101 protein-coding genes (1 of these 101 running past the window's edge) are annotated in these 114,351 nt (G+C 61.6%); 67 read left to right on the forward strand and 34 right to left on the reverse strand.

The window, feature by feature from the left end:
- Window positions 1–126: 126 nt before the first annotated feature.
- Window positions 127–1,620: a CoA-acylating methylmalonate-semialdehyde dehydrogenase gene (locus JH25_RS16030; protein WP_032878059.1), complete on the reverse strand. Its 1,494-nt coding sequence runs from the start codon at window positions 1,618–1,620 to the stop codon at window positions 127–129.
- Window positions 1,621–1,659: 39 nt separating this feature from the next.
- On the reverse strand, window positions 1,660–3,009 hold the full coding sequence (locus JH25_RS16025; RefSeq protein WP_032878060.1) for an aspartate aminotransferase family protein: 1,350 nt from the start codon (window positions 3,007–3,009) through the stop codon (window positions 1,660–1,662).
- Window positions 3,010–3,135: 126 nt separating this feature from the next.
- Here JH25_RS16025 and JH25_RS16020 point away from each other — a divergent pair, with 126 nt between their 5' ends.
- From JH25_RS16020 to JH25_RS15995, 6 genes are all read left to right on the forward strand, one after another.
- Window positions 3,136–4,056, forward strand: coding sequence for a LysR family transcriptional regulator (locus JH25_RS16020; RefSeq protein ID WP_003188270.1), 921 nt, complete (start codon window positions 3,136–3,138; stop codon window positions 4,054–4,056).
- Window positions 4,057–4,143: 87 nt separating this feature from the next.
- Entirely contained in the window at window positions 4,144–5,538 is a 1,395-nt protein-coding gene (locus tag JH25_RS16015) for a uracil-xanthine permease family protein (protein WP_032878062.1), read from the forward strand.
- Window positions 5,539–5,625: 87 nt separating this feature from the next.
- Window positions 5,626–6,285, forward strand: coding sequence for a TetR/AcrR family transcriptional regulator (locus tag JH25_RS16010; protein WP_005784489.1), 660 nt, complete (start codon window positions 5,626–5,628; stop codon window positions 6,283–6,285).
- Between the two features lie 14 nt (window positions 6,286–6,299).
- Window positions 6,300–6,881 (forward strand): IMPACT family protein, encoded by a 582-nt coding sequence (locus JH25_RS16005; RefSeq protein ID WP_032878063.1) that lies wholly within the window; start codon window positions 6,300–6,302, stop codon window positions 6,879–6,881.
- A gap of 55 nt (window positions 6,882–6,936) precedes the next feature.
- Window positions 6,937–7,623 (forward strand): SDR family oxidoreductase, encoded by a 687-nt coding sequence (locus JH25_RS16000; protein WP_032878064.1) that lies wholly within the window; start codon window positions 6,937–6,939, stop codon window positions 7,621–7,623.
- A 244-nt stretch (window positions 7,624–7,867) separates the two neighbouring features.
- Window positions 7,868–9,226 carry an 8-oxoguanine deaminase gene (locus JH25_RS15995; RefSeq protein ID WP_032878065.1) on the forward strand — a complete coding sequence of 453 codons (1,359 nt, stop codon included), beginning with the start codon at window positions 7,868–7,870 and terminating at the stop codon, window positions 9,224–9,226.
- A gap of 74 nt (window positions 9,227–9,300) precedes the next feature.
- Here JH25_RS15995 and JH25_RS15990 read toward each other — a convergent pair whose 3' ends face one another.
- Window positions 9,301–10,392 (reverse strand): calcium:proton antiporter, encoded by a 1,092-nt coding sequence (locus tag JH25_RS15990; RefSeq protein WP_005784481.1) that lies wholly within the window; start codon window positions 10,390–10,392, stop codon window positions 9,301–9,303.
- Between the two features lie 193 nt (window positions 10,393–10,585).
- On the opposite strand from JH25_RS15990, the gene JH25_RS15985 reads away from it, so the two are divergent.
- Window positions 10,586–11,539: an adenosine deaminase gene (locus JH25_RS15985; protein ID WP_005784479.1), complete on the forward strand. Its 954-nt coding sequence runs from the start codon at window positions 10,586–10,588 to the stop codon at window positions 11,537–11,539.
- A gap of 76 nt (window positions 11,540–11,615) precedes the next feature.
- Here the strand turns inward: JH25_RS15985 and JH25_RS15980 are convergent, their stop codons facing one another.
- The 3 genes from JH25_RS15980 to JH25_RS15970 form a co-directional block, all read right to left on the reverse strand.
- Window positions 11,616–12,986 carry an MFS transporter gene (locus JH25_RS15980; RefSeq protein WP_032878067.1) on the reverse strand — a complete coding sequence of 457 codons (1,371 nt, stop codon included), beginning with the start codon at window positions 12,984–12,986 and terminating at the stop codon, window positions 11,616–11,618.
- Window positions 12,987–13,086: 100 nt separating this feature from the next.
- Window positions 13,087–13,773: an ArsR/SmtB family transcription factor gene (locus tag JH25_RS15975; RefSeq protein ID WP_032878068.1), complete on the reverse strand. Its 687-nt coding sequence runs from the start codon at window positions 13,771–13,773 to the stop codon at window positions 13,087–13,089.
- 134 nt (window positions 13,774–13,907) lie between these two features.
- A complete protein-coding gene (locus JH25_RS15970) occupies window positions 13,908–14,837 on the reverse strand; it encodes a LysR family transcriptional regulator (protein ID WP_032878069.1) in 930 nt (309 codons plus the stop codon).
- A gap of 133 nt (window positions 14,838–14,970) precedes the next feature.
- On the opposite strand from JH25_RS15970, the gene JH25_RS15965 reads away from it, so the two are divergent.
- Window positions 14,971–15,984, forward strand: coding sequence for a zinc-binding alcohol dehydrogenase family protein (locus JH25_RS15965; RefSeq protein ID WP_005784471.1), 1,014 nt, complete (start codon window positions 14,971–14,973; stop codon window positions 15,982–15,984).
- 146 nt (window positions 15,985–16,130) lie between these two features.
- Window positions 16,131–16,313: a hypothetical protein gene (locus tag JH25_RS15960; RefSeq protein WP_032878071.1), complete on the forward strand. Its 183-nt coding sequence runs from the start codon at window positions 16,131–16,133 to the stop codon at window positions 16,311–16,313.
- A gap of 8 nt (window positions 16,314–16,321) precedes the next feature.
- Here the strand turns inward: JH25_RS15960 and JH25_RS15955 are convergent, their stop codons facing one another.
- Both JH25_RS15955 and JH25_RS15950 read right to left on the reverse strand, forming a co-directional pair.
- Window positions 16,322–17,515 carry a multidrug effflux MFS transporter gene (locus tag JH25_RS15955; protein WP_032878072.1) on the reverse strand — a complete coding sequence of 398 codons (1,194 nt, stop codon included), beginning with the start codon at window positions 17,513–17,515 and terminating at the stop codon, window positions 16,322–16,324.
- A gap of 88 nt (window positions 17,516–17,603) precedes the next feature.
- Window positions 17,604–17,801, reverse strand: a complete 198-nt coding sequence (locus JH25_RS15950; protein ID WP_032878073.1) for a heavy-metal-associated domain-containing protein — start codon at window positions 17,799–17,801, stop codon at window positions 17,604–17,606.
- 147 nt (window positions 17,802–17,948) lie between these two features.
- Between JH25_RS15950 and JH25_RS15945 the strand changes: the two genes are divergently transcribed.
- The 3 genes from JH25_RS15945 (at window position 17,949) to cueR (ending at window position 20,995) form a co-directional block, all read left to right on the forward strand.
- Entirely contained in the window at window positions 17,949–18,329 is a 381-nt protein-coding gene (locus JH25_RS15945) for a hypothetical protein (protein ID WP_032878074.1), read from the forward strand.
- A 66-nt stretch (window positions 18,330–18,395) separates the two neighbouring features.
- Entirely contained in the window at window positions 18,396–20,597 is a 2,202-nt protein-coding gene (locus tag JH25_RS15940) for a heavy metal translocating P-type ATPase (RefSeq protein ID WP_032878076.1), read from the forward strand.
- Window positions 20,594–20,995 (forward strand): Cu(I)-responsive transcriptional regulator, encoded by a 402-nt coding sequence (gene cueR / locus JH25_RS15935; protein ID WP_003188242.1) that lies wholly within the window; start codon window positions 20,594–20,596, stop codon window positions 20,993–20,995. Before JH25_RS15940 ends, cueR begins: the two co-directional genes overlap by 4 nt.
- A 128-nt stretch (window positions 20,996–21,123) precedes the next feature.
- On the opposite strand, the gene JH25_RS15930 is transcribed toward cueR, so the two are convergent.
- Window positions 21,124–22,023 carry a PA4780 family RIO1-like protein kinase gene (locus JH25_RS15930; RefSeq protein WP_005784460.1) on the reverse strand — a complete coding sequence of 300 codons (900 nt, stop codon included), beginning with the start codon at window positions 22,021–22,023 and terminating at the stop codon, window positions 21,124–21,126.
- 134 nt (window positions 22,024–22,157) lie between these two features.
- Window positions 22,158–23,435, reverse strand: coding sequence for an acetyl-CoA C-acetyltransferase (locus JH25_RS15925; RefSeq protein ID WP_032878077.1), 1,278 nt, complete (start codon window positions 23,433–23,435; stop codon window positions 22,158–22,160).
- Between the two features lie 105 nt (window positions 23,436–23,540).
- Between JH25_RS15925 and JH25_RS15920 the strand changes: the two genes are divergently transcribed.
- The 4 genes from JH25_RS15920 to JH25_RS15910 all read left to right on the forward strand — a co-directional run bounded on the left by JH25_RS15920 (window position 23,541) and on the right by JH25_RS15910 (window position 29,737).
- Window positions 23,541–24,893 carry a 3-oxoacyl-ACP reductase gene (locus JH25_RS15920; protein ID WP_032878079.1) on the forward strand — a complete coding sequence of 451 codons (1,353 nt, stop codon included), beginning with the start codon at window positions 23,541–23,543 and terminating at the stop codon, window positions 24,891–24,893.
- 2 nt (window positions 24,894–24,895) lie between these two features.
- Window positions 24,896–25,744, forward strand: coding sequence for a MaoC family dehydratase (locus JH25_RS15915; RefSeq protein WP_032878080.1), 849 nt, complete (start codon window positions 24,896–24,898; stop codon window positions 25,742–25,744).
- Between the two features lie 300 nt (window positions 25,745–26,044).
- Complete coding sequence (locus JH25_RS0127120) at window positions 26,045–27,868, forward strand: collagen-like triple helix repeat-containing protein (protein WP_081883308.1); 1,824 nt, start codon at window positions 26,045–26,047, stop codon at window positions 27,866–27,868.
- 186 nt (window positions 27,869–28,054) lie between these two features.
- On the forward strand, window positions 28,055–29,737 hold the full coding sequence (locus tag JH25_RS15910; RefSeq protein ID WP_032878081.1) for a ShlB/FhaC/HecB family hemolysin secretion/activation protein: 1,683 nt from the start codon (window positions 28,055–28,057) through the stop codon (window positions 29,735–29,737).
- Between the two features lie 576 nt (window positions 29,738–30,313).
- On the opposite strand, the gene JH25_RS15905 is transcribed toward JH25_RS15910, so the two are convergent.
- The gene (locus JH25_RS15905) at window positions 30,314–30,715 is read right to left on the reverse strand and encodes a response regulator (RefSeq protein WP_032878083.1); all 402 of its coding nucleotides are present in this window, start codon (window positions 30,713–30,715) and stop codon (window positions 30,314–30,316) included.
- 53 nt (window positions 30,716–30,768) lie between these two features.
- A complete protein-coding gene (locus JH25_RS15900; RefSeq protein WP_032878084.1) occupies window positions 30,769–30,966 on the reverse strand; it encodes a Flp family type IVb pilin in 198 nt (65 codons plus the stop codon).
- 335 nt (window positions 30,967–31,301) lie between these two features.
- Here JH25_RS15900 and cpaB point away from each other — a divergent pair, with 335 nt between their 5' ends.
- Genes cpaB through JH25_RS15860 form a run of 8 tightly spaced genes read left to right on the forward strand, consistent with a single transcriptional unit; the run spans window position 31,302 to window position 38,727 of the window.
- Window positions 31,302–32,246, forward strand: coding sequence for a Flp pilus assembly protein CpaB (gene cpaB, locus JH25_RS15895; protein ID WP_032878085.1), 945 nt, complete (start codon window positions 31,302–31,304; stop codon window positions 32,244–32,246).
- A 19-nt stretch (window positions 32,247–32,265) separates the two neighbouring features.
- Window positions 32,266–33,471, forward strand: a complete 1,206-nt coding sequence (locus JH25_RS15890; RefSeq protein WP_032878086.1) for a type II and III secretion system protein family protein — start codon at window positions 32,266–32,268, stop codon at window positions 33,469–33,471.
- Window positions 33,468–34,661 (forward strand): AAA family ATPase, encoded by a 1,194-nt coding sequence (locus tag JH25_RS15885; protein WP_032878087.1) that lies wholly within the window; start codon window positions 33,468–33,470, stop codon window positions 34,659–34,661. The genes JH25_RS15890 and JH25_RS15885 overlap by 4 nt, the downstream gene beginning before the upstream one ends.
- Window positions 34,658–35,929 (forward strand): CpaF family protein, encoded by a 1,272-nt coding sequence (locus tag JH25_RS15880; protein ID WP_032878088.1) that lies wholly within the window; start codon window positions 34,658–34,660, stop codon window positions 35,927–35,929. The genes JH25_RS15885 and JH25_RS15880 overlap by 4 nt, the downstream gene beginning before the upstream one ends.
- 8 nt (window positions 35,930–35,937) lie before the next feature.
- Window positions 35,938–36,819, forward strand: coding sequence for a type II secretion system F family protein (locus JH25_RS15875; RefSeq protein ID WP_032878090.1), 882 nt, complete (start codon window positions 35,938–35,940; stop codon window positions 36,817–36,819).
- 1 nt (window position 36,820) lies between these two features.
- Entirely contained in the window at window positions 36,821–37,708 is an 888-nt protein-coding gene (locus JH25_RS15870) for a type II secretion system F family protein (protein ID WP_005784440.1), read from the forward strand.
- 10 nt (window positions 37,709–37,718) lie between these two features.
- Entirely contained in the window at window positions 37,719–38,444 is a 726-nt protein-coding gene (locus JH25_RS15865; protein ID WP_032878091.1) for a tetratricopeptide repeat protein, read from the forward strand.
- A 10-nt stretch (window positions 38,445–38,454) separates the two neighbouring features.
- On the forward strand, window positions 38,455–38,727 hold the full coding sequence (locus tag JH25_RS15860) for a DUF3613 domain-containing protein (RefSeq protein ID WP_032878092.1): 273 nt from the start codon (window positions 38,455–38,457) through the stop codon (window positions 38,725–38,727).
- Between the two features lie 75 nt (window positions 38,728–38,802).
- Here JH25_RS15860 and JH25_RS15855 read toward each other — a convergent pair whose 3' ends face one another.
- Both JH25_RS15855 and JH25_RS15850 read right to left on the reverse strand, forming a co-directional pair.
- Window positions 38,803–39,588 carry a response regulator transcription factor gene (locus JH25_RS15855; RefSeq protein ID WP_032878093.1) on the reverse strand — a complete coding sequence of 262 codons (786 nt, stop codon included), beginning with the start codon at window positions 39,586–39,588 and terminating at the stop codon, window positions 38,803–38,805.
- A gap of 123 nt (window positions 39,589–39,711) precedes the next feature.
- Window positions 39,712–40,161: a prepilin peptidase gene (locus JH25_RS15850; protein ID WP_032878094.1), complete on the reverse strand. Its 450-nt coding sequence runs from the start codon at window positions 40,159–40,161 to the stop codon at window positions 39,712–39,714.
- Between the two features lie 71 nt (window positions 40,162–40,232).
- Between JH25_RS15850 and JH25_RS15845 the strand changes: the two genes are divergently transcribed.
- Both JH25_RS15845 and JH25_RS15840 read left to right on the forward strand, forming a co-directional pair.
- On the forward strand, window positions 40,233–40,670 hold the full coding sequence (locus JH25_RS15845) for a TadE/TadG family type IV pilus assembly protein (protein WP_032878095.1): 438 nt from the start codon (window positions 40,233–40,235) through the stop codon (window positions 40,668–40,670).
- The gene (locus JH25_RS15840) at window positions 40,667–43,420 is read left to right on the forward strand and encodes a PAS domain-containing sensor histidine kinase (protein WP_032878097.1); all 2,754 of its coding nucleotides are present in this window, start codon (window positions 40,667–40,669) and stop codon (window positions 43,418–43,420) included. Before JH25_RS15845 ends, JH25_RS15840 begins: the two co-directional genes overlap by 4 nt.
- Here JH25_RS15840 and JH25_RS15835 read toward each other — a convergent pair.
- The 6 genes from JH25_RS15835 to pbpC all read right to left on the reverse strand — a co-directional run bounded on the left by JH25_RS15835 (window position 43,405) and on the right by pbpC (window position 50,248).
- The gene (locus tag JH25_RS15835; protein ID WP_032878098.1) at window positions 43,405–45,348 is read right to left on the reverse strand and encodes a pilus assembly protein TadG-related protein; all 1,944 of its coding nucleotides are present in this window, start codon (window positions 45,346–45,348) and stop codon (window positions 43,405–43,407) included. The genes JH25_RS15840 and JH25_RS15835 overlap by 16 nt on opposite strands.
- Window positions 45,349–45,476: 128 nt before the next feature.
- Window positions 45,477–46,034 (reverse strand): DUF4136 domain-containing protein, encoded by a 558-nt coding sequence (locus JH25_RS15830; protein WP_032878099.1) that lies wholly within the window; start codon window positions 46,032–46,034, stop codon window positions 45,477–45,479.
- Window positions 46,035–46,078: 44 nt separating this feature from the next.
- On the reverse strand, window positions 46,079–46,681 hold the full coding sequence (locus tag JH25_RS15825) for a DUF4136 domain-containing protein (RefSeq protein ID WP_032878100.1): 603 nt from the start codon (window positions 46,679–46,681) through the stop codon (window positions 46,079–46,081).
- 24 nt (window positions 46,682–46,705) lie between these two features.
- On the reverse strand, window positions 46,706–47,455 hold the full coding sequence (locus JH25_RS15820) for a methyltransferase (RefSeq protein ID WP_032878102.1): 750 nt from the start codon (window positions 47,453–47,455) through the stop codon (window positions 46,706–46,708).
- Window positions 47,448–47,756: a MazG-like family protein gene (locus tag JH25_RS15815; protein ID WP_003188211.1), complete on the reverse strand. Its 309-nt coding sequence runs from the start codon at window positions 47,754–47,756 to the stop codon at window positions 47,448–47,450. The genes JH25_RS15820 and JH25_RS15815 overlap by 8 nt, the downstream gene beginning before the upstream one ends.
- Window positions 47,757–47,917: 161 nt before the next feature.
- Window positions 47,918–50,248: a peptidoglycan glycosyltransferase PbpC gene (gene pbpC, locus JH25_RS15810; RefSeq protein WP_050549357.1), complete on the reverse strand. Its 2,331-nt coding sequence runs from the start codon at window positions 50,246–50,248 to the stop codon at window positions 47,918–47,920.
- Window positions 50,249–50,347: 99 nt separating this feature from the next.
- Between pbpC and JH25_RS15805 the strand changes: the two genes are divergently transcribed.
- Window positions 50,348–50,638, forward strand: a complete 291-nt coding sequence (locus tag JH25_RS15805; RefSeq protein WP_032878103.1) for a hypothetical protein — start codon at window positions 50,348–50,350, stop codon at window positions 50,636–50,638.
- Window positions 50,639–50,776: 138 nt separating this feature from the next.
- Here JH25_RS15805 and JH25_RS15800 read toward each other — a convergent pair whose 3' ends face one another.
- A complete protein-coding gene (locus JH25_RS15800; protein WP_032878104.1) occupies window positions 50,777–55,675 on the reverse strand; it encodes an alpha-2-macroglobulin family protein in 4,899 nt (1,632 codons plus the stop codon).
- A gap of 298 nt (window positions 55,676–55,973) precedes the next feature.
- Here JH25_RS15800 and JH25_RS15795 point away from each other — a divergent pair, with 298 nt between their 5' ends.
- Entirely contained in the window at window positions 55,974–57,317 is a 1,344-nt protein-coding gene (locus tag JH25_RS15795; protein WP_032878105.1) for an MATE family efflux transporter, read from the forward strand.
- A 111-nt stretch (window positions 57,318–57,428) separates the two neighbouring features.
- Here JH25_RS15795 and speA read toward each other — a convergent pair whose 3' ends face one another.
- The 4 genes from speA to JH25_RS15775 form a co-directional block, all read right to left on the reverse strand.
- Window positions 57,429–59,342 (reverse strand): arginine decarboxylase, encoded by a 1,914-nt coding sequence (gene speA, locus JH25_RS15790; RefSeq protein WP_005784410.1) that lies wholly within the window; start codon window positions 59,340–59,342, stop codon window positions 57,429–57,431.
- A 142-nt stretch (window positions 59,343–59,484) separates the two neighbouring features.
- Entirely contained in the window at window positions 59,485–59,856 is a 372-nt protein-coding gene (locus JH25_RS15785; protein WP_005784408.1) for a translation initiation factor Sui1, read from the reverse strand.
- Window positions 59,857–60,038: 182 nt separating this feature from the next.
- Complete coding sequence (locus tag JH25_RS15780; protein WP_032878106.1) at window positions 60,039–60,575, reverse strand: NUDIX hydrolase; 537 nt, start codon at window positions 60,573–60,575, stop codon at window positions 60,039–60,041.
- Window positions 60,576–60,577: 2 nt separating this feature from the next.
- On the reverse strand, window positions 60,578–61,645 hold the full coding sequence (locus JH25_RS15775) for a DUF2333 family protein (protein ID WP_003188197.1): 1,068 nt from the start codon (window positions 61,643–61,645) through the stop codon (window positions 60,578–60,580).
- Window positions 61,646–61,943: 298 nt separating this feature from the next.
- Here JH25_RS15775 and JH25_RS15770 point away from each other — a divergent pair, with 298 nt between their 5' ends.
- The 13 genes from JH25_RS15770 to JH25_RS15710 all read left to right on the forward strand — a co-directional run bounded on the left by JH25_RS15770 (window position 61,944) and on the right by JH25_RS15710 (window position 79,241).
- The gene (locus JH25_RS15770; RefSeq protein ID WP_005784403.1) at window positions 61,944–63,614 is read left to right on the forward strand and encodes a response regulator; all 1,671 of its coding nucleotides are present in this window, start codon (window positions 61,944–61,946) and stop codon (window positions 63,612–63,614) included.
- A gap of 53 nt (window positions 63,615–63,667) precedes the next feature.
- Window positions 63,668–65,629: a methyl-accepting chemotaxis protein gene (locus JH25_RS15765; protein WP_032878107.1), complete on the forward strand. Its 1,962-nt coding sequence runs from the start codon at window positions 63,668–63,670 to the stop codon at window positions 65,627–65,629.
- A gap of 296 nt (window positions 65,630–65,925) precedes the next feature.
- Entirely contained in the window at window positions 65,926–66,381 is a 456-nt protein-coding gene (gene aroQ, locus JH25_RS15760) for a type II 3-dehydroquinate dehydratase (RefSeq protein ID WP_032878109.1), read from the forward strand.
- Between the two features lie 24 nt (window positions 66,382–66,405).
- Window positions 66,406–66,870, forward strand: a complete 465-nt coding sequence (gene accB / locus JH25_RS15755; protein ID WP_003188191.1) for an acetyl-CoA carboxylase biotin carboxyl carrier protein — start codon at window positions 66,406–66,408, stop codon at window positions 66,868–66,870.
- A gap of 17 nt (window positions 66,871–66,887) precedes the next feature.
- Complete coding sequence (gene accC / locus JH25_RS15750; protein ID WP_003188188.1) at window positions 66,888–68,249, forward strand: acetyl-CoA carboxylase biotin carboxylase subunit; 1,362 nt, start codon at window positions 66,888–66,890, stop codon at window positions 68,247–68,249.
- A gap of 275 nt (window positions 68,250–68,524) precedes the next feature.
- A complete protein-coding gene (gene prmA, locus JH25_RS15745; RefSeq protein ID WP_032878110.1) occupies window positions 68,525–69,403 on the forward strand; it encodes a 50S ribosomal protein L11 methyltransferase in 879 nt (292 codons plus the stop codon).
- Between the two features lie 30 nt (window positions 69,404–69,433).
- Window positions 69,434–70,660, forward strand: coding sequence for a DUF3426 domain-containing protein (locus tag JH25_RS15740; RefSeq protein WP_032878111.1), 1,227 nt, complete (start codon window positions 69,434–69,436; stop codon window positions 70,658–70,660).
- A 185-nt stretch (window positions 70,661–70,845) separates the two neighbouring features.
- Complete coding sequence (gene dusB, locus JH25_RS15735; RefSeq protein WP_032878112.1) at window positions 70,846–71,859, forward strand: tRNA dihydrouridine synthase DusB; 1,014 nt, start codon at window positions 70,846–70,848, stop codon at window positions 71,857–71,859.
- Window positions 71,856–72,176, forward strand: coding sequence for a DNA-binding transcriptional regulator Fis (fis, locus tag JH25_RS15730; protein WP_002555375.1), 321 nt, complete (start codon window positions 71,856–71,858; stop codon window positions 72,174–72,176). Before dusB ends, fis begins: the two co-directional genes overlap by 4 nt.
- A gap of 81 nt (window positions 72,177–72,257) precedes the next feature.
- Window positions 72,258–73,865, forward strand: a complete 1,608-nt coding sequence (gene purH / locus JH25_RS15725; protein WP_032878113.1) for a bifunctional phosphoribosylaminoimidazolecarboxamide formyltransferase/IMP cyclohydrolase — start codon at window positions 72,258–72,260, stop codon at window positions 73,863–73,865.
- Between the two features lie 158 nt (window positions 73,866–74,023).
- Window positions 74,024–75,316 carry a phosphoribosylamine--glycine ligase gene (gene purD / locus JH25_RS15720; RefSeq protein ID WP_032878115.1) on the forward strand — a complete coding sequence of 431 codons (1,293 nt, stop codon included), beginning with the start codon at window positions 74,024–74,026 and terminating at the stop codon, window positions 75,314–75,316.
- A gap of 115 nt (window positions 75,317–75,431) precedes the next feature.
- Window positions 75,432–78,206 (forward strand): hybrid sensor histidine kinase/response regulator, encoded by a 2,775-nt coding sequence (locus tag JH25_RS15715; protein ID WP_032878117.1) that lies wholly within the window; start codon window positions 75,432–75,434, stop codon window positions 78,204–78,206.
- A gap of 438 nt (window positions 78,207–78,644) precedes the next feature.
- The gene (locus JH25_RS15710; RefSeq protein ID WP_003171467.1) at window positions 78,645–79,241 is read left to right on the forward strand and encodes a MarC family protein; all 597 of its coding nucleotides are present in this window, start codon (window positions 78,645–78,647) and stop codon (window positions 79,239–79,241) included.
- On the opposite strand, the gene JH25_RS15705 is transcribed toward JH25_RS15710, so the two are convergent.
- From JH25_RS15705 to cobG, 5 genes are all read right to left on the reverse strand, one after another.
- The gene (locus JH25_RS15705) at window positions 79,238–80,017 is read right to left on the reverse strand and encodes a hypothetical protein (RefSeq protein ID WP_032878118.1); all 780 of its coding nucleotides are present in this window, start codon (window positions 80,015–80,017) and stop codon (window positions 79,238–79,240) included. The two genes, JH25_RS15710 and JH25_RS15705, sit on opposite strands and share 4 nt — an antisense overlap.
- A 236-nt stretch (window positions 80,018–80,253) precedes the next feature.
- Window positions 80,254–81,891, reverse strand: a complete 1,638-nt coding sequence (gene cobJ / locus JH25_RS15700; protein WP_032878119.1) for a precorrin-3B C(17)-methyltransferase — start codon at window positions 81,889–81,891, stop codon at window positions 80,254–80,256.
- Window positions 81,891–82,622: a precorrin-2 C(20)-methyltransferase gene (locus tag JH25_RS15695; RefSeq protein WP_032878120.1), complete on the reverse strand. Its 732-nt coding sequence runs from the start codon at window positions 82,620–82,622 to the stop codon at window positions 81,891–81,893. Before JH25_RS15695 ends, cobJ begins: the two co-directional genes overlap by 1 nt.
- Entirely contained in the window at window positions 82,622–83,248 is a 627-nt protein-coding gene (locus tag JH25_RS15690) for a precorrin-8X methylmutase (protein ID WP_032878122.1), read from the reverse strand. Before JH25_RS15690 ends, JH25_RS15695 begins: the two co-directional genes overlap by 1 nt.
- The gene (gene cobG / locus JH25_RS15685; protein ID WP_032878123.1) at window positions 83,241–84,587 is read right to left on the reverse strand and encodes a precorrin-3B synthase; all 1,347 of its coding nucleotides are present in this window, start codon (window positions 84,585–84,587) and stop codon (window positions 83,241–83,243) included. The genes JH25_RS15690 and cobG overlap by 8 nt, the downstream gene beginning before the upstream one ends.
- A gap of 38 nt (window positions 84,588–84,625) precedes the next feature.
- On the opposite strand from cobG, the gene JH25_RS15680 reads away from it, so the two are divergent.
- The 22 genes from JH25_RS15680 (at window position 84,626) to ureC (ending at window position 107,155) form a co-directional block, all read left to right on the forward strand.
- Complete coding sequence (locus JH25_RS15680) at window positions 84,626–85,831, forward strand: bifunctional cobalt-precorrin-7 (C(5))-methyltransferase/cobalt-precorrin-6B (C(15))-methyltransferase (RefSeq protein WP_032878124.1); 1,206 nt, start codon at window positions 84,626–84,628, stop codon at window positions 85,829–85,831.
- Window positions 85,828–86,547: a cobalt-precorrin-6A reductase gene (locus JH25_RS15675; RefSeq protein WP_032878126.1), complete on the forward strand. Its 720-nt coding sequence runs from the start codon at window positions 85,828–85,830 to the stop codon at window positions 86,545–86,547. Before JH25_RS15680 ends, JH25_RS15675 begins: the two co-directional genes overlap by 4 nt.
- A gap of 257 nt (window positions 86,548–86,804) precedes the next feature.
- Entirely contained in the window at window positions 86,805–87,197 is a 393-nt protein-coding gene (locus JH25_RS15670) for a DUF2946 domain-containing protein (protein ID WP_005784364.1), read from the forward strand.
- 47 nt (window positions 87,198–87,244) lie between these two features.
- On the forward strand, window positions 87,245–87,727 hold the full coding sequence (locus JH25_RS15665) for a copper chaperone PCu(A)C (RefSeq protein WP_032878127.1): 483 nt from the start codon (window positions 87,245–87,247) through the stop codon (window positions 87,725–87,727).
- A gap of 9 nt (window positions 87,728–87,736) precedes the next feature.
- Window positions 87,737–88,126 (forward strand): DUF2946 domain-containing protein, encoded by a 390-nt coding sequence (locus JH25_RS15660; RefSeq protein ID WP_032878129.1) that lies wholly within the window; start codon window positions 87,737–87,739, stop codon window positions 88,124–88,126.
- Between the two features lie 93 nt (window positions 88,127–88,219).
- A complete protein-coding gene (locus JH25_RS15655; protein WP_032878130.1) occupies window positions 88,220–90,280 on the forward strand; it encodes a TonB-dependent copper receptor in 2,061 nt (686 codons plus the stop codon).
- Window positions 90,281–90,397: 117 nt separating this feature from the next.
- Window positions 90,398–91,780 carry a PepSY-associated TM helix domain-containing protein gene (locus JH25_RS15650; protein WP_032878132.1) on the forward strand — a complete coding sequence of 461 codons (1,383 nt, stop codon included), beginning with the start codon at window positions 90,398–90,400 and terminating at the stop codon, window positions 91,778–91,780.
- A gap of 151 nt (window positions 91,781–91,931) precedes the next feature.
- Window positions 91,932–94,040 carry a TonB-dependent receptor gene (locus JH25_RS15645; protein WP_032878133.1) on the forward strand — a complete coding sequence of 703 codons (2,109 nt, stop codon included), beginning with the start codon at window positions 91,932–91,934 and terminating at the stop codon, window positions 94,038–94,040.
- Window positions 94,040–94,828, forward strand: coding sequence for an ABC transporter ATP-binding protein (locus JH25_RS15640; RefSeq protein WP_032878134.1), 789 nt, complete (start codon window positions 94,040–94,042; stop codon window positions 94,826–94,828). The genes JH25_RS15645 and JH25_RS15640 overlap by 1 nt, the downstream gene beginning before the upstream one ends.
- A complete protein-coding gene (locus tag JH25_RS15635; protein WP_032878135.1) occupies window positions 94,825–95,772 on the forward strand; it encodes an ABC transporter substrate-binding protein in 948 nt (315 codons plus the stop codon). Before JH25_RS15640 ends, JH25_RS15635 begins: the two co-directional genes overlap by 4 nt.
- A complete protein-coding gene (locus JH25_RS15630; protein ID WP_032878137.1) occupies window positions 95,769–96,779 on the forward strand; it encodes a FecCD family ABC transporter permease in 1,011 nt (336 codons plus the stop codon). The genes JH25_RS15635 and JH25_RS15630 overlap by 4 nt, the downstream gene beginning before the upstream one ends.
- A gap of 183 nt (window positions 96,780–96,962) precedes the next feature.
- Window positions 96,963–98,228: an urea ABC transporter substrate-binding protein gene (gene urtA / locus JH25_RS15625; protein WP_032878139.1), complete on the forward strand. Its 1,266-nt coding sequence runs from the start codon at window positions 96,963–96,965 to the stop codon at window positions 98,226–98,228.
- A gap of 165 nt (window positions 98,229–98,393) precedes the next feature.
- Window positions 98,394–99,896: an urea ABC transporter permease subunit UrtB gene (gene urtB, locus JH25_RS15620; protein ID WP_032878141.1), complete on the forward strand. Its 1,503-nt coding sequence runs from the start codon at window positions 98,394–98,396 to the stop codon at window positions 99,894–99,896.
- On the forward strand, window positions 99,896–100,963 hold the full coding sequence (gene urtC / locus JH25_RS15615) for an urea ABC transporter permease subunit UrtC (RefSeq protein WP_032878142.1): 1,068 nt from the start codon (window positions 99,896–99,898) through the stop codon (window positions 100,961–100,963). Before urtB ends, urtC begins: the two co-directional genes overlap by 1 nt.
- Complete coding sequence (urtD, locus tag JH25_RS15610; protein WP_164699519.1) at window positions 100,960–101,793, forward strand: urea ABC transporter ATP-binding protein UrtD; 834 nt, start codon at window positions 100,960–100,962, stop codon at window positions 101,791–101,793. Before urtC ends, urtD begins: the two co-directional genes overlap by 4 nt.
- A gap of 148 nt (window positions 101,794–101,941) precedes the next feature.
- Window positions 101,942–102,640, forward strand: coding sequence for an urea ABC transporter ATP-binding subunit UrtE (urtE, locus tag JH25_RS15605; protein ID WP_032878146.1), 699 nt, complete (start codon window positions 101,942–101,944; stop codon window positions 102,638–102,640).
- 31 nt (window positions 102,641–102,671) lie between these two features.
- Window positions 102,672–103,511, forward strand: a complete 840-nt coding sequence (locus JH25_RS15600) for an urease accessory protein UreD (protein ID WP_032878148.1) — start codon at window positions 102,672–102,674, stop codon at window positions 103,509–103,511.
- Window positions 103,512–103,670: 159 nt separating this feature from the next.
- The gene (gene ureA / locus JH25_RS15595) at window positions 103,671–103,973 is read left to right on the forward strand and encodes an urease subunit gamma (RefSeq protein WP_032878149.1); all 303 of its coding nucleotides are present in this window, start codon (window positions 103,671–103,673) and stop codon (window positions 103,971–103,973) included.
- 9 nt (window positions 103,974–103,982) lie between these two features.
- Window positions 103,983–104,495 (forward strand): GNAT family N-acetyltransferase, encoded by a 513-nt coding sequence (locus JH25_RS15590; RefSeq protein ID WP_032878150.1) that lies wholly within the window; start codon window positions 103,983–103,985, stop codon window positions 104,493–104,495.
- Between the two features lie 5 nt (window positions 104,496–104,500).
- The gene (locus tag JH25_RS15585) at window positions 104,501–105,034 is read left to right on the forward strand and encodes a GNAT family N-acetyltransferase (protein ID WP_032878151.1); all 534 of its coding nucleotides are present in this window, start codon (window positions 104,501–104,503) and stop codon (window positions 105,032–105,034) included.
- Entirely contained in the window at window positions 105,031–105,336 is a 306-nt protein-coding gene (locus tag JH25_RS15580; RefSeq protein ID WP_032878152.1) for an urease subunit beta, read from the forward strand. Before JH25_RS15585 ends, JH25_RS15580 begins: the two co-directional genes overlap by 4 nt.
- Window positions 105,337–105,454: 118 nt before the next feature.
- A complete protein-coding gene (gene ureC / locus JH25_RS15575; RefSeq protein WP_032878154.1) occupies window positions 105,455–107,155 on the forward strand; it encodes an urease subunit alpha in 1,701 nt (566 codons plus the stop codon).
- Between the two features lie 45 nt (window positions 107,156–107,200).
- Here the strand turns inward: ureC and JH25_RS15570 are convergent, their stop codons facing one another.
- A complete protein-coding gene (locus JH25_RS15570) occupies window positions 107,201–108,139 on the reverse strand; it encodes a DnaJ C-terminal domain-containing protein (RefSeq protein WP_032878155.1) in 939 nt (312 codons plus the stop codon).
- A gap of 238 nt (window positions 108,140–108,377) precedes the next feature.
- Here JH25_RS15570 and JH25_RS15565 point away from each other — a divergent pair, with 238 nt between their 5' ends.
- The gene (locus JH25_RS15565) at window positions 108,378–109,646 is read left to right on the forward strand and encodes an Hsp70 family protein (protein ID WP_032878156.1); all 1,269 of its coding nucleotides are present in this window, start codon (window positions 108,378–108,380) and stop codon (window positions 109,644–109,646) included.
- An 83-nt stretch (window positions 109,647–109,729) separates the two neighbouring features.
- Here the strand turns inward: JH25_RS15565 and JH25_RS15560 are convergent, their stop codons facing one another.
- From JH25_RS15560 to JH25_RS15550, 3 genes are all read right to left on the reverse strand, one after another.
- Entirely contained in the window at window positions 109,730–110,743 is a 1,014-nt protein-coding gene (locus JH25_RS15560) for an AI-2E family transporter (protein WP_032878157.1), read from the reverse strand.
- Window positions 110,744–110,952: 209 nt separating this feature from the next.
- A complete protein-coding gene (locus JH25_RS15555) occupies window positions 110,953–111,252 on the reverse strand; it encodes a PsiF family protein (RefSeq protein ID WP_005784310.1) in 300 nt (99 codons plus the stop codon).
- Window positions 111,253–111,323: 71 nt separating this feature from the next.
- Window positions 111,324–112,112, reverse strand: a complete 789-nt coding sequence (locus JH25_RS15550) for an AraC family transcriptional regulator (protein WP_005784308.1) — start codon at window positions 112,110–112,112, stop codon at window positions 111,324–111,326.
- Between the two features lie 97 nt (window positions 112,113–112,209).
- On the opposite strand from JH25_RS15550, the gene JH25_RS15545 reads away from it, so the two are divergent.
- From JH25_RS15545 to JH25_RS0127125, 3 genes are all read left to right on the forward strand, one after another.
- Window positions 112,210–113,100, forward strand: a complete 891-nt coding sequence (locus tag JH25_RS15545; RefSeq protein ID WP_032878158.1) for a DMT family transporter — start codon at window positions 112,210–112,212, stop codon at window positions 113,098–113,100.
- 97 nt (window positions 113,101–113,197) lie between these two features.
- Window positions 113,198–113,728 (forward strand): ferritin-like domain-containing protein, encoded by a 531-nt coding sequence (locus JH25_RS15540; RefSeq protein ID WP_005784304.1) that lies wholly within the window; start codon window positions 113,198–113,200, stop codon window positions 113,726–113,728.
- 181 nt (window positions 113,729–113,909) lie between these two features.
- Window positions 113,910–114,351: the 5' portion of a ribonuclease T2 family protein gene (locus JH25_RS0127125; protein ID WP_050549358.1), read on the forward strand. It continues 269 nt past the right edge of the window; only the first 442 of its 711 coding nucleotides appear in the window; the start codon lies at window positions 113,910–113,912; the stop codon falls past the right edge of the window.

Consider the following 114,351-nt stretch of genomic DNA (forward strand, 5'->3'; position numbering starts at 1 on the left):
GGGGCGAATTATAGGCTTCCAGAATCTGCCGTCAACCTTCTTTTTCACATTTCTGTCATATCGGTCGAAAATGCCTTAGAAACGCGAAAGCCGGCCCCAAGGGGGCCGGCTTTCGCTTATCGAGTCTTACAGACTAGGGAAGGCGAACTGCGACGCTTCATGACTGGCCCGTTGCGGCCAACGCTGAGTGATCGCCTTGCGACGGGTATAGAAACGCACCCCGTCCGGCCCATAGGCGTGCAAGTCGCCAAACAGAGAGCGCTTCCAGCCACCGAAGCTGTGATATGCAACCGGCACCGGCAACGGTACGTTAACCCCTACCATGCCGACCTCAATCTCATCACAGAACAGCCGCGCTGCTTCACCGTCACGCGTGAAGATGCAGGTACCGTTGCCGTATTCATGATCGTTGATCAGTTGCATCGCCGCTTCCAGGCTATCCACCCGGACCACGCACAACACTGGCCCAAAGATCTCTTCTTTATAGATCCGCATCTCGGGGGTAACGCGGTCGAACAGACTGCCGCCAAGGAAAAATCCTTGTTCATGCCCGGCAATGCTCAAGCCGCGACCATCAACGACCAGCTCTGCACCCGCCGAAACACCCTCTTCTATATAGCCACTGACCTTATCTCGTGCCTGCCCCGTCACCAACGGGCCCATATCCAGGCCACAGGAGGTGCCCGCGCCGATCTTCAACGCCTTGACCTGCGGCACCAGCTTAGCGATCAACGCGTCCGCCACCTGGTCGCCCACGCACACCGCCACCGAAATCGCCATGCAACGCTCGCCGCAAGAACCATAAGCCGCGCCCATCAAGGCACTCACGGCGTTGTCCAGGTCTGCATCCGGCATCAGCACCGCATGGTTCTTCGCCCCGCCCAACGCTTGCACACGCTTGCCGCGCTTGGTCGCTTCGCTATAGATGTACTCGGCAATCGGCGTCGAGCCTACAAAGCTCAAGGCTTTAACTTCCGGCGCTTGAATCAATGCGTCCACCGCGCCTTTGTCGCCGTGCACCACACTCAGTACGCCTTTAGGCAGCCCAGCCTCCTGCAACAGTTGCGCGATCAACAACGTAGAACTCGGATCACGCTCCGAAGGTTTGAGGATGAAACAGTTACCGCACACAATCGCCAGCGGGTACATCCACAACGGCACCATCGCCGGGAAGTTGAACGGGGTGATACCCGCCACCACGCCTAGCGGCTGGAAGTCCGACCAGGCATCAATGTTCGGCCCCACGTTGCGGCTGTATTCGCCCTTGAGAATCTCCGGTGCCGAGCACGCGTACTCCACGTTCTCGATCCCACGCTTGAGTTCACCCGCCGCGTCTTCCAGGGTCTTGCCATGCTCCTCACTGATCAACTGCGAGATACGTGCTTCGTTTTGCTCCAGCAACTGCTTGAAACGGAACATCACCTGGGCACGCTTGGCCGGAGGCGTATTGCGCCAGGCCGGAAACGCCGCCTTGGCTGAGTCAATCGCCTGTTGAATGGTTTCACGGCTGGCCAACGGCACCTGGTGAATCACCTGGCCGGTAGACGGGTTATAGACGTCGGCACTACGACCGCTGTCGTTGACCAGCTCACCGTTGATCAAATGCTGGATAAGGCTCATGCAGGGCTCCTGAAAAATTGTTCTATATAGAAGGAGAAATCAGTCGATCTTGTTCAGCACTTCGCCGACCGCGTCAAACAGACGGTCCAGGTCCTGCGGCTTGCTGTTGAAGGTTGGCCCGAACTGCAGGGTGTCGCCGCCAAAACGCACATAGAAACCGGCCTTCCACAATGCCATGCCGGCCTCGAATGGACGCACGATGGCATCCCCATCACGCGGGGCAATCTGGATAGCACCGGCCAGGCCGTAGTTGCGAATGTCGATCACATTCTTGCTGCCCTTCAAACCGTGCAGCGCATTCTCAAAGTGCGGTGCGACTTCGGCTACGCTCTGCACCAGGTTTTCTTTCTGCAACAGGTCCAATGCCGCCAAGCCCGCCGCGCAAGCCACCGGGTGCGCCGAGTAGGTGTAGCCGTGGGGGAATTCCACGGCGTATTCCGGCGTCGCCTGGTTCATGAAGGTCTGGTAGATCTCGCTGCTGGCAATCACCGCGCCCATCGGAATAGCGCCATTGGTGACCTGCTTGGCGATACACATCAGGTCCGGGGTCACGCCAAAACTGTCGGCACCGAACATTGAGCCGGTACGGCCGAAGCCTGTGATCACTTCGTCGAACACCAAAAGGATATTGTGCTGGTCGCAAATTTCGCGCAGGCGCTTGAGATAACCCTGCGGTGGCACCAATACGCCAGCGGAACCGGCCATCGGCTCGACAAACACGGCTGCGATGTTCGACGCGTCATGCAGTTCGATCAGTTTGAGCAACTCATCGGCCAAGGCAATACCGCCCTGCTCCGGCATGCCCCGGGAGAAGGCGTTGCTGGTCAGCAAGGTGTGAGGCAGGTGGTCGACATCCATCATCGCCTGGCCAAACAGCTTACGGTTACCGTTCACACCGCCCAGGCTGGTACCAGCGATGTTCACACCGTGGTAACCACGGGCGCGACCAATCATCTTGGTCTTGGTGGCCTGACCTTTGAGGCGCCAGTAGGCCCGCACCATCTTCACCGCCGTATCGGCACATTCAGAGCCCGAATCGGTGAAGAACACATGATTCAGGTTGCCTGGGGTCAGGTCGGTGATCTTTTCCGCCAACTGAAAGGACAACGGATGACCGTATTGGAAGCCTGGGGAGTAGTCCAAGGTGCCCAATTGCTTGGCGACCGCCTCCTGGATTTCCTTGCGCGTATGCCCGGCGCCACAGGTCCACAGGCCCGACAACGAATCATAAACCTTGCGCCCCTTGTCATCGGTCAACCAACTGCCTTCAGCGGCCACGATCAGGCGCGGGTCGCGCTGGAAGTTGCGGTTGGCGGTGTAGGGCATCCAGTGCGCATCCAGCTTGAGTTGGCTGGCCAGGGGCGATGGGGCGTTTTCGGGCATGTTCATCAGCAAAACCTCGCAAGGCAAAAGGCAGCGTCGGGATTGAAAAAGCGTTGTTGCAGCTAAATTGCCACGGGGATAAAGTCGGTGAAATCCAACTCTTCTAACCTTCAGTCAGGACTTCACTAAACTATGAGCAGCCGTCGTCCCGACCCTTTGGCCCAAGTCAGCGACTTCGACATTCGCTTGCTGCGCATCTTTCGCAGCGTGGTGGAATGCGGCGGCTTCTCGGCGGCAGAGACCGTACTCGGCATCGGCCGCTCGGCCATCAGCCAGCAGATGAGCGACCTGGAGCAGCGGCTCGGCCTCAGACTTTGCCAACGCGGCCGCGCCGGTTTTTCCCTGACGGAGGAAGGCCGCGAGGTTTATCAGTCAGCCCTGCAATTGTTGAGCGCCCTGGAAAGCTTTCGCACCGAGGTCAACGGCCTGCACCAGCATTTGCGCGGCGAGTTGATCATCGGCCTCACCGACAACCTCGTCACCCTGCCGCATATGCGCATCACCCACGCACTGGCGCAGTTGAAGGAACGCGGCCCGGACGTGCAGATCCAGATCCGCATGATCGCCCCCAATGAAGTAGAACAAGGTGTACTTGATGGCCGTCTGCATGTCGGCGTGGTGCCCCAGGCCAGCGCCCTGTCAGGTCTGGAATACCAACCGCTGTACAGCGAGCGCTCACTGCTTTATTGCGCGGTCGGGCACCCGCTGTTTTATGCCGACAACAAACAACTCGATGACGAGCGCATCGACAGCCAGGACGCCATCGCCCCTACCTTTCGCCTCCCCGCAGAGATCCAGGCCCACTACCAGGCGCTCAACTGCACGGCCAGCGCTTCGGACCGTGAAGGCATGGCGTTCCTGATCCTCACTGGCCGCTATATCGGCTACTTGCCCGATCACTACGCCAGCCTGTGGGTGCAACAAGGCCGACTGCGCGCGCTGAAACCGGCTACACGTTTTTACGATTTGAGCCTGGCATCGGTCACGCGCAAAGGCCGGCGCCCTCATTTGGTGCTGGAAAGTTTCCTTGAAAGCCTGGCCGCGACGCGCTAACTCGGGCCTCACGCAAAAAGCTGAGCACATGGACAGCTTTTTGCAAGGCACAAGGACCTTGAACCGTCCGCCTCGAGTCTACCCGCCATGCCACCAGAATCTGCCAGCCCCAGCGACCTGATCTACGGCCTCAACGATCGCCCCAAACCACTGCCGGCTCTATTGGCAGCACTACAACATGTGCTGGCGGCGTTCGTCGGCATCATTACTCCGCCGCTGATCATCGGCTCCACGCTCGGCCTCACCGCCCACCTGCCCTATCTGATCAGCATGGCGCTGATGGTGTCCGGTGTAGGCACGTTCATCCAGGCACGCAGGCCGTATGGTATCGGCGCCGGTATGATCTGCCTGCAAGGCACTAGCTTTGCGTTTCTCGGCGCGGTGTTGGCGGCAGGCTTTCTAGTCAAGCAACGCGGCGGCAGCCCGGAAGACATTCTGGCGATGATCTTCGGCGTGTGCTTCTTCGGCGCGGCGGTGCAGATCGTGTTGAGCCGCTTCATTGGCCAACTGCGTCGTGTCATCACCCCCCTTGTAACGGGGATCGTCATCACGTTGATCGGCATCAGCCTGATCAAAGTGGGGATTACCGACCTCGGCGGCGGTTTTAATGCGCCAGACTTCGGCGCCCCTGCGAACCTGGCACTCGGCCTGTTCGTGGTACTGACAATCATCCTGCTCAACCGCTCCAATACCCCGTGGGTACGCTTGAGCGCCATTATCATCGGCCTGGCCCTGGGGAGCCTCGCGGCGTGGTTCAGCGGTAAATTGGTGCCCCAAGCCCTGCCCGACTTGCCCTTGATCAGCCTGCCGATGCCGTTCCGGTTTGGTATCAACTTTGACTGGAGCGCTTTCCTGCCGATTGCGCTGATTTATCTGATCAGCAGCATCGAAACCGTCGGCGACCTCACGGCCAATTGCATGATCGCCCGCCAACCCATCAGCGGTGCATCTTATATAAGCCGGCTCAAGGGCGGCGTGCTGGGCGATGGCGTGAGCTGCATGATTGCCGCCACCTTCAGCGCGTTCCCCAACACCACCTTTGCCCAGAACAATGGCGTGATCCAGCTCACCGGCGTGGCCAGCCGTTACGTCGGTTTGTATATCGGTGTGCTGCTGTTCTGTCTGGGCCTGTTTCCATTGATCGGCGCCGTACTGCAGCAAATCCCCAAGCCGGTGCTGGGCGGCGCGACCCTGGTGATGTTCGGCAGCGTGGCCGCCGCCGGCGTGCGTATCCTCGCCCAGGCGCCGCTGGATCGACGCAGCATGTTGATCATTGCCACCTCGTTTGGCGTCGGCCTGGGTATCGCCGCTCAACCCAACTTGCTGCACCTGATGCCGACACTGGTACAGAACCTGTTCGACTCGGCCATCACCAGCGGCGGCCTCACCGCCATCGTATTGTGCCTGTTGCTGCCGGAAGCCAAGGTGAGTACATGCGCTACAAACCCAACAGCGCAAAGCGAAAGCCTGGAGCCGCTTTGACGGTTTTATTGCATCGGGACTTGTCTGAGGCTTGAGGGTGGGTTATCTGTGCACACGTCGCCTTTATCGATCAGCACGGAAACCTCCATGAGCCTCGAAGTTCCTGCCCACAGCAACCACGCCGGTAAACCCGCCAGCCGCATTCGGCAAAAGAACGAACAAGCTATTCTCCAGGCTGCTGAAGATGAATTCGCCCGCCATGGCTACAAAGGCACCAGCATGAACACCATCGCTGCCAGTGCCGGGCTGCCCAAGGCCAACTTGCACTACTACTTCACCAACAAGCTGGGCCTGTATATCGCGGTGCTCAGCAATATCCTCGAATTATGGGACAGCACCTTCAACGCGTTGACCGCCGAGGATGACCCGGCCGTGGCGCTTGCGCGCTACATCCGCACCAAGATGGAGTTCTCGCGGCGCCAACCACAAGCCTCGCGGATCTTCGCCATGGAGATCATCAGCGGCGGCGAATGCCTCACCGAATATTTCGGTCAGGACTATCGCGCCTGGTTCAGTGGCCGAGCCGCGGTGTTCCAGGCGTGGATCGACGCCGGCAAAATGGACCCCGTCGATCCCGTGCACTTGATCTTCCTGCTGTGGGGCAGCACCCAGCACTACGCCGACTTCGCCACCCAGATCTGCCGCGTCACCGGTCGCACCAAGCTGACCAAGCAGGACATGGAAGACGCCGGCACCAACCTGATCCATATCATTCTCAAAGGCTGCGGCATCAAGCCGGCCCTATAAAAACGAAGCGAGTTATGTCTTTTACGCTGACAGGCTTTTGCGAATTTCGTGAAGAAATACGCAAAAGCCGCTTTATCACCTTGGCGGTGCCGATCACCAGCCCGCAGGACGCCCAGGCGTTTTTCGAGCAGCACAGCGACCTGAACGCCACGCACAACTGCTGGGCCTGGAAGCTGGGCGATCAATACCGCAGCAACGACGACGGCGAACCCGGTGGCACCGCCGGGCGACCGATCCTCGCGGCTATCGAGGCCCAGGGGTTCGATCAGGTCGCGGTGCTGGTGATCCGCTGGTACGGCGGCATTCAATTGGGTACGGGCGGACTCGCCCGTGCCTACGGTGGTGGCGCAAACAAATGCCTGCAAAATGCCGAGCGTATCGAACTGATCAGCCGTGTGCCCCTGAGCTGCGCCTGTGGGTTCTCCGAGCTGAACCTGGTGAAGCTGCGCGTCGCCGAACTCGGCGGTTTAGTGCTGGAAGAAACCTTCACCGCCAACGGCGTGGAGCTACACCTTGCGCTGGCAGGGGCACACATCGACACCCTGCAAACCCAGCTCGCCGACCTGAGCCGTGGGCGCATCCTGCTGCAACGCTGAAACTGCTACTGTTAGGCGCTGAACTCCCTGAACCGCGACTTCAAAGGAAGCCTTCATGTCTACGCCAAAAACCGCACTGATCATCGGCGCCTCGCGCGGGCTGGGCCTTGGCCTGGTCAAGCAACTGCTCCAGGATGGCTGGGACGTCACCGCCACCGTGCGTGATCCGCACAAGGCCGATGCCCTCAAAGCCGTGGGCCCGGTGCAGATCGAGAAATTGGATATGGATGATCAGCAAGCCGTGATCGCCCTGGCCCAACGCTTGAAAGACCGCACCTTCGACCTGCTGTTCGTCAACGCTGGCGTCAAGGGCCCGGCGAACCAGGCGCCAGGCCACGCCACCCTCGCAGAGGTCGGCCAGCTGTTTTTCACCAACGCCGTGGCGCCGATCAACCTGGCCCAGCGCTTTGTCGGGCAGATCCGCAAAGACACCGGCGTGCTGGCGTTCATGAGTTCGGTGCTGGGCAGCGTGACCATTCCCGACGGTTCGGACCTGGCGCTGTACAAGGCCAGCAAGGCTGCCCTCAACTCAATGACCAACAGCTTTATCACCCAGTTGGGCGACCACAAGCCGACGGTTCTGTCGCTGCATCCTGGCTGGGTGAAAACCGACATGGGCGGAGAGAACGCACATATCGACGTCGACACCAGCGTGCGCGGCCTGGTGGATCAAGTAAATGCCTACACCGGCAAGGGCGGCCATCACTTCGTGGACTACAAGGGCGACCCCATCGCCTGGTAAATACACCGATCAACCTGTGGAAGGGGGCTTGCTCCCGATGGCTGAGTGTCAGTCAATGCTGTGTGGACTGGCCCACCGCTATCGGGAGCAAGCCCCCCTCCCACTCTGTACCTACTCCTACAGCTAGACCCCGTAATGAACTACACGTAATCTAGCCCCCTCGCCCTCCCCGGCGACCCTGGATCAGCAGACAGGGCAACACTGAGCTGGCAAACCTGAACCCATCATTCAGAGGAGCCGGCCAATGCCTGCGACCCGTATCTGGTTAAAAAACCCCCTCGCGATTTTCACTGCCAATGGCCTCGACGCCCGTGGCGGCCTGGTGCTGCAAGACGGTGTGATCACCGAATTACTGGCCCAGGGCCAAGAACCGGCACAACCCTGCACGCAGGTGTTCGATGCTCGCGAACATGTGGTCCTGCCCGGGCTGATCAACACTCACCATCATTTCTATCAAACCCTCACCCGCGCCTGGGGCCCGGTGGTCAACCAGCCGCTGTTTCCCTGGCTGAAAACGCTGTACCCGGTATGGGCGCGGCTTACCCCGGAAAAACTCGCCCTGGCCAGCAAAGTCGCCCTGGCTGAATTGCTGCTGTCGGGCTGCACCACGGCGGCCGACCACCACTACCTGTTCCCCGATGGTTTGGAAAACGCCATTGATGTGCAGGTAGCCAGCGTGCGCGAACTGGGGATGCGCGCCATGCTCACCCGCGGCTCCATGAGCCTGGGCGAAGCCGATGGCGGCCTGCCACCGCAGCAGACCGTGCAACAAGGCCAAATCATTCTTGACGACAGCCAGCGCCTGATCCGCGAATATCACGAGCGGGGTGACGGCGCGCAGATTCAGATTGCCCTGGCTCCGTGCTCGCCGTTTTCCGTCACCCCCGAGATCATGCAAGCCAGCGCCGAATTGGCCAACCGCCTGGATGTGCGCCTGCATACCCACTTGGCGGAAACCCTCGACGAAGAAGACTTCTGCCTGCAACGCTTCGGCCTGCGTACCGTGGATTATCTCGACAGCGTCGGCTGGCTCGGCCCACGCACCTGGCTGGCCCATGGCATTCACTTCAACCCGGATGAAATCGCACGCCTGGGTGCCGCCGGTACGGGGATCTGCCACTGCCCAAGCTCCAACATGCGCCTGGCTTCCGGTATCTGCCCGACTCTGGACCTGCTTGCCGCCGGCGCGCCCATCGGGCTGGGCGTGGACGGCTCGGCGTCCAACGATGCCTCGAACATGATCCTTGAAGCGCGTCAGGCCCTGTACATTCAGCGCCTGCGTTATGGCGCAGAAAAGATCACCCCAGAAGGCGTGCTGGGCTGGGCAACCAAAGGTTCGGCACAGTTGCTGGGCCGAACGGACATCGGTGAATTGGCCGTAGGCAAGCAGGCTGACCTGGCATTGTTCAAACTTGATGAACTGCGCTTCTCCGGTAGCCACGATCCAATTTCAGCGCTGCTGTTGTGCGGTGCGGACCGGGCGGATCGAGTGATGATCGGCGGCAAGTGGCGGGTGATCGACGGCCAAGTCGAAGGCCTGGACCTGAAAGGCTTGATCGCCGATCACACCCAGGCGGCTCGCCAACTCATCGCCGGCACCTGAGCCAGACGCCGATCAAAATGTGGGAGGGGGGCCTGCTCGCTCCCACATTGGGTCTACGGCGTCATCAAAAACAGTTACAGCCCCAGCAGCGACAACATGATAAAAGTCGCAAACAACACAAAATGAGTCATCCCTTCAATGGCATTCGTCTCGCCATCGTTGAGGTTGATAGCGCTGACAATCAGCGTGATAAACACCATCACCGTCTGCACCGGCGTCATCGCCATCTGGAACGGCTGGCCGCTATAGAGCGCCATGGCTTCCATCACCGGCACCGTCAGGATCACCGTAGACAACGAAGCACCCAACGCGATATTCACCACCGACTGCATACGGTTGGCCAATGCAGCGCGCAATGCCGTCAGAATTTCTGGCGCGGCCGAGATAGCCGCCACCACAATCGCCGTGATCACCGGCGGCGCGCCCGTGCCTTCCAGGCCCAGATCCAGGGTTTTGGACATCACCTCGGCCAACGCGCCAATCACAATCACGCCAAACACCAACGTGCCTATCGAGAACGCGAGGTTAACGGGCGGTGTGTGTTCTTCTTCGGTTGATTTCTTGCGGCGTTTTTCCGGGTAGCTGTAGCTGAAGAAATAACTGTGTGGGCCTACCTGCATCCTCAGGAACAAGGTGTAGAGCACCACCATCGCGCCAATGGTGAAGGCCGAGTAAATTTTCCAATCGGCCTCGGGGATAAATTCCGGTACCACCATCGACACGCCCATGGCGGTGAGGATCATCACGCTGTAGGTGCGCGCTGAGTCATCGTTGTAGGACTGTTCCCCATGCTTGATGCCCCCCATCAAGGCGGCCAGGCCGAGAATACCGTTGATATCCAGCATCACCGCCGAGTAAATGGTATCGCGCACCAGGGTGGGCGATGGCTCGTTGCTCATCATGATCGCCAGGATCACCACTTCCACCAACACGGCCGCGAGGGTCAGGATCATGGTGCCGTAGGGATCGCCAACCTTTTCTGCCAACTGCTCGGCGTGGTGGGCTACGCGCATTGAGGCCATTACGATAAACGCAATCAGCGCAGCACCGGCCAGCAGGGCCACCAGTTGCCCACTGTGGAGCATCCAGTGCTCCAGCGGATAAGCCGCAATGGCGGCAATCAGCGCCAGCAGCATGAATTTTTCTTGCTTGAGGTGTGTGAGCATTACGGGCCTTTTCGTGCAGCGAATCAGTCATTGATGGGGTACAGACTGCGCCAAGCCGCTAACGTTTCGTTACACCTTAGTTCAGCTCACCCTTGCGTGAGTGACACAAATACTCTCCTGCTGGTCAGGTTTTGCCGATTATTTCAGCCATGGCCTGTAGAATGCCGCCATTGCACCTGATGAGATTTTAACTATGTACGATTGGCTCAACGCCCTGCCCAAGGCTGAACTGCACCTGCACCTGGAGGGTTCGCTGGAGCCTGAGTTGCTGTTCGCCCTGGCCGAGCGCAACAAGATTGCGCTGCCGTGGAACGACGTCGACACCCTGCGCAAGGCCTACGCCTTCAACAACCTGCAAGAGTTTCTCGACCTGTATTACAAAGGTGCCGATGTGCTACGCACGTCCCAGGATTTCTACGACCTGACCTGGGCCTACCTGCTGCGCTGCAAAGCCCAAAACGTGATCCACACCGAACCGTTCTTCGATCCACAAACCCACACCGACCGTGGCATCCCGTTCGAAGTCGTGCTGAACGGCATCGCCGCTGCGCTTAAAGATGGCGAGCAGCAACTGGGCATCACCAGCGGCTTGATCCTCAGCTTCCTGCGCCACCTGAGCGAAGCCGAAGCCGAGAAAACTCTCGACCAGGCCCTGCCGTTCCGTGACGCGTTCGTGGCCGTGGGCCTGGACAGCTCGGAAATGGGTCACCCGCCGAGCAAGTTCCAGCGCGTGTTCGACCGTGCCCGCCACGAAGGCTTCCTCACCGTCGCCCACGCCGGCGAAGAAGGCCCGCCCGAGTACATCTGGGAAGCGCTCGACCTGCTGAAAATCCAGCGTATCGACCACGGCGTGCGTGCCATTGAAGATGAACGCTTGATGCAGCGCATCATCGACGAACAGATCCCGCTGACGGTATGCCCGCTGTCCAACACCAAACTCTGCGTGTTCGACGACATGGCACAGCACAACATCCTCGACATGCTCGAACGTGGCGTGAAAGTCACCGTGAACTCGGACGACCCGGCCTACTTCGGCGGTTATGTCACCGAGAACTTCCACGCGCTGCACACCTCCCTGGGCATGACCCAGGACCAGGCCAAACGCCTGGCGCAGAACAGCCTGGATGCGCGGCTCGTAAAGCCATAACCGGCCATCATTGAACGAATGCAGGCTAAATGTGGGAGGGGGCAAGCCCCCTCCCACATAGGTTTTGCGCTGACCTTTAGATTTGGGTGAGCTCTTCCAGCGTCTTGCCCTTGGTCTCCATCCCGAACACCCACACCACCAGCGCCGCCACGGCAAAGCACAACGCCCCCAAGGCAAATACCCCGCCCTGCCCGGTTATCGGAAATACCAACCCGGTCACCAACGGCCCCAGCAACGAGCCTACGCGGCCAATTGCTGACGCAAATCCGGAACCTGTAGCTCGCGCCGAAGTGGGATATAGTTCCGGCGTGTAGGTGTACAGCACCGCCCACATGCCAAACAGGAAAAACTGCATCAACAACCCGGAGGTGATCAGCAGGGCCACATTGCCGCCAAACACAGCACTTTGCCCATACAGAAACGCCATCACCCCGCCACCCAGCAGCGTCACGACGCACACCGGTTTACGCCCCCAGCGCTCGACCAGCCAGGCCGCCATCAAAAAGCCGGGGATCCCGCCCAGGGAAATGATCACCGTGTAATACACCGACTGGGTCACGGCGAAACCCGATTGCTGCAATAGCGCGCTCAACCACGACGTCAGCCCGTAGAACCCGAGCAAGGCAAAGAACCACACGCTCCAGATCATCATCGTGCGTTGGCGGTACTGCGCCGACCACAGCTGCTGGAACGCGGAAAAGAATGTACCCGGCGTACTCTCTACCCATGGCAGGGCCATCGGCTCCGGCAAATCGGCGCGGCCCAGGGAGTCGCGTACCTTCTGCTCGATACCCAGCAATACCTTGTCCGCCGCTTCGTGGCGCCCGGCCTGTTCCAGCCAACGCGGCGACTCTGGAATAAAGAAGCGGATGGCCAACACAAACACCGCCGGTACCGCCAACACCAGGAAGATGTCGCGCCAACCAATCACCGGCAGCAAAAAGTACGACAGCACCCCGGCGGCTACAAAGCCCAACGGCCAGAAACCATCCATCAACGCAATGTAACGCCCGCGCCGTTTGGCGGGAATCAACTCCGACAGCATCGACTGAGCAATAGGAAACTCCATGCCCATGCCAATGCCCAACAGGATCCGAAACAACGTCAACGCCTCCACTGTCTGCGCCGTGGAGCACAGGTAACTGGCCACGCCCCACAACACGATGCTCCACTGAAACACCGGTTTGCGCCCAAAGCGATCCGCGAGCATTCCAGAAAGAGAAGCACCCACCACCATGCCGAAAAAACTCGAACTGGCCAGCAACCCGGCCTGGGCCGTGCTCAAGCCAAACTCGGTTTTGATCGAGCCCAACAGAAAGGTCATCATTGCCAAGTCCATGGAGTCGAAGAAAAACGCCAAGGCAATGATGATGAAGATGACTCGGTGGTAACCGCTGATGGGCAACCGTTCCAGCCGCTGTGCTGCGCTATAACCCTGCCTGACCATGCCGCATCCCCCCGTATGAAAAATCCCCTTGGCGAGTGTGCGGCATCGTTTGTCCTGGCTATTGCTGGATGCGACCTGATTGCAGCTCTGAACGACGCGCTTAACGTGCCGCCAGCCGGCTGATCTCCCTGAGCCCTGCCTCGTTGACTGACAAGGCACGCGACTCGTTGATCACGCTGATCCAGTTGGCCTGCAGAAACAGCTGCATCAACCCCGCCCCCAATGCTCCGCCCAGATGCGGTTGCTGCTGGCTCCAGTCGAAACAGTCGCACACCAGCGGCGCTGCCAGGGCCTGGATAAAAATCCCCAGGTCCGCCAAATGCTGCGCGCCCTTGACCGTAACCTCGGTACGCTGCTCATGGCGCTCGAACCATCCGGCCTCAAGCATCCGTTGATACAACTGCGCCGCCAACTCGCCGCCGAGATGGCCGTGACACCAGCGGGCACGGCGCAACAACTGCGGTGCCATCAGTGCCGGCGGCAAGGCTTGCGGTGTGCTGCGCGCCGCGCTGGCCATGGTGGTGCTGGCCAGCGCATCAATGGCGGCACTCACATCCGCAGCCGCCACGCGAAACAAGCGCTTGCCACGTCGGGCCTCGGTCCGCAGCAAACCGCTGCCGGTCAGCCGCGCCAAATGGGCATTGGCCGACGCCGGCGACAACCCGGCCAGCGTTGCCAGCTCTTCTGAAGACTTCGCCGAACCGTCCATCAGGGCCCAGAGCATGGCCGTGCGTTTGGGCTCGGCAAGCAAGCTGGCGATCTGACTGATGCAAGGTGCTGCTTCCATGTATTCACTCCCTGTAAGACCATTTTTCTGCTGCGGTTGACGCCAAAGTATAGGTGCGCACGCAGCAGGTTCCGCGGCCTCCGACAGCTCGGATCAGGACAGGGTATGAGTGAAATTTCCGATCATTACGCAGGCTATTGCCCAGTCGCCGTTCGCCCCGGTCGTTGCGCCGTCAAGGTCGCACAGCGGGACACGAGCATCTCCCGCAGCAGATTGATGGGTTTGCTCAATTGCGCACGATGGGCACATAGCAAGTTGAGCGGTGTGCGCTCGCCCTGCAGCTGCGGCAGGATCAAACGCAAGCGCCCGGCCAGCACGTCGGTGCTGATATCCAACCAGGATTTGTAAGCGATGCCCATGCCCGCCACCGCCCAGCGCCGCACCACATCGGCGTCATCACTGAACCGGTCACCACTGACTGTCAGGCTCACGTGGCGCTTGCCGTCATAAAACCCCCAATGGTCATGCACCCGGCTGCCGAGCATGTACAGCAGGCAATTGTGCTGGGCCAGTTGCTCCAGATGCTGGGGTTCGCCATGCCGGGCGAGGTAGCTCGGCGCGGCGCACAGCACACGAATATTGTCCGGGGCGATGGGCAGAGCCACCAGGCTGGAATCTTCGGGTTCACCATAGCGCAGGGCTATGTCCACTGGCTGGCGGAACAGGTCGGCAATGCGATCGCCCAGCAACAGGCGCACGTTCAGTTGCGGGTGTTGCTGCTGGAACTCATCCAGCCACGGCAACAGCTGGTTGCGACCAAAATCCGACGGCGCCGACAATTGCAGCACGCCGCTCACATGATCCTGGCCACTGGCCAATAAGCGCCGGCCATCGTCCAGCGCACTTAATGACGCACGCGCATATTCCAGGAAGCCCTCGCCTTCGGCAGTCAGGCGCAGGCTGCGGGTGGAGCGCGCCAGCAAACGCGTGCCCAGCTGTTGTTCGATACGCTTGAGCGCGGCGCTGGCCACTGCCGGTGACAGGTCCATCACCCGTGCCGCCGCCGACAGGCTGCCCAGGTCCGCAGCACGTACAAACAACTGCAAATCATCAAAACGCAGCATGGAATTCCGCCAATTATCAAAATTTGGTTGAAACAGACTGCTGTTTTAGCCGCTTTTATCTGCGTAGGAAATAGCCAATCATCTGCCCATCCCGTTCTTAGCTATATCACTCAGACCTTTTACCGGAGCCCTCATGAAAGCCATTGCCTACTACACGTCATTGCCGATCAACGACCCAAAATCCCTGCAAGATATAGAGCTGCCGGAGCCCGTGGCCGGCCCGCGCGACCTGCTGGTGGAAGTCAAAGCCATCTCGGTCAACCCGGTGGACACCAAGGTGCGCCACAACGTCGCCCCGGAAAATGGCGACGCCAAGGTGTTGGGCTGGGACGTGGCCGGTGTGGTCAAGGCGGTCGGCAGCGATGTGACGCTGTTCAAAGCCGGTGACAAGGTGTTCTACGCCGGCTCCCTGGTGCGCCCAGGCGGCAACAGCGAACTGCATACGGTCGATGAACGCATCGTCGGTCATATGCCCAAAAGCCTGGGGTTTGCCGAAGCGGCCGCGCTGCCGTTGACCGCTATCACCGCGTGGGAGCTGCTGTTTGAACGTTTGCAAATACCCGAAGGCAAGGAAGATCACGGCCAGAGCCTGCTGATCGTCGGCGCTGCCGGCGGCGTGGGGTCGATCCTGACCCAACTGGCCAACCAACTCACGGCGCTGAAAGTCATCGGTACCGCCTCGCGCCCCGAGACTCAGGAATGGGCCAAAGCCTTGGGCGCCCACGTAGTGATCGACCACAGCCAGCCGCTGAGCGAAGCGCTAAAACAGGCAGGCCTTGGGCAAGTGACCCACGTCGCCAGCCTGACCCAAACCGAGCATCACCTGGATCAACTGGTGGAAGCGCTGCAACCCCAAGGCAAGCTGGCGTTGATCGACGACCCCAAGGCGCTGGATGTAAGCAAGCTCAAGCGCAAGAGCCTGTCGCTGCACTGGGAGTTCATGTACACCCGCTCGATGTTCGAGACCCCCGACATGATCGAGCAGCACAACCTGCTTAACCGCGTGGCCGATCTGATCGACGCCGGCACCCTGAAAACCACGGTGGGCGAGCATTTCGGTGTGATCAATGCAGCCAATGTGCGCCGTGCCCACGCACTGCTGGAAAGCGGCAAGGCCAAGGGCAAGATCGTGCTGGAAGGGTTCTGAAAAAACGACTGTCAGTGTCGTCCGTTATTCATGTAAGTAATGGACGACACCATTAGTCTGAGAGTTGACCCTTGTCATATTTTTAAGGGGATTCGGGTTTATATTGGCCGCCTTTGCCACGAGTCTTTTACGCGAGGAAGTCAGCAATGAAGATCCTGATAAAAGCGTCAGCAAAATCCCCAGGCAGCCAATGGCAGGTTCGTCTCGACGGCGAAGCCATCACCTTCCGCAGTGAAGCCGAGGCCCGCGCCTTCGTTGACACCCTGCAAGCGCGGATACAGGCCCCCCACCGTTTCCCCCTCGTCCAGCAGCGCTCTGCCGCTGGCTGACCCGTCTATCAGACCTGCGCCTGCGTGGCCCTTGCCCGTTGCAGGCGCTGGGTCGACATTGCAATCGTTACCGCCAGCACGCCGCACAAGCTGATGACCATGGCCATCGGCATCGCCGTACCATCATGCAACACGCCGACCAGCGACGCCGCACCCGCCGCCACGCCGAACTGGATACACCCGAGCAACGCCGAGGCACTGCCCGCCCGTGCGCCTTGCCCGCTCATGGCACAGGCCGAGGTGTTCGGCAAAATGCAGCCCAGGCTGGCGATGCAGATAAACAGCGGCACCAGCAACGGCCACAGCGCCTCAGTACGCAGCGCGGCAATCCCCAGCAGCGTCAACGCTGCCGCCACGTAGACCCACACCGTACGCGACAGCAAAAACGCCGGGCCACGCTTGGCCAGCAACCGCGCATTCAACTGCGCCACCAGGATAAAGCCGGCTGCGTTGGAACCGAACAGCCAGCCGTAATGCTCGGCAGGCACGCCGTAGAGTTTGATAAATACGAAGGGGGAGCCGGCGATGTAGGCAAACATCCCGGCAATCGAGATGCCGCCAGTCAAGGCATAGCCCAGGTACACGCGGTCCGACAACAGCGAGCCGTAGCGGCGCAACGAACCAGACAATGGCTGGCGCGGCTGATCGGCCGGGAAGGTTTCCGGCAACCCGACTGCCACGGCGATAGCCGCCATCACGCTGAACAACGACAGTGCCAGGAAAATCGACTGCCAGCCCCACACCCCGACCATCAGCCCACCCGCCAATGGCGCAAGGATCGGCGCCAGGCCGGTGACCAGCATCAGTTGCGAATACACCTTGGCCGAGCCCACCGCGTCGCACTTGTCACTGACCACCGCCCGGGAAATCACCATGCCCGCACAACCGCCAAGGGCCTGCACGAAACGCGCGCCGATCAGCCACTCCAGCGACGGCGCGTAGGCACAGGCGAAGGATGCGAGAGTAAACAAGGTGACGCCGCTGAGCAGCGGCACGCGCCGACCGAAACGGTCAGCCAGCGGGCCGTAGATCAATTGACCGATAGCCAGGCCGGCGAAATACACCGCCAAGGTTAACTGGATATGTTTTTCGTCAGTGGCAAAGGCCGTGGCCATGGCAGGAAAGCCCGGCAGGTAGAAGTCGATCGCCAACGGCGCGAAGGCGCTCAAGGCGCCCAGAATCAGGATTATGCGAAGGTTCATCAGACACCCAAGTGAGTCGGCAGCTCGACAGTCTAGCCGCGCTTGGGTGCCGTGAACATTACGTTAGGTCGCTAACGATCAGAAAAAATCACACCAGTTTGGCGGTGTAGCCCTCCTCGGTGATCAGTTGGATGACCTTATCCGAGGGCAGGCTGCTTGCCACGCGCACTTCTTTAGCGCCCAAATCTACTTCGACACTCGCTGCCGGGTCCTGGCTCTGTACCGCCTGGGTCACCGCTTTAACGCAATGGCCACAGGTCATTCCTTCAACGCTGAATATTTGCATGACATGACTCCTTTGATGAGGTTGAACCCAGTCTCAAGCTTGCCATGATGGCAAGGTCAAGTTTCAAAAAAATCGGCCGGGCTGGTATTCGCAGGCGACGTCGGCCAAGCTTCAACTTTCCTCGCTGTGAACCATGGAGCATTCGCCATGCGCTGGTCGTTTTTTGCCCTTGCCGGCCTGATGAGCTTGTCTGCCGCTGCGCCCCAGGCTCTCGCCGCTGAAGATTATGCGGTGCTGATCATTTCCCGCGAACGCCTGGAAGTACCCACCAATTGCGAAATTGGCCTGTATCTTCAGGACCAACTGGCCGGACGCCTGTTCCAGGAACAAGCCACCTCGTTCAATCTGCCCGCAGGTAACGTGTCGCTGCGCCTCAAGCTATTGCCAGGCCAGTCCCCGGGCTGCCAGCCAGGGATGCTGGCGCCAGCGGCGCAGAACATTACGTTGAAAGCCGGTGATGTCCGCAAATTGCGTATTGCCCAGGGCCAGGACGGCATGTACCTCAAACCTGCCGCATTGGAATACTGAAGACGCTTGACCTTCCCCACAGGTTAAGGTTGATCCTAGTGGCAACTTCTTCTGGAGGACTGCCCCATGAATGGATCCACCACATTTGACTTGCCCATCGGCGGCATGACCTGCGCCAGCTGTGCCGGCCGCGTCGAACGCGCGCTGGGCAAGGTGCCGGGGGTGCAACGCGTGAGCGTCAACCTGGCCAACGAACGCGCCCATATCGAAGTGCTCGGCCCGATGGATGCCAGCGTGTTGATCGCCGCAGTCGACAAGGCCGGCTACACCGCCACCCTGCCACAAAGCGAAACCGCCACCGAAGCCGACCAGGCCGGGCGCCTGCGCCGCGAACGCTGGGCGCTGGTGGCGGGGATTGTGCTGGCGCTGCCCCTGGTGCTGCCGATGCTGGTAGAACCCTTCGGCCTGCACTGGATGCTCCCGGCCTGGATACAGTTTGCCCTGGCTACACCGGTGCAATTTATTCTGGGTGCGCGCTTTTACGTCGCCGCGTGGAAAGCCGTACGCTCCGGCGCCGGCAATATGGACCTGCTGGTGGCGATCGGCACCAGCGCCGGCTACGGCCTGAGTATCTATGAATGGCTCACCGCCGCCCCAGGCGTGACGCCGCACCTGTACTTCGAAGCCTCAGCGGTGGTCATCGCTCTGGTGCTGCTGGGCAAATACCTGGAAAGCCGCGCCAAGCGCCAGACCGCCAGCGCCATCCGCGCTCTTGAAGCCTTGCGTCCGGAACGGGCGATCCGCGTGCTGGATGGCCGCGAAGAAGACGTCGCGATCAATGCCTTGAAGCACGGTGACCTGGTGCTGGTCAAACCCGGCGAACGCTTCCCGGTAGACGGCGAGGTGGTGGAAGGCCAAAGCCATGCCGATGAAGCGCTGATCAGCGGCGAAAGCCTGCCGGTGCCGAAACAGCCCGGCGACCCGGTCACCGGTGGCGCCATCAACGGTGAAGGCCGTTTGCTGGTGCGCACCCTGGCCCTGGGCGCGGAGAGCGTGCTGGCGCGCATCATCCGCCTGGTCGAAGACGCCCAGGCCGCCAAGGCACCGATCCAGAAACTGGTGGATAAAGTCAGCCAGGTGTTCGTACCGGCCGTGTTGGTATTGGCACTGATCACCGTAGTGGGCTGGTGGTTGTATGGCGCATCGCTGGAAACCGCGATCATCAATGCGGTCGCCGTGCTGGTGATCGCCTGCCCTTGTGCCCTGGGCCTGGCCACGCCGACCGCGATCATGGCCGGCACCGGCGTCGCAGCACGCCACGGTATTCTGATCAAGGATGCCGAAGCCCTGGAACGCGCCCATGCCGTGAGCGCCGTAGTGTTCGACAAGACCGGCACCCTGACCTCCGGCGCGCCAAAAATTGCGCACCTGGCGGCGGTAGACGGCGACGAAGCCCTCTTATTGCAACAGGCCGGCGCCTTGCAACGCGGCAGTGAACACCCGCTGGCCAAAGCCGTGCTGGATGCCTGCCAAGAGAAAGGTCTGGACGTGGCCGATGTGAGCGCCAGCCAATCCCTGACCGGACGCGGCATTGCCGGTACGCTGGACGGTCGCCCACTGGCGCTTGGCAATCGACGCCTGCTGGAGGAAACCGGTCTGGACGCAGGCGATTTGGCTCAGCGTGCCAAGGAATGGGAAGCCGAAGGCCGCACCTTGTCCTGGCTGATCGAGCAAGGTGCGCAACCGCGTGTGCTGGGCCTGTTTGCGTTTGGCGACACCCTCAAGCCCGGCGCACTTGAGGCGGTGCAACAACTCAAGGCGCAGCACATCAGCAGCCACCTGATTACCGGCGATAACCACGGCAGTGCACGGGTCGTTGCGCAGGCGTTGGGGATCGATGACGTGCACGCCGAAGTGCTGCCGGCTTACAAAGCTGCCGCCGTTGCCGAGCTGAAAAAAACCGGGGTGGTGGCCATGGTGGGCGACGGTATCAATGATGCCCCGGCGCTGGCCGCTGCCGATATCGGCATTGCCATGGGCGGCGGCACCGACGTGGCCATGCACGCCGCCGGTATCACCCTGATGCGCGGCGACCCGCGCCTGGTGCCGGCCGCGCTGGAGATCAGCCGCAAGACTTATGCAAAAATTCGACAGAATCTGTTCTGGGCCTTTGTGTATAACTTGATCGGCATTCCCCTGGCCGCCTTCGGCCTGCTCAACCCGGTACTGGCTGGGGCTGCCATGGCCTTGTCCAGCGTCAGCGTGGTGAGCAATGCACTGCTGTTGAAAACCTGGAAACCCAAGGACCTGGAGGATCAACGCCCATGAACATCGGCCAAGCCGCCCGCACCAGCGGGCTGAGTGCAAAGATGATTCGCTACTACGAATCCATCGGCCTGCTGAAAACGGCCCATCGCACCGATAGCGGCTACCGTGTGTATGGCCACGACGACCTGCACACCCTGACGTTTATCAAGCGCTCGCGGGACCTGGGGTTTTCGTTGGAAGAGGTCGGCAAGCTGCTGACCTTGTGGGAAGACCGGCAGCGGGCCAGCGCCGACGTAAAAGCCCTGGCGCGCCAGCACATAGACGAGCTCAACCACAAGATTCGCGAGTTGGGGCAACTGCGCGACACCCTGCAGGACCTGATGGAACACTGCCAGGGCGATCATCGGCCCGATTGCCCGATACTCAAGGAGTTGGCGGCGGGGAACTGCTGCGCCTGACCGGATAAACACAAAACCCAATGTGGGAGCTGGCTTGCCTGCGATAGCATCACCTCGGTGTCACTGATACACCAAGGGGTCTGCATCGCAGGCAAGCCAGCTCCCACATTGGAACGCGCCGTTTTGAGTTACTGCATCCAAGGCGGCGGCGGTGGCTCGTCCGGCACTTTGCTCGGTGGCGCATCGTCTGCCGCGCGAATCGCCTGGCGACGCTCTTCATCCAGCCGCGCCGCTTCGATTTCGCGGATCACACCGCCTACGTCCGCCAGCTCTTCCGGTTCGTCGAACTCACCGGTCAACACACTGGCCGGGTGCAAGGTGCCGGCTTCGTACAGCGCCCACATTTCCTTGGCGTACTTGGTCTTCTTCAGCTCCGGGGCAAAGCGTCCAAAGTAGGAAGCCATGTTGCCCACGTCCCGCTCCAGCATGTTGAAGGCGTGGTTGTTGCCCGCCGCATCCACTGCCTGGGGCAGGTCGATGATCACCGGGCCCGTCGGCGTAAGCAGTACGTTGAACTCGGACAGGTCACCATGCACCAGGCCGGTGCACAACATCAGCACGATCTGCGAGATCAGAAAGGCGTGGTACTCGCGCGCCTGGTCTGGCTCCAGCACCACGTCATTCAGGCGCGGCGCTGCATCACCGTACTCGTCGGCCACCAGCTCCATCAACAGCACGCCTTCAAGGAAGTCGTACGGCTTGGGCACGCGAACGCCCGCACCGGCGAGGCGGAACAGCGCCGCCACTTCGGCGTTCTGCCAGGCATCTTCGGTTTCTTTCTTGCCGAACTTGGAGCCCTTGGCCATGGCCCGGGCCTGGCGGCTGTTACGGACCTTTCGGCCTTCCTGGTATTCGGCCGCCTGACGAAAACTTCGTTTGTTCGCCTCCTTGTAAACCTTCGCGCAACGCAATTCGTTGCCGCAGCGCACCACATAAACAGCTGCTTCTTTACCACTCATGAGTGGGCGCAGCACTTCGTCGACCAGACCGTCTTCGATCAGGGGTTCAATGCGTTTAGGAGTCTTCATCAGCTTTTATTGTGGGTCCTGTATTACCAAACACGCGTGTGGCACTCGTTATACGGCAATCAGCTCGCCGGTGGGAGAGGCTACCGACCTCTGACCCCTTCAGAATGCATGCAATGGGCCAATTTTTTTGGCAATCAGCGTTCGATAATCGCTGTCACCCCTTGGCCGCCAGCAGCACAGATCGAAATCAACCCCCGCCCTTTGCCCGCCGCATCCAGCAACTTGGCGAGGTTGGCAACGATGCGCCCGCCGGTAGCGGCAAATGGATGGCCTGCCGCCAAAGAACTGCCCTTGACGTTGAGCCGGCTGAGATCGATAGCCCCCAACGGAGCATCCAGGCCCAGGCGCGTCTTGCAGTAATCGGCGTCTTCCCACGCCTTGAGCGTGCACAACACCTGGGCAGCAAAGGCTTCGTGGATCTCGTAGTAATCAAAATCCTGCAAGGTCAGGCCATTGCGGGCCAGCAAGCGCGGCACCGCATACACCGGCGCCATCAACAGGCCCTCGGCACCGTTGACGAAATCCACCGCCGCCGCTTCGCCATCACGCAGGTACGCAAGGATCGGCAGCCCCCGCTCCTTGGCCCACGCTTCACTGCCCAGCAGCACCAGGGAGGCACCATCGGTCAGCGGCGTAGAGTTGCCGGCGGTCAGCGTGCCCTTTTCGCTACGCTCGAAGGCCGGCTTGAGGGCGGCGAGTTTTTCCAGGGTCAGGTCCGGGCGCAGGTTGTTGTCACGGGTGAGGCCGAGAAACGGCGTGAGCAAATCGTTGTGCCAGCCTTCGGCGTAAGACGCGGCCATCTTTTGATGACTCTCCAGCGCCAGCTGGTCTTGGTCGGCACGCGGGATCTGCCAGGTCTGGGCCATCAGTTCGCAGTGTTGGCCCATGGACAGCCCAGTGCGCGGTTCGCCATTGCGCGGCAGTTCCGGCTTGAGGTGCTGGGGACGAAGTTGTAACAGAATTTTTAATTTGTCTGCCATGGATTTGCTGCGGTTGGCTTTGAGTAGCAGCTTGCGTAGCCCTTCATTCACGCCAATCGGTGCATCGGACGTGGTGTCCACCCCGCCGGCAATGCCGCATTCGATCTGGCCCAGCGCGATTTTGTTAGCCACCAGCAACGCCGCTTCCAGACCGGTGCCACAGGCTTGCTGGATGTCGTACGCGGGGGTCTGCGGCGACAACCGCGAGCCGAGCACGCATTCGCGCGTCAGGTTGAAATCGCGGGAATGCTTGAGCACCGCGCCGGCGGCCACCTCGCCCATGCGCAGGCCATGCAGGTTGTAGCGCTCGATCAGACCCTCCAGGGCGGCCGTGAGCATCGCCTGGTTACTCGCCGTGGCGTAAGGGCCATTGGAACGGGCGAAAGGAATGCGGTTACCGCCAATGATCGCCACTCGGCGCAATTGAGTCATGAAAAGCTCCCTCTGTCGGTTATGGGCTTGATCACTGAGCCTAGTCGAACGACTGCTACCCTGGGATGGTCAACCCTTTGAACCCCAGCCTTCGGAGAGCGTTCCATGTCTGACCGTTATATCGACTTCGCCAACTCAAGCCTCGGCCATCGCCTGGTCGCCGCCATTGGCCTGCCGTCACCGGTACGCCTGGAACGCTGGCAAGCCGGACGCCTGCGCCCGGTCGAAGGCGCACTGTTGCTGGGCGGCGGCGCATTGACGAGCAAGGTGCTGGCGTTTGCCAATCGGCTCACCGACGCCATCTACAGCTACGGCGCAGAAGCCTCGACGGCATCCGTGTGGATTCCCGGGCACGGCCCCAAGCTCAAGGCGGTGGTGTTCGACGCCAGTGACTTGAAGCACACCGACCAACTCAAGCAACTGCGTGAGTTCTTCCAGCCATTGCTGAAAAACCTAGACCATAGCGCGCACCTGGTGATCCTCGGCCGTGCGCCGGAAAGCCTCAGCGACCCGTTTGCCGCCAGCGCCCAGCGCGCCCTGGAAGGCTTCAGCCGCTCGCTGGCCAAGGAACTACGCAGCGGTGGCGTGTTGCAGTTGCTGTATGTGGGTGACGGGGCCGAGGACCAATTAGAGGGCGCGCTGCGGTTTTTCCTCTCGCCCAAAAGCGCTTACATTTCTGGCCAGGTCATTCGCCTGTCAGCCTGCGACACCCCGGTCGAAGACTGGACGCGCCCGCTGGCGGGGCGCAAGGCGCTGGTCACTGGCGCCGCCCGGGGCATCGGTGCGTCCATCGCCGAAACCCTGGCCCGCGACGGTGCCGAGGTGATTTTGCTCGATGTGCCCCAGGCCAAGGCCGACCTCGAAGCCCTGGCCGCACGCCTGAATGCGCGTACGGTGGTGCTGGATATCTGCGCCGAAGACGCCGCCAGCCAGTTGGTCGAACACTTGCCCGACGGGCTCGATATCCTGGTGCACAACGCCGGCATCACCCGTGACAAAACCCTGGCCAACATGACGCCCGAATACTGGGACGCAGTGCTGGCGGTGAATCTCAATGCTCCGCAAGTGCTGACCAAGGCCCTGCTCGACAGCGGCACTCTGCACGACAACGCACGGGTCGTGCTACTGGCCTCCATCAGTGGCATCGCCGGCAATCGTGGGCAAACCAACTATGCCGCGAGCAAGGCCGGTTTGATCGGCCTGGCCCAGGCATGGGCGCCCCTTTTGAAGCAACGCGGGATCAGCATCAACGCCGTGGCGCCGGGCTTTATCGAAACCCAGATGACCGCACACATCCCGTTTGCCCTGCGTGAGGCCGGGCGACGCATGAGTTCGCTTGGCCAGGGTGGCATGCCACAGGACGTGGCCGAAGCCGTGGCCTGGCTCGGCCAGCCGGGCTCCGGTGCCGTCAGCGGCCAGGCGCTGCGTGTGTGTGGGCAAAGTCTTCTGGGAGCATAAGCATGCAATGGCAAACCTTGGACAGCACACCGTCGCTACTCCCGCTGTACTGGCGTGCGGCACTCAAGCGCAAGATCACCGGCAGCACGTTGCCCGAACGCGGCTGGCGCTGTCGGGTCAGCGTCGATCCCAAGGCCGTCGCGGCGTACCGCAAGGTCTGCGGGTTCACCGACAGCCCGATGCTGCCAGCGACTTACCCGCACATCCTGGCGTTCGGTCTGCAACTGCAACTGCTGACCGACAAGGCGTTTCCGTTTCCGCTGTTGGGGCTGGTCCACCTGAGCAATCGCATCCGCATTCACCGGCCTCTGGGCGGCGTGGTAGAGCTGAGCATCGGTGTGTACGCGCACAACCTACAGCCCCACGCCAAGGGCGCGACCTTTGACATTGCGACCGTGGTCGAAGATGCCCTTGGACTGCTATGGGAAGCCGAAAGCCAGATGCTCTGTCGTGGCGTAAAGCTTGAAGGCGAATCGCTGAATAACAGCGTGCACGTCCCAGGGCCGCTCAACGAACTGACCCGCTGGAAAGCGCCCACCGATATCGGTCGCCGCTATGCCCGCGTGTCCGGCGATTACAACCCCATCCATCTCAGTGCGCCTACGGCCAAGCTGTTCGGTTTTCCCCAAGCCATCGCCCATGGGCTGTGGAACAAGGCCCGCACGCTCGCGGCGCTGGGAGAACACCTGCCGGCCGCCAATATTGAAATCAATGTCGAGTTCAGGAAACCCGTGCGCCTGCCCGGTGAAGTGATATTGATGAGCAGCGCAGCCGGTTCCAGTGGCGAGTTGGAACTTAAAGGGCCGGGCGGCATTGAGCATATGTTCGGAAAGTGGCAGCCGATCGCCTGAAAAAACCGATTAATTGTATATATACACCCAAAGTTATAGCGGACCTTACGAGGTCCGCTTATTTATTCAACCTTTTGATTTACATCACCTAAATTTCAGTAAGCATCCTTGCCATACACCCTTTGTATTAGTCGCTAAGTTGACCGATGCCTAGGGTATATAAATTGTTAATACCAAGTTGAGCGTTGTGCGAAAGAGTGCCATGGCCTGAGATAGAACCACGGACAAATCTATTGCTGCCCCAAGAAGTAGCGAAGGTTTGAAACAACCCAGGTTGTACCAGGTGCAAGGAACTCAATCATGAAAACTCAAGTCGTGTTGTGGAAAGCAAGTACCGCGTTGGCCCTGATTCTGGCAATGAGCCTCGGCGGCTGCAGCAGTGGTGGCGGCGGGCATAAATCCAGCGTGGCGGCGTCATCGCCGGATGCTGGTGCAGGTGCGGGCACAGGTGACGGCGGCACGGGTGGCGGCACTGGCGGGACTGGTGGTGGCACTGGCGGCGGTACTGGCGGCACTGACGGTGGGACTGGCGGAACCGGCGGCACTGACGGTGGCACTGGCGGCACTGACGGTGGGACTGGCGGAACCGGCGGCACTGACGGTGGCACTGGTGGAACCGGCGGCGGCACGGGCGGCACTGGCGGTGGCACTGGTGGGACCGGCGGTGGCACTGGCGGCACAGGCGGCGGCACTGGTGGGACCGGCGGTGGCACTGGCGGCACAGGCGGCGGCACTGGTGGGACCGGCGGTGGTACTGGCGGCACAGGTGGCGGCACCGGCGGGACGGGTGGTGGCACTGGCGGCGGAACAGGTTCGACAACCACCCCACTGATCACTGGCCAGATCGCCGGCACCCTCGGCACCACCGTAGGCAATGTAGGCACAGCGGTGGGTGATCTCGGCGGCACCCTGACCGCGGTTCCGATCGTAGGCACAACAGCAGGCGGGCTGGTCACCTCGGTCGGCACGGCTGTCAACACCATCGGCACCGGAGTCACAACAGGCTTGGGTTCCCTGGGGACCAGCAGCAACTCGCTGGGCATTACGGTCGCAGGTGTCGGCGGCGGCGTTGCTGACTTGGGCAGCGGCCTTTCGACCACCGGCCAATCACTGTCGACCACCCTCGGCGGTGTACCCGTCGTCGGCGGCCTGACAGGTGGCGTAGGCACTGCAGTCGGCGGCGTAGTGGATAAAGTCGGCACTACGGTAACCATGCTCGGCGATACCCTCAGTACCGCCAGCACCACCGGCCCATTGGGCTCGTTGACCAACACCCTCGGCGGCAAAGTAGTGGTGCCTGTGGTATCGCTGGTGGAAAACACCACCGGCAACCTCGGTACGGCAACCGGCCTGGGCACTCCAGTCAATGGCCTGCTGGATAAAGTCGGCTCGACGGTCACCAGCCTGGGGACTCAAGTCGCCAGTACTGGCGGTACCGGCAACCCTGTCACTACCGTGGTCGGCAGCGTGCTGACTGGCGTTGGCGGCACGCTCGACAAGTCTGGCGGCTATGTCGCCCCAACCGGTGGCACCGCAGCTCCCGGCATTCCAGAACTGGTCGGCGGCCTGGTCAGCAACGTCGGTACCGGCCTGAATGTCGGCAACACCAACGGCACGGTCAGTGCAGCGGGTGTAACCGGTGGCGCGCTGGGCAACACCATCGCTTCGGTAGGGACTGTGCTGGGTGGTACAGGTGTCGCCAACACAGGCGCCACGGCACCGGTCGCCGCCGTGGCAACCAATGTCGGCGCCGCGCTTAACCCGGTCACATCCGGCGTCACCGCGCTGACGCAAAACATTGGTACTACCACTGGCGTTGGCGCTCCGGTCAACGGGCTGGTGACGCAAGTGGGAGGGGCAGTCAGCAGCGTAGGCACCAACCTGACTGCCGCCAATGCAAACCCGATCACCAACGCAGTGGGCACCACCGTAACGGCTGTCGGCAACACTGTAGGTTCGGTGGGTGGCTTGGTCACCGGCGGCACTACCGGCACCAGCGGTGGCCTGCTCGGTGGCTTGAACATCGGCGCCACCACCACGACCACAGGCACTGCCACAACCACCGGCGGCACTACAGCCACTGGCGGTCTGGGCGGTTTGTTGAACGGCCTTACCGGTAAATAGAAATGCACCTGGCCGATTAGACGGCCTCCCCTACAGCGCCTACGCTTGGTTGAGACGAGAGACCCTAAATAAGTCTCTCGTCTTTTTTATGGGCGACGCCTTGTGTGATGAGCCGCCACCCTCCCGAACCGAGTCCCAGAACCCGGCGGGCCCGAAGCGCTGCTGCAGTTGACCATGGAGTGTCCTATGCGCGTATTAACGCCGTTGTTAATGCTAACCCTCAGCGCTTACGCCCAGGCCGAGCCCCTTCCCAGCTTTTTGAACAGCAATGACACCGTGCGCACCTTGCCGGTACCCAACCTGCCCGCCGATGCCTATCGACCGGCCACACCACAAACCCAAGTGCCTGAAACACCGCCGACTGCCGGCCAGCCCCTGTTGATGGACACCAAGGTCACCATTCGCAAGCTGCAGATCGAAGGCGGCACCATTTACCCGCTGACCGAGACGGCCCAAGTCTACGCACCGCTGATTGGCCGCGAGACCAACCTCGCGCAATTGATCGAAGCAACCCGTGGCATCACCCGCCGCTATCAGGAGGACGGCTACCTGCTGTCCTACGCGTTCCTGCCACAGCAGAATTTCGAAAACGGCCTGGTCCGCGTTGTTTTGGTGGAGGGTTACATCAAGGACTACCAGCAAACCGGCGACATCGGCTCGGTGTCGGCCTACGTCGACAAACTGGCGAAAAAACTGTTGGCCGAACGCCCGCTGACGCGCAAGACCTTCGAGCGCTACACCACGCTGATGAGCCGCATTCCCGGCCTGACCGTACAAGCCCAGGTGCCACCGCCCGGCACCACCGATGGCGCCACGCACATGCAGATCCAGGCCAGCCGCAAACCTTTCACCACCAGCATGAGCCTGGTGCAGAAAAGCCGTGGCGGTACGCAAGCCTTGCTCAGCGCCACCAGCAATTCGCAAACGTTCATGGGCGAACAACTGACCGTCAGCGGCCTGTTCCCACCCGGCGAGGACAAAGAGCATTACTACCGTGTGGACTACAACCAGTTCATCAATGCCGAGGGCACCCAACTGGCACTCGCTGCCGAACGTTACCGCGCCGACCCCAACAGCAGCGTGCAACTGGACGGCGGCTTCGAGCTCAAGCCGCACCAGTCGATCGATCGCTATTCCATCGGCCTGAGCCACCCGTTTATCGCCTCTCCCACCGAGTCATTGAGCCTGGGCACACGCCTGTACGTGGTGGACCAGACCACCCGTTACAAGCTGGTGGGCTACCCGCTGAGTTTCGACATCGAATCCAACCTGCGCGCCCTCGCCTTCGAGGGTGATTGGCGCAAGGCCGACGCACGCCGGTTACGCATCATCAGCGGCGGCCTGTACCAAGGCATCGACGGTTTGGGCGCCAAGGCGCGCAGTGACCTGAACGTGGCAAAACCCGACCTCGATTTCTTCCGCCTGCGCCTCTCCGGCGTGCAAAGCGACAAGTTCTTCGACAACTGGCAAGGCGTGCTCTCAGGTGCGTTGTACTGGAGCAACAACACGCTGCCTGACAGCGAACGTGCCACCTTCGGCGGGCAAAATTTCGGGCGTGGCTATCCTGATGATCAAGGCTCGGGCGACAAGGGCTGGGGGGTGGCGTACGAGGTCAACTACAGCTTCAACCGTGCTGGCAACTGGGTGAAGGTTTTGCAACCCTACGTGGTGCTCGACCGCGCCAAGACCTGGTTCAACGACCTGCCGGTCAAGGCCAGCGACATGTCTTCGGCGGCAGTGGGGTTACGCTTTGGCGATAACAAGTACTACAACATCGCCCTGGAGGCGGCCAAGCCGATGTCGGATATCGCCCTGGACAGTTTTAATCGCAGGCCACGGTATACGCTGAGTTTCAGTTATCAGCTCTGAAAAGGTCAGGCCTTAACCATTTGTTGGATCAGACTCGGTGAAAAATGTGGGAGGGGCGGTGCGACGATTCGACTTGCTCCCGATGGCGGCCTCAGGGCCGACCAGGATGTTGGATTAGACCGAGTACATATCCGTTATTTAGGTAACGGCCACTATTGGTTCCGCTTTTACAGCGGGTCACTTTTGGAAAAGAGCCCCAAAAGTAACCAAAAGGGCTCTTGCCCCACCACTCGGCACCTCGCTTAGGCTCGGTGTGCCCGTAATCCGCCATGGATTTGGGGGGCCGCCGCCACGCGCCATCCATGGCGCGGGGCGGCTAAACCGGCATCCCTGCCGGTTTACCCCCCAAATCCCTGTCGAATTCCGGCCAGCGTGGTTTGACGGGGCGCCTGAGATCAAAAGCAGATCAAGATCAAGAGCGGCTCGCTTCGCATCGTGGTTACGGTTGGCTGCGGCTACACAAGCTGTGTCCATACCCATGCTTATCGGGGGCAAGCCCCCCTCCCACATTTTGACCGAGGTGTATTAGTTCAATACCTGTCAGTTGTCAGGCAGCACTCGCATTTGATCCATCGATCAATGAGGCTTCGAGGGGGGAAACAAGTTATCCAGCGTATCAATCAACCGCACCAGATAGATCGGCTTGCGAAATAGATCCAGCACCTGCAAGCGCAGCATATCGCTGACATCATCCATCTCGGCATGACCGGACATCACGATCACAGGCAAATGCGAGCGAGAGGTATGTTCGCGCAGGCGCTTGATCAAGGAGATACCACTTTCCTCGGGCATACGCAGGTCGGTGATAACCAGGGCGATATCGGGATTAAGTGTCAGTTCTTGCAGGGCAAAAGTAACGGACGTGGCGGTAAAGCAGACGAATCCCTCGTTTTCGAGGGATTCGGCCAACTCGATCAGCGCATCCTCCTCGTCGTCCACCAATAGGATTTTTTGGCGGGATGACGAGGGGTTGCTCATGGGCAGTACCTGATAAAAAGAATCACCGGAACGAAAACGTACACCAGTTACGGTTAAGGCGCAGCTGGCAGCGCATCAGACACTTGCTTAAAGATGCCTTTTATCTTATCGCCAAGCCCAGTACCAATGCCGACGATAACCAACGCCACTATCGCCACAATAATCACATATTCAATAGCCGACGCCCCCTCTCTGCGACGCAGAAATAACTGGGCATGAATGTACAACTTCAAGAACAGGTCAAGGATCATAGGAAGATCTCCTTCATGCGCCACAAAGCGCCGTTACAGCTGGCCCGCACAATGATTGCCGTGTGCCACTAGAGCATTGTCAAGAAATTTAACACTCACAACTGTAAGAACGCATTAATCACAAAGTATTAGTCGCCGCAAACACGCCGCACATCCTGCATTTACAGGACCACCCTTGAACCTCAGATAATTTTTTCGTTCGGTAATGGCATTTTGTCCTAGCTGAGCTACCTTCAAATAGCCAAATCGTTAGTTGTTCATCACAGCCAAGTTGCGAATTTAACTCGTTTGAAGTAACGGGAAAAAAGCCGTGCAACAGGATAGGGAGAGCCGTCATGAACAGTCGCATCAGCATGGTCCTGGCTGGCTTGCTGCTTGTTGGGGCTTTGATTGCAGGGTATTGGGGCCTGGTGCTTAGCCGTTCTCCAGTGCCAGTGGCGGCCCCATCACCAGAACCTGTCATTTCCGTTGAAAAAACCGTCGCCGTCGTCGAGGACCAAACCCGCCAGCCGGTGGTGGTGCTGGTACACGCGGTGCCGCCTTTCGTCGCTCTCACTGCCGCCGATGTGGCGGTGGAAAAACTGCGCACCGTCCCGGCCGGGAGCCTCACTAGCCTCGACCAGGCCATCGGCCGCGCGCCTTTGCGTGCCCTGGGTGCCGGCACCTGGCTGAACGAAGAAAGCTTCACCGCCGGCGGCCCCCTGGCCCGCATGATCCGGGCGAATGAACGTGCCCTGGCCGTGGCTGTCGATGAAGTCATCGGGGCCGGTGGCCAGTTGAGCCCCGGCGATTACGTCGATGTGTTGCTGTTCCTGCGCCAGGACAATGCCAATGCCGAGCAGTCGGCACAGGTGGTTATTCCGGCGATTCGCTTGCTCAGCGTCGGCGATCAACTGGGCCTGGCCAACGACGGCCAACCCGCAGTGCCGCCACCGGCCACCGCCGAAGAACGCGCCCAGGCGGCCCAACGCCGTACCGCCGCGCGCAGCGTCGTGCTGGCAGTGCCAGAACCGCTGCTGAGCCGGCTGATGCTCGCCTCCCAGGCCGGCACGTTGCGCCTGGCCGTGCGCAGTGCCGATGAGCAACTGCTCAGCCGCTATTGGGCTGGCGAAAGCGATACCCCGGACAAAGTGCAAAGCGCCAACCGCGACCTCTACCAATTCACCCAATTGGCCCTCAGCGGACCGCCGAAGAAAATCGCCCCCACGGTTGCCGACACCGGCCAGCGTCGCGGCGTCGAAGTGATTCGCGGCGCAGCCTCAGCACCCCAAACCCCCTGATTGAACAAGGATGCCTTGAATGAGCCAACGCTACGCTCAATTGGCCTTGGCCTTGATGCTGCCGTGCTTGCCCGTGGGCGTGGCGATGGCAGCACCGGGTAACTGCAACACCCTGGGCCAACTGCCCGCTGTGGTCGAGGTGGGCGAAGGTTTGCAAACCGAACTGCACTCGCCGGTGGCGATCACGCGCCTGGCCATTGGCGACCCGAAAATCGCCGACGTGCGGGTCAATGGCGACCGCAACTTCCTGCTGACCGGCGTCGGCACCGGCGCCACCAGCCTGATGGTGTGGACGAGCTGCTCCACCGGCCCGCGCCAGAGCATGGTGTTCGTCAAGGGCAAGGCCACTTCGGCGCTGACCAGCCAATCGCTGTCGCCCTCCGAAGACCCGACACTGCCCAGCCAAGTGCAGACCGACATCCGCTTCGTCGAAGTCAGCCGTACCAAGCTCAAGGAAGCCAGCACCAAGATCCTCGGCATGGGCAAGAACTTCTTCCTCGGCAGCCCCGACCTGCTGTCTCCAGCCGAGAGCGTGTTCAAATTGCCGGTGAGTGCTGACAGCTTCAACATCGGTTTCGGTGGTGGGCGGGTCAAGGCATTGATCAACGCGCTGGAGAGCAGCGGCTTTGCCTACACCCTGGCGCGCCCGAGCCTGGTGGCCATGAGCGGCCAGAGCGCGACCTTCCTGGCCGGTGGTGAAGTGCCGATCCCGGTGCCCAGTGCCGGCAGCGATACCATCACCATCGAATACAAGGAGTTCGGCATTCGCCTGACCCTCACGCCCACGGTTATCGACCACAACCGCATCGCCCTGAAAGTCGCCCCGGAAGTCAGCGAACTGGATTACAACAATGCGATCCGCATCGAGGGCATTCAGGTGCCGGCCCTGACCGTGCGACGTACCGACACCAGCGTGTCGTTGGCCGACGGCGAAAGCTTCGTGATCAGCGGCCTGATCAGCAGCACCAACCGCTCCACCATCGCCAAGCTTCCGGGCCTGGGCGATATCCCGATCCTTGGCGCGTTTTTCCGTGACTCCAATATCCAGAGCGAAGAGAAAGAGCTGCTGATGATTGTCACCCCGCACCTGGTTCGACCCTTGGCGGCCAATGCGCAATTGCCGTCCTTGCCCGGCGAAAAACTGCGCAACTATGACCCGAACTGGTTCCGCCTGTTCTTCCTGGAAAACGGCAACTTCGACCGTCGCAGTGGACTTTCCCAATGAGCGATAGCCTGAGCCAGACCTTCCTGGCAATCACCCGCAACAGCACCGACCTGGAATGGCTCCAGGGTGCGCTGGCACCGCTGGGTCAAGTGATCAGCGTGGGCGGCGGCAGCCTCGACGAACTGCTGGCGCTGGTGGACGTGACCTTCGCCAACCTGGTGTTCGTGGGCCTGGACCGCGAGCACCTGGTGGCCCAAAGCGCCTTGATCGAAGGCGCACTAGAAGCCAAACCGATGCTGGCGGTGGTCGCGCTCGGCGATGGCATGGATAACCAATTGGTACTCAACGCCATGCGCGCCGGCGCCAGAGACTTTGTCGCCTATGGCTCGCGCTCCAGTGAAGTCGCCGGGCTGGTGCGGCGCCTGAGCAAACGCCTGCCGCCCACCGCGCCCAATGCCCACCTTGGCGGCCTGACCGTGCTCTACGGCGCCCAGGGCAATACCGATGGCGCCCTGCTCGCCAGCCACCTGGCGATGGTGGTGCAAAAGAGCGGCCAACAAACCCTGCTGCTCGACCTCGGCCTGCCCAAGGGCGACAGCCTCGCGCTGCTGGGCCTGGAGAGTACCTTCAATTTCGGCGACGCCTTGCGCCACCTGCGCCGCCTCGACACCACACTGATCAACAGCGCGTTCACCAGCACCGACACGGGCTTGCGCATCCTCGCCTACGCCGGCAACGAAGAGCCCCTGGAAGTGACCAGCGCCGCCGAGCTGTACATGCTGCTCAGCGCCCTGCGCCAGCACTTCCAGCACATCGTGGTGAACCTCACCGGCCAGGCTGACAGCGAAGCGTTGCGCACCTTTGTCAGCCACTGCGACAAGCTGCTGTGGTGCACCGACCAGGGCGTACTCGACTGTCGCCGCAACCTCGCGGTGCTGAACCTGTGGCGCGAAAAAGGCATGAAACTCGACCATGCCAAGCTGCTTGTCGACCGCTATATCAAAGGCTGCGCGCCCGACACCGAAGCCCTGGAAAAAAGCTTCGGCCTTGAGTGCATCGCCGTATTGCCGCTGAGCCCCGAAGTGCGCCTGAACGCCAAGAACCAGGGGCAAAGCCTGTTCACTTTGGCGCCACGCGAAGCCTTGACCCAAGCCCTGCGTCAGCTGGGTGAGCGCCTGGCGAAACGCTCCGAGGGCATTGCAAAACCCTCGACGCGCTGGTTCGAGCGCCTGTTGGGGCCAGGTCGATGAACGGCGAAAAACTCTTCGGCGCCCCAACTCGCGGCGCCGCCGCGCACAACGATCACGACGGCCTGAAACTGGTGCTGCATCGCTACATCATCGACGCCATCGAGGAGTCCGGACAGAATTTGCTGGAAGGCTCGCGCCAATCCCTGGCGCAATTTGTCATCGACAAAGTCGCCGAATACATCACGCGCATGCACCTGGCGATCTCGCGCTATGAGATGGAGCGCCTGGCCGAAGAAATCGTCGATGAGCTGACCGGCTTCGGCCCACTGGAAGTGCTGCTGCGCGATGTGTCGGTGACCGAGATCCTGGTCAACGGCCCGCACCGGGTGTTTATCGAGCGCGACGGTGTGCTGTACCAGAGCGACCTGCGCTTTATCGATGCGCACCATGTGGAGCGCGTCATGCAGCGCATCCTCGCGCCACTGGGGCGGCGCCTGGATGAATCCTCGCCAATGGTCGATGCGCGCCTGCCTGACGGTAGCCGGGTCAACGCGATCATCCCGCCGATTGCCCTGGATGGGCCCTGCCTGTCGATCCGAAAGTTTCGCAAGGACATGCTCAAGAGCAGCGACCTGGTGGCGATGCAAACCATCGACCACAGCATCTTCGAGTTCTTCCAGGAGGCGGTGGGCAAGCGCTGCAATATCCTTATCAGTGGCGGCACCGGTACCGGCAAGACCACGCTGCTCAATATCCTCAGCCAATTGATCAACCCCCATGAGCGCCTGGTCACTATCGAGGATGTGGCCGAACTGCAACTGGGCCACCCCCATGTGGTGCGCCTGGAAACCCGCCCGCCCAATGCCGAAGGGCATGGCGAGGTCAAAGCCAGCGACCTGATCCGCAACGCCCTGCGGATGCGACCCGACCGCATCATTCTTGGCGAAATTCGCGGCGTGGAAGTACTCGACGTGATGACCGCCATGAACACCGGCCACGATGGTTCCATGAGCACCGTGCACGCCAACAATGCCCAGGACGCGCTGCTGCGCCTGGAAACCCTGGTGGGTCTGACCGGGCGCGTGGTGGCGGAAAAAACCCTGCGGCAAATGATCTGTGCGGCACTCGATGTGGTGATCCAGCTGACACGCCTGCCCGATGGGCGCCGGTGCGTCAGCGAGGTGGTGGAAGTGGTGGGCGTGCGCGATGACGTGTATGTCACCAATACCCTGTTTCGCCTGGACCGCCGTACCGGTTTTGGCTTCCTGCGCGAGGCGCTCAACCCGGCCGGCGACAAGCTGCGGCGTGAATCGGCATTGCCGTTGTAGAGGGCACCATGACCGGACTTATCTTGCTGCTCATCTGCATCCTGCTGATCAGCCTGTCGGTGTGGCTGTTCCAGCGCGGGCTGCGCCAGGCGGGCACCGACCGCGTGCTGGAGCGTCTCGCCGACGGCCAGCCGTTGCCCCAGGAACCGAACGGCAGCTGGATTGCGCTGGAGCGCATGTTCCAGCGTGCCGGCCTGGGCAAACCCACCGATCGCCTCGGGTTGTGGCTCTGTTGCTGGGCCGTGGGCATGTTGCTGGGCTACCTGCTGGCCGACTGGCTGGGTTTGCTCACCCTGTTGATAGCGCCGCCGCTGCTGCTGCGCTTGTACATTGCCTGGCGCTACCAGCGACGCGTGCAGCGCATGATCGAACAATTGCCGCAACTGCTGGACCACAGCGTGCGCAGCCTCAAGTCGGGCCGTACCCTCGCCGATGCCGTACTGGGTGCTATCGACAGCACCGAGGCGCCACTCAAGCAGGCCATGAGCCGCATCCAGCGCAACGTGCAGATGGGCGTAAGCCTGCCGGAATCTGTCAGCGACTTTGCCGAGTTCTATGAACGCGATGAGTTTCGCCTGTTTGCCCTGGGCTTGAAGGTCAACCACCGCTACGGCGGCAACGCCAGTGAATTGCTGGAGAACCTGATCAAGATGATTCGCGAGCGTGAGCAGGGCGCACGCCAACTCAAGGCCATGACCGGTGAAACACGCATGACCGCTTATGTGTTGGCGGGCTTGCCCATCGTCATGGTGGGCTACTTCCTGATGGTCAACCCGGGTTATCTGATGAGCATGTGGAATGACGGTACCGGGCGCTATTTGTTGCTGGCCGCGGTGGCGCTCGACATCACGGGCACCTTCGTCATGTGGCGCATGTTGCGGAGTATCTGAAATGGCGATTCTGATCAGCATCCTGCTGTTGCTCGCCGCCGTCGCCTTGATCGCCGGCAACCTGCTGGAGCAACGGCGGCGCCAGCGCATGGTCAGCCAGCGCCTGCAAGGCCACCTGACCCGCGAAGACAAACTCGGCAGCCTGATGCGCCAACTGGGCGCAAGCCAGGTGGCCCAGCGCTCGGTCAGCCTGGACAACGAAACACAGACCCTGCTCAACCGTGTGGGCTGGCGCAAGGCCAACCAACGCTCGATGTTTGCCGCCTGCCAGGTCGGCGTACCGATCGTGCTGCTGGGCCTGACCCTACTGGGCCAGCAACTGCTGTTCCCCCATGCCGGCTCGCCGTGGATCGCGCCGGCGGTGGCCCTGGGGATTGGTTACCTGCTGCCCAAGCGCGTCCTGGCCCTCAGCGCCAAATATCGCCAGGAACGCATTGCTCGGGAAATCTCCACGTTCATTCCGCTGCTGCGCATCCTGTTCGAATCCGGCATGGCGGTTGAGCAATCACTGCGAGTGTTGAGCACCGAAGCCCAGCGCCTGCTCCCTGACTTGACCCATGAACTGCGCCTGATCCTGGCGCGAGTCGACTCGGGCCTGGAGCTGTCCGAGGAGCTGGGCAAGACCGCGCGCCTGCTGGCGGTGGACGAGTTCACCGACACCTGCATCATTCTTCAGCAACTGATTCAGCAGGGCGGCGGCGCGATGAAGTCGCTGCTGGCGCTCAAGCAATTGCTCGATGACCGCCGCCTGACTCGCCTGCAGGAATACATCTCGAAAATGTCGGCGAAGATGTCGGTGGTGATGATGGTGTTCCTGTTTCCAGCCTTGCTGATTGTGCTCGGGGGCCCGGCCATGATCGCCATCTCCCGCGCCCTGAATAACTTCTGAGGAGTCTGTTATGAAGCCACTGATTGTCGCCATAAGCGTGCTGATGCTGGGTGGCTGCGCCAGTAATGGCCTGGCTCCGTGGGCCGGCTTGCTGGCGCCCGGCAGTTGCCCCAAACCCAGCTCGGACCAGGAGCTGTCCTTGAACCTGGCCGACGACATGGCCAACGAAGGCAAGCTGCACGCCAGCCTGGCCAACCTGCAAAACCTGCCCGCTACCTTGCCTCAGGTGCGCCAGCGCCAGGCCCGCGCCTATCGCCTGCTGGGCCGCACCGAGGCCGAGCCGTTGTACCGCAGTTTGCTCGGCACCTGCCTGGCCGCCGATGGCGAGCACGGCCTGGGGCAACTGGCATCGGCCAAGGGCGACAATGGCCAGGCCATGGCCCATCTGCAACGTGCGGCACGCCTGGCGCCCACCGACGAAAAAATCCGCAATGACTTGGGCGTGGTGTACCTCGATCAACTGCGCCTTGAAGACGCACGCTTTGAATTCATGACCGCCATCGAACTCAAGCAGAGCGATCAATTGGCGGCGGTGAACCTGGTGACCTTGCTGATTTACCAGGACAACTGGGAGCAGGCCGCAAAAGTGGTCGGCCAACTCGGGCTGAGCCCCGAGCAAGTGACGCAGGCCCAGGCACGCGCGCAACGCATCAAGGGTGCGGCTGCGGCAACGGTCCGTCCATCCAAAGACCAGGTAGCGGCCGTCAGCGACACGCTGCCGGCGTCTGTGAAATAGGGAGCCGATGATGAAACTCCATTACCTCGCCAGCCTCGCATTGCTGGCCCTGCCCTACGCAGCATCGGCCATCGAGGCTGGACCGTCTTCGCCGCAGCAGGCGGAAACAGAAAACTGGATGGCCCTGCAACTCAGCGGGCGCGCAGCCTCGGCCAACCCGCAAAAGACCACGCCGGCGGAACGCGAGCAGGCGCTGAAGCGCTGGCTGGACAGCAACAAGCATCCGATCCCGGAGTTCTTTGATCAGAAGGTGGGCGGGTCTGCGCAGAGCGGGAATAAATAGGGTGACTGTGGGAGGGGGCAAGCCCCCTCCCACATTGAATCTCTACCTGCTTTTGCTCTGCCGTTGACTGGGCTTTCAGTGCGCCGTCACCCGCTGGCCCATCGCCGAGTTGCTCGGTGACAACGCCAGCGCCAACTGTGTGCGATTGTGCATATGGGTCAGGCGCAGCACCTGGGACACATACAGCTTGACCGTGTTCTCGGTGATCCCCAGTTCACAGGCAATCTGGTAGTTGGTCTGCCCCTTGCCGACCAGGCGCGCCACGTCCAACTGGCGCGGAGACAACTGATTGAAGATCGCCGGGATTTCCACTGGCCCGGCTTCGTCAGCCATCGCCTCGCCGTCGCTGGCCTTGGGCGCCGGGTTGCGCCGCACCTTGTCCAGGTCCATATACAAGTCATTGATGGATTCGGACAGGTACTGCAACTTCTGGTTAAGCGTACCCAGTTGCAGGTCCTTTTGCCGCTCCTCCAATGCCGCTTCCTGGCGCTTGAGGCCTTCGAGCAGTTCATCCAGGTTGATCGGTTTCTGGTAGTAATCGGCGATCCCTGCACGCAGGGCCTTGATCACATCCTGCTTGTCGGCGCGCCCGGTGAGCATGATCGCTTCAAATGCACGATGCTTGCCGGCGACGCGTTGCAACGCCTGAACCAGTTCGATGCCATCCATGTCCGGCATATGCAGATCGCACAGCACCAGGCCGATCAGAGGGTCTTCGCTGAAACGCTCTATAGCTTGTTTGCTGGACTCGCACGGGACACAACGGTACCCGCTGCTTTCAAGAAATTCACAGAGCTCCTCTACGATTAACGGTTGGTCGTCGACTACGAGCACTTTTACTGCAGATGTAAGCTTGTTCACGCGCTACTCCATGCCTGGCAAGCCAAAAGGTGACCTATCCTTTCTGACGAAAAATCCCACAACCACTCATTAAACGTAGACGTACTTTCTGACTATGTACATACGACTAATCAACTCGAACGACTAGTGGATCCAAAGCCAGCAGGCGGCATAACCTGTCAGAACAAAGGGTGCAAAAGGCTGTTTTGTTGACACCTGCGCGTCCCGCTCTACATGGCTTGAGCTAAGCCCTTGATGCATAAGTGCCCAAGCCACCATGGCGATGCCCGCGCCAATCAGAGACCCCAGCAGATACTCGGTATTGGAGGCCAGGCCCAGGGCTGCCAACAACTTCACATCCCCGGCGCCGAAGCGGCCCAACGCATAACCCGGCAGGGTCAGGGCGAGCGCCAGCACCAGGGCCAGGCCGCCATCGCTGCGTGGAGCACCGAGCCACGTCGAGCCGGTCCATAGCAGGTAGATCAACGCCAGTAATCCGACGCCCAGGGTCAGCGTATTAGCAATTTGCCGCTCACGCATATCCTGTAAAGCGCACAGCCCCAACCACAGCAATATCACTACATTCTGGATCACGTAAAAAACATCCCTTTTTGCCGAATGATTCTATGCTGATATCAGGTACTCGCCTCAGGGTAGACGCAGTCATGAAATCAGGCCTCCCGAGAAAGCAAAAAGGTGCGGCGGCGATCGAGTTTGCCTTGGTCTTCGTAATCTTCTTTGCGGTGTTCTACGGCCTCCTCAGCTACAGCTTGCCGCTGCTGCTGATGCAGTCGTTCCACCAGGCGGCGGCAGAAGGCGTGCGCCGCAGTGTGTCACTGGACCCAGGCACCGCAGGCTATTCGGCTTTGGTTGTGCAGCGCGCCAAAGATGCAGCCCAGGCGCAGTTGAACTGGATCCCCGGCTCCTTGAATTTTTTGCCCGGCTACATCACCGCCACTTACACCAATAACTTGCTGACGGTGAAAATCACTTATCCATCAGCCAACATCAAAGCGGTATTGCCGGCCCTGGTATTGCCTGGCGTTGGCACCGTTCCGAACCTGCCCACCAACCTGACCGCTACCTCGAGCCTTCAGTTTTGACGACGGGGGATAAATTGTTCGCACGCCTGCGCGGGCGCAGCAGCGCCTTGGCCCTGGATGCCCCGGCAACGCCTGCGCCGGGCCTGCAGTTGCAACTGGACAACCTGGGCCAAGTGCTAAGCATTGCCGGTAGCCTGCGGCCTCTGCTCGACCAACACCTGGTCAACACGCCCAACCCGCCGTTGCGCACATTGCTGTGCCCAAGCAGCGCGCTGAGTGTCGAAGGTGCACCGCCGCAATGGCAACGACAGGGTCTGGACCTGGACTTTCAGGGTGCCGCCGGCCTGGTTCTGCACACCCGCGGCTGGCTTGAGCCAGAGGGCGACGGCTGGGCCCTGCGTCTGCTGGATGTCACCGACCTGCTGGCCGACCGGGCACGGATGCAACAGCGCGAACAGAACCATCAACTCGCTGGCCTGATGAGCGAACAACTGCGCGTGTGCAGCTTCAACCGCCTGCCACAGGTGTTCAACGAGCACCTGCGCAGCGTGGCCCAGCGCTGGCGCATACCTTGCGTAGCGATGGCGCTGCTCGACGAAGACGATCAGGGTTGGCGCATCTACAGCCAATACGCCGCCCATGATGCCCCGGCCCTGTGGCAAACCGGGCAACATCTTGGCACCAGCCTCGACAGCCTGAACGGCAACATGCCTCTGAACCTGGACATTGCCCTGGGCCGCAGCGAGAACCCGCGCCTGCACAGCATCTTCGGTAATGCCGGCGGATTGCTGGTGCCCTACCGCGACAGCCACGGCGTGGCGGCCTGGTTGTTGTGTGGCTGCTACGACGGCCAGGTGGATCACACCCGCGAACGTGACTGGCTCACCCTGTGCGCCGCCCTCGCCGCGCCACTGCTGAGCCGCCTGCGTGAACAGCGCCACCACCAACAACTGGAACGGGTGGAAGCCTTGCAGGGCCTGCTCGGCACCGGCTGGTGGGAACTGTTGCCCGCCACCCAAGAGATCCAGCTGGCGCCACAATTGCTGCGCAACCTGAGCCAGGAGGACGGCCCCACCCGCCAGGCCCTCGACACCTGGCTCGGATTGATCCACCCCGCCGACCGCCAAGCCCTCAATAGCCGTCTGCAAGATCTGCAAGCCCTGGGCAAGCCGTTGCTGACCAGCGTACGCCTGCAACGCACACAGGCCGAGCAGGCGCCGCTCTGGTATCGCATACAGGGGCAAGTGCTGGGCGTGGGCAGTGAGCGGCGCTGGATCGGCTTCATGCTCGACATCAGCGACATCAAGAACCAGCAACTGCAAGCCGCCTCCGCCCATGCGCGCCTGGACAACCTGATTGCCAGCTCACCGGCGGTGATCTATGTACAGCGCTACGTCAACGGCGCGCTGCACCCGGCGTTTTTCAGCGCCAGCCTGTTACCGCTGCTGGGCTGGACCTTGGCCGAGTGCAACCACGACACCCTGGCAACGCTGATCCACCCCGACGACCGCGAACTCTACTTTGAACGCACCCGCCAACTGCTGCGCGAAGGCACCGTGCGCAGCCGCTACCGGTTGCGCGATAAACAAGGCCATTACCACTGGCTGCTCGACGAAGCCAAGCTGTTGCGCGATGACCTCGGCCTGCCGGTGGAAGCCGTGGGCCTGTGGCTGGACGTGACCGAAGCGACCCTGGCGGCTGAGCAAGTGCGCCAGAGTGAGGAGCGCTACCGCATCCTGGTGGAAGACTCACCGGCAATGATCTGCCGCTACCGGCCCGACCTGATCCTGACCTTCGGCAACACGCCGCTGGCCAACTACCTGGAATGCCAGCCCGCCCAATTGCCGGGCATTGACCTAGGCCAATGGCTGTCGGATGAACAGCGCGCGTCCTTTGTGCAACGCATCGCGCGATTGACCCCCGAATTCCCGGTCAGCACCGCCGAGATCAGCCTGCAACTGCCCGGACGCGAACATGCCTGGTGGGTGTGGTCCGACCGTGGCGTGTTTGATCAGCAAGGCACCCTGGTGGAAGTGCAAGCCGTGGGCCGCGACAACACTGAAGTGCGCCGCTCACAACAACAACTGACCCAAAGCGCCAAAATGGCCACCCTCGGCGAAATGGCTACCGGCCTGGCCCATGAGATCAACCAGCCGCTGAACGTAATGCATATGGCCGTCGTCAACGTGCTCAAGCGCCTGGGCAATGGCGATGTGCAAATCGACTATCTCACCGAAAAACTCCAGCGCATCGACGCCCAGGTGCAACGCGCAGCCCGGGTGGTCGACCACATGCGCGTGTTCGGCCGTCGCTCGGAAATCGAGCAGCAACCGTTCGACCCGGCGCAAGCGCTGGAAGGCACCCTGGCGTTGCTCAGCGAAGGCTTGCGTGGCAAAGGTGTGGAAGTGCGCATCACACCTGCGGACTTTGCGGTGCAGGTCAAAGGCTACGTCGATCAGTTGGAACAGGTGCTGATCAACCTGATGGTCAACGCCCGCGACGCGCTGCTCAGCCAGCGCGAAAAGAATCCCGCACTGCGCCCCTGGATTGCCCTGTACAGCGAGCATGACCGCCACCATGTACGCATCTGGGTCGAAGACAACGCAGGCGGCATTGACCCGCGCTTGCTGGAACGGATTTTCGAGCCGTTCTTTACCACCAAGCCAATCGGCGTAGGCACCGGGCTGGGGCTCTCGGTGAGCTATGGGATTGTAGAAAACATGGGCGGGCGCCTGAGCGTCAGCAATGGCGAGGCGGGAGCGAAATTCTGCGTAGAACTGCCCATCGTCCAGGATCAGATCACCAGGTAAGCCCGGCCCATATGGCAGGTGAGGTTGGCGCCAACTTCGGCGTTGCCCAAGTTGATGCCCAAGGCACTGAGCAACGTGTTGACGATGGGATCAAGGATCGGCGACAGCACGTTCTGGATCAGCCCCACCACCGCCGTGGTGATTGTCGCCAGCAGCCCGGCGACGCCAGCCAGCGCACCGTTGGATACGCTGCCGCTGGGCGGTGCGTAAGTCACCTGCAAGCCATTTAAAGTCGCCGCCAGGCTACCGACGATATTGGCTGTGCCCGGCGCGAACTTATAGGTCGGCGGCGCATTCATCTCGGCAACCGGCGAAAACACCATCGTGCTGGTTTGCGCGGCAATGGTGGAGTTGGCCTTCAACAGCAAACCGCCCCCCACATTGGGTGTACGGGTGGGGCTGCACAACAGCGTCAGGACAACACAGTAGCGCTCGCCAAAATCGATCAGCCTGACAGGCTGCACATTGACAGGTGCGGATGAAGAAAAAGCCGCTACCGGATCCACCGTACCAACCGCCAGGGTAGCCAGGGACGTAGTGGTTTTCACCGTCAAGGATTTGGAGGCCGGCGAGTCGCAATTGAAGTCCGTGACATGGGTTTGCGCGCTGCCGGCTTCAATGTAAATGGCCAGCGACGTCGTAACATCAACATCAGCCACATTGCAGGCCACCAGGCATAGCACCCCTCCCACCACTGCCGGCAGGTTGAGGTTCAACAAGCCCTTGACCACTTGAGACACCGGCGTACCCAGCCCCGTCAATATGGAAGCCACGCCGGACACGGCCTTGATAATCGGCGCCTGTACGGTCACCAATGTGCGCACTTGCGCAGTACGCACAAAAATCTGATCGGTCGGAGGGACATTCAATAAGCCCTTCTTCGCCAATGCCGGATTGCCAATGGCCGACAACTGCGGCGGCTCAATGACTTTGGTCTGGATCGAAACGTTGCCCACCAACGGAACATTCAGTTGAGCCGCCGCACTCACAGCATTCTTGCTACTGGACAATTGCGCCACTGCCTCCAGCAGCTGAAACAATTGCACATTGCTGTTCAGCGCCGCTGTCGGCGTGCCAGTGGCGATGTCGATCAGGTCCCCCACCGTCAACAGCTTGGAATTAGGCGCAATCGCTTCAATAGAAATCACGTCATTGATCACCGACGTGACCGCCGCGCCGTTTTTCTGCAAGACCTTGACGGCGGCATCGATCAACTGGGTAGCGGAGACGGCGGTGTTAAGTAATGCATCGTAGTCTCCAGCCTTTACCTGCAAGTCGATCGCTAACTGGTCCAGATAACTGAGCAGGTTGACGTTGGTCTGCAACAAGCCGTTCCAACCGGCTGCCGTGAGCGACAGGTTGCCCCCCAGCAGGTTGCCGATGACCAGGTTCAGTATTGGCGACTTGCTCGAATCGACACTGGCCAGGCTGCTGCGGATCGACAACTGCGCTACCGGAGGAGGCGTCGCCGCGACAGCGGTGGCGCTCAGGTTGATTTGCGCGGTGATCGGCGCGCCACTAAAGAGGTTCCACAGACCGTTGGCGATGCTGCTCATCACCGTGCGCGAAGCCACCACGCGGATCGCGTCGCTCTTGGTGGCATCGGCGGTAAACACCCGAGTGTTCAGGGCGTTGGTGGCCAGGGTCCCGCACGTTACGGCCAAGGTGCGGCCATTGCCGACCACAAAACCATTGCGCGCAGCGTTTTGCGTGGCGTAGGCGTTGGCCGTGGTGTTGGCGCCGCACTGACCACCGAGGCCGGCCGCTTCCAGCGCCGAAGTATCGGCGACGGACTGCAGCTTGCGCTTTTCCAGATACAGACGCCCGCTGTCGACCGCCAGCAACGTAAACACCAGGGCCAAGGCCAAGGTGCCTGCCGCCATCAAGCCTATTGCCCCACGCTGCCTGGAACCGAATCGGGGAGACATCGAAGCACTCCTGCGCTAACTCACCGGGGTTGCACTGGAGTGTAGACAAGGGACAGGCAGGTTGCTGGCAACTCGCCACATTGACGACTGATAAAAGTTTCCCTCCCACATTAGTTATCCGATGTTGATTAGTGCGGAGGATAGTTGGAAAGGATTTTGGTCACCGTACTGCGGATGGCCTTGCTGCGATCTTCCGGATTAGGCGTGCTGGCCATCATTTGCTCGTCGCTGCCGCGCCACACCAGTTTGCCGTCCTTGCCGTCGAGCAGGTCGATCTGGATGGTCGCCACTTTATAGGTGATGTTGCGCGTTTCGTTGTACATCGGCGCGCCCCAGTAGCCATTCCATGGGCCGCCCCAGGCGCCGCCGTAGTTGGTGGTGACTTGTTGCTGGCGGTCTTCGACGATCAGGTACGCCTGTACATTCAGGTCGGCCTTGGTACCTGCCGCTGCCGGGCGCAGGCCGCGTTGGTCGAGTTGCTCGCCCACGGCCTGGCGGATGCGCTGCTCGGTGAGGTCGCTCTTGATCCGCGGGTCATCGGGGCGGTACTGCAACGCCGGGTCTTTCCAGGCCCAATTGCGGTAGGCGCCAAAGTCGCGGCTGGCGTCGAAATCGTGGTTGACCTGGTTGCTCTGGCAACCGCCCAGCAACACAACAACAGCAAGTGCAGCGATGCGACCCAACATGATGTTCTCCAGAAAACGACATGAACCTGAAATGAGAATAGCTGCTAACTGGGCGGATAGGCAGCCATTGCCTTCTGCATCGCCTTGCGCAAGCTATCGGCGCGCTCACTCAGGCTGCCCTGGCTGGTGGTTTCTGCGCTGGTGCTCCACACCGGCTGGCGGGTGCGGGCGTCGAACAGGCTGATGCGCGCCACCGCCACCGTCACTTCATAGGTGCGTACCACAGGCACTGTGTTGTACATGCCATAACCGTTGCCATAGCGGTTGTAGCCACTGTAGCCATACCCGTAATCGTCCTGGACCTGGCGCAGGCGCTTCTCCAGGCGCACATCGGCACTCACCAGCAGGTCGGGCACACGGTTGTCATGCAAGGGGCGCAGGCCGCGCTGGTCGAGGGCGCCGCTGACCGCCTCGGCAATCTGTGCCGAATCGGCCCAGGCCGTACCCGCCGGCAGTTGGCCGTTGAGCCAGCCCCAACTGCGATAGGCGCCATAGTCGCGTACTGGTGCCGGATAGGCGCTGGCATCAAAGGTCGTGGCCGCCTGCGCCGGAGCCGGCGGCATCGGCGCTGAAGCGGCGACGTAAGGGTTGGGGCTGGAGCACGCCCCCAGCCCCAGGGATAACAGGATTAAACCGAGACGACGCATTTCGACCTCCGCAGACTGGGCCGCTTAAACCGGACGGCAGATCCAGTGCAAATAACGCCCAAGCCCGGCAAAGCTTGGGTGACGACGATGAGCGAGCTCCATCTCCAACAAGTCCTGCAAATCGGCGCGGGCCTGGAATTCCATCGGCATGTAGTCGTGAAACACCCGCACCCCACTCTGGCTTTCGACCTGCCACAACCCTTCGAGTTGCGCCGCCAATTCCCGAGGGTCGAGCGGTTGCTGCGGCGTGAGGCTCTGCTTTTCACCGGCCATGTCGTTCTTGCGCATTTTGCGAAAGTGGCCTTTGAGCAGGTTGCGGTAAATCAACGCATCGCGGTTGTAGAACGCCAGGGACAACCAGCCGCCGGGCAGCGTCAACTGATGCAGCACCGGCAGGATGGCATGGGGTTCGGCCAACCATTCCAACACCGCGTGGCACACCACCAGATCGTAAGGCTCGGTGAGTTGGCCGAGCAAGTCTTGCCATGGCGCATGAATAAACGTCGCACTTTGGCCGGCGTCGGCAAAACGTTGGCGCGCACCGTCGAGCATCGGCTCAGCGGGTTCAGCCAAGGTCACCTGGTGGCCGCGCTCGGCCAGCCACAGCGACATATGCCCCAGGCCCGCGCCGATATCCAGCACGCGCAACGGACGATCAGGCAACGCTTCAAGCAAGTCAGCCTGAAGCACCGCCAGGCGAATCGCGCCCTTGGCGCCGCCATAGATTTTCTCGGCAAAACGCGTGGCCAACTGGTCGAAATGACGATCACTCATGGGCAAACCGCCGCTCGCTGTCGGCCAACTTGGCACGCACCACTTCATTCATGTCCAGGCCCAGCTCACTGCACAGCAACAGCAAGTACAGCACGATGTCACCGACTTCCTGGCCCGCATGGGCGAGTTTATCGGCGGGAAGCTGGCGGGATTGGTCTTCAGTAAGCCATTGGAAGATTTCCACCAGTTCGGCCATTTCCACACTGGCGGCCATGGCCAGGTTTTTCGGGCTGTGGAACTGCTTCCAGTCGTTGGTATCGCGGATGCGGTGCAGGCGTTCGGTGAGGTGTTCGAGGTTCATTGGGGGGCTCCTGAATGGGTATAGCTTCAGGGGGATGGGGATTGAAGGCAAGTGAATAGCGGGGGGGTTCTCAAGGGCGCTATCGGGAGCAAGCCCCCTCCCACACTCTGATTTGTGAACACATTTCAAAATGTGGGAGGGGGCTTGCCCCCGATGAGGCCCTAATCAACCACGCTAAACTCAAGCCTCGCAGTTTGCCCGGCCTCATCCAACACGCTGAGCTGATAGCGCCCCAGCCGCTCAAAACTGGCATTGATGCTGTCCTGATTGGCGCTGTCCCCCAACGGTGCGCCGTTGAGAAACCACCAGCGCCGACCGCTGCCGCCCAACGCGGAGATTTTCAGGCGCAAGGCTTGTTGGCTGGCCGCGGGCAGGCGCAACTGGTCGCCCTCGCGCACGCCCACAATGGACAATGGCGAAGCCGCAGCCAGCGCCGGTGGCGGGCAATCCGGGTCAGGCGCAGGAATGCGCGCTTCACGGCGCTCAACCCTTGGCAACCAGGGCTCCAGCGGCGCGGGCCACAGGGCAATATGCCTCGGCACCGCGCCAGGGCAATGGGCATCAACCCGCAAGCCCTTGGCATTGACCCAGATGCTCTCCATCAGCCCCACGCTCAAGGGTTGATCCAATGCCTGCAAGGTAGGCGGCGTAGTGTTGTCCAGGGTCCAGGCAAACCGCTGGCGCCGGCAATTGGGGTCACTGCGGGCCATGGGCTGGCCCAGCGGCCAACAGATTGCCGCCACGCCGATATTCGCCGGCACCGGTTTGACCGGGGCACTGATGCCGCGTTGGCTGTCGCGGTTGGTCAGCACGTCATGCACCTGCAGCATCAACGGCGCCGCCGACGCCAGGCCGAACTGGCCCGGCACGGGTGTGCCATCGGGCCTGCCAATCCAGACGCCGATCAAATAACGCGGGCCCACGCCAATCGCCCAGGCATCGCGAAAGCCATAACTGGTGCCGGTTTTCCACGCCAGCACCGGGCGTTGCACCAGCTCGGCACGCGGGTCGCGGTCGGGCCGTGCCTGGCCGCTGAGGATGCGCCGCACAATCCACGCAGCCCCCGGCGACAGCAAAGGCCGCTCCCTGAGCGCGTCCTCCGGCTGTAGTCGCAACGTCGCGCTTTTGCCATCACGGGCCAAGGCGCTGTAGCCGCTCACCAGGTCCTCCAGGCGACTGCCCGCGCCGCCGAGGATCAGCGCCAGGTTCGGCTCGGCCAGCGCCGGCAGCGCCAACGGCATGCCGCCGATGCGCATCTGTGCGGCAAAGCGCTTGGGCCCGTAGGCTTCCAACAGTTGCACCGCCGGCAGGTTCAACGAGCTGGACAGCGCCGTGCTCGCCGGCACCGCCCCGGTAAAGCCCATGGAAAAGTTGCCCGGCCGATAATCGCCGTAACGCCGGGGCACGTCCTGCAACAGGGACTCGGAGTGAATCAGGCCGTCGTCCAACGCCATGCCATACAGGAAAGGCTTCAGGGTCGAACCGGGCGAGCGCAGCGCACTGATCATGTCCACGTGGCCAAAACGCTTGGTGTCGTTGATATCCACCGAGCCCAGGTAGGCGCGCACTGCCATGCTTTCCTCTTCCACCACCAGAATCGCTGCCGAGGTGTGTTCCGGCAGGCGTGCACGCCAACCCAACAGGAGGTCTTCGAGGCGGCGTTGCAGGGTGGCGTCCAGGGTGGTGCGAATCAGCGGCGGGCTGTCGGGGCGGTTCAGACGCCGCGCCAGCAACGGCGCCAGGCTCGGTTCCAGGCGCGGGGCGAGCAGCAGCGGTTCTTGCAGGGCTTCATCAACCGCAGGCTGCGGCCACACCTGGAATTCAGCGAGGCGGCGCAGCACTTTGTCGCGGGCCTCCTGGGCACGTTGCGGATGACGGTCCGGACGCAAGCGACTGGGCGCCTGGGGCAATACCGCGAGCAAGGCGGCTTCGGCGTGGGTCAGTTGTGAGGGCGACTTGCCCAGATACGCCCAACTCGCCGCTGCCACGCCCTGCAGCGTGCCGCCGAAGGGCGCACGATTGAGGTAAAGGTTGAGGATTTCGTCCTTGGACAGGTGCCACTCCAACTGCGCGGTACGCCACAGTTGACGCAACTTGCCATGCAGGGTGCGTGAATGCGGGTCGAGCAAACGCGCCACCTGCATCGACAAGGTACTGCCGCCGGACACCACCCGTGCACCGGTCAGGTTTTGCCAGGTCGCGCGTACCAGCGCCAGCGGGTTTACCCCGGGGTGTTGGTAAAACCAGCGGTCTTCGTAAGTGAGCAGCGCGTCGAGATAATACGGCGACACCTCGCGCGTCTGCACCGGGTAGCGCCATACGCCGTTGGCATCGGCAAATCGCCACAGCGGCGTGCCATCTTCGGCCAGCACCACACGGGCCAGGTCGTCCTGGGGCAGGGGCAATGGCCAGATACGATCGGCCAGCCACAGCACGGCGATTACCAACAGCAGGCTCGCCAGGGTCCAGCGGGCAACAAAACGCAAATTCAAGCGGCTAAACCTCTATGCTTGTAGGGAACTAGCCACGCCCCATCGCGACAAAAGGCTCAGTGCTGGCAATTTCGTCCACTTATTCATCGAGACACACCTATGCAAGCAGACTTTTTTGGATGGCTGGGTAACACACTCGGCTTGATCATCCACTACATCATCGAGTTCTTCAGTGGGCTGTTCAATATGCTATCCAACGCCGGCGGCAACTTTGTCGATGGGATGTCTCGAGCGCTAGGCATGGACACCTCGATCATCAGCATCATCACCCTGATCGTCGGGTTGCTCTTCTTGTACTCGGCGGTACGCGCCTTTATGCGGGCCTCGATCATCGTGGGCATCATCTGGCTGCTGCTGGGCCTGTGGTTGCTGAGCTGGGTTGTGCACTGATTTATCTGACAGCCCCAATCCCTTGTAGGAGGGGGCTTGCTCCCGATAGCTGAGTGTCAGCCAATGATGTTGTGACTGATTCACCGCTATCGGGAGCAAGCCCCCTCCCACAAAAGCCCCCCACTTCAACTTCAGCGATCAGCGGCCCTTGATCACCATATCCGCCGGCGTCTCGCCCACCGCCTGCCAGTTCGGCCGATACATCGACTCCACTTGCGGCGGCGGCACGCGATAGGTGCCAGGCGTCACCGCACGTGCCAGGTACAGCAAGTGCGTGGTGCCGTAGCCGTCTAGGTTCATCGCCGCCACATAGCGATCATCCCTGAACTCCTGATGCTTGAGCGATGCGTTCTGCATCGACTCGCGCCACTCCTTCACCTGGCTGCTGGCGTTCTCCAGGCTCGCCGCGCTTTGTGCCAGGTTTTGGTTTTCCAGTTCCAGGCCGGCGGGCAGCAGGTCTACCACCAGGGCATCCGGCACGCGCTGCTTGGCACTGACGGCCAGGTGCACCAGCACCAGGTCGCCGCTGTCGAGGCTGCGCAGGTTCAACGGCTGGCCGTTCATGCCCAGGTATTCGCGGCGAATGCTCAGGTTCTCGCCGCCCGCTGCCGGTGGCAGTTGTGGGTAACCTGAAATAGTCAGCTGCTGGTAAACGGGGGTCTGGCCCTGATTGCTCAGGCTCAGGTCGCTGGATAGCAGCTTTTCATCCAGTTGCAGCGTGGACTGCTGGTTGTTCAGCTCCCGCGCCCCGCCACTGCCGGTCAGCGACACCTGCCAGTCAGCCTCGGGCTTGGCGAAGCCGAGCCGCCCGGCCAGGAACAGCGAGTTGCGCTCCTGAGTCGACAGATACGGGCTGGCCGCCAACTGGTCCGACAAGGTAAACAGGCGCTCTTCACGTTTGCCCTTGGCCAAGTCGTTTTCCTCCAGCAGCGCCAGGATCATCGCCTGATCGCGCAATGGGCTGCCGTAGTCGGCCAGCCATTCCTTGGCACTGCGCTGCGCCGCCAAACCGGCGAGCAAGGCTTGATCGGCACGCGGCTGGTCGCCCATTTTTTGCAAGGCGATGGCCAACTGCACCAATGGCAAGCCGGAGCGCGCATCACTGCGGCGTTCGAACAGGCTGCGCAAGGCACCCAACGGCGCCTGCTGACTGCGCGCCAGCACCATGCCGGCGTAGGCCTGTACGGCAAAACGCGTGTGCTCGGCGTTGTCGCTGTAGTCGACTTCAATAAGGTTGCGTTCCTGCACATACCGCAGCAACCGCTCGCTGGCCTTCTTCAAGGCTTCAGGCGGTACGGCAAACCCCTGGTCGCGGGCGCGCAGCAGGAAGTCGGTGACATAGGCGGTCAGCCAATATTCTTCCTCGCCGTCAGCGCCCCACAAGCCAAAGCTGCCGTTGTAGCGCTGCATCCCCAGCAGGCGTTCGATGCCCAACTCGATCTTGCGCTTGCGCTCGGCATCCGGTTCGCCCTTGATGCTCAGGCGCTTGAGCAGCGCATCATCGGCATAGAGCGACGGGTACAAGCCGCTGGCGGTTTGTTCCAGGCAGCCATAGGGGTAGGCCTTGAGCGCACTGATCTGTGCACCAAGGTTCAACGGCGGCCGGCTCGACAGGCTCAACAGCGCCTCACGCCCCGAGGCATCGAACTGATCGAGCGTGCCCGCCGGCAGGCTCCACGGCTGATCCTTGAGCACAGCGCGGTAATGCTTGAGCAAGGCCGGGTACGCCGGGCGCACGCCCAGGGTCCATTCGCGGCTGAACGGCGGCAGGTTTTCCCCCGGCAGGTCCAGGCCATTGACGGTGACCTTGACCTTGCCCTGGCCGAGACCGCCCCAGGCTTTTACCGGAATACGCAGGGTGGTGCGCTGGCCTTGCTTGAGCTCAACCGATTGCGCGCCGCCGTTGACCAGTTCCAACTGCCCTTGCGCGGTCAATTGCACATCGAGTTTCTGCGCCTTGCCCGACAGGTTGGAGAGGTCCAGGGCCAAGGTGGTCTGGTCGCCTCCGGCCAGGAAGCGCGGCGCCGACAGCTCGGCAATCAGCGGTGCGGCGATGACAGTCTTGCCCTCGGCCATGCCATAGCGATCATCGCTCCAGGCCTGGGCCATCAGGCGCAGTTCGCCGTTGAAGTCGGGGATATTGACGCTGACTTCGCCCTCGCCTTTGTCGTTCAGGGTCACCGGCGCGCTTTGCAGGGCAACGATGGTCACGCTGGTGTCCGGGCGCTTGCCGCCTTTGGCCAACGCCGCGTCACCGCCAAATGCCAGGCTGGCGAGGCGCCCCTGGCCGGCTTCGATCAACTGGCCGTAGATGTCGAACTGGTCGACGCCATAGGCTTTGCGGCCGAACAGGCTGGAATACGGATCAGGCGTGGGGTATTCGGTGATATTGAGGATGCCCACATCCACCGCCGCCAGCAGCACATGCACCTGTTGGGGCACGCTGCCATCGGCGTTTTTGGCGGCGATCTTCACCGTCAGAGGTTGTTTGGGGCGCATTTTTTCCGGTGCAGTGAGGGTCAGGCCGAGTTTGCGCTGGGTACGATCCAGCGGCAGGTGCAACAGGCCCACGGCACGTTTGGGGGTGATATTGGCTTTGCGCTCGCCGGGGCGAATCACCAGGGCGCTCACATACAGATCATGGCGCGACCATTTCGGGTCGAGCTTCACCGCAAAGCTTTTGCCTTCGGCCGGTACGTCGATCTCCTGCCACCACAGCGGGCCTTCGGCGGATTCCACCAAGAGGTAGCCTTTACCGGCAGCCGGTGGCGTGACGGTGACATTGGCGGTGTCGCCATCGCCATAGGCCGGTTTATCCAACGCCAGCTTGACCTGGTCGGGGCGCACGGCGCCGCCTTCGGTGTTGTCCTGGGCCTGGTAGCCGGCCCAGAAGCGCACGCTGCTGACCAGTCCGGTCTGCGGGTCTTCCACCTCGACACGGTACGGGCCCCACTCCACCTGGAAGCTGACCTTGGCGGTGTCGCCGGCCTTGATGTTCAGGCTCTGCTCATCGAGGTTGAGGAATTTCTCGTTGAAGTGATAGCTCCAGCCATCGTTCTCCGAGTAGTTCCAGTAGTAGTCACGGCGCTCACGCACCAGGCGCACCTTGAGGTTTTGCGCAGCTAGTTTCTGACCGTCCTGGTTGGCCACCAGCACTTCGAATTCCACCGGGCCATCGCCATTGGTTTCCTTGCCGTCAAACAACCCGCGCAGGCCCGGTAATTGCTCGGCCGGCCAGATCGGCTGCACCAGGCGTCGGGTGATGGGCCGCCCGCCGGACTCTTGCAGGCTGGCTTGCACAATCAGTTGCAACGGGGATTTGGCCTCGGCCCATTTGCTTTCCAGGGTCAGCGCTTGCTCGCCGTTGGCGTCGAGTACGCTTTCGTCCAGTTCGAAATCCTGGCTCAGCTCTTCTTCAGTGACGGAACCGAACTGGTACCCCGGCAAGGATTTGACCGCCTCACGCAGCGGGCGCACATAGACCTGGCCGCTGACCCGATTGCCGGATGCCGGTGCGCCGTACAGATAGCGCCCATTGACCTGAATGACCGGGTTCTCCGCCGGGCTCAGTGCGGTTTCGCTGCCCTTGAGTTCCAGTGCCAGGCGTTCGGGCAGGAAGTCTTCGACGAGGAATTCATACAGTTGCGGCTTGCCGTCACCCAGGTCAAATACCAACTGCCAGCGCCCGGTCGGTGCTTCGCCGGCCAGTTGCAGCGCGTATTGATACAGGCCGGAGGCATCAGCATCCCACACAAACTTGCGGCTCACCTGTTCATCCGGACGACGCACCTCGACGCTCACCGGCTGCGGCTTGACCGCGTTGCCATCCTTGTCGCGCAACAGCGCATTGAGCAGCACGGTTTCGCCGGGGCGATACAGGTCACGCGGGCCGAACACAAAGAACTGCAGCGGGTGGGACGGCTGCCCGCCGATATCGAACTCGGCCAAATCCAGCGCGGCGCTGTCCAGGCGCAACAGGCTGGTCTGCTCACCTTGTTTGGCCAGCAACACCTGGGCTTTTTTCGGCAGTGGCAGCTCGGCGTGACCACCGTCTTCAGTCTTGCCCTGGCCGAGTACGCGGCCTTCGGCATCGAGGATTTCCAGTTCGACGCCGTTCAGTGCCTTGCCGCCTTCCAACGCCTGGGTAAACACATCCAGGCGATTGGCATAGCGGTGCACCGACAGACCGATGTCACTCAAGGTAAACAGCGTGGCCGGTTGCGAATAGTTGTAGGTGCCCGAGGCACGCATCACCGCCAGGTACACGCCCGGCTGCTGCAATTGCTTGAGGCCGGCAATCGGCAGCAGCAGGGTTTCGCGAGTGTTGCGTGCCGGGTTCAGGTCGAAACGCCCACCGTAGACCAGCTCGGCCATTGGCAGCAGTTCACGGGACTCATAGCTTTGCAGACTGGTATTGCGCCCCCACTGCGCCAGGAACGACGGCAGGGATTCGGGCTTGATGCGGAAGAATTCGACGTCGATCTTGTCGACGTTCAGCGCGATCACCGGCAAGCCCTCGGCCAGGCGCGTCGGCAGCAACGTGCCACGGCTGGCAAAGCCCACGGTGGCTTGCAGGTCGCGCGTTTCCAGGCGGGCGCTGTATTCGGCGGGGAGGGTGTTGCCGTTGACTGCCTTCACCCCGGCGTCCACGGTCAGCACCAACTTGCGCTGCGGCTCCAGGTGGCGCAGGCGCAACTCCATCAGGTTATCGGAAAGCTCCCAGGCGCCATCGACCTTGCCGGACTTGCTGTCCACCAAGTGCAGCTTGTCGGCGAACTTCTGATCCGGGTCCAGAGGAATGGAAAAACTCACCGACAAGGTGCTGGCCCCGTCCAACTGCACCTCGGACACGTCCACCACGCTTAACTCGCGCCCGGCATAGCGCTGCTTCAGCGCCGCCACGTCGACCGCCGCCTTGGCGGGTTTGGGCACTACGCTTGCCGCGGCGGGTGCCGTCGGTGCAGCGGGCTTATCGGAAGAATCACAGGCGCTCAGCAGGGCCAGCGCACAAGCGAGGAACAGTCCTTTGTTAAGCATGGGGCACTCGTAGTCAGAGGGAACCGAGGGGTGAACTATATATCAGCGCCGCGCTGGCTGCTGCGGTGCCGGTCACATTGACCGACGGAGGGAAGTTTGGTTCTGGGTGCCTTCCGGGCTAAACCAAATCCCACAAACAATGCAGTTCAAAATGTGGGAGGGGGCTTGCTCCCGATGGCGGTGTATCAGGTTAGAAATTCCTGGCCGATTCACCGCAATCGGGGGCAAGCCCCCTCCCACATGGATCTGCGGCGTGATGGGTGGACGGGTACAATGCCCGCTCCACCAAGGAGCCTTCATGACCGCCCTGCTTGCCGACTGGCGCCACCGCCCCACCCATCGCCGCGTCTGGGCCCTGGCCGCGCCGATGATCCTGTCGAATATCTCCGTGCCGCTGGTAGCCCTGGTCGACAGCATGGTCATCGGCCACCTGCCCCACGCCCATCAACTGGGCGCCGTGGCCGTCGGTGCCAGCCTGTATACCTTCCTGGCCTGGGCCATGGGTTTCCTGCGCATGGGCTCCACCGGGTTCGCCGCCCAGGCCGCCGGGCGCAAGGATGGCGCGGCGCTGCGGCAAATCCTGTTGCAAGGCTTGCTGCTGGCGCTGGGGCTGGCGATGTTACTGGGCACGGTCGGTATTCCCCTGAGCCATCTGGCTTTGGAATGGATGCAGCCCTCCCCTGAACTGAACCAACTGACCCGCGAATTCTTCCACACCCGCCTGTTCGGCCTGCCCGCCGCCCTTGCCAGCTATGCGCTGGTCGGTTGGTTCCTCGGCACACAGAATGCGCGGGCGCCGCTGGCGATTCTGCTGACCACCAACCTGGTCAACATTGCGCTTAACCTGTGGTTTGTACTCGGCCTGGACTGGGGCGTGGTCGGCTCCGCCCGCGCCTCGGTGATCGCTGAATGGACCGGCGCGCTGCTCGGCCTGGCACTTACGCAAAAAGCCCTGCGCGCCTACCCTGGCCATATCGCCTGGGCTGCACTGAAACTGTGGCAAAGCTGGAGGCCGTTGCTGGCGGTCAACCGCGACATTTTTATCCGCAGCCTGGCCCTGCAGTCGGTGTTCTTCATGATCACGGTGCAAGGTGCACGGCTGGGGGACGCCACCGTTGCAGCCAATGCGCTGCTGCTCAATGGCCTGTTGCTGACGGCCCATGCGCTGGATGGCCTGGCTCACGCCGTCGAAGCCCTGTGCGGGCACGCCATTGGCGCCCATGACCGCCAGGCGTTGCGCCGCTCGCTGGTGGTTGCCTGCGGCTGGTCACTGATCGCCAGCCTCGGCTTCGCCCTGCTGTTCACCTTCGGCGGCCATCTGTTTATCGCTATGCAAACGGATATTCCCAGCGTGCGCGAAACCGCCGACATCTACCTGCCTTACCTGGCGGTACTGCCGTTGATTGCGGTGTGGAGTTATTTGCTCGATGGCCTGTTTATCGGCGCAACGCGGGCGCGGGAGATGCGCAATGGGATGTTGCTGACCGTGCTGTTGGTGCTACCGATTGCCTGGGCATTGCAGGGGCTGGGTAACCACGGGTTGTGGATAACTTTCCTGCTGTTCATGACGGTGCGCAGTTTGACGCTGTGGGCGATCGCCTGGCGCTTGAATCGGCAAGGGCTGTGGCTGGGAGCAAACTGAAGGAATGCAGATCCAAATGTGGGAGGGGGCTTGCTCCCGATAGCTGAGTGTCAGTCAACAGACTCATTGACTGATCCACCGCTATCGGGAGCAAGCCACCTCCCACATATATTACGAGGACAGGTACGAAGAACGGGTCAAGCCCAGGCGCAACGCATCCAGGAACTGGGTGCGCTCAGACGCGGAGATCTTCGCACTCGCACATTTGTCGCGGTAATGCGTCATCAACTCCTCCGGCGACAAGTGCACATAGCGCAGCATGTCTTCGATGGTGTCGTGGGTCTCGATCCCGGCGCTGTACACCGAACCGTCTTCACGCTGGTAGATGTTCACCGAGTCGGTGTCACCGAACAGGTTGTGCATGTCGCCCAGGATCTCCTGATACGCGCCGACCAGGAAGATACCCAACAGGTAGTCTTCACCTTCGTTCAAGCCGTGCACCGGCAGGCTGGTCTCGATGCTCTGCTCGTCGACGTACTGCTTGATCTTGCCGTCGGAGTCGCAGGTCAGGTCTTGCAGCACGGCACGGCGCAGCGGCTCTTCGTCGAGGCGGTGCAGCGGCAGGATCGGCAGGACCTGGCCGATGGCCCAGGTGTCCGGCAGGCTCTGGAACACCGAGAAGTTGCAGATGTACTTGTCGGCCAACTTGTCGTTGAGCTCGTCCAGCACCTGGCGATGCGAACGCTGGCGGGCTTTCAACGAGTTGTGCAGGCGGCGGCACACGGCGAAGTAGCACTGTTCGGCCAGGGCTTTTTCGGCCAGGGTCAGTTTGCCGTCGGCGTACTGGGTGGCCACGTCGCTCATGTAGTGGGTGGCGCGCCAGTAGGTTTCGGTGACCATTTCGATGTCGGTCGGACCGAGCAGGTCCACCAGCCATTGCACGGTTTCCGGCAGGCTTTCCTTGTTTTCAATGGTCGGGATTTCGTCGTTGTGCTTCTCGACATCAGTGACTTGCACCACCAGCATGGCGTGGTGGGCGGTCAGGGAGCGACCGCTTTCAGAGAAGATGTTCGGGTGCGGCAGGCTCTGCGCATCGCAGAATTCCTTGAGCATGCCCACGACCACGCCGGCGTAGTCGTCCATGTCGTAGTTGATCGAGCTGGCGTTACGCGAGTGGGTACCGTCGTAGTCCACGCCCAGGCCGCCGCCGACGTCGATGTGGTCCACCGGCAGGCCGAGGTTGCGCAGTTCGCCGTAGTAACGAATAGCTTCCTTGAACCCGTGCTGGTAGTCGGCCAGGTTGGCGATCTGCGAACCCATGTGGAAGTGCAGCAGGCGGATGCCCTGGTCCAGGCCGGCCGCGCGGAAACGCTCGACCACCGACAGCAACTGCGCCGCCGACAAGCCGAACTTGGATTTCTCGCCACCGGTGTCCGCCCACTTGCTCGATGCCAGGGAAGACAGGCGCACACGCAGACCCACCTGAGGCTTGACCTTGAGGCTGGCGGCCTCTTCGATCACCAGCCCGACCTCGGATTCTTTCTCGATCACGATAAATACGTTGTGACCAAGCTTCTGACCCATCAACGCCAGGCGGATGAACTCGCGGTCCTTGTAACCGTTGCAGACGATCGTGCCACCCTTCGGCGCCAGGGCCAACACGGCCAGCAGCTCGGGCTTGGAGCCCGCTTCCAGGCCGATGGAAACGTTCTGGGTGGCGATGATGTTCTCGATCACCGCTTCCTGCTGGTTCACCTTGATCGGGTACAACGCGGTGTACTTGCTCTGGTATTCCAGGCGTTCGATATTCGAATCGAAGGCGCCGGTGAGTTGGCGTACACGGTCTTGCAGAATGTCGGGGAAACGCACCAGCAGCGGCAACGACAGGCCGCTTTTACGCAGTTGATCGACCTGCTCGTACAAATCGACCGGCGTGCTGTTCGGACCGTTGGGGCGGACTTCTACGCGACCGGCTTCATTGATCGCGAAATAACCGGCCCCCCAATGGCGGATCCCGTAAACACTGCGGCTGTCCGCAACTGTCCATTGGCTGCCATCGTCTTTGCGTGTGCGTCGTACGGACATCGAAGTCCCCTATAAATGAAGGCGAAGGCGCCACCTCAAGCGGAGGCTGGCGCAGTCTAAAGAATGAAAATGACGATTTGCCTGCAAGAAGGTCAGACCCCACTCGCAGGACAGAGTTTAGCCACAGGTTGGGAAGAGGCTTTCAGCCACCGGACTTCTTGGCCTTGTAACCGAGCTTGATCAACTCGGCCAACAGCAGTTCGACGTGATCACCCTGAATCTCGATGACCCCGTCTTTCAACGCACCACCGGTGCCGCAGCGCTTTTTCAGCGTGGTGGCCAGCTCCTTGAGGGCATCTTCGGCCAGGGGCACGCCGGTGATGGTGGTCACCGTTTTGCCGCCACGGCCTTTGCTCTCGCGTCGTACGCGGGCAATGCCATCACCTTCGGGGATCAGGGTCTGTTTGCAGGTACACGAATCCACGGGCTGACGACAGTCCGGGCAGTGTCGACCTGCGTCGGTGGAAAATACCAAGCCACCAAGGGCGGCGAAGGATGCGGCTTTTTTGGCCACCGGCAATCCTCTTGGGAGGATGAAGACTGATCGGCGCCGCAAAGGGCGGTGACCGACCGCGAAGCCCCACTCAGGCAGGGGCAGCGCTACCGAACCGCTAATGTGGTTCGGGTGAAAAGGCGCGCAGTGTAACGGCAAAAAGCGAAGTTGCTAAGAGCCAAATGGCGCCAATTTATGCAACTTTAGCGACGTGAGGCGAGATAGCGCCGCAGACCTTCTTGAGCATCCGGGCAATAGGGCTTTTGCTCGGCCTCGGCAAGCACCGTTTCGAGGGGCAGAAAGCGTGCCTCCATGACCTCTTCAGGCTGCAAACACAACGGGCCGTCCCATACGGCAGAGTAGGAAGTGCACCACAGGCGGCTGTCACCATCTTCAAAGTAAAAATGATCGTGCTCGACCAACTCCACTCCACTTACGCCCAGCTCTTCGGCCAATTCTCGCTGTGCCGACAGGGCATAGCTTTCCCCCGCCGCCACCATGCCGCCAGCCGCCGTATCCCAAAACCCCGGATACAGGGCCTTGCTCAAGGTGCGCCGATGCACACACAGCTCGCCCTTGGAATTGAACAGAAAGATAAAGGTGCAACGGCCAATCAGGCCGCGCTGGCGCAGGTCGGACCTGACCAGGTGGCCGAGCAGCTTGTCCTGCTCGTCGACCCAGCAGATCAGTTCAGCATCGGAGGCCGCACGGTGTTCGGCCTCCTTTTGAGTAGCGTCCATCATCAACCCTGGTTGAGGAGCTGACGCAAGTCGATCACTGCAGCGTTTGCCCGGGAAATATAGTTGGCCATCACCAACGAATGGTTCGCCAGTACCCCGAAGCCACTGCCGTTAAGAATCATAGGACTCCACACCGGCTCCTGCGAGGCCTCCAGCTCACGAATGATCTGGCGCACGCTGACGGTGGCGTTTTTCTTGGCCAGCACGTCGGCAAAGTCGACTTCGATGGCGCGCAGCAGATGGGACAAGGCCCATGCCTGGCCACGGGCTTCGTAGAACACGTTATCGATTTGCATCCATGGGGTTTCCACCACTTCTTCATCGACTTGCGGCACTTCGCCCGGCGCCAGCGCCTCGGTTTTAAGCGCGGTGTTCAGTTTGACGCGGCCGACGCTGGCCGACAGGCGCTGGGACAGCGAGCCCAGACGGGTCGCCACATCGCCCAGCCAGTTGTTCAGGTTGTCGGCACGCGCGTAAAACAGTGCGCCGCGCTGGTTCGGGTCAGACAGGCGCGCTTCGTAGCGGCTCAGGGAGTTGATGCCTTCCTGGTATTCCGACTCGCTCGAAGGCAGCACCCAGCTCTTGTTATCGAAGTTAAACCGCGGTTCGGCCTTGGCCAGGTCCGCGTCTTCAGCCGACTGCGACTGGGAGCGAGCGAAGTCTTTGCGCAGTGCGCGGGTCAGGTCACGCACCTGCACCAGCACGCCATATTCCCAGCTCGGCATGTTGTCCATCCACAAGCCCGGCGGGAAACGGTCGTTGGAGATGTAGCCGCCAGGCTTGTTCAGCAAGGTGCCGACCACGGTCTTGAGGGTTTCGACCGTGGTGTAGCCCACGACCATCTGCTTGCCTTCCTTCTCGGCGGCAAGCTGGGCGTTCTGCTGGACCGGAAACAGCGCCGGCTCCTGGCTCCAGTACCAACCCAGGCCACCGGTGACCAGCAGGTACAGGCCGATAATGCTGAGCAAAGCCCGGCTCATCAGCAAGTTGCGAAAATAGCTGCGGTTGGCCGACTTGGGCTCAGGGGCGGGGCCTTTGGCACTGCCTTCACGGTTTTTCCAGTCCAGCATGGCGATATCCTTTCAATCACTTGAGTTCATGCACGTCAATTGTCCGGGTGCGTTCAGACACTCCGACCACAACCCTACCCCATCGTGCCCATCGTTGCGGGGCTTTTACGCGAAAGTGGCGCACAAGCAAGGTTGGACTATAAAGGATGCACGCTTTTTACGCTGCGCGACCCGCGGGTCAATAACTGAATATCCGGCACGCAGACTTAATTGACGTATGACACTCATGCAACAGAAAAGAGGTGCTAGCATAGAGCCATCAGTCGACCTCAGCATGCACCCTCACAGTAGTCAGGATATGACCGAGTCAGAAGACCCTAGCCGCGAGCGTCTCAAGCAGCATTTTGCCCAGCGGGTAATTCATCAGGCACGTCAAATTCTTGAGATCTGGCAGCGCCTGCAACGCGGCGAATGGTCGAACGCCGACTTTTCCGAACTCAGCGAAGCCAACCTGCGCCTGCAGCGCTTCGCCGAGCGTTTTGAACAGCCCGAACACCGCCAACTGGCCCAGCATATTGGCCAAACTCTCCAGGCGGTGGACGAAAACCGTGGCCGTTTGAGCAGCCAACTGATCACCGAACTCAACCGCTTGATGCAGCGCCTGTCGCGCACCGGCCTGCGTCAGGGTGACCAGCTTGAGCAAACCCTGCTGCCACCGATGCGCAAACCGATCTACGTGATGCTGGCCGACCACGACCGCGCCGAGCGCCTGGCCAAGCAGCTGGAATTCTTTGGCCTGAGTGCCCAATCCCTGGACAGCGTCGCGGCTTTTCACACGGCCATGGCTGAGCGCCTGCCGTCAGCCATCGTCATGGACGTGGACTTTTGCGGCCCCGGCCTGGGCCTCACCCTCGCCGCGCAAGCCCAGGAGGGCCTGGAGCAAAAGCTGCCGCTGTTGTTTTTCAGCCTGCACGAAACCGACACGCCCACGCGCCTGGCCGCCGTGCGCGCCGGAGGTGAGGAGTTCCTGACCGGCACCCTGGAGGCTTCGAGCCTGCTGGAAAAGATCGAAGTGCTGACTTGCGTTGCCCAGTACGAGCCGTACAAAGTGCTGATCATTGACGACTCGCGGGCCCAGGCGCTGCACACCGAGCGCCTGCTCAACAGCGCCGGGATTGTCACGCGCACCTTGATCGAACCGATCCAGGCCATGGCCGAACTGGCGGATTTCCAGCCCGACCTGATCATCCTCGACATGTATATGCCCGCCTGTACCGGCACCGAACTGGCCAAGGTGATTCGCCACAACGACCGTTACGTCAGCGTGCCGATCATCTACCTGTCGGCCGAAGACGACCTGGACAAACAGCTGGACGCGATGAGCGAAGGCGGCGATGACTTCCTGACCAAACCGATCAAGCCGCGCCACCTGATCACCACCGTGCGCAACCGCGCAGCGCGTGCGCGCAACTTGAAGGCGCGGATGGTGCGCGACAGCCTGACCGGGCTGTACAACCATACGCATATCCTGCAATTGCTCGAAGACTGCAGCTTTCGCGCCCGCCGCGAGAACAAGCCATTGAGCTTTGCGATGCTGGATATCGACCACTTCAAACGTGTCAATGACAGCCACGGCCACCCCATGGGCGACCGGGTGATCAAGAGCCTGGCGCTGTTTCTCAAGCAGCGCCTGCGCAAGACCGACTACATCGGCCGTTATGGCGGTGAAGAATTCGCCATTGTGATGCCCGACACCGACGTGGAATCGGCCTGCAAGGTACTGGACGACATTCGGCGGCGCTTTGCAGAAATCCACTACCCCGCCCAACCGCAGGATTTGTGGTGCACCTTCAGCGCCGGCCTGGTGGAGCTGTGTGACGGTTGCGACAGCCTGACGATGGCTGCCCAGGCTGACGAAGCGCTATATCTTGCCAAGGACGCCGGACGCAACCGCGTGCAAGCCGCGCGCGCATCAAAGCAAAGTGCCATCTTTTCACCGGAATCCACCGAATCGGTCATAACTCTGTAACGCAAGCGCAATAACTTCAGGCACTTATCTTTTGCCGTCGGTTGAAACCCCGCATGCGCCTCAAGCTGCTGACCAATCTCAATACCCTTCTGCTGGTGGCCGTATGCCTGGCCCTCGGGGCGACGCTGTGGTGGTCGCAACGGGCGCTGGAGCGGCCTTATTTATTGATGGAGCGCTACCTGGGCCTGTCCCAGGGCTTTCAAAACCAGGCAGCGCGCAATATCGACGACTACCTGGCCAGCGGCGATGCCCTGCGCCTGAGCAGCGCCAGTCAAAGCCTGGAGAGCCTGTTGCAGCAACTCGCGCAATTGCCGGCCGAGTTAGCGCAAACCCTGCACCCCAGCCTTGCGGACCTGGAAACCTTCAGCAAGACTGACCTGCTGGCTGCAGGCAAGCTGGCCGGCGACCCGCAAGCACTGTTGGTTCAGGCCGAGCGCGAACTGGGCGCAAACCTGGAGCAACTGAGCCAGTACGCCAGCGGCGTCAACTCCACAGACGCAGCACGCTACCTGCCTCCCCTGCTGACCGCCTCGCAGCATCTGGGCAAACTGTCCCTGGCCCGCGACAAGCTGGTGAGCAGCGGCCGCGCCGAGCTGGCCGACGAGGTGGAGCGCGAGATTGCCACCATGCGCACCCAGGCCGACCTGTTGGCGCAGTTGCCATTGCTTGGGGTAAAGGCCAGCGCCGAATCCAACGCTGACGATTTCTCCGCGTTGATGGGCTTGGAAAACACCGAAAAAACCGCAGCCCAGGACACCGGCGTCGACCTCAAGCGCGAGCTCAACAGCCTGTTGACCCGCTACCCCGCCGAACTCAAGCGCACCCGCGAGCAGATCCAGCAGCGCGCCGACCTCGCCGCTGCCACCCACCTGAAGATCGCCAACGTGCAACAGGCCATCGCCGGCCTGGAGCCGGTAGTGCGTGCACAGCACGCCAGAATCCAGGGCGAGGTGCGTGTGCTGCAAGGCGTGATGATCGGCCTGATCCTGTTGATCGCACTGCTGATCGACACGCTGCAACGGCGCCTGGCACGGGTGCTGACCAATCTGGCACCGGCCTTGTCGACCTGGGCCGAAGGTAATTTCAGCCAGCCGATAGCCCTGGGCAAGACCAACCATGAACTGCACGCTATCGAAGCCTCCCTGAACCGCCTGCGCGCCTATCTGGTGGGCCTGGTAGGCACTATTCGCGGGAATGCCGAAGCAGTGGCCGGCAGCAGCCGCGCCCTCGCCGAACTGAGCAGCGGCCTGCACGACGGCGCCGAGCGTCAGGCCGGCGACACCGCGCAAATCCGTGACTCCCTGGGTGAACTGGAAGCCACCATCCAGCAAGTGGCCGGGGATGCCAGCGAGGCTGCCGGCGCCAGTCGCAGTGCAGGCTTTGCTGTGGAGCAAGGCCAGCGCGTAATCGGCCTGAGCCTGACCGGGTTGCACGCCTTGGTGGGCGAAGTGCAGCAAAATGCGCAGATGATCGAGAAACTCGCGGAAGAATCCGCCACCATCGGCGGCGTGCTGACCGTGATTCGCTCGATTGCCGAGCAGACCAACTTGCTGGCGCTCAATGCCGCTATCGAGGCGGCTCGCGCCGGTGAAGCCGGACGCGGCTTCGCGGTGGTGGCCGACGAAGTCCGTTCCCTGGCCCAGCGCACCGCTGGCGCTACTGCCGAAATCCAGGGCCTGATCGCCGGCCTGCAAACCGCCGCCCATCAATCGGTACAAGGCATGCGCGCCCAGGTTGAACACGCCGAAGCCACCGCCCAGCAAGCCCAGGCAGCAGATGGTGCGCTGGATGAAATCGTCGGCGCGATCCAGACGATTTCCGAGACGGCGGTACGCATTGCCGATGTGACTGCGCAGCAGAGTGGGGCCGTGAGTGAGATTCGCGATAACAGTGAGCGGATTCACCAGCTGGGTGAGGACAACCTGCTGCGTATCGGCCAGGGGCGTAGCCAGGGTGAGCACCTGTTGGTGCTCGGAGGGCAACTCAACACTGCCGTACAAGCCTTCCGCGTCTGACCCGCTCTCCCGCCCTATGGAGATCAAATGTGGGAGGGGGCTTGCTCCCGATTACAGTGTGTCAGTCTCAATACCTGTAGCTGATCCACCGCTATCGGGAGCAAGCCCCCTCCCACATTTGATCTTCAGTGGATTCAAGACCGTGTTCAGCATGACCGGATTCCGGGCCACAGTCACAAATTTCGCGCAATCCTCGCTAATCGTGCTGGCTACTGCATAGAACTGGACAGTCACAAAGGCTTTGCTGCATAGTCGCCGGGTTCTGCCGCACCCCTACCAATAACAAGGAACAGCCGATGGCGACCTTACTGGTTCTTCATGGACCCAACCTGAACCTGCTTGGCACCCGCGAACCGGGCGTCTACGGGGCAGTGACCCTCGACCAGATCAACCTCGACCTGGAAAGACGGGCCCGTGAAGCCGGCCACCATCTGCTCTACCTGCAAAGCAATGCCGAGTATGAATTGATTGATCGCATCCACGCCGCGCGTAACGAAGGCGTGGACTTTATCCTGATCAATCCCGCCGCTTTTACGCATACAAGCGTTGCATTACGTGACGCGCTGCTGGCGGTGAGCATCCCATTCATCGAAGTGCATTTATCGAACGTGCACAAACGCGAAGCTTTCCGCCATCACTCTTACTTCTCCGATGTAGCGGTAGGAGTGATCTGCGGCCTTGGCGCCAGCGGTTACCGACTGGCCCTGGAGGCCGCCCTGGAACACGTTGAAGAACAGGCTAAACGCCCCTGACCGACCCTTGGGAGTTGATGATTCATGGATATCCGTAAAGTTAAGAAACTGATCGAACTGCTGGAAGAATCCGGTATCGACGAGCTGGAAATCAAGGAAGGCGAAGAGTCCGTACGGATCAGCCGTCACAGCAAGACCCCGGCCCAACAGTTCTACGCACCGCAGATGCAAGCACCGGCTCCTGCCGCTGCCGCCCCTGCCGCCGCTCCAGCCGCTGCCGCAGCCCCTGCTGCCCCAGCCGCACCAGCGTTGAACGGCTTCGTGGTCAAGTCGCCAATGGTCGGTACTTTCTACCGCACCCCGGCACCGACCTCGCCAGCCTTCGTTGAAGTAGGCAAGACCGTGAAAGTGGGCGACACCATCTGCATCGTTGAAGCGATGAAGATGATGAACCACATCACCGCTGAAAAAGCCGGCGTCATTGAATCCATCCTGGTAGAAAACGGTCAGCCGGTTGAGTACGACCAGCCGCTGTTCACCATCGTTTGAACCGCGGAGCGCCTTCGATGTTGAAACCTGCGAAGAAACTGCAAAAAGTCCTGATCGCCAACCGCGGCGAGATCGCGCTGCGTATCCTGCGCGCCTGTAAGGAAGAGGGCATCAAGACCGTCGCTGTTTACTCGACGGCCGATACCGAATTGATGCACGTGAAACTGGCGGACGAAAGCATCTGCATCGGCCCGCCACTGGCCACGAACTCGTACCTGAAAGTCTCGAACATCATCGCTGCCGCAGAAGTGACCGGCGCTGATGGCATCCACCCGGGCTACGGCTTCCTCGCGGAAAACGCCGACTTCGCCGAACAGGTGGAAAAATCCGGGTTTGCCTTCATCGGTCCCAAAGCCGAAACCATTCGCCTGATGGGCGACAAGGTCTCGGCCAAGGACGCCATGATTGCAGCGGGCGTGCCGACCGTTCCAGGCTCCGACGGCCCACTGCCTGAAGACGAGGAAACCGCTCTGCGCATTGGTCGCGAAGTCGGTTACCCGGTGATCATCAAGGCCGCCGGTGGCGGTGGTGGTCGCGGTATGCGCGTGGTGCACAAGGAAGAAGACCTGATCGAAGCCGCCAAGCAGACCCGCTCCGAAGCGGGCGCCTGGTTCGGCAACCCGATGGTCTACCTGGAAAAATACCTGACCAACCCACGTCACGTGGAAGTCCAGGTGCTGTCCGACGGCCAGGGCCACGCCATCCACCTGGGTGACCGCGATTGCTCGCTGCAACGTCGTCACCAGAAAGTGTTGGAAGAAGCCCCGGCACCGGGCCTCGACGAAAAAGCCCGCCAGGAAGTCCTGGCACGCTGCGTCAAGGCGTGCATCGACATCAACTACCGTGGCGCCGGTACCTTCGAGTTCCTCTACGAGAACGGTCGCTTCTACTTCATCGAGATGAACACTCGTGTGCAGGTAGAGCATCCGGTTTCGGAGATGGTCACCGGTATCGACATCGTCAAGGAGATGCTGAGCATCGCCGCGGGTAACGTGCTGTCCTTCACCCAGGACGACGTGAAGATGCACGGCCACTCCCTGGAGTGCCGCATCAACGCCGAAGACCCGAAAACCTTTATCCCAAGCCCTGGCCTGGTCAAGCATTTCCACGCGCCCGGCGGCAACGGCGTACGTGTGGATTCGCACCTGTACAGCGGCTACAAGGTTCCGTCCAACTACGACTCGCTGATCGGCAAGCTGATAACCTGGGGCGCGACCCGCGACGAGGCCATGGCCCGTATGCGCAACGCCCTGGACGAAATCGTGGTCGACGGCATCAAGACCAACATCCCGCTGCATCGGGACCTGGTTCGCGATGAGGGCTTCTGCGAGGGTGGTGTGAACATTCACTACCTGGAACACAAGCTGGCCAACCAGTAAGTGCTCCACCCAACAAAGCCGCCTTCGGGCGGCTTTGTTGTTTCTGCCCCCCAGCTTTCAGGCCATACACAGTACAAATGTGGGAGGGGGCTTGCCCCCGATTGCAGTGTGTCAGCCTCAGTATCTGTAACTGATCCACCGCTATCGGGGGCAAGCCCCCTCCCACATTTGGTCCGCATTCATTCAGTAATGTCGTCTTATGCTGCCCGCTCGCGTAAACTTGCGCGCTTTCGCGGCCTACTCGCTGCACATTCATTTTTTCAAAGGTGCCCGCCATGCCTTGGCTGCAAGTCCGTCTCGCCATCAGCCCAGAACAAGCCGAAACCTACGAAGACGCTTTCCTCGAAGTGGGCGCTGTGTCGGTGACCTTCATGGACGCCGAAGACCAGCCGATCTTCGAGCCGGAACTCAACACCACGCCGCTGTGGTCCCACACCCACCTGCTGGCCCTGTTCGAAGACGGCACCGATGCCGCCGCCGTACTGGCCCATATGGAACTGCTCACCGGCGGCCCGCTGCCCGAGCATCACAGCGAAGTCATCGAAGACCAGGACTGGGAACGCAGCTGGATGGATAACTTCCAGCCCATGCGCTTCGGCCAGCGCCTGTGGATCGTGCCAAGCTGGCACGCTGCTCCCGAGCCAGACGCCGTCAACCTGCTGCTGGACCCGGGCCTGGCGTTCGGCACCGGCACCCACCCCACCACCGCCCTGTGCCTGGAATGGCTGGACGGCCAGGACCTGACCGACAGCAACGTACTGGACTTCGGCTGCGGCTCCGGAATCCTGGCGATTGCCGCGCTGCTGCTGGGCGCCAAGGAGGCCGTGGGCACCGATATCGACGTGCAGGCCCTGGAAGCCTCCCGCGATAACGCCGGGCGTAATAACATCGCTGAAGGCAAATTCCCACTCTATCTGCCTGAAGATCTGCCCCAGGTACAGGCCGATGTACTGGTCGCCAATATCCTCGCCGGGCCGCTGGTGTCGCTGGCACCGCAACTGTCGAGCCTGGTCAAGCCGGGTGGGCGCCTGGCGCTGTCGGGTATCCTCGCCGAGCAAGGTGAAGAAGTGGCTGCGGCCTACGCCAGGGATTTCGAGCTGGACCCGATCGCCAACCGTGATGGCTGGGTACGCATCAGCGGTCGTCGGCGCTAGAATGAGCGCTTGTCTGAATCGGATGGCCGCATGACCGACAGTTTCGTCACCCAGTGCCCGCATTGCCAAGCCCGTTTCCGCGTCAACCACGCTCAGTTGAGCGTGGCCCGTGGCGTTGTGCGCTGCGGCTCGTGCCTGCAAGTGTTCAACGCCGCTCGCCAGTTGCTGGAGCAGCGCGCCCAAGTGTCGGCAGCCGAACCTGAACTGCCCGCTGCGGTTGAGCCAACGCCTGAACCCCCGCGAGCCATCAGCCAGAAGCAGTGGACAGCCCAGGAGCTGGACCTGGACAACCTGGACCTGGACGAAGAACTGGCCAAGCTCGAGCGCCGCGAGATTCAGCACACTCAACCCCAGGGCGCGGAGCGTCGGCAACCCGGCACCGATCGTCGGCACAAGGAAGACACCCTCAGCGCCAGCCGCGACACGGTCAAGGCCGAGGAAGAACAATGGGCCGCCAGCCTGTTCAGCGAGCCCGCGCAAGAGCGCGCAGACAGCGACGAAGACGAGCCTGAACCAAGCAATACCCGGCAGCGCACCGAACCGTCCATGTCGCTGCACAGCGAAACCATCGACGACGAGCCAACCCTGCTCTCGCCCCTGCATGACGACGAGCCCGACCCGCCCTTCACGCCCCTGACCCCAGCGGCAGAAGAAGCCGATGAACGCCCGCAATCACGGCGTAAACGCCCACGCACCGAGGCCAGCGTGCACGACGCCGTGCTCCAGGACCTTGAAGACGACCCGCTGCACCTCTATGCGCAGAAACGTCCGTCGGGCTGGGGCCGCCGCCTGATCTGGATCCTGCTGGTGCTGATCGCCGCCGCCGGCCTGGCAGGCCAGTACATCGCCTACCAATTCGACGAACTGGCCCGTCAGGACGCCTACCGTCCGTGGTTCCAGCAGCTGTGCCCGAAATTGGGTTGCACCGTGCCATCGCGGGTCGATATCGCCCATATCAAGAGCAGCAACCTGGTGGTACGCAGCCACCCGGAGTTCGCCGGTGCGCTGGTGGTGGATGCGATCCTCTATAACCGCGCAACCTTTTCCCAGCCGTTCCCGCTGCTGGAACTGCGTTTTGCAGATTTGAACGGCAGCCTGATCGCCAGTCGTCGCTTCAAACCCGCCGAGTATCTGAGCGGCGAGTTGGCCGGCGTCAGCGAAATGCCTTCGCAGACACCGATCCACATTTCCCTGGACATCCTTGATCCCGGCAACAAAGCCGTGAACTACAGCCTGAGCTTCCACTCGCCCGAGTGAAACGCCACGCCCGCAGAGGTTTGACGGCGGATTATTGACTTGACCGACGTCAACCAAACCGGTGGCGATAAAAAAATAACTGTTCAGATTTTATCCAATTCAGCCTTTAACCCGTCATCGAGAGCGGGTATCATGCCAACCCTTTTTCGAACTCTAATGATCCGGCCCCACAACAGGGAAGTCCTATGTCGGCGGTACGCATCGGCCCATATACATTGCAGAACGGCTTGATCCTCGCCCCGATGGCGGGTGTCACCGATCAGCCCTTTCGTCAGCTGTGCAAGCGTTTGGGCGCGGGTCTAGTAGTCTCTGAAATGGTTACCAGCGACATGAGTTTGTGGAACACCCGCAAATCGCGGATGCGCATGATCCACGAAGGTGATCCCGAGCCACGCTCGGTACAGATCGCCGGGGGTGATGCGCAGATGCTGGCGGATGCGGCCCGGGCCAATGTGGAGCTGGGTGCACAGATCATTGATATCAACATGGGCTGCCCGGCCAAGAAGGTCTGCAACAAGGCCGCCGGTTCCGCCCTGTTGAAAGATGAGCAGTTGGTCGCCGAGATCCTGCAGGCCGTCGTTGGCGCAGTCGATGTGCCGGTGACCCTGAAGATTCGTACCGGTTGGGACCGGGACAACAAAAATGGCCTCACAGTGGCAAAGATCGCTGAACAGGCCGGGATTACAGCGCTGGCGGTGCATGGCCGTACCCGCGCCGACCTTTATACCGGTGAAGCCGAGTACGACACCATTGCCGCGATCAAGCAGGCCGTGTCGATGCCGGTATTTGCCAATGGCGACATCGACTGCGCCGAGAAAGCCCGGCGTGTGCTGCACGCAACCGGTGCCGACGGATTGTTGATTGGCCGGGCCGCCCAGGGGCGACCGTGGATTTTTCGCGAGATCGAGCATTTCCTGCGCACTGGTGAAGTCTTGCCGGCGCCGGAGTTGGTCGAAGTGGAACGTATTCTGCTGGAGCATCTGGCCGCCCTGCACGCCTTCTATGGGGATGTGATGGGCGTACGCATTGCTCGCAAGCATGTCGGCTGGTATCTCGCCACCTTGCCGGGCGCCAAGGAATTTCGCGCTCAGTTCAATCGTTTGGATGAAACGCAGGCACAGGTCGCCACCGTTCGTGAGTTCTTCGCCGAACGTGACAAGAGCCTGGGAACAGGGGATGGAAAAGGGGTGGCCGCATGACGATGATGACCGAGACTTTAGTGAGTGGAACAACACCCGTGAGCGACAACGTCAATTTGAAACAGCACCTCAACACGCCCAGCGAAGAAGGCCAGACCCTTCGCGGGAGTGTCGAGAAAGCGCTGCACAATTATTTCGCCCACCTTGAGGGTGCTTCCGTCACGGACGTGTACAACCTGGTGCTCTCCGAAGTCGAGGCGCCCTTGCTCGAAAGCGTGATGAACTACGTCAAGGGCAACCAGACCAAAGCCAGTGAGCTGCTGGGCCTCAACCGTGGCACCTTGCGCAAAAAGCTCAAGCAGTACGATTTGCTGTAAGCATTCAATCAAACCAGAAAGGCGCCCGCGTAAAACCGGTCGCCTTTTTTGCTGACTCCTTTGCTTTTGATGGAAATTGAAATGACCGACCAGACTACCCGCCTGCCGATCCGCCGCGCCTTGATCAGTGTTTCCGACAAGACCGGGATCCTCGAATTTGCCCGGGAGCTGGAAGCCCTGGGTGTGGAAATCCTCTCCACGGGCGGGACCTTCAAACTGCTGCAGGACAACGGCGTGGCCGCAGTAGAAGTCGCGGACTACACCGGTTTCGCAGAAATGATGGACGGTCGCGTCAAGACCCTGCACCCGAAAATCCATGGCGGCATCCTCGGCCGTCGCGGCATCGACGACGCCATCATGACCGAGCACGGCATCAAGCCGATCGACCTGGTGGCCGTTAACCTCTACCCATTCGAAGCCACCATCAACAAGCCAGGCTGCGACCTTCCCACCGCCATCGAGAACATCGATATCGGCGGCCCGACCATGGTGCGCTCGGCGGCCAAGAACCACAAAGACGTGGCCATCGTGGTCAACGCCAGCGACTACGCCAACGTGCTGGCAAACCTGAAAGCCGGTGGCCTGACCTACGCCCAGCGTTTCGACCTGATGCTCAAGGCGTTCGAACACACCGCAGCCTATGACGGCATGATCGCCAACTACATGGGCACCGTGAACCAAGCGGCTGACACCTTGAGCACAGAAGGTCGCAGCCAGTTCCCGCGCACCTTCAACAGCCAGTTCATCAAGGCCCAGGAAATGCGCTACGGCGAGAACCCGCACCAGAGCGCGGCGTTCTACGTGGAAGCCAAGCCTGCCGAAGTGGGCATTGCCACCGCGACCCAGCTGCAAGGCAAAGAACTTTCCTACAACAACGTGGCCGATACCGACGCCGCGCTGGAATGCGTGAAGAGCTTCGTCAAACCGGCCTGCGTGATCGTCAAGCACGCCAACCCGTGCGGCGTGGCCGTGAGCCCGGACGCTGAAGGCGGTATCCGCCAGGCGTACGAACTGGCCTACGCCACCGATACCGAATCTGCGTTCGGCGGCATCATTGCCTTCAACCGCGAGCTGGATGCCGAGACCGCCAAGGCGATCGTCGAGCGCCAGTTCGTCGAGGTGATCATCGCGCCAAGCGTCAGCGAAGAAGCCCGCGCCATTGTCGCCGCCAAAGCCAACGTGCGCCTGCTGGCCTGCGGCGAGTGGTCGGCCGACCGCGCCGCTGCCTGGGACTACAAGCGCGTCAATGGCGGCTTGCTGGTACAGAGCCGCGACATCGGCATGATCGGCAGCCAAGACTTGAAAGTGGTGACCAAACGCGCCCCGACCGAGCAAGAGATCAACGATTTGATCTTTGCCTGGAAAGTCGCCAAGTACGTTAAATCCAACGCCATCGTCTACGCCAAGAACCGCCAGACCATCGGTGTCGGCGCCGGCCAGATGAGCCGTGTGAACTCGGCGCGTATCGCCGCGATCAAGGCAGAACACGCCGGTTTGCAGGTGGTGGGTTCGGTAATGGCTTCCGATGCATTCTTCCCGTTCCGTGATGGCCTGGATAACGCCGCGAAAGCCGGTGTTACTGCCGTGATCCAACCGGGCGGCTCGATGCGTGATGCAGAAGTGATTGCCGCTGCTGATGAAGCCGGCATCGCCATGGTCTTCACCGGTATGCGCCACTTCCGCCACTGATCCCACTCGATCGAAATGTGGGAGGGGGCTTGCTCCCGATAGCGGTATTTCAGCAGGTTGATTATTTGACTGATACACCGCAATCGGGAGCAAGCCCCCTCCCACATAAAGCGCACTTGCGGCGCCTCACAGAATTTGCTTCATCCGAGGTTTTTGAAATGAATGTTTTGATCATTGGCAGCGGTGGCCGTGAACACGCCCTGGCCTGGAAAGTTGCCCAGGACCCACGTGTCCAGAAAGTCTTCGTCGCCCCCGGCAACGCCGGTACCGCCATCGAGGCCAAGTGCGAAAACGTCGCCATCGACGTACTGGCCCTTGAGCAACTGGCAGATTTTGCCGAGAAGAATGTTTCCCTGACCATCGTCGGCCCGGAAGTGCCACTGGTTGCCGGCGTCGTCGATCTGTTCCGCAGCCGTGGCCTGGATTGCTTCGGCCCGACCGCTGGCGCCGCCCAGTTGGAAGGCTCGAAAGCCTTCACCAAGGATTTCCTGGCACGCCACAAGATCCCCACCGCCGACTACCAGAACTTCACCGAGATCGAGCCGGCCCTCGCCTACCTGCGCGAAAAAGGCGCACCGATCGTGATCAAGGCCGATGGCCTGGCTGCCGGTAAAGGCGTGATCGTCGCCATGACCCTGCAGGAAGCCGAAGACGCCGTGCGCGACATGCTCGCCGGCAATGCCTTTGGTGATGCAGGTTCGCGCGTGGTGATCGAGGAATTCCTCGACGGCGAAGAAGCCAGTTTCATCGTAATGGTCGACGGCAAGAACGTACTGCCCATGGCCACCAGCCAGGACCACAAGCGCGTCGGCAATGGCGACAGCGGCCCGAACACTGGCGGCATGGGTGCTTACTCCCCGGCGCCAGTGGTCACCAGCGATGTGCATCAGCGCGTCATGGACCTGGTGATCTGGCCGACCGTGCGCGGCATGGCCGACGAAGGCAACGTCTACACCGGTTTCCTCTACGCCGGCCTGATGATCGACAAAGCCGGTAACCCGAAAGTCATCGAGTTCAACTGCCGTTTCGGCGATCCGGAAACACAACCGGTGATGCTGCGCCTGCAATCTAGCCTGGTGCTGCTGGTGGAAGCGGCGCTGGCCCAAGCGCTGGATAAGGTCGAAGCACAGTGGGACCCACGCCCGAGCGTCGGCATCGTGCTGGCGGCCGGTGGTTACCCTGCCGATTACGCCAAGGGCGATGTGATTGAAGGTCTGGATGCCGCCGCTGCGCTGGAAGGCAAGGTGTTCCACGCAGGCACCGCGCTCAAGGACGGCAAAGTTGTAACCGCAGGTGGCCGTGTGTTGTGCGCCACCGCAATGGGTGCCAGTGTCGATGCAGCACAACAGCAGGCGTACAAGCTGGCTGCGAAAATCGACTGGAAAGGTTGTTTCTACCGCACCGACATCGGCTACCGTGCCATTGCCCGTGAACGCGGCGAGAACAGCTGAGAGCTACACTTGCAGTAGCTATCCGTTCGGTTAGGTAAGGGCCTTTGGCCCTTGCCGTACACATGTCGCCCCGCGCATAGTTAACCCGTGCATCAACCTACGAAGGGATTTCGCCGTGCGCTGGCTCAGGATCGCCATAGGTTTCACAGTCAGCTTGCTGACCCTGCTCTGCCTGCTCCCGGCCCAGGCCGCCGCACAAGGCAGTGGTTGGGCGGTATTGCTTGATGAACAGGCCGACCTGCAACTGAGCGACATCCGTTCCGCCCGCTACACCAATCAATTCAGCCCCATCGAACTGGACCGGATCACTGCCGCGCAGCCGGACGGTGCGTTGTGGGTGCGCTTCAGGCTGCAGCCCGGCAAGCACGAACAAGTGCTGCGGGTCTTTGCCCCGGATCTTTCCAGCCTGAGCCTGTATGTACTGGACGGCGATACCCTGGTGGAGCAACAAACCACCGGCACGCGCCAACCCCAGGTTGAACGCCCGCTGCCCAGCAGCGATTTCATGCTGCCGATGCCCCAGAGCCCACGACCTCTTGAGGTGTACCTGCGCCTGGTCTCGGAACACGAACTGCGCCCCTACATCACCCTGGAACCTGCAGTACTGGCCGCCGCCAACCAGAACCAGACGCTGATCTACGGCCTGCTGTTCGGCGTGCTGCTGATGCTGATCCTGCACAACCTCACGCGCTTCGCCTACCACCGCTCGCGCAGCAGCCTGTGGCTGGCCGCCTGCGAATTGCTGTTGATGCTCAGCCTGGCGCTGCTGCTCAACCTGGTGGGGCCATGGCTGCCGAACTGGCACGCGATCCAGACCCCTGGCGCCTACCTCGCCCTGTTGCTGACCGCACCTTGCGGGTTGATGTTCGCCTACCGCTTCTTCATGCCCCTGGGCCCGCACCCGCTGAACAAGGTGTTGATGGCCGATATCCTGCTGATCGTGCTGTGCGGTCTGCTGTTGTTGTTCGTCAATACCCTGCCACTGAACATCATCACCTATGCCCTGGTGGCACTGGCCGGCCTGAGCATGTTGTTTGTCTCGGCCTACCATTGGCAAAAAGGCTACCGCCCGGCACGTCTGTTCGTGGCGGCGATGGTGGTATTCAACATTGGCACACTGATCATTCTTCCCGCCCTGCTCGGCCTCACCCTGGTGGCGCCGCAGGGCCTGATCGTCACCCTGCTGGGTTTCATCTGCCTCAGCGGCCTGTTGATGAGCCTGGCCCTGGGCGAACGCCAGCGCGCGATTGTCGAAACGCGCTTCAGCCTGAGCCGCGACCTGGCCGCCAGCAACGCCGAAATCGCCGCCAAGGCGGAGTTCCTGGCGAAGATCAGCCATGAAATCCGCACGCCCATGAACGGCGTGCTGGGCATGACCGAACTGCTATTGGGTACGCCGCTGTCGGTGAAGCAGCGCGACTACGTGCAGACCATCCACAGCGCCGGTAACGAGCTGCTCACCCTGATCAACGAGATTCTCGACATTTCCAAGCTGGAGTCCGGGCAGATCGAACTCGATGATGTGCAGTTCGACCTCAACGCGTTGATCGACGACTGCCTGAGTATCTTTCGCGCCAAGGCCGAGCAGCAGAATGTCGAGCTGATCAGCTTTATCCAGCCCCAGGTGCCACGCGTGATCAGCGGCGACCCGACGCGCCTGCGCCAGGCGTTGTTGAGCCTGCTGGAGAACGCCCTGCACAAGACCGATGAAGGCGAAGTGCTGATCGTCGTGGCCCTCGACGAGCGCAGCACCAAGCCCCGTTTGCGCATTGCCGTGCAGGACAGCGGCGTGCCGATGGAAGCCGCCGAACGCGACGCGCTGCTGCACAGCGAACTGCACAGCAAGAACTTCCTCTCGGCGACACGCCTGAGCGGTCACCTGGGCCTGGTCATTGCCCGCCAGTTGATCCTGCTGATGAACGGCGAATTCGGTATCAAGAGTGGCAGCCATCAGGGCAGCACCTTGTGGCTGACCCTGCCGCTGGACCCGGAGCGCCTGGAGCACCCGACGTCGGATCTCGACGGCCCGCTCAAGGACGCCCGCGTGCTGGTGGTGGACGACAACGACACCTGCCGCAAAGTACTGGTGCAGCAATGTTCGGCCTGGGGCCTGAATGTCAGCGCCGTGCCGTCCGGCAAGGAGGCCCTGGCGCTGCTGCGCACCAAGGCACACCTGCGCGATTACTTCGACGTGGTGCTGCTGGACCAGAACATGCCGGGCATGACCGGCATGCAACTGGCGGCGAAGATCAAGGAAGACCCGAGCCTGAACCACGACATCCTGCTGATCATGCTCACCGGTATCAGCAACGCGCCGAGCAAGATCATCGCGCGAAACTGCGGGATCAAGCGCATCCTCGCCAAACCCGTGGCCGGTTATACGCTCAAGACGACCCTGGCCGACGAACTGGCCCAGCGCAGCAAAGGCGCAGCCATTCCACGCCCCGCCCCCAGCGCACCGGTGGCGGTGACCGTGCCGAGCGATTTCCGCATCCTGGTAGCCGAAGACAACAGCATCTCCACCAAAGTGATTCGCGGCATGCTCGGCAAACTCAACCTCAACCCGGACACCGCCAGCAACGGCGAAGAAGCCCTGCAAGCGATGAAAGCCCAGCGCTATGACCTGGTGTTGATGGATTGTGAAATGCCAGTCCTCGATGGATTCTCTGCCACGCAGCAGCTGCGCGCTTGGGAAGTCAGCCACCAGCGCGTACGCACGCCGGTGGTAGCGCTCACGGCGCATATTCTTTCGGAACATAAAGAACGCGCACGCCAGGCCGGCATGGACGGGCATATGGCCAAGCCGGTGGAGCTATCACAGTTGCGCGAGCTGGTGGATTACTGGGTAGTGCAGCGCCAAAAGCTTCCTGAGCGCAGCACCATTTCCTGATTTGAAATACCATCCCCTGTGGGAGCGGGCTTGCTCGCGAAGGCGGCCTGACAGCCGACACAGTTATACCGAGTACATATCCATTCCTGCGGTAACGGCCACTTAGGGTTCCGCTTTTACAGCGGGTCACTTTTGAAAAGCGCAGAAGTAACCCAAACGCTCTTGCCCCACCACTTGGCACCTCGCTTAGGCTCGGTGTGCCCGTAATCCGCCATGGATTTGGGGGGCCGCCGCCAAATCCCTGTCGAATTCCGGCCAGCGTGGTTTAACGGGGCGCCTAAGATCAAAAGCGACTCGCTTCGCATCGTGGTTACCGTCGGCTGCTACAACCTACAAAATTGTTTAGATACCTATGGCTATCGCAGTTCAAGCCAGCTCCCACATTTGATCTCTGTCGGATAGACTCCTCCACACTTCCCCCGCCCGCGAGCCGCCCCCATGCTCCATGTGTTATTCAGCGTTTACCTGAAGATGCTGGTGCTCTACAGCCCGTTTTTTGTGCTGTCCTGCTTTATCAGCCTGACCCGTGGCTATTCCAGCAAGGAACGTCGGCGCCTGGCCTGGAAAGTCGCACTGGCGACCCTGGTATCGAGCGTGTTGCTCTACCTGTTCGGCAGGGTGATTTTCAGCGTGTTCGGCATTACCGTGGACGCGTTCCGTATCGGCGCCGGCAGCGTGTTGTTTATCTCGGCCCTGGGCATGGCTCAGGGCAAGTCGGCGGTGCAGACCGACAACGTGCAGCAGGACGTGACCATCGTGCCGCTGACCATCCCGCTCACTGTCGGCCCAGGCACCATCGGTGCGCTGCTGGTGATGGGCGTGAGCCAGCCCCACTGGGACGACAAGCTCACCGCCATCCTCAGCATCGCCTTGGCCAGCCTCACAGTGGGTGTGGTGCTGTACCTGTCCAACCGTATCGAACGGATTCTCGGCGACCAGGGCTTGCAGATTGTCAGCCGGTTGATGGGCCTGTTCGTATGCGCCCTGGCCGCGCAAATCATTTTTACCGGGGTTCGCGGCTACCTGGTGCCTTAGATCCGGTATTTGGCAATCGCCAGCTGCACCTTGTCACCGGCGCTTTCGCGCATCAGCTGGATGGTTTTTTCGTTGACCACCGAGGTGTTCAGCACCAGGCAGGTTTGCCCGCTGAAAGCCTCGAACGATGAGCTGTCCCATTCAAGGAACGGCACTCCCACCTGTTTGTTCACGCCGTGGCTGCTGAAGGTCACCAGCACCATCATCACTTCACCATTGGTTTCGGCGCAGGACGCCACGCCGAAGTCACCGCCCTCATGCACCGCGCTATTGCGCTTGAACAAATCAAAAGACGCCGGCTGCCGCTTCAATGCCTCCAGCGCATCGGCGGCCAGTTTTGGCAGCGCGGTAACCAGCGGCCCCGACAGTGACATCGACGCCAGCAGCGCGCCGATAATATTCAGCGCAGCCAATTGCACCGTCAGCCCCTTGCCGGAGCGTGAGACCCGCTCGAAACTGCTGCGCACCGGCAGCCAGCCAAGACTGACCATGACCTTGATAAATTCGTCGTACCACGCCTCGGTGCCCCGATGTACTTTCAATACATCGCTCACGTAACTGCTGGCCAGCAGGTAACTCTTGCGAATGTATTCGCGGTTCAGCCCAGATAGCCCCTCGGCGAAGGAAATCACCCCGTTGTTGACCACCGCCGCATTGCAGTCGTCGTCAGTGTCCAGGGGTAACGCCGCGTGCACTCCTGGTGCCCCCGGCAACTTGTAGGCGGCAATCAGCTTGCGCCGTTTGATAGTGTTGATCCTTCTGTGACGTCGCTCCATTTTTCAGTTCTCCACAAGCACCCGACATGGGGCTTTCCTTCACACTAGTCCAGCGGGCGGAGGGCTTTCCATGCGACAAACATGCCTTGGTGGCACCGGTCAAAACCCAGTGCCCAGCAATCACAAGGCACAGCCGGCAGGCTTGCGGTTTTCACCGTAAAAAAAGAAAAAGCCCCGAACAACATCAGGAGAATCCCTGGGTCATTCGGAGCTTTCCGACGGCCAGTGGGCCGTTTTCAGGAGGCGGGTTTGTCGCCGTACCAACGCGGCGTGTACACCCACGCCCCGCCACCGGCACGCGGGAACACGCAGGTGGTGGACGAGCCGATCAGCACCATGGTGCGCATGTCCACCTGCTCGGGCGTCAATTGGCCCAGGGTGGTGACGCGTAGCGTCTGGCCCGGGCGGCCGATGTCGCGGCCCAGCACCACCGGCGTATCGGGCGTGCGGTGCAGGCCGACGATCTCCAGGGCACGCCCCAGTTGCCAGGGCCGCGAACGCGAGATCGGGTTGTAGAACGCCAGGGCCAGATCGGCCTGGGAAGCCAGGTCCAGGCGCTTTTCAATGATCGACCAGGGCTTGAGGTTATCCGACAGCGACATGACGCAGAAGTCATGCCCCAAGGGTGCACCGGCCTGGGCGGCGGTGGCCAGGGAGGCAGAAACCCCCGGCAGGATTTCCAGGTCGACCTGATGCCAGGCCGGGTCCGTGGAGTCGTGCAGCGCCTCGATCACCGCGGCGGCCATGGCGAATACACCCGGGTCGCCGGACGACACCACCACCACCGAACGCCCCTGCGCAGCCAGCTCGAAAGCATGGCGAGCGCGCTGCATTTCTTCGCGGTTGTCGGTGCAGTGTTGCACTTGATCGTCACGGAACGGCCCGGCCATGCGCACATAGGTTTCATACCCCAGCACATCGGTGCAACGCGCCAGTTCCGCCTTGACCGCCGGCACCATCAACTCGGCCGCGCCGGGACCCAGGCCGATCACTGCGAGACGGCCACGGGGGCGTCCCACCTGCGACACGTCCAAGGGCTGTTCGGCCACGGTAATGCTGATGTCCGCAACGGGCGTCACCGGGGCAAAACGCAGCGGCACACCCAACGCCAGCGCAGCTTCATGCAATGAGGCGTCGGCCATCTGCAGGTCGCTGGCCAACAGGCAGGCCACGGCTTGCACCGCGATCCCCGCCTCATGCAGCGCAGTGCGCACGCGCTCGGCCAACTGCGCACCAGGCTTGCAGGTAATGCAGACGTTTTGTGGATAAATCAGCAGCTCGTTCGCTGCCGGTGGGCGCTCGGCACTGCCCACATGAATCGCCAGGCGCGCCTGTGGGTCCTGAACCAGGTTGGCTTGATCCAGCCACGGCGCCACGCCTTCGACGCGTACCGATTCACCGGCCAAAAGGTCCGAGACAAAGCGCTTGCCCAGTTCAATGTCCGCCAGTTGATACCCCGTCGGCGGGTTGAGCAGGCAGGTGCCAAAACGCAGTTCGCCACTGGTGGTGATTGCCGCAGATACGCCCAATGCAGCGGCGATGTCCCGCGCCATCACATTCACCCCGCCCAGGCCACCCAGCAGCGGCACCACGGCGCTGCCGTCTTCTGCCACGGCCAGCACGGCGGGTTCCGCGCCTTTTTCCAGCAGCAGCGGCGCCAAGGTGCGAATCACAATGCCGGCCGCGCACAGGGCAATCAGCGGCGTGCCTTGCTGGTAGAGCTGGCGCAGCGTCGCGCCGAACTCGCTGTAGCTCTGGTCCGCCCCTTCAACCCGAGCGGCCAGGCCGTGGATCAACGCGCCAGGGTAAACCTGCTGGATCTTGCGCGCCGTGGCCAAACTGCCTTGGCCCAGAATCACAATCGCCGGAGTCATCAACCTTGCCACCTTTCACCGGGCACGATGATCAGCGAGAAATACGGCGACGACATCGGCTCCACCTGGTCCAGCGGCACGATCTTCTGGTTGGCCATGGTGGCGCGCTCCACGTACAACGCACGTTCGGCCAGGCCCAGCTCTTCCAACACCTGGCGCACCTTCGGGAAGTTGCGCCCCAGCTTCATGATCACTGCGGCATCGGCATCCGCCAGGCGGCGCTTGAGGTCATCATGGGGCAACACGCCCGAGAGCACCGACAAGCTCTGGTTGCGATACACCAACGGCGCGCCGAGCACCGAAGCGCCGCCGAGCATCGAACACACGCCCGGAATTACCTGGGCTTCGTAGCGCTCGGCAAGGCGGTCATGCAGGTACATGTAGGAGCCGTAGAAAAACGGATCACCTTCGCAGATCACCGCCACATCGCGGCCCGCCTCCAGGTGCGCGGCCACGTCGAGGCTGGCGTTGTCGTAGAAGTCGCTGATCACTTGTTCATAAGACAGCGGCGCCGGCAGCGCTTCAGTGGTGACCGGGTACACCAGCGGCATCAGGGTCTGCTGTGGCACCAGGTGGCCTTCGATGATGCCGAAAGCGTTGCCCTTCTTGCCCTTGGCCACGAAATACGCCACCACCGGCGATTCACGCAGCAGGCGCAGGGCCTTGAGGGTGATCAGTTCCGGGTCACCGGGGCCTACGCCCAGGCCGATCAAACGTCCGCGCACCTGCATTATTCGACCTCCGTGGCCAGGGCGTTGACGGCGGCGGCAGCCATTGCGCTACCGCCCAGGCGGCCTTGCATGATCACGAAGGGTACGCCACGGCTGTCGGCGGCAAGCATGGCCTTGGATTCGGCGGCGCCGACGAAACCGACCGGGAACCCCAGGATCAGCGCCGGTTTCGGCGCGCCGGCGTCGAGCATTTCCAGCAGGTAGAACAAGGCGGTCGGCGCGTTGCCGATCACCACCACGCTGCCTTCCAGGTACGGGCGCCACAGCTCCAGGGCGGCGGCGGAACGGGTGTTGCCCAGCTCCCGCGCCAGCTGCGGCACGCTGTCGTCGCGCAGGGTGCAGATCACTTCGTTATTGGCCGGCAGACGCGCACGAGTCACGCCCTCGGAGACCATCCGCGCATCACACAGGATCGGCGCGCCAGCAGCCAGCGCATCGCGCCCGGCCTTGCCGGCCCCTTCGGAAAATTGCAGACCGTCGATGGCCTCGACCATGCCGCACGCATGAATCACCCGCACCGCGAGTTTTTCCAGATCGGCAGGGATGCGGTCCAGGTTGGCTTCCGCGCGAATAATGGCAAAGGAGTTGCGATAGATCTCCTGACCGTCGCGGATGTAATCAATCATCGGTGTTGCTCCGTGGGCGAGCGCGTAACAGGGCGCCCGCCGCTTCAATGGAAAGAGTGCGCGCGTGCAGCCGACCGAAACCCGAGTGGGCTGCATCGCGAAAATAGAGGTCATAATGGCCGGGGCTCACCGCCAGCAACGTGACCGGCGCGGTGTGCGCGGCGGCGCATGAGCGCGGGCAGCCGGACAGGTGCGCTTCGACGCCGGGTTGCAGGGCGGCCAGTTGCACCGCGTCGGCCTTGGTATCGGCCAGGCCCTTGCCGCAACCGCTGGAACCGGTGCAGGCAATCATGCGCGCCAGGGGTTGGTCGATTGAACACACAAAGCCCAGTTGCGCCAGGCGTTCGGTCACGGCGCCAACGCGTTCAATGTTGGGCAGTAGCACGCCCTGCCAGGGCGTGAAGCGCAACGTGCCATCGCCGTACTCGCTGGCCAGTTGCGCGGCGCCCTGGAGCATCAGCGAATCCAGGCGGCCCAATGGCGCGACTGCCGCGACGTAAAACTGATTCTTTTGGGCCTGTGGATAACTGCCGATGTGCAACAACGCACCACTGGCCGGGCGCTTGAAGCCCTGCGCCGACAACAGCGGCAACCTCAGGCGGCCCAACAAGTTATCCACAGTCAGATGACGCATACGTGTTTGCTCGGGCGTCGCCAGGTCGAGAAAGGCCTCCAGCACCGCCACCACCAGCGCATGCCCCTGGTCCAGCGGCACTGCCGCCACGGGCGCATCCAGCCCCGGACAACCGGCCAGGCCGAACGCCAACAGCGTCTGACCATCGCGCACAAACGCCGACAGCCACAGGTCATGGTGATGCTCCAGCATCGCCAGGGCTTCACCGCCATCGAGTTGTATCGCGAACTTGGCCGACAGCTGGTGGAACCGCGCATGGTTTTGCAAGGTGGCAAGAATCTGCGTGGCCAGCGGGCGGGTGTCGAACAGCATCTGCGGGTCGATACCAGCAGCGGGGCTGAGCATCAGGTTGCGCACGTCGTCACCGGCAGCGTTATTGGGGCCCAGACCGGCGGCAAGCAAACTGGCGATCAAGGCGTCCTGCTCGGCGCCAATGCCGCGGATCTGCAAGTTGGCGCGGTTGGTCGCCTCGATTATCCCCCCCGCGTACGTACGGGCCGCGTCGGCCACGGCGCTGGCCTGGGCTGCGGTGATCGAACCACCGGCCAGTTTGATCCGGCAAATACCGCCGTCCAACGCCTGGACAATACGCAGCAACCCCGGACAAGCCGAGGGGCGCATGGTATTCACAGCGGGCGTTGGGTTCACGGGGCTACCGGTTGACGGGTAAAGGCGCGGTATTATGCCTGCTTTGTCCGGCGGCATGAAAAGCCTGCCCGTCGGATGTCGCTCAAGGAATTGATATGTCGCCCTGGCTGACGGTTGTAGGCATCGGTGAAGACGGCTTCAAGGGCCTGGGCAGGAATGCCCGGCACGCCCTGTTGCGCGCCACGCGGATTATAGGCGGCCAACGCCAGTTGAACCTTTTGCCGGTGTGTATTCGCGGCGAACGCCAAGTGTGGCCGAGCCCGTTTTCCCTGGAGCCGGTGTTGTCGCGGCGCGGGGAGCCTGTGTGCGTCTTGGCCAGTGGCGACCCGATGTTCTATGGCGTCGGCGCCAGCCTGGCCCGGCAAGTGGCAGCTGAAGAGTTGTTGATTTTGCCGGCGCCATCGTCGGTGTCCCTGGCGGCAGCGCGCCTGGGCTGGCCGTTGCAGGAGGTGGTGACGCTATCGGTGGTCGCTCGTCCGTTGGCAGCACTTAATGCGCATCTGGCCGCTGGCGTGCGCTTGTTGGTCTTGAGCAATGACGGCAGCAGCCCCGCTTTGATGGCTGCGTTGTTGGCCGAACGCGGTTTCGGCCCCAGCCGGATTACTGTGTTTGAACACCTGGGCGGCCCGGCTGAGGGGCGCATCGACGGGCACGCGCAATCCTGGGAACACGCCGAGGTTGCCGCTTTGAACCTGGTCGCCATCGACTGCCTGGCGGATGCCAACGCACCACGTCTGTCACGCCTTGCAGGTTTGCCCGACGCGGCCTTCAAGCACGATGGCCAACTGACCAAACGCGACGTGCGCGCCATGACCCTCGCCCGCCTCGCCCCCATGCCCGGCGAACTGCTGTGGGACGTGGGCGCGGGCAGCGGCTCCATCGGCATTGAATGGATGCGCACGCATCCAAGCTGCCGCGCCGTGGCAATCGAGGCCGACGCAGGCCGCCAAAGCCTGATCGAACACAACCGCGACGCCCTCGGCGTGCCCGGCCTGCAGCTGATTCGCGGCAAGGCGCCGGATGCGTTAAGCGGTCTGGAAGCACCGAACGCCATCTTCATCGGCGGCGGCGTCACCCGCGAAGGCGTGCTCGACACCTGCTGGCAACACCTGCGCCCCGGTGGACGGTTGGTGGCCAATGCCGTGACCCTGCAAAGCGAAATGACCTTGATGAACTGGCGCGCCGAGCATGGCGGCGAACTGACCCGCATCCACGTGGCCCAGGCGCAGCCATTGGGCGAGTTCGATACCTGGCGCCAGGCATTGCCGATCACGCTATTGGAAGTGATCAAGCCCCTATGAAAAGGATTCTGTTGCTGGGTGGCGTGACGGAGGCGCTGGCCATTGCCCGCACCCTGGGGCCTGAGCATATCTACAGCCTGGCGGGCGTGGGCCGTGTGCCGACCGACCTGAGCTGCCAGGTTCGAGTCGGGGGTTATGGAGGCGCTGAAGGGCTCGCGCAGTTTGTTCGTGATGAACGCATCAGCCTGATTTTCGATGCCACGCATCCGTATGCGGCGCAGATCAGCCACAACGCGGCCCAGGCGGCGCGCTTGAGCGATGTGCCTTGCTGGGCGTTGCGACGTCCGGCGTGGCAGCCGCAAGTGGGGGATGACTGGCGGGAAGTGCCTGACTGGGCCGCCCTGATAGCCGCGTTGAAGCCCTTCAAGCGCCCATTGTTCACCTTGGGTCGCGAACCCTTGCAGCATCTGGAGGAAATCCCCGCCGATCAGTTCTGGACGCTGCGCGCACTGGACGTTTATCCGGGGAATGCGCGGTGTGAAGTGATCGGCGCGCGCGGACCGTTTCTGATCGAGGATGAGCGGGCTTTATTCGAACGGCGCAGGATCGATGTACTGATCAGCAAGAACAGCGGCAGCACCGCCACTGAACCGAAGCTGGAAGTGGCGCGTGAGCGTGGCGTGCCGGTATTGGTGCTGAAGCGGCCGGTGCTGGCGGCGGTGGATCGAGAGTTCACCACCGTAGCTGCGGTGCTACAGGCAATACACCCCTTCTGAGCAACACCGACCTAATGTGGGAGGGGGCTTGCTCCCGATGGCGGCGGATCAGCCACAAATCAGTAACTGACACACCGCGATCGGGAGCAAGCCCCCTCCCACATTTGACCTGCGCAGCCCTGAAGATCCTCATCCACTCAATTCCCGTCTACGCTCAAATCCAGCACTGCGACACCAAACCACACCGCCCCTTTTTACTTATCCCCCCCGATCAGGCTAAATACCCCCTGATCGTTTAACCCTACGGATTATCCGCCATGGCCCGTCAACGCTTTGCAATTGCCTGGATCGCCTGCCTTGCAGTGCTGTTCAATGCGTTTGCCATGCCGTTGGCCAGTGCGATGCAGCAGACTGATGATCCGGTCAAGCGTCTGATGTGGGGTGGGTTCTGTTCGTCCAATGGTGCCAGCCTGAAGGCGATTGCCCTGGGCAAGCTGGAAATCCCGGCAGCGCCGGACGATCACTCTGCCATGCAGCATTGCTGGTGTTGCTCGGGCTCGGCGCCGTTGGTGGCGTTGCCGGGGCATGTGCCGCAGCTGTATGTGACGCGCTTCGAGGCGGTGCAGAGCCTGCCGCCACGCTTATTGCGCAATCCCACCCCGCGCCAGCAATGGCCAAGCCTTAACCCTCGCGCCTCCCCAACGGTCTGATCTTCTTCGCAAGTGAACTGCGTTTAGAACCGTTCTGGAGAACTGCCATGCTTAAATCTTCCCTGCTTCTGGCTGCGTTGCTGTTGCCGGTGTTCAGTGCTGCCAATGCCGATGACTACAAGGCCGGCGACCTGTTGGTGAGCGATCCCTGGTCCCAGGAGCTGCCACCGAATGCGCCGACCGTGGCGGCCTACTTTGTGATTCATAACACCGGGGCTGCTCCGGATCGCCTGCTCAGCGTTGAAACCAGCGTCGCGGAGAAAGCCGAGCTGCACGAGCATGTGATGCAAGGCGACTTGATGAAGATGCAGCAAGTGCCCAGCGTTGCCGTACCGGCCAAGGGTGAGCTGACCTTCGCGCCGATGGCTTATCACGTGATGCTGCTGGGCCTCAAAGACCGCAGCCTGTTGGCCGATGGCAAGCAATTCCCACTGACCCTGACCTTCGAGAAAGCAGGCAAGGTTCAGGTGCAAGTGTCGGTGCAGAAGGTCCCGCCGATGGCCACGCACGAGCATAAGCACACTCACTAGACCTACCCGATGGGCGCCCCCCGCGCCAGGTTGTCTCCGCACCGCCGTGTGATGCGCGGCAGTTGGATCAGCCTGTTCGCCATGCTGATGATCTTTATCGGTCCGCTGATTTCCCAAGCGATGCCGATGGATCATCACGCCGGTATGTCCATGGACATGCCCGCGTGCCACGGCGAGCCCAAGCCGACCAAAACTCCCGACGAACATCATGTCCTCTGGGAGAAATGCGGCTATTGCAGCCTGCTGTTCAGTTGCCCGGCCCTGCCCGGCAGCGTCTCCTACGTAACGCTCGGCACCCCGCCGCCAGCCAACGCACTCATCCCCGCCCCCCGCCTGGGCCATGCTCGGCAGAGCATCTTCCCTGGCGCCCGCAGTCGTGCGCCGCCCATCGTGTCGTAAGCCCTTCACCGCGTTACTTCACCCCGGCCGACTTCAATTAGACAGCCGCAGGCTGCTGGCCGTGTTGTTTACGATTGATTGATGGAATTTGTCATGTCCAGGTTTTCTGCTGACACCCGTTTGGGCGCTGCCCCTGTTTTCGCCGCTCTGTGCGGCGCACTGCTTGCCCCCTACGCCCATGCGCACGAACACGAGCTGAGCCCCACGGTGATCACCGCGATCGCCCCCAGCTCGCCCCTCACCGTTGTCACCAACCCCAAGGATCCACGCCAGCCGGTGCCCGCGAGCGATGGCGGCGACTACCTCAAGACCATCCCCGGCTTCGCCCTGGTGCGCAACGGCGGCACCAACGGCGACCCGGTGCTGCGCGGCATGTTCGGCTCGCGCCTGAACATCCTTACCAACGGCGGCATGATGCTCGGCGCCTGCCCAGGCCGCATGGATGCGCCGACTTCGTATATTTCGCCGGAAACCTACGACAAGCTCACCGTGATCAAAGGCCCGCAAACCGTACTCTGGGGCCCGGGCGCGTCGGCCGGTACGATCCTGTTCGAGCGTGAGCCCGAGCAGTTCGGCGAGCTGGGCACGCGGGTCAATGCCAGTGTACTGGCCGGTTCCAACGGGCGCTTCGACAAGGTCATCGATGCTGCTGCAGGAGGCCCGTTGGGCTATGTGCGGGTGATCGGCAACCAGGCCCATGCCGACGATTACAAGGACGGCAACAACGACACTGTCGCCTCGCGCTATGACAAGTGGAATGGCGATGTGGCGGTGGGTTTCACCCCCGACGCCGACACGCTGCTGGAACTCACCGCCGGCCGTGGCGACGGGGAAGCGCGCTACGCCGGACGCGGTATGGACGGCTCGCAATTCCTGCGCGAAAGCCTCGGGCTGCGCTTCGAAAAATCCAACCTCGGCGAGGTGCTGGACAAGGTCGAGGCCCAGGTCTACTACAACTACGCCGACCACGTCATGGACAACTACAGCCTGCGCGTCCCTTCGGGCACCGGCATGATGGCCGGGCCCATGGCCTCCAACGTCGACCGTCGCACCCTGGGCGGTCGCATCAAGGCAACCTGGCGCTGGGCCGATGTGCAACTGATCGGCGGTCTGGACGCGCAGACCAACGAACACCGCGCGCGCAGCAGCATGGGCATCGACACCTACAAGGACCTGCCGCGCAACAAGGACGCCAACTTCCACAACTACGGGGTATTCGGCGAGCTGACCTGGTACGCCGCCGACAACGACCGCCTGATCACCGGCGCCCGCCTGGACCGTGCCTCAGCCAAGGATTTTCGGCAACGCACCGGCTCGGCAATGATGAGCCGCCCCAACCCCACCGCCGACGACACCCGCGCAGACACCTTGCCATCGGGCTTTGTGCGCTATGAGCACGACCTGGCGGACACGCCCACGACCGTCTATGCGGGCCTGGGGCACGCTGAACGCTTTCCGGATTACTGGGAATTGTTCTCCCCCAACACCGGCGCGGTCGGCTCGGTGAATGCCTTTGACGGCGTGAAGCCCGAGAAGACCACGCAGCTGGATTTCGGCGCGCAATACAAAACCGCCGACCTCGAAGCCTGGGCCTCGGGTTACGTCGGCCAGGTGCGCGACTTCATCCTGTTCGACTACCGGCCCGGCATGATGGGCACCACCTCCCAGGCGCGCAATGTCGACGCGCGCATCATGGGCGGCGAGTTGGGTGCTGCCTACAAGCTGAGCCGCAACTGGAAAGCCGACGCCAGCCTCGCCTACGCCTGGGGCAAGAACAGCAGCGATGGCAAAGCCCTGCCGCAGATGCCGCCGCTGGATGCACGCCTGGGCCTGACCTACAGCGAAGACGACTGGAGTGCCGGCGCCTTGTGGCGCGTGGTCGCGGCGCAAAACCGCATCGACCAGAACAAGGGCAACGTGGTCGGCAAGGACTACGACAAGAGCGGCGGTTTCGGCGTGTTCTCGCTCAACGCTGCGTACCGCATCAATAAGAACTTCAAGGTCAGTACCGGAGTCGACAACCTGTTCGGCAAGGCTTATGCCGAGCATTTGAACCTGGCGGGTAACGCAGGCTTCGGTTACCCGGCGAATGACCCGCAAGCCATCAAGGAGCCGGGGCGTACGCTCTGGACCAAGGTGGACATGAGCTTCTAACAGCATCGGGAGCAAGCCCCCTCCCACACTTGAAACGCATTTCAAATGTGGGAGGGGGCTTGCCCCCGATGGCGGTGTAACCGACACAAAAAAATCAAAAGCCTTGCGGAGCCCCTGATGAGCACACCGAAGATCTCCTTCTACAACCTGGCCTGGCGCTGGCACTTCTACGCCGGCCTCTTTGTCGCCCCTTTCATGGTGCTGCTGGCCCTGACCGGCATCATCTACCTGTTCAAACCCCAGCTCGACCCGCTGATGTACGGCCACCTGCTCACCGTACCCACAGCCGAGCACGCTCTGAGCGCGGACGAACTGCTGCAACGCGCCAAAGACGCCTACCCCCAGGCCGCGATCAGCAAATACCTGCCGCCTGCCGACGCCACCAACAGCGCGCAGTTCGTGATGCACAACCAGGGCCGCGAGATCAGCGTATTCGTCGACCCGTATCGCGGCACAGTCCTGGGTGAGCAGGACGCCAAAAACAACCTGCAGGCCATTGCCCGCGCCCTGCACGGCGAGCTGATGATCGGCACCACCGGCGACCGCCTGATAGAACTCGCCGCCGGCTGGGGCGTCATGCTGGTGGTGTCCGGCCTGTACCTGTGGTGGCCGCGTGGCAAGTCATCGGCTGGCATATTGTGGCCGCGCCTCAACAGCCGTGGCCGCTTGTTCTGGCGTGACCTGCACGCTGTCGCCGGCTTCTGGGGCGCGGCATTTCTGCTGGTCATGCTGCTCAGCGGCATGACCTGGACCGGTTTCTGGGGCAAGCAATACGCCGACCTGTGGAACACCTTCCCGGCGGCGATGTGGAACAACGTGCCGCAGTCCGACCAGCAGGCACGCGTGCTTAACACGGCCACCCAACAGACCGTGCCATGGGCCATGGAAAACACGCCGATGCCGATGTCCGGCGACCACGCCGAACACATGAAACACGGCGCCATGCATTCAGGTCCTGCCGCACCAAGCGTGCGCCTGCAACAAGTGGTCGACCTGGCCAATGCGCGCGGCGTGGAGCCCGGCTACAGCATCGCGTTCCCCACCACCGCCACGGGGGTATTCACCGTCGCGGTGTTCGCCAACGACCCGCGCAATGACGCCACCCTGCATGTGGACCAGTACACCGGCAAGGTCCTGGCCGATGTGCGTTGGGAACATTACAACCTGGTCGCCCGCGCCACCGAGACCGGGGTGATGCTGCATGAAGGCAAGATGTTCGGCTGGGTCAACCAACTGATCGTGCTGGTGATCTGCCTGATGATCCTGCTCAGTGCGGTCAGCGGCGTGGTGATCTGGTGGAAGCGGCGCCCTGCCGGTGGCGTGGGTGTTCCGCCGTTGCGTCATGACCTGCCAAAGTGGAAAACCGCGATGGTGATCATGCTGGGCCTGGCACTTGTTTTCCCGCTGGTGGGGGCGTCGCTGATCGTGGTGTGGGTACTGGATCGTCTGGTGCTGTCGCGCTTTTTTGGCCAAGGTGAATCCGCTTCAGGTTCCGCATGAAACAGGCGAGATGCCCAATCCAGGGGGCTTGTGTAGCCTTGCGCAGACTTTTGCCCCGCAGCCGATAAGTGTTAACTTATAACACTTTCTGCGCTATCGTTGCTCGCCGCGCCCTGCGGCGAGTACCTCTCAAGAAGCGACTGATCGACCGATGAACAACTACCTTGCGAGCGGCCTGTGCCTGCTCGCCCTGCATACCAACGCCCAGGCCCTGACCCTGCCCGCCAGCCCCATTACCGCACCGGCAGTGGATAGTGAGCGCGTTGACCTCAACACCCCGACCACCGCCGGTTCGCGCCTGAATCTCACAGCGCTGCAAACCCCCGGCAGCGTTGAAAGCCAGACCGGCGCCCAGATCCGCGAACGTGGCGACGCCAGCGTGCAGGACGCCATCTCCCGCGCCACCGGCATCAGCCGCACCGGCACGCCGGGCGACGGCGGCACCTCGTTGCAGGCCCGCGGCTTTACCGGCCAAAGCTCGGTTATGCAGCTGTACGACGGCAACCGCATGTACACCGGCATGGGCACCTCGACCTTCCCGGTGGACAGCTGGGCTGTGGAACGGGTGGACGTGCTGCGCGGCCCGGCCTCGGTGCTGTACGGCGAAGGCGCCACCGGCGCGGTGATCAACACGATCTCGAAAAAACCCTTTGCGGGCGAGATCGAAAACCATATCCGCCTTGGCTACGGCTCCTACGACCGCCAGCAGCAAGCCCTCGACAGCGGCGGCTCGCTGACCGACACCTTGAGCTACCGCTTGAACCTCAACCGCCTGCGCAGCAACGGCTTCATCGACCGTGGCGATTCCAGCAGCGATTTCATCAGCGGCGCCCTGCGCTGGCAACCAGCCGACAACCTGAGTTTCACCCTGGCCAGCGACTACGGTGATCAGCGCCCACAAAACTACTTCGGCACGCCCCTGGTCAACGGCCAGTTGCACAAGGGCCTGCGCGACAAGAACTACAACGTCAGCAACGACACCCAGCACTACAACGACCAGTGGACGCGCCTGACCAGCGAGTGGCAACTCAACGACAACGTCAGCGCCACCAACGAGTTGTATTACCTGAAAAACCAACGCCGCTGGCAAAACGCCGAGAACTACAATTTCACCAACGGCCAACTGACCCGCAGCGGCAACTTCGGTATCAAGCACGATCAGGAACAGGTGGGCGACCGCCAGACCTTCACCTTCAAGCACACCCTGTTCGGCCTCGATAGCCAGACCGTAGTGGGCGTGGAATACAACCGCATCCGTTTCCGCCTGGCGAGCAACACGCCATTTAATGATGTGTCGGGAACCGGCCAACCCATCGACCTGTATCACCCGGCGCCCGCGCCGTTTGCCAGTAAAGACCCGTTCAAACCGGTGTTTTCCACTACGACCAAAACCTTCGCAGGTTTTGCTGAAAACCGCTTGCAGTTGACCGACCAACTCACGCTGATCACCGGTATCCGCCGCGACTACGCGCACATCGACCGCGACGACCTGCGCACTGGCGGCCAATCCGACAAAACCCTCACCGGCAATAACTGGAAAGCCGGTCTGGTCTACGCGATCACCCCGGACACCTCGGTCTACGGCCAGTACGCCACCAGCACCGACGGCGTCGGCGGGCTGATCTCCCTGAGCCCGAGCCAGCAACAGTTCGACCTGTCTACCGCCAAGCAGACCGAGGTCGGCATCAAACAAGCGTTCTGGGGTGCCCGCGGAGAATGGACCCTCGCCGCCTACCACATCGTCAAAAAGAAACTGCTGACGGATGTGCCGGGTGAGCCGGACTTCAAACAGCAAGTCGGCCAACAATCCTCCAACGGCCTGGAAGCCAGCCTCGACTTGCAACTGCCCCACGCCTGGCAGTTGCAAGCCAACGCCGCCGTCGTGCGGGCGCAGTACGACAACTTCAAACAAGACGTCAACGGCGTACAGGTCTCCCGCGACGGCAACCGCCCGGTGGACGTTCCGCGCCGCACCGCCAACCTGTGGCTGAGCAAGGCCGTGACCGACAACGTGCGTGCCGCTGCCGGTGTGCGTTACGTCGACGCACGCTATGCCGATATGGCCAACCAGAGCGAGCTGCCGAGCTATACCGTGGTCGATGCCACGTTGTCGTGGAAAGCCATGCGCGACACCACGCTGGGCCTGCAACTCAATAACCTGTTCGATCGCACTTATGCGGTCAGCCAGTACAACGATGGGCAGCAGTGGATTCTGGGTGTACCTCGCTCCATGTTCATTACCGCGGACTACACCTTCTAATGACCTCACTTACCCTCACCGACCTGGCTTGGACTCCACCCGGCCACACCCACTGCCATCACCAGTTCCAACTGCGTGACGCCAGCCTGCGCGTCGGTGCCGGGGAGTTTGTCGGGCTGATCGGGCCTAACGGCAGTGGCAAGACCAGCCTGTTGCGCTGCGCCTATCGGTTCACCCGGCCAGAACACGGTGATGTATCGCTTGCGCACCAGAATGTCTGGAAGCAAAGCGCAAAGTGGTGCGCGCAACACATCGCCGTGGTGCTGCAGGAGTTTCCCGATACCTTCGGCTTACGCGTGGATGAGGTGGTCGCCATGGGGCGCACACCCCACAAGGGTTTGTTCGACAGCGACACACTGCACGACCAGCAACTGATCCTTCAAGCGCTGGAATCGGTGGGCATGCAAGGCTTCGAGGACCATGCCTTCGCGACCCTGTCCGGCGGTGAAAAACAGCGCGTCATCCTTGCCCGCGCCCTGGCCCAGCAACCGCAACTGTTGATCCTTGACGAGCCGACCAACCACCTCGACCCGCGTTATCAACTTGAGTTGCTCAGGCTGGTCAGGCGTTTGAACATCGGCACCCTGGCCAGCATCCACGACCTCAACCTGGCCGCCGCCTTCTGTGATCGCCTGTACGTGATCCACCACGGGCGCATCGTCGCCAGCGGCACGCCCCACGAAGTGCTGACCGCCGCGTTGCTGCGCGACGTGTTTGGCGTCGAGGCCTTGATCGACACTCACCCCTTGGACGGCTACCCACGAATCACTTGGATAACCCAGCCATGATCCTGCGCATCCTGCTGTCTCTGCCTCTGTTGCTCGGCGCGGCTCAAGCACTCGCCGAAAGCACCCGATACCCGCTGACCATCAAAAGTTGCAACCGCGACGTAACCTTCCAGCAAGCCCCACAACATGCCGTCAGCCACGACATCAACATGACCCAGATGATGCTCGCCCTGGGCCTCAAGCCACGCATGGCCGGCTACAGCGGCGTGACCGGCTGGAAGTCAGTACCGCCGCAAATGGCCACGCTCCTCGACGGCCTGCCGGAACTGGCGAGCAAGTACCCGTCGGTGGAAACCCTGCTCAACGCCAACGTGGATTTCTTCTTCGCCGGCTGGGGTTACGGTATGCGCGTGGGCGGCGACCTCACGCCTTACACCCTGCAACCCTTGGGCATCAATGTGTATGAGTTGACCGAGTCATGTGCGTTCGTGATGAAGCGCCCAGCCGCAAGCCTCGACGATACCTATAACGACCTGCGCAACCTGGGCAGGATCTTCGACGTGCAGGATCGCGCCAATACCCTTATCGCCCAGATGCAGGCGCAAGTGGCCGAGGTGCAAAAAGACCTGCCCGCCGACAAGCCACGGGTGTTCCTTTACGACAGCGGCGAAGACCGCGCCATGACCTCGGGCCGCCTGGGCATGCCCCAGGCGCTGATCGACGCCGCCGGCGGGCGCAACATCCTCGATGACATCGACGCCAGCTGGACCCGAGTCAACTGGGAAACCGTCGTTGAGCGCAACCCACAAGTCATCGTGATCGTTGACTACAGCGAGGTCACCGCCGAACAGAAGAAACAGTTCCTGCTTGACCACCCTGCACTGCAATCGGTGGAGGCCATCAAGCACCAGCACTTCATCGTGATCCCCTATATGCAAGCCACACCAAGCATCGACAACGTGCTAGCAGTTGAAACCCTGGCCAAGGGGTTTCACGGCGAATGATCACCCGTCACTACGTCCTGTTATTAAGCGCCCTGGGTGCCTTGTTGCTGGTCTCCTGCGTGATCTCCCTGGGGTTCGGTTCGGCGCAGGTGCCAGTGGACGTGGTGTGGCGAATTTTGCTGAACAAGGTGTTCGGCTTGGGTGTGGTGGACTGGAGTGTGGGCCAGGAACATATCGTCTGGCTGATCCGTGTGCCGCGTATGCTACTGGGGGCGCTGGTAGGCGCCGGGCTGGCACTGATAGGCGCGGTACTGCAGGCGGTCACGCGTAACTCGCTGGCCGACCCGCACCTGCTCGGTGTGACCTCCGGCGCCACCCTCGGCGCGGTGATCGTGGTGCTGCATGTGGGTGAAATCATCGGCCTGCTGACCTTGCCCCTCGCCGCCTTTATCGGTGCGCTGCTGAGTATGTTGGTGGTGCTGGCCGTAGCCAGTCGCAACGGTCGCCTGGAAAGTGATCGCCTGCTGCTGTGCGGTGTAGCGGTGTCGTTCGTGATGATGGCGGTGGCCAACCTGTTGCTGTTCATGGGTGACCACCGCGCCGCCTCGGCGGTGATGTTCTGGATGCTCGGCGGCCTGGGACTGGCCCGCTGGGAACTGCTGGCAATTCCCGCCACCACAGTGCTGCTGGGGTTGCTGTTGCTGCTCGGCATGGCCCGCCCGCTCAACGCGTTGATGGCCGGTGAGCAGACAGCCGTGACCCTCGGTTTGAACGCACGCAATGTACGCTTGAAAGTCTTCCTGGTCGCTTCGCTGATGACCGGCGTGCTGGTGTCCATCAGCGGTTCTATCGGCTTTGTCGGGCTGATGGTGCCGCACATCGCCCGGCGCCTGATAGGTGCCGAACACCGGCGTTTACTGCCAGTGTGCGTGCTGCTTGGCAGTGTGTTCCTGGTGTGGGTCGATGTCGCCGCACGCACACTGATAGCGCCCGAAGACTTGCCGATTGGCGTGGCGACGGCGGCGATTGGCGGGCTGTTTTTTATCGGTTTGATGCGCAAGCGTTGAGCGCGCCCCGTTGTAGCGCACAGCCACGCACCTGGCAGACCGACCCGCCATTTCATGGTGCATTTCCCATGCGCTGACCTGGGCGAAGCGACCATTTCATGCCTTTTTCCGACTCGGCACAGCGCTTGCAATCACCTGCTCAACTTCCCTTCATAACAGTGTTGAGTCCACGGAGATCGCACCATGCAGCGTCGCAGCTTGATCAAGGCTTTCACTTTGTCGGCATCCATTGTCGCCATGGGTTTGACCTGGACCGTCCAGGCCGCCGAGACCATCAAGGTCGGCATCCTGCACTCGTTGTCCGGGACCATGGCGATCTCCGAAACTTCGCTTAAAGACATGGCGCTGATGACCATCGACGAGATCAACGCCAAGGGCGGCGTGAACGGCAAGATGCTCGAACCAGTGGTGGTGGACCCGGCGTCCAACTGGCCGCTGTTCGCAGAAAAAGGCCGGCAACTGTTGACCCAGGACAAGGTTGCCGTGGTGTTTGGCTGCTGGACCTCGGTGTCGCGCAAATCCGTATTGCCGGTGTTCGAAGAACTCAACGGTTTGCTGTTCTACCCGGTGCAGTACGAAGGCGAAGAGATGTCGCCGAACGTGTTCTACACCGGTGCGGCGCCGAACCAGCAGGCGATTCCGGCAGTGGAATACCTGATGAGCGAAGAAGGCGGCAGTGCCAAGCGCTTCTTCCTGCTGGGCACCGACTACGTGTACCCGCGCACCACCAACAAGATCCTGCGCTCGTTCCTGCATTCCAAAGGTGTGGCGGATAAGGATATCGAAGAGGTCTACACCCCGTTCGGCCATGCCGATTACCAGACCATCGTCGCCAACATCAAGAAATTCTCCGCCGGCGGCAAGACTGCGGTGGTCTCCACCGTCAACGGCGATTCCAACGTGCCGTTCTACAAAGAGCTGGCCAACCAGGGCTTGAAAGCCACCGAAGTACCGGTGGTGGCGTTCTCGGTGGGCGAAGAAGAACTGCGCGGCATCGACACCAAACCACTGGTGGGCAACCTGGCGGCGTGGAATTACTTCCAGTCGGTAGAGAACCCGGTCAACCAGAAATTCGTCGCCGACTGGAAAGCCTACGCCAAGAAGCACAACCTGCCGGGCGCAGACAAAGCCGTGACCAACGACCCGATGGAAGCCACCTATGTGGGCATCCATATGTGGGCCCAGGCGGCAGAGAAAGCCAAGTCCACCGACGTCGACAAAGTGCGCGAAGCCCTGGGCGGCCAGACCTTCGCCGCACCGTCGGGCTTTACCCTGACCATGGACAAGACCAACCACCACCTGCACAAGCCGGTGATGATCGGCGAGATCCAGGCTGATGGGCAGTTCTCGGTGGTGTGGCAGACCGAAGCACCGATTCGGGCACAGCCATGGAGCCCTTACATCCCGGGCAATGACAAGAAGCCGGATTACGCGGTGAAGAGCAACTAAAGCCCCACGACTCTAATGTAGGGCATGGTCAATGTGGGAGCTGGCTTGCCTGCGATGCAAACAACTCGGTGTGCCTGACACACCGCAGCGATGCCATCGCAGGCAAGCCAGCTCCCACAGACAACCAGCGCCCCCACTGTCCCCGCATGATCAGGACATTTTTGTATGCCCACTGCCCTCCACCGCTTCATCCTCGCCGTGCTGTTGTTGCTGCCTTTGGCCGCACACGCCAGCGACGCCGAAGACTTCATCAACGCCAACCCGATGCAACAAGCCAAGCTGCTCCAGGACTGGGCCGCCCAGCCTGACCCGGCGCGCATCGAGCTGGTGGATGCCCTGCAACAAGGCCAACTTAACGTCAACGGCGAAACCAAGACCGTACGCCTGAACAACCGTCTGCGCGGCCTGATCGACAACGTCCAAGCCAGCCAGCAACTGCTCGCCGCCGATCCCAAGGTTCGCCTGGCGGCAGCTCGAACCCTGCAAAAAAGCGCTGTGCCTGCGCAGTTGAAATTCCTCGACCAGCAGGTCGCCGCCGAAACCGACGAGGATGTGCACAGCGCCCTCAGCCTGGCCCTGGCCAACCTGCAACTGGTGGACAGTGACCCTGCGGTGCGACTGGCCGCCGTGCGTCTGCTCGGCAGCACCGGCGACCCGCTGGCCCGCACGCGCCTCGAAGCGCTGCTCGCGCCGGGCGTGGAAACCGATGCCGCCGTGCACACCGCCGCCGAAACCAGCCTGGCCCAGGTCAAACGCAAACTGATGGTCGGCGAGATCCTCGGGCAGGCGTTCAGCGGCATGTCGCTGGGCTCGATTCTATTGCTGGCGGCACTGGGTCTGGCGATCACCTTCGGCCTGCTCGGCGTGATCAACATGGCCCATGGCGAGATGCTGATGCTCGGCGCCTACTCCACCTATGTGGTGCAGCTGATGATGCAGCGCTATGTGCCCCAGGCCATCGAGTTCTACCCGCTGATCGCGCTGCCGGTGGCGTTCTTCGTCACCGCCGCCATCGGCATGGCCCTGGAACGCACGGTGATTCGTCACCTCTATGGCCGACCACTGGAAACCCTGCTCGCCACCTGGGGCATCAGCCTGATGCTGATCCAACTGGTGCGCCTGGTGTTCGGCGCGCAGAACGTCGAAGTGTCCAACCCCGCCTGGCTGTCCGGCGGTATTCAAGTACTGCCCAACCTGGTGCTGCCGTACAACCGCATCGTCATCATTGCCTTCGCGCTGTTCGTGGTGGTGCTCACCTGGTTGTTGCTGAACAAGACACGCCTGGGCCTTAACGTGCGCGCCGTCACCCAGAACCGCAACATGGCCGCCTGCTGCGGCGTGCCCACCGGGCGCGTGGACATGCTCGCCTTTGGTCTGGGCTCCGGCATCGCAGGCCTTGGTGGCGTGGCCCTGAGCCAGATCGGCAACGTCGGCCCGGACCTGGGCCAGAGCTACATCATCGACTCGTTCCTGGTGGTGGTACTCGGTGGCGTCGGCCAGTTGGCCGGTAGCGTAATGGCGGCCTTCGGCCTGGGTATCGCCAACAAGATTCTTGAACCGCAAATCGGTGCCGTGCTCGGCAAGATCCTGATCCTCGCGCTGATTATTCTGTTTATCCAGAAACGCCCGCAAGGACTCTTCGCACTGAAAGGACGGGTGATCGACTGATGAACCAGCCATTGATGCTTACGGCTACGCAAAAGGCCGGCCCCAAGGTGACGATCGCCGTCGGCGTGGTGATCCTGTTCCTGCTGCTGGCGCTGCCACTGTGTTCGCTGCTGGCGCCGGACAATCCACTGCATGTATCGGCCTACACCCTGACGCTGGTGGGCAAGATCCTCTGCTACGCCATCGTCGCGCTCGCGCTGGACCTGGTGTGGGGCTATGCCGGGATGTTGTCCCTGGGCCACGGTCTGTTCTTCGCCCTGGGCGGTTATGCCATGGGCATGTACCTGATGCGCCAGGCGTCGGGCGACGGGTTGCCGGCGTTCATGACCTTTTTGTCCTGGACCGAATTGCCCTGGTACTGGGCGGGCACCGACAACTTTCTCTGGGCGCTGTGCCTGGTGGTGCTGGCCCCGGGAGTGCTCGCGCTGGTGTTCGGTTTCTTCGCCTTCCGCTCACGGATCAAAGGCGTGTATTTCTCGATCATGACCCAGGCCCTGACCTTTGCCGGAATGCTGTTGTTCTTTCGCAACGAGACCGGCTTTGGCGGCAATAACGGCTTTACCAACTTTCGCAGCATCCTGGGCTTTGGCATTACAGAACCTGGCACACGGGCGGTGTTATTTGTGGCCACGGTGCTGTTGCTGGTAGCCAGCCTGTACATCGGCTGGCGCCTGGCGCAGAGCAAGTTCGGCCGCGTGCTGACCGCCTTGCGCGATGCCGAGAACCGCCTGATGTTCTGTGGTTACGACCCGCGTGGCTTCAAGTTGTTCGTGTGGGTGTTGAGCGCAGTGTTGTGCGGGTTGGCGGGGGCGCTGTATGTGCCGCAGGTGGGCATTATCAACCCCAGCGAAATGTCGCCGACCAACTCCATCGAGGCCGCCGTATGGGTCGCCCTCGGCGGGCGGGGCACACTGATCGGGCCATTGCTCGGCGCTGGGGTGGTCAACGGCATGAAGAGCTGGTTCACGGTGGCGTTTCCCGAGTACTGGCTGTTCTTCCTGGGGGCGCTGTTCATCATCGTCACCCTGTACCTGCCCAAGGGCGTTATCGGCCTGCTGAAGAAATGAGGAACGTCATGCTTGAACCTATTTTCGATGCGGGCAGCGGCCGCGATGCGATCGGTATCGGCCAGGCCGCAGGCAAAGGGCTCAACACCCGCCACGGCACCATCCTGACCCTGGAAGATATCAGCGTCAGCTTCGACGGTTTCAAAGCGTTGAATGACCTGAACCTGTATATCGGCGTCGGCGAATTACGCTGCATCATCGGCCCCAACGGCGCGGGCAAGACCACGCTGATGGACGTGATCACCGGCAAGACCCGGCTCAGCCACGGCAGGGCATGGTTCGGCGAAACCCTGGATCTGACCAGCATGAGCGAAGTGCAAATCGCCCAGGCCGGTATCGGCCGCAAGTTCCAGAAGCCTACGGTGTTCGAAGCCCTCAGCGTGTTCGAAAACCTTGAGCTGGCGCAGAAGACCGACAAGTCGGTGTGGGCCAGCCTGCGGGCGCGCCTGAGTGGCGAGCAAAAAGACCGCATCGATGAAGTACTCGACACCATCCGCCTGACCGCCTCGGTGCATCGGCCCGCCGGCTTGCTGTCCCACGGTCAGAAGCAGTTCCTGGAAATCGGCATGTTGCTGATGCAAGACCCGCAACTGTTGCTGCTCGACGAACCGGTGGCCGGCATGACCGACGCCGAAACCGAATTCACTGCCGAACTGTTCAAGCGCCTGGCCGGCAAGCATTCGTTGATGGTGGTGGAGCACGACATGGGCTTTGTCGGCTCCATCGCTGATCACGTCACCGTGTTGCACCAGGGCAGCGTATTGGCCGAAGGGTCGCTGGAACAGGTGCAGGAAAATGAGCGGGTGATCGAGGTCTACCTCGGTCGCTAACGCTGACACGAACTGCTTTATGTGGGAGCTGGCTTGCCTGCGATGGCGTCACCTCAGTGTCACACAAACACCGAGTCGCCTGCATCGCAGGCAAGCCAGCTCCCACATTTGATCCGGTTCCCGCAGGGGGATTGAAGAGGTATTGAGAATGCTGCAAATCGACAAACTGCACCAGTACTACGGCGGTAGCCACATCCTGCGCGGGCTGTCCTTCGACGTGAAAATCGGCGAAGTCACCTGCCTGCTCGGCCGCAACGGCGTGGGCAAGACCACCCTGCTCAAGTGCCTGATGGGCTTGCTGCCGGCCAAGGAGGGCGCGGTAAATTGGGAAGGCAAGGCCATCACCGGCTTCAAGCCGCACCAGCGTGTCCATGCCGGGATCGCTTATGTGCCTCAGGGCCGGGAGATTTTTGGCCGGCTGACGGTGGAAGAAAATCTGCTGATGGGGCTGTCGCGCTTCCCCGGTTCCGAAGCCAGGGAAGTGCCCGCGTTCATCTACGAGCTGTTTCCGGTGTTGCTGCAGATGAAGCATCGACGCGGCGGCGATTTGTCCGGGGGCCAGCAGCAACAGTTGGCGATTGGCCGCGCCCTGGCCAGCCGCCCGCGCCTGCTGATCCTCGATGAGCCCACCGAAGGTATCCAGCCGTCGGTGATCAAGGAGATCGGTGCGGTGATCAAGAAGCTTGCCGAGCGTGGCGACATGGCGATCCTGCTGGTGGAGCAGTTCTACGACTTCGCTGCCGAACTGGCCGACCACTACCTGGTGATGTCACGCGGTGAAATCGTGCAGCAGGGCCGCGGTGAAAATATGGAGAGCGAAGGTGTACGCGGCCTCGTAACCATCTAATCTGTGGCGTCACGACATTAAGCCAAAAACCATGAACCTGCCCGTTTCCCCTGCCCTGTTCACCCCCAGCTGGCACGCCGCGCTGGAACTCGGCTACGCGCGTTTCGGCGACACCACGCGCCCGGTATTGCGCCGCCACCTGGGCCCGCTGCGCGTGCAAAAGCACCTGTACGCCGAAGGCCCCCAGGTGTGCCAGCACATCATCGTGCACCCGCCCGGCGGAATTGCCGGCGGCGATCGCCTGGACATCAGCGCCCACGTCAGCGCCGGTGCATGGGCGCAGTTGACCAGCCCCGGCGCCGCCAAGTGGTACCGCGCCAGCGGCCCGGCATTTCAGCAACTTGAGTTGACCGTCGAGGCCGGCGCGACCCTGGAATGGCTGCCCCAGGAAACCATCGTGTTCAGCGCCGCCCAGGCCGAACTCACTACGCGCATCGAGCTCTCGGGCGATGCGCGGTTGTTCTACTGGGACGTGGTCGCCCTGGGGCGCCCGGCCAGCGGCGAGCGGTTCGACCTCGGCCACTTTCAATCACACCTGGATATTCGCCGCGACGGCCAGTTGCTCTGGCATGAGCGCCAGCGCATTGTGGGCGCCGATGGGTTGCTGGATTCGCCCATCGGGCTGGATGGGCAGCCGGTGTTTGCCACGTTGCTGGTGACGGGTGAGGTCGATCCTGAATTGCTTGAGCGTTGCCGCTCGCTGCCCCACGCGGTGCGCGGCGATTTGACCCAACTGCCTGGGTTGCTGGTGGCGCGTTGTCTGGCCGAGGAAGCGCTGTTGGCGCGGGGGTGGTTGATTGATTTATGGCGGCTGTTGCGCCCGGCAGTGCTGGGGCGAGAAGCCGTCGCACCACGAATCTGGAGCACATGAAGATCAACAAGTGAAACTGAGTTTATGTGGGAGCTGGCTTGCCTGCGATGGCGGTGTGCCTGATACACCGCTATCGCAGGCAAGCCAGCTCCCACACCGGCCTGTTTCCACAGGGGATCTGCGGTGTTTTTATGAATGCTGTTTGAAGGACCTTGAACCATGGATTTGACCCCACGGGAAAAAGACAAACTGCTGATCTTCACCGCCGGCCTGGTGGCCGAGCGCCGCTTGGCGCGCGGCGTGAAGCTCAACTACCCGGAAACCATCGCCTATATCTCGGCCGCGCTGATGGAAGGCGCTCGCGATGGCCGCACCGTGGCCGAGTTGATGCACTTCGGCACCACCTTGCTCAGCCGCGAGCAAGTGATGGAAGGCATCCCGGAAATGATCCCGGATATCCAGGTGGAAGCCACCTTCCCCGATGGCACCAAGCTGGTGACTGTCCACCAGCCAATCGCGTGAGGCCCGGCCATGATTCGTGATGCTACCGAGCAAGACCTGCCGGCGATCCGCGACATCTACAACGACGCGGTGCTCAACACCACGGCGATCTGGAACGAACAACCGGTGGACCTGGCCAACCGCCAAGCCTGGTTCAGCGCACGCCAGGCGCAGCAGTACCCGATCCTGGTCGCGGTGGAAAACGACGAAGTCACCGGCTACGCCTCATTCGGCGACTGGCGACCTTTCGAAGGCTTTCGCTACAGCGTCGAACACTCGGTGTACGTGCGCAATGACCAGCGCGGCAAAGGCCTCGGTCCACGCCTGATGCAGGCCCTGATCGAGCGCGCCCGCAGCTGCGGCAAGCACGTCATGGTCGCCGCCATCGAAAGCGGCAACCTGGCCTCGGTCCACCTGCATGAACGCCTGGGTTTCATCACCACCGGGCATATGCCGCAAGTGGGCATCAAGTTCGGCCGCTGGCTGGACCTGACCTTTATGCAACTGACCTTGAACCCGGGCGCCGAACCGCCCAAGGAGTGAGATCGATGAACGCTGCACAACTGCGTCGAGTCAATGCTGAAAGTTTTGCCCATTACCGCCTGGGCTTGATCGAGTTGTTGCTGGACGCGGTGCAGCATGGCGCGTCGGTGGGCTTTATGGCCGACTTCGATGAGGCCCAGGCCCGCGAGTATCTGACCGGCGTGCAAGCCGGTATCGAAGACGCCAGCCTGCTGTTGTGGGTGGTGGTACGTGAAGAACGGGTAGTCGCCAGTGTACAACTGGCGCTGTGCCAAAAGGCCAATGGCCTCAACCGCGCCGAAGTGCAAAAGTTGCTGGTGCACAGCAGCGCCCGCCGCCATGGCCTGGGCCAGCAATTGATGCACAGCCTGGAGCTCGCCGCACGCCAGCACAAGCGCGGCCTGCTGTATCTGGACACCGAGGCCGGCTCCGGCGCCGAAGCCTTCTATCAGTCGCTGCGCTACATCAAGATCGGTGAGCTGCCCGATTACTGCCAAAGCCCGGACGGGCGCTACAGCCCGACCGCCATCTACTACAAGACCCTGGGGCAACCGGCATGATTCCTGGTGAATATCAGATCCAGCCTGGCGAGATCGAACTGAATGTCGGCCGCCGCACCGTCACCTTGAGCGTGGCCAATAGCGGCGACCGGCCGATTCAGGTGGGCTCGCATTACCATTTTTTCGAGACCAATGACGCGCTGGAATTTGACCGTTCAGCGAGCCGCGGTATGCGCCTGAATATTCCGGCAGGCACGGCGGTTCGGTTTGAGCCGGGGCAGCGTCGGGAGGTGGAGTTAGTCGATTTGAGCGGCGGGCGCCGGGTGTTCGGGTTTGCCGGTCGAATTATGGGCGACCTCTAGGGCCTCATCGCAGGCAAGCCGGCTCCCACCTTTTGACAGTGTTCACAAATCAAAATGTGGGAGCGGGCTTGCCCGCGATAGCGATCTCACATTCAACACAATTAATCAGGGCAACCACATGAAAATCAGCCGCCAAGCCTACGCCGACATGTATGGCCCCACCGTCGGCGACAAGGTCCGCCTGGCCGACACCGAGCTGTTTGTCGAAGTCGAACAGGACTTCACCGTCTATGGCGAAGAAGTCAAATTCGGCGGCGGCAAGGTGATCCGTGACGGCCAGGGCCAGAGCCAGTTGCTCGCCCATGAGGTAGTGGACACCCTGATCACCAATGCGCTGATCATTGACCACTGGGGCATCGTCAAGGCTGACGTTGGCTTGAAGAACGGTCGCATCCATGCCATCGGCAAGGCCGGCAACCCGGATATCCAGCCCGGCGTGACCATGGCCATTGGCGCCAGCACCGAAGTGATCGCCGGTGAAGGCATGATCCTCACCGCCGGCGGCATCGACTCCCATGTGCACTTCATCTGCCCGCAGCAGATCGAAGAAGCACTGACCAGCGGCGTCACCACCATGATCGGTGGCGGCACCGGGCCGGCCACCGGTACCAATGCCACCACCTGCACTTCAGGCCCCTGGCACCTGGCGCGCATGCTGCAGGCCAGTGATTCGTTCCCGATGAACATCGGCTTTACCGGCAAGGGCAACGCCAGTTTGCCCGAGCCATTGATCGAGCAGGTCAAGGCCGGTGCCATCGGTTTGAAGCTGCATGAAGACTGGGGTACCACGCCTGCCAGCATTGATAACTGCCTGAGCGTCGCCGACCAGTACGATGTGCAGGTGGCGATCCACAGCGACACCCTCAACGAGTCGGGCTTCGTCGAAACCACCCTCGCCGCGCTCAAGGGCCGCACCATTCACACTTACCACACTGAAGGTGCCGGTGGCGGCCACGCACCTGACATCATCAAGGCGTGCGGTTACCCGAACGTGCTGCCCAGTTCTACCAACCCGACGCGGCCATTCACCCGCAACACCATCGACGAGCACTTGGACATGCTGATGGTGTGTCATCACCTGGACCCGAGCATCGCCGAAGACGTGGCCTTCGCCGAGAGCCGCATCCGCCGCGAGACCATCGCCGCCGAAGACATCCTGCATGACCTCGGCGCGTTCTCGATGATCAGTTCAGACAGCCAGGCCATGGGCCGTGTCGGCGAGGTGATCACGCGCACCTGGCAGACCGCCGACAAGATGAAAAAACAGCGCGGCCCACTGCCGGGTGACGGCCCCGGCAACGACAACTTCCGCGCCAAGCGCTACATCGCCAAGTACACCATCAACCCGGCGATCACCCACGGCGTGAGCCATATCGTCGGTTCCGTCGAAGTCGGCAAATGGGCGGACCTGGTGTTGTGGCGCCCGGCGTTTTTCGGTATCAAGCCGACCCTGATCCTCAAGGGCGGCGCGATTGCATCGAGCCTGATGGGCGATGCCAACGCCTCGATTCCCACACCGCAACCAGTGCATTACCGCCCGATGTTCGCCAGCTTCGGCAGCTCGCTGCACGCCACCAGCCTGACGTTTATCAGCCAGGCGGCACAGGACGCCGGCCTGCCCGAGGCCCTGGGATTGAAGAAGCAGATTGCAGTGGTCAAGGGCTGCCGCGATGTGCAGAAAAGCGACCTGATCCACAACTATTACCTGCCGGATATCGAGGTTGATCCGCAGACCTATCAGGTCAAGGCCGATGGCGTACTGCTGTGGTGTGAACCGGCTGAAGTCCTGCCGATGGCCCAGCGATATTTCCTGTTCTAGCTCAAACTCATGTGGCGAGGGAGCTTGCTCTCTCGCCACAGGACCTTAGAACTGCTCGCGTGGGTTAAAAGCGGCTTTTTGCGCCAGCTCCTGCCACAACGCTTTCACATCCTCATTGCCCGCAGGGGGCATGACCGCCTTCAACTGGATGAACAGGTAGCCACGTTGCCCGGCCTTGTTCAGCAAGCCATGGCCCTTGGCGCGCATACGCTGGCCATTCTGGCTGCCGGCAGGCACCTTGAGGTTGATCTTGCCGGTCAGGGTCGGCACTGCCACTTCCGCACCCAAGGCCAACTCCCACGGGGCCAGCGGCAGGTTGATGACCAGGTTCTCGCCATCGACCTCGAACTTGGGGTGCGGCGCAAACTTGATGATCAGGTACAGGTCGCCATTGGCGCCACCGCCAATGCCTGGCGCGCCCTGGGCCTTGAGACGGATGCGCTCGCCGTCGGCTACACCGGCGGGGATCTTCACATTCAGGCTCTTGACGCTATTGCTGACATGCCGGCCAGAGGCGTCGTATTGCGGCACCTGAAAGCTGATCTGCTTGGACTCGGCCGACAGGGTTTCCTCAAGGGAGACCGACAGCTGCATCTCCACATCCTGGCCCTTGCGCCCGGTAGGACGACGTTGACCACCACCGAAAGCATCGCCGCGCGAGCCAAAGATCGAGCTGAAAAAGTCCGAGAAATCGCCCGCGTCCTGGCCACCGCCAAAGCCGCCACGGCTCTGCCAGCCCGGCGGGCCCTGGAACGGCTGGCCATGCTGGCCGTATTTGCGCAATTCGTCGTACTCGGCTCGCTTATCGGCACTTTTAAGCGCTTCATAGGCTTCGGACGCGTCCTTGAATTTCTCTTCGGCGTCTTTTTCCTTGCTCACATCGGGGTGATATTTGCGCGCGAGCTTGCGATAGGCAGCCTTGATTTCCTTGTCATCGGCCGTCGGCTCGACACCCAGAATCTTGTAGTAATCTTTGAAATCCATCGACGGTTCACCATCCTTTATCGAGATCGCACTGCCCGGGGCGCAACGTGCGCTGGTTTGCACCTGGTGAGGGTTGCGGCCTGGGGGTACGTCAAAGTGTTATCGGCATCAGCCGTATGCAACAGATGTGGGGGCAAATCCCGTACTTTCAAGCACGATTTAACGGATGGTTGGCCTACGCAAGCGCTTGCGACTGGCATACACTGCGCGGCCGTTTTTAAACCGGAACCCGATAGACATGAAAAACCCATCCCCAGCCCGTGCCTGCGGCATTGACTTCGGCACGTCCAACTCCACCGTCGGCTGGATCCGCCCCGGCATGGAAACGCTGATCGCGCTGGAGGACGACAAAATCACCCTGCCGTCGGTGGTCTTCTTCAACTTTGAGGAGCGCCGCCCGGTGTACGGTCGCTTGGCGCTGCACGAATACCTGGAGAACTACGAAGGCCGCTTGATGCGCTCGCTCAAGAGCCTGCTGGGTTCCAAGCTGATCAAGCACGACACCAGCGTGCTTGGCACTGCAATGCCTTTTACCGACCTGCTGGCGCTGTTTATCGGCCAACTCAAGAGCCGCGCCGAAGCCAACGCGGGGCGTGAGTTCGAAGAAGTGGTATTGGGCCGCCCGGTATTCTTCGTCGATGACGACCCGATGGCCGACCAGGAAGCCGAGAACACCCTGGTGGACGTGGCGCGCAAGATCGGCTTCAAGGACATCTCGTTCCAGTACGAACCGATTGCGGCGGCGTTCGACTACGAGTCCACCATTGAAAAAGAGGAGCTGGTGCTGATCGTCGACATCGGCGGTGGTACCTCCGACTTCTCCCTGGTGCGCCTGTCGCCGGACCGCCGTCACAACGACAACCGCCAGAGCGACATCCTCGCCACCGGTGGCGTGCACATCGGCGGAACCGATTTCGATAAGCAACTCTCGCTGGCCGGCATGATGCCGCTGTTCGGCTACGGCAGCCGCATGAAGAGCGGCGCCTACATGCCTACCAGCCACCACATGAACCTGGCGACCTGGCACACCATCAACACGGTGTACTCGCAAAAGTCCCAGCTGGCCCTGGGCAGCATGCGCTACGACATCGAAGACACCGGCGGCATCGACCGCCTGTTCAAGCTGATCGAACAGCGCGCCGGGCACTGGCTGGCGATGGAAGTGGAAGAAACCAAGATCCAGCTGACGCAGGCAGACAGCCGCCATGTGCCACTGGATCGTATCGAAGCCGGCCTGAGCGTGGACCTGAGCCGGGCGCTGTTCGAGTCCTCCATCGACAACCTGCTTGAACGCGTGCGCGGCAGTGTCACGCAATTGCTCAATGACGCCTCGGTGAGCGTGGCCCAGGTGGACACGGTGTTCTTCACCGGTGGTTCCAGCGGCATCCCCGCGTTGCGCCACAGTATCTCGGCGATGCTGCCGAATGCGCGGCATGTGGAAGGCAATATCTTCGGCAGTATCGGCAGCGGTTTGGCGATTGAGGCCAGCAAGCGTTATGGGTCTTAAGCGGTAAGTTTTCAGCTGCAAGCGGCAAGTAAAAGCCAATCTGCTTCCGCTTGCAGCTTGCAGCTTGTAACTCGCATCTGCGCCTAAACCATCCCACCCAACTTCAGCTCACTCTTCAGATACGCATAGTAAATCGGCCCTGCCACCACCCCCGGCAAACCGAATGCGGCTTCAAACACCAGCATCGCCAGCAGTAACTCCCACGACTTGGCACTGATCTGCCCGCCGACGATGCGCGCGTTGAGGAAGTACTCGACCTTGTGGATCACGATCAAATACCCCAGCGCCGCTACCGCCACCCAGATCGACAGCGACAGCGCGACGATGGTGATCAGGGTGTTGGACATCAGGTTGCCGATCACCGGCAGCAAGCCGAGCAGGAAGGTCAGCACGATCAGGGTTTTGGTCAGCGGCAGGTGGATGCCGCACAGCGGCAGCACCACGGCGAGAAACACGGCGGTGAAAGCCGTGTTGAGCGCGGCGATTTTGATCTGGGCGAAGACGATGTTGCGAAACGCCTGAACCAGCAGGTGCAAACGGTCGAACAGCGCGGCGGCCAGGGGTTTGCGTTTGGTCAGGTCGGGCACCCGTTGCAGGGCGATGATGGCGCCGAGCACCATGCCGATCAGCAAGGTGACGAACATATGGGCGGCGTCTTTGCCGACCAGTTGCAGTTCGCTCAAGTGCTTGCTCATCCAGTCGCCGATGGCCACGCGAAACTCGGCGGCGCTGGCGGGCAGGTAGGCGTCGATGAACGGCGGTAACTGGCCGCGTGCGCGGTCGACCACGCCCATGAATTTATCCAGGGAAGCCCCGGGGTTTTCAGCTTCGTGGAGCAGGAAGCTGATGGCGCCGGCGAAGATCAAGGTGAGTACGCTGACGATCAGGGTGCCGAGCAAGGCCACCGCCAGCCAACGGGCGCGCCGGCCTTCGATCAGTCGTTGCAGTTGGGGGGTGAGCATGTTGACCAGTTCATAGACCAACAGGCCGGCCAGCAGGCTGGGCAGCAACTTCAGCGGCAGCACCAGCAGCAACCCGCCGAAAATGATGATGTAGCTGGCCAGCAACAACACATGACGCTGAGAAAACGTTGGCATACAGCCTCAAAACGAACGGCGTTAAAGGATGGGCAGTCTGCCAGCGTTGCAGGCATCAAGCGAGGGGGGACGACTGTGAATGCGATCAAGTGCGGGAGGGGGCTTGCTCCCGATTACGGAGGATCAGCCAATGAATCGATTGACTGACACGGCGCTATCGGGAGCAAGCCCCCTCCCACATTTGATCTGCAGCGCCTGCGAAATCGTGATTAACCTTTGAGGCAGGTGCTCATGAATGTTTTACGCGCATCGCCGGTCAACGCTTTGGTTTTAGCCGACGCATTGCAGTCCTTCATCTTCTGCTGCTGCGGCGTCAGGGTCTTGGCATCGTTGGCGGCAGGCGCCGACAGGCAGGTCTTCATGAAGGCCTTGCGGTCATCGCCCTTGAGGGTCTTGGTGGTGGCTTCGGCATTACAGGTGGTCATTTTGTTCTGCTGGGCAGTGGCGGCAAAACCTTGTGAACACAGCAGCAGGCCCATCATCAACAACGGAATACGCAGCATCTTCATGGAGTTTTCTCCCTGTTACCGTGCCGACGGGCACGGCCTACAGCGCAGTGTAGTCAAAAGCTGTTACAACTTCACCGGCCACGAATATTCGTCCGTCGGTAGTGCTCCGGGGTGCAACCAGCATGGCGTTGGAACATGGCGATAAATGCCGAGGCGGTGCTGTAGCCCAAATCAAACGCCACGTGCTGCACGCTGCGATCACTGTCCAGGGCTTCGATGGCCGCCAGGTAGCGCAGGCGCTGGCGCCATTCACCAAAACTCATACCCAGCTCGCGCACAAACTGACGCGCCAGGGTGCGTTCGCTCACATGTACCTGCTCAGCCCATTGCCCGAGCGGGCGATTGTCGGCGGGCTGCGCCTGCATACCTTCCAGCACCCCCAGCAGCCCGGGGTGGCGGGCGTAGGGCAGGAAGCCATCATGGATCGGCGCCTGCTTGAGTTGGTCCACCAGCACCTGGGCCAGGCGGATATCCGCGTCCGATTGCGGGATATTCACGTCGCGCTGGGCGAAATCGCTGAGGATGGCCTTGAGAATATCGCTGATCGTCAGCGTGCACGGCGCTTGCGGCAGCTGCTCGCAGAGCGTCGGCGCCAAGCCCACCGAACGATAGACAATCGCCTGGGCGTTGTAGGAGCTGTGTTCGGTGTTGGGCGGGATCCACACCGCGTACTGCGGCGGCGACATAAAACGGCTGCCAGCCACCTCCATGCGCATCACGCCGTTGGCTGAATAGTCCAACGACCCCCAGCTGTGCCGGTGCGGTGTGCACTCGGTATCGGGTGCGAAATCGGAATAGCGAAAGTACACAGGGCTCGGCAGGCGGGGGAAATCCGCCAGGCGTACGGTATGTCGGGGCATGTTGTCTGGATTCAGAGGTCGGTTGTCTGGATCGCAGTATAGGCTTCGATCCAGACAGGGGATAATCGCGCCTCGTCAATACACTGGGTTTCTTTCGATGCAATACGCGTATCCGCTGCTGGCCATCTTTATCTGGGCCGGCAACACCGTGGTCAACAAATTGGCCGTGGGCTCGATTTTCCCGGCTGAAATCGGCTTTTACCGCTGGCTGTTCGCAGCACTGCTGTTCACCCCGTTCATGCTCAAGCCGGTCGTTGCCAACTGGGCGCTTATCCGCCCCAACCTGGGCAAGATCTTCATCCTCGGCGTGCTGGGCATGGCGGTGTATCAAAGCCTGGCCTATTACGCCGCCACGCTGACCAGCGCCACCAACATGGGCATCATCCTCTCGCTGATGCCGCTGATGGCGTTGACCGCCGCGATTATCAGCCTGGGGCAACGCCTGACCTTAGGCGCGCTGACCGGCGCGGTGCTGTCGTTCGCCGGTGTTGTGGTGGTGGTATCGTCCGGCAGCCTGGGCGCGCTGTTGCAACACGGGGTCAACCTGGGTGACGGCATGATGCTGGTGGCGACGCTGGCTTATGCGGTCTACAGCACCCTGCTGAAAAAATGGCAACTGCGCCTGCCGCCGTTGGTGCTGCTGTATTTGCAGGTGCTGGTGGCGGTGGTGGTGGTGCTGCCGCTGTACCTGTTCTCGGCCAAGGCCGGTTTGGGCTGGACGAATATTCCGCTGGTGCTGTACGCCTGCCTGCTGGCTTCAATGCTGGCGCCGTTGGCGTGGATGCACTCGGTGAAGACCCTGGGGCCAAGCCGTACCACGCTGTTTTTCAACCTGCTGCCGTTGATTACCGCACTGATCGCAGCAGTGGTGTTGAAGGAAGAGTTGGCGCTGTATCACCTGGTGGGTGGCTTGCTGACCCTGGGTGGAGTGATCCTGTCGGAGCGCTGGACCACACCGGTCAGACGTGCTCATGACACATCCTGTTAAATCCGATAAAACTTTTCGCCTGGCCCGGGACTCACAACCTATAGCGATCACGCCGGCAGAGCGTGGCGTACAACCGGACTAGCCCCAGGAGATTGAAATGACTGAAGCACACTTGACTGACATTGCGACCCTGCGCAGCCGCGCCCGCCAGAATGTCGAAAACGGTGCCGTGACCGAAGGCTACGACGCCGACCGTCAGGAAATCATCCGCCTGCTCAACGAGTCGCTGGCCACTGAGCTGGTTTGCGTGTTGCGCTACAAGCGTCACTACTTCATGGCCAACGGCCTGAAAGCCAGCGTGGCTGCCGATGAGTTCCTTGAACACGCCACCCAGGAAGCCGAGCACGCCGACAAACTGGCCGAGCGTATCGTGCAACTGGGCGGCGAGCCGGAGTTCAACCCCGACCTGCTGTCGAAGAACTCCCACGCTCAATATGTGGCAGGCAACTCGCTCAAAGAGATGGTCTACGAAGACCTGGTAGCCGAGCGCATCGCGGTGGACAGCTACCGTGAAATCATCCAGTACATCGGCGATAAAGACCCGACTACCCGTCGCATCTTCGAAGACATCCTGGCCCAGGAAGAAGAGCACGCCGATGATATGGCGGATATTCTGCAGGACCTCTGACAGGTCGCAGTTCAAACCCCAGGTGCAAGCCGAGCGCTTCCACCTGGGGTTTTATTCTGTCTATATGCCCACCACCGACCTGTCAGGTTTGACAGTAGATTTTCCAGCGCACCAGCGCTAATTAATACTTCCAACGTTCGCTGACAACACTGTCAGCCGAATGAAAAGGGAGTAACCGCCCATGAAAAATACTTACCTCTTTGCAACGGCGATGGCCACGCTGCTGATCAGTCATGGCGCCTTGGGCCTGGATGCGAACGAGGAGATAACCCCCAGCAGCAAGGGTTACCAATATTTAGTCTACGCGGTGACCTGGCAGCCCAGTTTCTGCAAGCTCAAGCCGAAAACGTCGGGCTGCGATAAACCGCCGCAAAAGTTTCTGACCCATGGCATCTGGCCCTATAACAACAGCATCGGGCAAAAAACCAATCGTCATCCGGCCAATTGCAATACCGCGCCCAGCTGTAAATCATCCACAGAGTGCGATATCAGCGAGGACAAACTCAACCAAATTTCCGACACCCGCGCAATTGCCGGGCTAGTAACCGCCTCCCCGCAAGAAATGTTCAGATACGAGTGGAAGAAACACGGGACCTGCTCCAATCAAACTGAGACGGACTATT

The organism is Pseudomonas sp. BRG-100 (assembly GCF_000737955.1).
GTDB classification, from domain to species: Bacteria; Pseudomonadota; Gammaproteobacteria; order Pseudomonadales; family Pseudomonadaceae; genus Aquipseudomonas; species Aquipseudomonas synxantha_A.

What these genes read in the sequence shown, in the direction of transcription:
- JH25_RS16030 (WP_032878059.1), bottom strand. Translation starts at nt 1,620, where the DNA reads ATGAGCCTTATCCAGCATTTGATCAACGGTGAGCTGGTCAACGACAGC.
- JH25_RS16025 (WP_032878060.1), bottom strand. Translation starts at nt 3,009, where the DNA reads ATGAACATGCCCGAAAACGCCCCATCGCCCCTGGCCAGCCAACTCAAG.
- JH25_RS16020 (WP_003188270.1), top strand. Translation starts at nt 3,136, where the DNA reads ATGAGCAGCCGTCGTCCCGACCCTTTGGCCCAAGTCAGCGACTTCGAC.
- JH25_RS16015 (WP_032878062.1), top strand. Translation starts at nt 4,144, where the DNA reads ATGCCACCAGAATCTGCCAGCCCCAGCGACCTGATCTACGGCCTCAAC.
- JH25_RS16010 (WP_005784489.1), top strand. Translation starts at nt 5,626, where the DNA reads ATGAGCCTCGAAGTTCCTGCCCACAGCAACCACGCCGGTAAACCCGCC.
- JH25_RS16005 (WP_032878063.1), top strand. Translation starts at nt 6,300, where the DNA reads ATGTCTTTTACGCTGACAGGCTTTTGCGAATTTCGTGAAGAAATACGC.
- JH25_RS16000 (WP_032878064.1), top strand. Translation starts at nt 6,937, where the DNA reads ATGTCTACGCCAAAAACCGCACTGATCATCGGCGCCTCGCGCGGGCTG.
- JH25_RS15995 (WP_032878065.1), top strand. Translation starts at nt 7,868, where the DNA reads ATGCCTGCGACCCGTATCTGGTTAAAAAACCCCCTCGCGATTTTCACT.
- JH25_RS15990 (WP_005784481.1), bottom strand. Translation starts at nt 10,392, where the DNA reads ATGCTCACACACCTCAAGCAAGAAAAATTCATGCTGCTGGCGCTGATT.
- JH25_RS15985 (WP_005784479.1), top strand. Translation starts at nt 10,586, where the DNA reads ATGTACGATTGGCTCAACGCCCTGCCCAAGGCTGAACTGCACCTGCAC.
- JH25_RS15980 (WP_032878067.1), bottom strand. Translation starts at nt 12,986, where the DNA reads ATGGTCAGGCAGGGTTATAGCGCAGCACAGCGGCTGGAACGGTTGCCC.
- JH25_RS15975 (WP_032878068.1), bottom strand. Translation starts at nt 13,773, where the DNA reads ATGGAAGCAGCACCTTGCATCAGTCAGATCGCCAGCTTGCTTGCCGAG.
- JH25_RS15970 (WP_032878069.1), bottom strand. Translation starts at nt 14,837, where the DNA reads ATGCTGCGTTTTGATGATTTGCAGTTGTTTGTACGTGCTGCGGACCTG.
- JH25_RS15965 (WP_005784471.1), top strand. Translation starts at nt 14,971, where the DNA reads ATGAAAGCCATTGCCTACTACACGTCATTGCCGATCAACGACCCAAAA.
- JH25_RS15960 (WP_032878071.1), top strand. Translation starts at nt 16,131, where the DNA reads ATGAAGATCCTGATAAAAGCGTCAGCAAAATCCCCAGGCAGCCAATGG.
- JH25_RS15955 (WP_032878072.1), bottom strand. Translation starts at nt 17,515, where the DNA reads ATGAACCTTCGCATAATCCTGATTCTGGGCGCCTTGAGCGCCTTCGCG.
- JH25_RS15950 (WP_032878073.1), bottom strand. Translation starts at nt 17,801, where the DNA reads ATGCAAATATTCAGCGTTGAAGGAATGACCTGTGGCCATTGCGTTAAA.
- JH25_RS15945 (WP_032878074.1), top strand. Translation starts at nt 17,949, where the DNA reads ATGCGCTGGTCGTTTTTTGCCCTTGCCGGCCTGATGAGCTTGTCTGCC.
- JH25_RS15940 (WP_032878076.1), top strand. Translation starts at nt 18,396, where the DNA reads ATGAATGGATCCACCACATTTGACTTGCCCATCGGCGGCATGACCTGC.
- cueR (WP_003188242.1), top strand. Translation starts at nt 20,594, where the DNA reads ATGAACATCGGCCAAGCCGCCCGCACCAGCGGGCTGAGTGCAAAGATG.
- JH25_RS15930 (WP_005784460.1), bottom strand. Translation starts at nt 22,023, where the DNA reads ATGAAGACTCCTAAACGCATTGAACCCCTGATCGAAGACGGTCTGGTC.
- JH25_RS15925 (WP_032878077.1), bottom strand. Translation starts at nt 23,435, where the DNA reads ATGACTCAATTGCGCCGAGTGGCGATCATTGGCGGTAACCGCATTCCT.
- JH25_RS15920 (WP_032878079.1), top strand. Translation starts at nt 23,541, where the DNA reads ATGTCTGACCGTTATATCGACTTCGCCAACTCAAGCCTCGGCCATCGC.
- JH25_RS15915 (WP_032878080.1), top strand. Translation starts at nt 24,896, where the DNA reads ATGCAATGGCAAACCTTGGACAGCACACCGTCGCTACTCCCGCTGTAC.
- JH25_RS0127120 (WP_081883308.1), top strand. Translation starts at nt 26,045, where the DNA reads ATGAAAACTCAAGTCGTGTTGTGGAAAGCAAGTACCGCGTTGGCCCTG.
- JH25_RS15910 (WP_032878081.1), top strand. Translation starts at nt 28,055, where the DNA reads ATGCGCGTATTAACGCCGTTGTTAATGCTAACCCTCAGCGCTTACGCC.
- JH25_RS15905 (WP_032878083.1), bottom strand. Translation starts at nt 30,715, where the DNA reads ATGAGCAACCCCTCGTCATCCCGCCAAAAAATCCTATTGGTGGACGAC.
- JH25_RS15900 (WP_032878084.1), bottom strand. Translation starts at nt 30,966, where the DNA reads ATGATCCTTGACCTGTTCTTGAAGTTGTACATTCATGCCCAGTTATTT.
- cpaB (WP_032878085.1), top strand. Translation starts at nt 31,302, where the DNA reads ATGAACAGTCGCATCAGCATGGTCCTGGCTGGCTTGCTGCTTGTTGGG.
- JH25_RS15890 (WP_032878086.1), top strand. Translation starts at nt 32,266, where the DNA reads ATGAGCCAACGCTACGCTCAATTGGCCTTGGCCTTGATGCTGCCGTGC.
- JH25_RS15885 (WP_032878087.1), top strand. Translation starts at nt 33,468, where the DNA reads ATGAGCGATAGCCTGAGCCAGACCTTCCTGGCAATCACCCGCAACAGC.
- JH25_RS15880 (WP_032878088.1), top strand. Translation starts at nt 34,658, where the DNA reads ATGAACGGCGAAAAACTCTTCGGCGCCCCAACTCGCGGCGCCGCCGCG.
- JH25_RS15875 (WP_032878090.1), top strand. Translation starts at nt 35,938, where the DNA reads ATGACCGGACTTATCTTGCTGCTCATCTGCATCCTGCTGATCAGCCTG.
- JH25_RS15870 (WP_005784440.1), top strand. Translation starts at nt 36,821, where the DNA reads ATGGCGATTCTGATCAGCATCCTGCTGTTGCTCGCCGCCGTCGCCTTG.
- JH25_RS15865 (WP_032878091.1), top strand. Translation starts at nt 37,719, where the DNA reads ATGAAGCCACTGATTGTCGCCATAAGCGTGCTGATGCTGGGTGGCTGC.
- JH25_RS15860 (WP_032878092.1), top strand. Translation starts at nt 38,455, where the DNA reads ATGAAACTCCATTACCTCGCCAGCCTCGCATTGCTGGCCCTGCCCTAC.
- JH25_RS15845 (WP_032878095.1), top strand. Translation starts at nt 40,233, where the DNA reads ATGAAATCAGGCCTCCCGAGAAAGCAAAAAGGTGCGGCGGCGATCGAG.
- JH25_RS15835 (WP_032878098.1), bottom strand. Translation starts at nt 45,348, where the DNA reads ATGTCTCCCCGATTCGGTTCCAGGCAGCGTGGGGCAATAGGCTTGATG.
- JH25_RS15830 (WP_032878099.1), bottom strand. Translation starts at nt 46,034, where the DNA reads ATGTTGGGTCGCATCGCTGCACTTGCTGTTGTTGTGTTGCTGGGCGGT.
- JH25_RS15825 (WP_032878100.1), bottom strand. Translation starts at nt 46,681, where the DNA reads ATGCGTCGTCTCGGTTTAATCCTGTTATCCCTGGGGCTGGGGGCGTGC.
- JH25_RS15820 (WP_032878102.1), bottom strand. Translation starts at nt 47,455, where the DNA reads ATGAGTGATCGTCATTTCGACCAGTTGGCCACGCGTTTTGCCGAGAAA.
- JH25_RS15815 (WP_003188211.1), bottom strand. Translation starts at nt 47,756, where the DNA reads ATGAACCTCGAACACCTCACCGAACGCCTGCACCGCATCCGCGATACC.
- JH25_RS15805 (WP_032878103.1), top strand. Translation starts at nt 50,348, where the DNA reads ATGCAAGCAGACTTTTTTGGATGGCTGGGTAACACACTCGGCTTGATC.
- JH25_RS15800 (WP_032878104.1), bottom strand. Translation starts at nt 55,675, where the DNA reads ATGCTTAACAAAGGACTGTTCCTCGCTTGTGCGCTGGCCCTGCTGAGC.
- JH25_RS15795 (WP_032878105.1), top strand. Translation starts at nt 55,974, where the DNA reads ATGACCGCCCTGCTTGCCGACTGGCGCCACCGCCCCACCCATCGCCGC.
- speA (WP_005784410.1), bottom strand. Translation starts at nt 59,342, where the DNA reads ATGTCCGTACGACGCACACGCAAAGACGATGGCAGCCAATGGACAGTT.
- JH25_RS15780 (WP_032878106.1), bottom strand. Translation starts at nt 60,575, where the DNA reads ATGGACGCTACTCAAAAGGAGGCCGAACACCGTGCGGCCTCCGATGCT.
- JH25_RS15775 (WP_003188197.1), bottom strand. Translation starts at nt 61,645, where the DNA reads ATGCTGGACTGGAAAAACCGTGAAGGCAGTGCCAAAGGCCCCGCCCCT.
- JH25_RS15770 (WP_005784403.1), top strand. Translation starts at nt 61,944, where the DNA reads ATGACCGAGTCAGAAGACCCTAGCCGCGAGCGTCTCAAGCAGCATTTT.
- JH25_RS15765 (WP_032878107.1), top strand. Translation starts at nt 63,668, where the DNA reads ATGCGCCTCAAGCTGCTGACCAATCTCAATACCCTTCTGCTGGTGGCC.
- aroQ (WP_032878109.1), top strand. Translation starts at nt 65,926, where the DNA reads ATGGCGACCTTACTGGTTCTTCATGGACCCAACCTGAACCTGCTTGGC.
- accB (WP_003188191.1), top strand. Translation starts at nt 66,406, where the DNA reads ATGGATATCCGTAAAGTTAAGAAACTGATCGAACTGCTGGAAGAATCC.
- accC (WP_003188188.1), top strand. Translation starts at nt 66,888, where the DNA reads ATGTTGAAACCTGCGAAGAAACTGCAAAAAGTCCTGATCGCCAACCGC.
- prmA (WP_032878110.1), top strand. Translation starts at nt 68,525, where the DNA reads ATGCCTTGGCTGCAAGTCCGTCTCGCCATCAGCCCAGAACAAGCCGAA.
- JH25_RS15740 (WP_032878111.1), top strand. Translation starts at nt 69,434, where the DNA reads ATGACCGACAGTTTCGTCACCCAGTGCCCGCATTGCCAAGCCCGTTTC.
- dusB (WP_032878112.1), top strand. Translation starts at nt 70,846, where the DNA reads ATGTCGGCGGTACGCATCGGCCCATATACATTGCAGAACGGCTTGATC.
- fis (WP_002555375.1), top strand. Translation starts at nt 71,856, where the DNA reads ATGACGATGATGACCGAGACTTTAGTGAGTGGAACAACACCCGTGAGC.
- purH (WP_032878113.1), top strand. Translation starts at nt 72,258, where the DNA reads ATGACCGACCAGACTACCCGCCTGCCGATCCGCCGCGCCTTGATCAGT.
- purD (WP_032878115.1), top strand. Translation starts at nt 74,024, where the DNA reads ATGAATGTTTTGATCATTGGCAGCGGTGGCCGTGAACACGCCCTGGCC.
- JH25_RS15710 (WP_003171467.1), top strand. Translation starts at nt 78,645, where the DNA reads ATGCTCCATGTGTTATTCAGCGTTTACCTGAAGATGCTGGTGCTCTAC.
- JH25_RS15705 (WP_032878118.1), bottom strand. Translation starts at nt 80,017, where the DNA reads ATGGAGCGACGTCACAGAAGGATCAACACTATCAAACGGCGCAAGCTG.
- cobJ (WP_032878119.1), bottom strand. Translation starts at nt 81,891, where the DNA reads ATGACTCCGGCGATTGTGATTCTGGGCCAAGGCAGTTTGGCCACGGCG.
- JH25_RS15695 (WP_032878120.1), bottom strand. Translation starts at nt 82,622, where the DNA reads ATGCAGGTGCGCGGACGTTTGATCGGCCTGGGCGTAGGCCCCGGTGAC.
- JH25_RS15690 (WP_032878122.1), bottom strand. Translation starts at nt 83,248, where the DNA reads ATGATTGATTACATCCGCGACGGTCAGGAGATCTATCGCAACTCCTTT.
- cobG (WP_032878123.1), bottom strand. Translation starts at nt 84,587, where the DNA reads ATGCCGCCGGACAAAGCAGGCATAATACCGCGCCTTTACCCGTCAACC.
- JH25_RS15680 (WP_032878124.1), top strand. Translation starts at nt 84,626, where the DNA reads ATGTCGCCCTGGCTGACGGTTGTAGGCATCGGTGAAGACGGCTTCAAG.
- JH25_RS15675 (WP_032878126.1), top strand. Translation starts at nt 85,828, where the DNA reads ATGAAAAGGATTCTGTTGCTGGGTGGCGTGACGGAGGCGCTGGCCATT.
- JH25_RS15670 (WP_005784364.1), top strand. Translation starts at nt 86,805, where the DNA reads ATGGCCCGTCAACGCTTTGCAATTGCCTGGATCGCCTGCCTTGCAGTG.
- JH25_RS15665 (WP_032878127.1), top strand. Translation starts at nt 87,245, where the DNA reads ATGCTTAAATCTTCCCTGCTTCTGGCTGCGTTGCTGTTGCCGGTGTTC.
- JH25_RS15660 (WP_032878129.1), top strand. Translation starts at nt 87,737, where the DNA reads ATGGGCGCCCCCCGCGCCAGGTTGTCTCCGCACCGCCGTGTGATGCGC.
- JH25_RS15655 (WP_032878130.1), top strand. Translation starts at nt 88,220, where the DNA reads ATGTCCAGGTTTTCTGCTGACACCCGTTTGGGCGCTGCCCCTGTTTTC.
- JH25_RS15650 (WP_032878132.1), top strand. Translation starts at nt 90,398, where the DNA reads ATGAGCACACCGAAGATCTCCTTCTACAACCTGGCCTGGCGCTGGCAC.
- JH25_RS15645 (WP_032878133.1), top strand. Translation starts at nt 91,932, where the DNA reads ATGAACAACTACCTTGCGAGCGGCCTGTGCCTGCTCGCCCTGCATACC.
- JH25_RS15640 (WP_032878134.1), top strand. Translation starts at nt 94,040, where the DNA reads ATGACCTCACTTACCCTCACCGACCTGGCTTGGACTCCACCCGGCCAC.
- JH25_RS15635 (WP_032878135.1), top strand. Translation starts at nt 94,825, where the DNA reads ATGATCCTGCGCATCCTGCTGTCTCTGCCTCTGTTGCTCGGCGCGGCT.
- JH25_RS15630 (WP_032878137.1), top strand. Translation starts at nt 95,769, where the DNA reads ATGATCACCCGTCACTACGTCCTGTTATTAAGCGCCCTGGGTGCCTTG.
- urtA (WP_032878139.1), top strand. Translation starts at nt 96,963, where the DNA reads ATGCAGCGTCGCAGCTTGATCAAGGCTTTCACTTTGTCGGCATCCATT.
- urtB (WP_032878141.1), top strand. Translation starts at nt 98,394, where the DNA reads ATGCCCACTGCCCTCCACCGCTTCATCCTCGCCGTGCTGTTGTTGCTG.
- urtC (WP_032878142.1), top strand. Translation starts at nt 99,896, where the DNA reads ATGAACCAGCCATTGATGCTTACGGCTACGCAAAAGGCCGGCCCCAAG.
- urtD (WP_164699519.1), top strand. Translation starts at nt 100,960, where the DNA reads ATGAGGAACGTCATGCTTGAACCTATTTTCGATGCGGGCAGCGGCCGC.
- urtE (WP_032878146.1), top strand. Translation starts at nt 101,942, where the DNA reads ATGCTGCAAATCGACAAACTGCACCAGTACTACGGCGGTAGCCACATC.
- JH25_RS15600 (WP_032878148.1), top strand. Translation starts at nt 102,672, where the DNA reads ATGAACCTGCCCGTTTCCCCTGCCCTGTTCACCCCCAGCTGGCACGCC.
- ureA (WP_032878149.1), top strand. Translation starts at nt 103,671, where the DNA reads ATGGATTTGACCCCACGGGAAAAAGACAAACTGCTGATCTTCACCGCC.
- JH25_RS15590 (WP_032878150.1), top strand. Translation starts at nt 103,983, where the DNA reads ATGATTCGTGATGCTACCGAGCAAGACCTGCCGGCGATCCGCGACATC.
- JH25_RS15585 (WP_032878151.1), top strand. Translation starts at nt 104,501, where the DNA reads ATGAACGCTGCACAACTGCGTCGAGTCAATGCTGAAAGTTTTGCCCAT.
- JH25_RS15580 (WP_032878152.1), top strand. Translation starts at nt 105,031, where the DNA reads ATGATTCCTGGTGAATATCAGATCCAGCCTGGCGAGATCGAACTGAAT.
- ureC (WP_032878154.1), top strand. Translation starts at nt 105,455, where the DNA reads ATGAAAATCAGCCGCCAAGCCTACGCCGACATGTATGGCCCCACCGTC.
- JH25_RS15570 (WP_032878155.1), bottom strand. Translation starts at nt 108,139, where the DNA reads ATGGATTTCAAAGATTACTACAAGATTCTGGGTGTCGAGCCGACGGCC.
- JH25_RS15565 (WP_032878156.1), top strand. Translation starts at nt 108,378, where the DNA reads ATGAAAAACCCATCCCCAGCCCGTGCCTGCGGCATTGACTTCGGCACG.
- JH25_RS15560 (WP_032878157.1), bottom strand. Translation starts at nt 110,743, where the DNA reads ATGCCAACGTTTTCTCAGCGTCATGTGTTGTTGCTGGCCAGCTACATC.
- JH25_RS15555 (WP_005784310.1), bottom strand. Translation starts at nt 111,252, where the DNA reads ATGAAGATGCTGCGTATTCCGTTGTTGATGATGGGCCTGCTGCTGTGT.
- JH25_RS15550 (WP_005784308.1), bottom strand. Translation starts at nt 112,112, where the DNA reads ATGCCCCGACATACCGTACGCCTGGCGGATTTCCCCCGCCTGCCGAGC.
- JH25_RS15545 (WP_032878158.1), top strand. Translation starts at nt 112,210, where the DNA reads ATGCAATACGCGTATCCGCTGCTGGCCATCTTTATCTGGGCCGGCAAC.
- JH25_RS15540 (WP_005784304.1), top strand. Translation starts at nt 113,198, where the DNA reads ATGACTGAAGCACACTTGACTGACATTGCGACCCTGCGCAGCCGCGCC.